This window comes from Shewanella sp. TC10, from assembly GCF_009663145.1.
Taxonomy (GTDB): Bacteria; Pseudomonadota; Gammaproteobacteria; order Enterobacterales; family Shewanellaceae; genus Shewanella.
The window spans coordinates 1-115343 of sequence record NZ_VKHR01000003.1 but is presented as its reverse complement, the minus strand read 5'-3'; the positions used below and the strand labels follow the sequence as shown (position 1 = coordinate 115343).

The window sequence follows — 115343 nt, the reverse complement described above, 5'->3', positions numbered from 1 at the left end:
TTGAGCACCAAAGTTAGCATCAGCGTTTGATAGAGGAACTAACATCAAACCTAGGAAACCACATACACCATGAACTGAAATTGCACCTACTGGGTCATCAATTTTAATACGGTCAAAACCAACGATTGAGAAGATAACAACACCACCAGCCACAATACCTGTAACCGCAGCCATTAATAATGAAGGTGATAATGGGTCAGCAGTGATAGCAACTAAGCCTGCTAATGCACCATTTAAAATCATGGTTAAATCAGCTTTACCCCAAACAACCTTACACACGATGAGTGCTGATACAGCACCAAAAGCAGCGGCAGAGTTTGTGTTCAAGAAGATTTTCGCAACTGCTGTAGCATTTTCTGCATCAGAAACTAGCAACTGAGAACCACCATTAAATCCAAACCAGCCCATCCATAAAATGAACATACCTAACGTAGCCATAGGTAAGTTTGAACCTGGAATTGGGTTTACTTCACCGTTTGCACCATATTTACCTTTACGAGCACCAAGTAGTAATACACCGGCAATCGCAGCAGCTGCACCAGCCATATGAACAATACCACTACCAGCAAAGTCAACAAAACCAGCAGCAGAAAGGAAACCACCACCCCAAGTCCAGTAACCTTCAATTGGATAGATAACGGCTGTTAGTACCACAGAGAAAAGTAAGAAAGACCAAAGTTTCATACGCTCAGCAACCGCGCCAGATACAATCGACATTGCTGTAGCAACGAATACTACTTGGAAAAAGAAGTCAGACTCAAGTGCATGATCGGCACCGTCTGCTTGTGTACCAATAAGTGAACCAAATGATGGCAACCACCCAGCTTCAACATTATCGACATACATGATGTTGTAACCAACTAATAAATACATCACACATGCAATTGAATATAAACATACGTTTTTAGTTAAAATTTCTGTGGTATTTTTTGAGCGGACTAAACCCGCTTCTAACATGGCAAAACCTGCTGCCATCCACATGACTAAAGCACCTGAGATTAGAAAATAAAACGTATCTAATGCAAAGCGTAATTCAGTGACCGTTGTTCCTAACGCTGCTAACTCTTCCATTCCAGCCCCCTTATAGTGCTTCGTTATCAAGCTCACCCGTACGAATACGGATTGCTTGTTCGAGATCAGTTACAAAAATTTTGCCATCACCAATTTTGCCGGTATGAGCTGCAGTGGTAATTGCTTCAAGTAGTACATCTAAATTTTCTGCTTTAGTTGCTATTTCTAATTTTACTTTAGGAAGAAAATCAACTTGATACTCTGCACCACGATAAAGCTCAGTGTGACCTTTTTGACGACCGAAACCTTTTACTTCAGTTACAGTCATTCCTTCAATGCCCATTCCAGCAATTGCTTCTCGGACATCATCCAATTTAAACGGCTTGATGATAGCGCTGACGAGTTTCATCTCGACCTCCAAAAGTGTGATTGTTATATATTTGTTTACAAATACAATTCAATCATTAGGCCAAACTTGTAACAAACTGTTTTAAAAGGATTTAAATAAAAACAGTTACAAATCAAAGCACAAAAACGCACCAAAGAAGTGCAGCGCCATTTCGGTGCGCACAAGATTAGCGCAGCCAATTTAGATAGAGATAACGAGATGAGTGCGGTGAAATGCAAGGCTAAAATAGGATAATATTTACGTTGGCGTTAGTTGTTAACAATGCTGAAATCTCAGACAAAATATCTGTTTAACTGTAGTAACTCATACTCGCTCTTACACCCGCTGGTTGGTCACGACTAGATCGCACAAGGCGACCTGTTGGTATCGTAACTCACATTTGGACAGAGACGAGTTACCCGTCTAGCTTTTGTACTTCATCTATATTGGCTAAATTACTTAATACCATCACTTCAATCTAATTCATTGCCTGCCGCAGGCTTATGTGCAGATACAACTGCGAGACGCTGCAAGTACGTCCATGTAAGCTCTGCCAAAACATCCATGTTTTGGAAGCTCGCTGCTGCATCTACACTGGGATTATTATCTCTTCGATGTGACTGAATTCGCGACGGCATAAAGAGCAAAAAGATACAAATCTAAAAGACTCAATTTGAATTGAGGACGTCAGGCTAGCTTTCGCGGTGCATGGTCACTCCTTGGCAACCATGCCATCGTGACATTAGTAAATCCATTTACTTCAGATGCACCATCGGAAGCGTTAGCATTTTTACTCTTTACAATAAAAATAAGACCGAAGCTATCAACAAACGAAGTTTAAAGCTGGATCAATCCCCCGTTGGAAATCTTTCGCTTTTCAGAAAATTTCGCCGGGGCTGCTGGGGAGATGCAAGAGGGGTGAGCAGTTTCACCCTTCTTGCTCTGGTGTGGGCGAAGCGCCACGACCTTGATTTAGGTTTAGATTCGATTCAAATCAAGAAATTATTAGCTGACTAAAGCTGTTAACAAGTTTTGGGGCAGATCTGATTTAGGCAACCTGTCAGCTCTAGTCACATCGAGAAAACGAAACCGACAGATTAAATAACGACTGATATAAATTAAAAAATTGAGTCAATAAAAAAGGCCCTCATTGAGGGCCTTATATAGATAGCACTGTACTTAGGCTAAAGAATCAGCTCAAGAAATTAAAGATTACCTGTAGAAGTCTCTTCAATCTCATCTGATGGTTCAACTAGCTCAGTACGATCTTCTGCTAGTAAATCAGCTAATAGACTATCAACTTTAGTTTTATCGACTGCGTCAGCTTCTGTAGCTGCTTCCGATGATGCGATAACTTCGTCAGCTTCAGCGGTAATATCCGCTACTATGTCAGATTCAAGCTCAGCGCCAGTCTCTTCAATTTCAGCTAATAAAGCTTGTTGTTCATCTACGACTGAATCCACTACTTCGTCAGTATCAGCAATAGCGTCGGCTGCTGCAGCCTCATCTAACTGAGCTAATGCTGTTTCAGCATCTACCACTTCAACGGTTTCCGGAGTTGCCATTTCAACCACTTCTGCAACGGCGACATCTTTAACTGCTGGTTCAGATGTTACCTTTTCAGGTGCTGGTTGGCTAAATTGTGCCATTAGATCTTCTGTCAATTCAGGCTTCATGACAACGACGCCTGCTGCTGCGGCAAGTACAACACCTGCAACAACAAACTTAGTTCCTGAACCTGACTTTTTCTCTTGCGCTTTTTCAGCTGCAGCTTTAGCAGCTAATTGAGCTTGAGGATTAGGTTGAGGCTTTATTTCTAGCTTAGATTTTGGCTTTGGAGCAGGCTCTGCTTCACTGCTTTGCACTGGCGCGGCACGTCGTTCTTGCGTCGCAACAGGATTAGGCTCGGCCTTAATAACAGGTTCACTCGTTTGAATGTCTCCCTGTAAATTTTCCCTAATATCAGAGATAGGCTCCGGCTTTATTTCTGGTTTAATCTCAGTTTTCACTTGAGGAGCGTCAACAGCAACGTTAGTTAATGGCTCAGCCATAACATTAACATTACTCACTTTTGCAGCCTGAGCTATCGGCGCCTCTGCAATAGGCGCTTCAGCCTTTGGGGAGGCGTACGCCGGTTCTTCATTAAAAGGGGCACTATAGGCAGCAACAGATTGTTCATCTGCAGCTAGTTCAGGTAAAACACCTTGCTCAGGTCCTTTGGTTCTCGCACCTAAGAACTGACCACCATCATAGATTTCCATCTTATGACTTGAAACATCACCTTCAACTACACCAGAGCTTACGATGACGAGACTGTTACAGTGCAAAGAACCTTTAAATACACCACACACTCGTAATTCTTGACAGTAAAGCTCACCGTCAATTTCGCCACCTACTTCAATTTTAACTTGGTCTGTTGAACGAATAACACCTTTGACTTGACCAGCAATCAAAGCAGGCCCTTTTACTGTCATTTCCCCATCCAGTGAAGTTTCGGGACCAATAAAAGTCACCCCGTTTCCTTTGTTATTCATACCCAGCAGTATCCTTCTTATTATAAATTTTCGACTTATAGTAAACTAACTTAATAAAAACAACAATAACATTACATTTACAAGCTGTTCACTTGGCGATCCACGTAAATTCATCCAATCCATTAATAACTTCAGTGTTTTCTAATTATATGTAATAATCTGTGCCTGCTAGATTTGCAGACTATTGTTAAGGACTTCAATAGTTGATTGTTATAAACAAGGACGTAAGATGATTTTATCGGATATTTTCTTAGGTGATATACCTGAGCCTTTGACGCAACAACTTTGTCAAATTACTGAACTACTCAAATGCAATACCATCAGCCATGATCCTCTCGACTTTCATTGGCAACAGGCAGATCAGCACAAAAAAATTCTCCTTCACTTTGTTGATGATCCGAAGCTACACATCCCCCATTTATCCGCAGAGCTTATCTCTGAAGGTAAACACCTCGCTTTTTGCACATCATTTAACTCAGATACTGAAACCTTACTCATCGCCAATGGTTTTCATGGTGGCTTGGCAGTTTCAGCTTCTATTATCGAAATCATCGAAGCATTAAAAAATATAGATAACAACAAACTCTATTTTAGCCATGATGCGATGTCGCACTATATTCAATCCCGTAAGCGCCAGCCTATCACCCAACGCCAGACAGAATTACTGTCGTTAACCACAAAAAAAGAACAACAAGTGTTGTCGCTTGTTTGCCAAGGTTTATCCAATGAGCAAATTGCAGCAAACCTAAGTATTTCAATTAATACAGTCAAAATGCATATACAGAATATTTTTAAGAAAACCAATGTTTCCAGTCGAGGGCAATTGTCTTACGTCTTTACACAGGTATAGAGACGTAAAAGAGATATGATTAGAAGTGACGCTATTGGCTATTTTAATTGCTAAATTAATAGCTAAAAGTTATTTTGCTTTATCAAACTATCTTTTAGCTATTGAGTGGCTGTAGCGTGACGACAAATCTATTACATTTATATCGCGCTAAAATAGTGCAGTCGAAGTCAAGTTCGCTCGATCCCGCTCAGCCTGTGTTAGTCGATGATCCCGCTCAAGCGCTAGCGCTAAAAATACTTAATCAGTTATTCACTGAACTGAACCATCAAGATTCAGCCGATACTCACCCTACTTCCGTTAATAAGGTATTGCATCAAACAAACCGTACATTGGGAGTTTATCTCTGGGGAGATGTTGGCCGCGGAAAAACCTTTCTGATGGACTTGTTCTATACAAACCTCAGTACTGACCGAAAGCTGAGATTGCATTTTCATCGGTTTATGGCTGAAGTGCATCATCAGCTAAACACCTGTAAAAGTGTCAGCGATCCATTAGTTCATATTGCTCACTTATATGCTGAGCAATACCAAATAATTTGTTTTGATGAATTCTTTGTCTCTGATATTGGCGATGCCATTATACTAGGACGCTTATTTGAGCACCTGTTTAGTCAGGGCGTTATACTCGTTGCTACCTCTAATATTGAAGTAAATCGACTTTATGAAGGTGGGTTACAAAGGGAACGATTTTTACCCTTTATCGACTTGCTTAAAAAGCAGGTACAAGAAGTTGAACTTAGTGGCCAGATTGACCACCGCATCAATCAACAAGCGAGCTCAACTCGTAGCGAGCAAATCTCTCTTAACCCTGCAATGGATCATCAAGAGTTCATCTCACTCGCCGGGCGCTACTATCCGCATCAAGCCGCTGTATGTACAACACGTAACCACATCACTATCTGTAACCGCTCGATACCTTACCAAGCTAAGGTCAATAAGCTCATCTGGTTTAATTTTGATGCCATCTGTGACGGGCCAAGATCCCAGCTAGATTACATAGAAATTGCCAGTATGTTTGATCATGTCGTAGTGGATGAAGTACCACAACTTGGTGGTGAAGTGAGGTCATGGATTAAGGCGCGTGGAACTGAAGATGCTGCGGTTGGAACTAAAACCGCTGAACGACAACTCAGCTATGCCACCAACGATGATCCTGCAAGACGCTTCATTAGCTTAGTCGATGAGCTTTATGATCAGAAAGTATCACTCACTGTTTGCTCAACCTTTAATATTGACCAGCTATATACTGGCGGTGCGCTTTCCTTCGAATTTCGAAGAACCATCAGCCGTTTGATAGAGATGAAACGTTGGCATGAACCCGCAACGAACCCGCAATGAGCCCGCAACTAACCTGAGTAGATAAACCTAGCGTCTATCTATAACAGTTTTACCCTTACAAAGGGTCTTGCGACCCTTATTGAACCGTATGCTTTATGACCTCACTAAAGCGTCGCATAAAGTTCTCAAAGGCTTCATTGTCTGGATAGTCGAACTGATATTTATTATGAAAATAGATATTCAAAGAAGTGCGCCCATCACTAAGCGTAATGGTGTAACCGTCATAACCTGTTTCTGCATGCAGACCACATAGATGGTAGGTAGAGTTATAGCCGCTTTCACCGGGATGTTTTTCACCAAACTCGGTTATTTTATTAAACACTTTAAGTGCTTGATAAATATCTATGGCATTTTTCATTGGACGACTCCTAACCTTAATCTGACACGCTGCAGCGACGCTTCAACTGTTGCATACTCAATCTGTATATACGCTAATAGTGATGAAAAAGATCATCGACTCATCAAACATTCAGTCTAGGTGAGTGGTAAAAGAGAACAGTGATAAAGCTCAGAAAATCGTCAACTAATTAGTCTAATCTTGTATCAATTTGCTTCAGCGCTTGCAGTGATGTCTCGCTTTCACTTGATACATTTCTTGATCTGCTAATTCTAAATATTGAGAAATACTTAATGCTTGTTTAGCTTCTCTCGATGCAACGCCAACACTATATGCCAGTTCAAATGACTCATTACTCGTTTCATTATGCTTTTTAACCGCTCGCTTAAAGCGTTCTAAAGCAAACGTGACATGGCCATCATTACATTCACTAAACAATACTAGAAATTCATCTCCACCGAAGCGAGCAATAACATCAGAATCCCTAAACTCTTGAGTTAATAAATTGGCAAAATCGATTAAGGCTCTATCTCCAGCTTCATGACCGTGATTGTCATTAATCTCTTTAAAATAGTCCAAGTCAAAAAAGACTAAACAGCTATCAGTAGCCGTTCTGTCCCAAGTCGCTATGGCTTGGTTAGCTAATACTTCAAAGCCGCGGCGGTTAGAAATACCTGTGAGTTCATCTAAGGTGGTTTGCTGAATAGACACTAGCTCTGACACGACCATTTCTGCTAAATCTTTAAGGGCAATTTGATCGTCTTTGCTAAACTCACGAGGCTTATCGTCAATGATACATAAGGTGCCCACCCGCATTCCATTTGGCATGGTGAGAGGGTGACCAGTATAAAAACGAATATGAGGCGCTTCAGTGACTAAAGGGTTGTCAGAAAATCGTTCATCTTTTGATGCGTCATTAATAATAAATGGCTCTTGCTGATGTATCGCATGACCACAAAATGAAATATCACGCGGGGTTTCACTGGCAACAAGCCCTTGGCAAGACTTAAACCATTGACGGTTTTCATCAACCAAACTCACCAAACAAATTGATACCGAAAATAGCCTTTTTGCTAAACGAGTAATACGATCAAAGCGCTCTTCTGCTGCAGTATCTAGCACATTCAAGTTTCGCAGTGTTTTTAAGCGCGCTTCTTCATTGCTGTGTATTGGTGCAATTAACATATTCCCAGCCCAAAGTTATCAAAGGTCATTTTTATTCTTCTAATTTGCAGTAACTTATTTAAATAGCAATTCAATAAGTTACTGATTAACATTTAGCGTAGCAGCTTTAGTTTCACTCTGCTAAAAATGTTACTGTTATCAATAAAAAACCACTCAATCTACAAGTTTTGACAACTCACTCAACAAGTTTTGATATAGAACTAAAAACGGTCAACTACAGCTTAACTGATAGATTTACAACTATTTTAATCAGCTTCTGTCCCCAAGATATGTTGATAAATATCGATAACCTGAGAAACATTTCTATCAGCAACATCAGCGTCAATTTGGCCTTTGAGTTGTTGTAGAGTTAATCGGTGATTTTCATCCCTCAACCAGCAATAGGTTTGCGTTAAATGCTGCGCTGTCATCACTGGTAAAATTTCGAGTTCAGCTAACACTTGAAAAATCCTGACATTATCAGACCATATTGCTAACTCTTTATACTGGCTCGCATTTGCTAAGACCAAGTATTGAGCCATAAATTCAATATCGGCAATACCACCAGCACTTTGCTTTAAATCAAACTTGTCATTGCTCACTTTTAGTAAGTGATCGCGCATTTTTATTCGCATATCTCTGACTAACTTTGCTAACTCCGGAAGGTCACGGGGCTGAGATAAAATTTCAGTTCTTATTTCACTAAAGCGTGCAGCTAATTGGTTATCGCCATAAACAAAACGAGAACGAACTAATGCTTGATGCTCCCAGTTCCACGCTTCTGTTTGCAAGTACTCTTTAAATTGTTCAACCTCGGTGACCAGTAGCCCAGACGCCCCTGAAGGTCTAAGGCGCATATCCACTTCATAAAGCTCGCCAGAGGTTGTACGAGTAGCAAATAGATGCACAATTCGTTGTGCCAACTTTAAGTAGAAGTGTCCAATCCCGATAGGTCTTCTGCCATCGGTTTCACCTGTATTGAGACTATTGCGCAGGAACACTAAATCTAAATCTGAACCATAGCCCAGTTCAATACCGCCTAATTTTCCGTATCCGATAATTGCAAAGCCCATTTTATCTGGGCTAGTTCCCTCTGGCACGCCATGACGAGCAGCCACTTGATGCCAAGCTTGTAACACAACTTGTTCAATAATTGCTTCCGCTAAGAAAGTGAGATGATCACTTACCTCCATAACAGGTAAAACGCCAGTCACATCAGCAGCGGCAATTTTGAGCTGCTGGGACAATTTGAATTGTCGTAGCGCTTCCATTTGCATTTCCATGTCATCTTCTGGCACCCGTAATAAGTACTGCCTTAACTCACTTGGGTAATCATCTACCGATGTTGTGTCATATAGTTGTGAGGGATCGATTAACTCATCCAATAGCATAGGGAAGTTAGCCAGCTCTTGAGCAATCCAAGGGCTTGCACAACATAAGCTAATCAACTGTTGGCGAGCTCCTGGGTTTTCACATAAGAGCTCCAGATAAGTGGTACGAGTTAAAATTTGCTCCAATACACCCGAAACTGCTTTTAATGCCGCACTAGGGATAGGTTGTTCTAGTAGTTCAGACAACAACCTTGGCATCAGTTTTTCAAGTGTTTCGCGACCTCTGGGACCAATAGCGCGTTTAGTGGTAATAGAACGCCACTCGATGAGTTCAGGCCAAAAATTTACATCATCAACTAAATGTTCATCTAATAGCGCAGCCGCATTATCTGGGTCTTCAATAACCCACAGTTGACTTGTCCAGTGCTCACTTTGTTCTTGCTCATCTTCTCCGCCCACAGTCTCTTTAAAGTGTCCGTGAATTCGGGACATTGCATCAGCAATTTTTAACCTTAGTTCAGCTTCATTTTCTACTTGCATCGCAAAGCATAAACGCTGCCAATCAACTTGATTATCTGGCAAAGTTTGCGTCTGTTTATCGTCTATAGCTTGGAGTAGGTTTTCAACGCGTCTTAATAAAATATAACTGTGTTTCAAATCATCTACAGCAAGGTATTCAAGCTGACCGAGGTTATATAAAGTATCAATAGCACCAAATAGACTTTGCTGGCGTAATGACGGCTCCCTGCCTCCGCGAATGAGTTGAAAACTTTGTACCACAAACTCGACTTCTCGGATCCCGCCAGCACCTAGTTTGATGTTATCGGTCAATTGACGACGACGTACTTCTTGGGCAATCAATTGTTTCATTTTTCTGAGGGAATCAATTGCAGAAAAGTCGATATATCTGCGGTAAATGAAAGGCCTTAATAAATCATGTAAATCATCACTATATTGAGTCCAAGGCCCAAGAACTCTTGCCTTAACCATGGCATAGCGTTCCCAATCACGACCTTGCTCTTGATAGTAGTCTTCCAGGCCACTGAAGCTCACTACCAATGGACCACTTTCACCGTATGGACGCAACCGCATATCAACCCGAAATACAAAGCCATCAACGGTAACTTGATCTAGTAAATTGACTAAACGCTGACCCATTCTGATGAAAAACTGCTGATTAGCTTGGGCACGACGTCCGCCTTTTGTTTCGCCATGCTCTGGAAAGGTAAAAATGAGATCGATATCAGATGAGAAGTTGAGCTCACGACCGCCTAGCTTGCCCATGCCAAGGATCAATAAAGGTTGCGGATTACCTTCATCATCGGTTGGCGTACCTAATTGCTGGCACATTTCTTTATATAACCAATCTCGGGCGGCAATGACTAAGGCTTCAGCAAGTGCCGACAAGTCTAATAATGAAGATTCGACATCTGCATAATTTTTAAAATCTCGCCATGCGAGTCGCACCATTTGCAAGTTTCGGTATTGACGCAAAGCAGATTTAACCGCCTCCTCGGAGGTTAAAGAAGATAACTCAGCGTCAAGTTCGTCGGCAAACAGTTGTCTATCAACGTCATTGATTAATCCATTGAATAATAAACTAATCCATTGAGGATTTCGGCATAGCTGCTCAGCAATGTAATCACTCAAGCCAAAGACTGACTTTAACTCTTGCTGTTGAACCTTATTCAAATTATCGGCTAACTCAGGTGACTCATCACATAGCCTTAACCAGTAACGTTCTGCAATGTCAGATAATTCGGCAGATAAGGCACTGTTACTTTGGTTTTGCATTATTATTCGATCCCTTCAGCAATTTACACACAGCGTAACACTTTCTAATCGACATAATATGTCAAAATGTGCTATACCATTCATAACAAAAGTTTAATGTAAGTCTTAATTGAATATGCCATTAAGATTACTATAACCTGTATAGTAGTTATACCTAACCGTATAAATATTTGGTCGTTATTGAGCACATATTTATGCGGTTTGTTATTATATTTATAGATTAATTTCTAACCATTTGGAGAAAACATGGCTGGCATGCTTCCCCGTGTCCTCGCAGTATTTTCAACGATAATATTGTGTTTTACATTAACAGGCTGTGGTGACGACAGACCTGAAAAAATTGCTCAGTATCAGCAATTGTCTCAACAACGTTTGGGTCAATTAAGCTCGATGCTAAATGGTGGTGAGTTGCGTAATGCTACATTGCTGAACCAATACACCAATTTGCTCAAACAAAGTAAGCCTGATTTAGTGCCGCTGTTAGATGAACTGGCAAAAGATGCTGGTACCTCTGGGCCTATGTTTCAGTCTTTACAAAGACGTGTGAGTGAACTTTCAAGTTCAGCTAACTTTGTCGATTTAGATCAACAGCTCGATGAAGCTCAGAACATCTACCACGCTGCAGATCCTAGCCTCTATAACGATATGCTTTCGGATCCTGTCAATGTGGTTGCGGATTTATCTGCTGGTCAATTAGCCCGAGTTAACTCTATCAGTCGTGAAGCGGCTGCACTGGCAAATGGCAATGAAGACTTTGGCGCAGGTAGCCAGTTAGTCGGTAACCCTTCTTACGGTAGCTGGCAATCTAACTCAAGCGGTATGTCTTTTTGGGCTTGGTATGGCATGTACTCGATGTTTTCCAACGTCATGAACCCCGTTCGTTACGATCGCTGGTCGAATAATCGTGGTTACAGTTACTATAATGATGTTGGTCGGTCACGGTACACATCACCAAAACAAGCTACGGCACAAAATCGTACCTATGAGAACACCAAAAAAGCCTTTAACTCTCAAGGTCGACAATTTAATAGCCCTTATGCGAAATCGCGTACTGGCTCTACTGGTTTATCAAGACAAAGTACTTCTACACCTAAAGCCAGTACTACAGGTACCCGAAGCTCAAGCGCAAGTAAGTTTCGTTCTACCTATTCTAAAGACAGCAGTTTCCGTAATTCATCAAGCCGCACTACTCGCGGTGTACGCCGAGGCAAATAAGGAAAAATCATGACATTTTTAACTGACTTCGGGCTCACATTAGACCTCGCTATTATTTTAGCAATCGATATCACTATCGCAGTCATTTTGTTGGCGCTAATGCGTTATTTACAAGGTTGGAGCGTTAGGGTGAACAGCCGCGCTGAGCTTGCAGATCGCGATAACTTTGCATTTGGTGTAAGTACTGCGGGTGCAGTCTTAGCACTTGGGATTGTACTTACAGGGGCAATCACCGGTGAAGCTGCAAATTCATATGCAATGGAAGCCATTGGCATGACTTGCTACGGCGTATTTGGTTTAGTGCTGATTAAGTTTGGACGCTTTTTGCATGACAAAGTTGCACTTAATGAAGTAGACAAGAACAGCCAAATCGTTAATGGCAATATGTCTGTAGCCATCGTTGATGCAGCCGCAGCAATCGCCACAGCTATCATTATTCGTTCAGTATTGATGTGGGCTGAAGATATCACTGTTGATACCTTTATCGCTATTTTCACCGCATTCTTAATTTCACAGTTAATGCTAGTGGTATTAACTCGATTCCGTGAACACCAATACGCTAAACGCAATCAAGGCGACTCAATGCAAAAAGCATTAGAGCAAGGCCAAGTTGCTATTGCTGTGCGCCATAGTGGTTACATGATTGCGATGGCATTTACCTTTAATGCGGCAAGCCACTTCATCATTTATAACCCAACAGCTTACATGGTTAATATCATTGGCTGGTTAACCTTCTCTATCATTATGTTAATCGCCCTTTCTGTGCTGTTAGCCATTGTGAAGAAGTTAGTGTTAGCGCAGATTAACTTAACTGATGAAGTTGAAAAGCAACATAACGTTGGTGTTGCAGCCGTTGAGCTTGCTATTAGTATCGGTATCGCACTTATTCTTGCGGCATTAATGGCGTAATTTGATGAATAATACTTTGCTTGAAAAGGGCCAGGAGGGCAGCAACAAGCAAAGCAGCCCTTCTAAACGCAGTTTAGCTTGGTTTGACGATGTCCTTTTACTGGGCATTATGGCACTCCTTGCTGGCTGCGGTCTTATCTACGAATACCTTTTATCCCATTACGCGGGTCGTATCTTAGGCGCACTTGAAGCCGCAATTTATACCATGATTGGTATTATGATTGTGTCGATGGGGATTGGCGCTTTTGCCGCACGTAAAATTCGTTGTGCCTTTACGGGATTTGCCTTACTCGAACTTATCGTCGCTTTTTGCGGTTCGTTAGCCATTTTAATTACCGCGGCTGTTATTGGTTTTGGCCAACAACTTCCGTTAATTATTGCCAATACATTAGGCTTGCCACCTGATCATATGCCCGATGGCGGCTTTATTGGCACCCTACAAAATATGAGTGAATATTTACCTTATGTTTGGGGGGTTATTTTAGGCTTGATGATCGGTATGGAAATCCCGCTTATCGCCCGTGTACGTCAATCACTTTCTGAAGAACACCTCATGCACAATGCAGGTACCATTTATGGTGCTGATTACATTGGTGCAGGTGCGGGAGCTGCGATTTGGGTATTGTTTATGTTGTCGCTGGATATTCAATTAGCAGCAGCATTAACCGCAAGTGTTAACTTACTCGCTGGCTTTGTGTTTATTTGGCGTTTTTGGCACCAAATTCGATGGGCAAAATTAATTCTTGTCGGCCACTTTGTGGCTAGTGGCGTGTTGGTTTTATTAGCGATGCATGGTCCTAGTTGGGAGCAAAATTTTAATAACCTGCTTTATAAAGACAAAGTGGTTTATGCCGAGGCTACTCGCTTTCAACAACTGACCTTTACAGAAAGATTGCGTGGTAACGGTCAAGCACCTGTTTACTCACTCTATATTAATGGACGATTACAGTTCTCAAGCATTGATGAGCATATCTACCATAGCTTTTTAGTTCACCCGACGATGGCTGCGAGCGCGAGACAAGATAATGTATTGATCATTGGTGGCGGTGACGGTCTTGGACTCAAACAAGTCTTTAAATGGCAACCTAAGTCAGTCACTTTAATGGACTTAGATGAAAAGTTAGTGGATTTATTCCGTGAACCTCATATCAAGATGCCAACTCATGTCAGTAAAGCCATGCTCGCTTTAAATGGAGATGCCCTTAACGACCCAAGAGTAAATCTGGTTTATGACGACGCCTTTAATGGCGTAGAAAAGCTGATTAAAGACAATCAAAAATTTGATGTCATCATTGTTGATTTGCCAGATCCTAGTCATCCTGATTTAAATAAACTGTACTCAGATTTATTTTATCGCAAGCTAGCTGAGTTACTCAGTGCTGATGGTGCGATGACTGTGCAGTCCACATCACCTTATCATGCCCAAAAAGCCTTTATATCAGTTGGAAAAACCATTGAGTCTGCTGGTTTTGCAGTGCAGCAATACCACCATAATGTGCCTAGCTTTGGCGAATGGGGCTGGACCATTGCAACTCGCTCTGGCCTAGATGGCAAAGCGCGCCTTGCTCATGATGAAGTGTTGCCTATCGACGAAGATTGGCTTACCCCCGGCTTGATGAAAGGTGCATTTGAATTTCCAGGAAATTTTTATGCCGATAAAGAAAATATTGAGATTAATAGAATTGGCTCATTGCAGCTGTACCATTATCACTTGTCATCTTGGTCAGATAATCAAGGGATGAATCTTTTTTAATCTACCAAAAATAGCCTTGACATAATATGTCTAAGTGCTATCTTTGAAACCTAAGACATAATATGTCAACAAGGAAAAATATGAATATCCATAAGATTGCAAACCACTTAACTGAACTCGGTGATGAAAGTCATACCGGTTTAAAGTTTGACTGTTTCCCAATTGACGGTGATGTCGAAGTATTACAAGTCAACGTTGCTGGACGAGAAGAGTTACCAGTATTCGTATCTGTAACTGACAACCAAATTTTATGCATCAGTTACTTATGGGATGAGGGCGAAGTGAAAGAAGAAACTCGCACTCAAATGTTTGAAACCATGTTGGAGCTAAACATTCCAATGCCACTTTCATCATTTGCAAAAATTGATGATAAATATGTGGTTTACGGTGCACTATCAGTCACCTCAAGCATGGAAGAGATTGAACAAGAATTATCAGTATTGTCTGATAACTGTTTAGAAGTCATCGACGAACTTGTCGAATTTTTGAAGTAAGGAGCCATATCATGGGCATTTTAAATAAAATTTTAACGGCATTTCGCGGTGGTGCTAATGAAGTCGGCCAAAACATTGTCGATGCAAATTCTACCCGTATTTTTGAACAAGAAATTCGCGACGCTGAAAAGCATTTAACCAAAGCTAAACGTGAACTTACAGACGTTATGGCCAAAGAAATGCAAGCCAGCCGTGAAGTTGACCGCCTAAAGCGCAGCATTACTGAGCATGAAGGTTACGCAACTCAAGCACTTGAAAAAGACAACGAAGCATTAGCTATCGAAGTGGCTGAAAAAATTGCCCAACTTGACCAAGAGCTTGCAGACCAAGAAGCAGCAAACACTAGCTTCTCTGCACACGCGGTTCGCTTAAAAGAGTTAGTGAAGAAAACTGAACGTCAGTTAACTGATTATCAGCGTCAACTTAGCATGGTAAAGACTACTGAAAGTGTTCAAAAAGCCACTGCTACCATCACTGACTCATTCGCTTCAAGCAACTCTAAGCTAATGAATGCGAAAGATTCTTTAGAGCGCATTAAAGCACGTCAGCAGTCTTTTGATGACCGCTTGCAAGCTTCTGAAGCGTTAGCTGAAGAAAACAGTGACAAGTCTTTACATGCTAAATTAGCTGAAGCTGGCATTGGTGAGCAAAAGTCGAATGCTAATGCAGTATTAGATCGCCTTAAAGCGAAGAAAGGTTAATTAAGCTATGGGATTTCTAAGTGGCCTATTCGGCAAAAAAGAAGCCCCAAAACGTCAGCTTGATCATGTGAATAAGCTTCTCAAGGGAGATATGATCTCCCTTGATGATAGCTTTGCCTTACCTGAGCAACTACGTGGGCAGCAACTTAAAGTTGAAGAAGTCCATACTTACGAGTATGAACGCTCTCAGCAATGTGAGTGGTTACTTAGAGGACACAGTGGTACTGCCATTTACCTCTCTTATCATCAAGAAGATGAAGCCTATTTAAGTTTTTCAATCAAAGTCAATCGAGCAGTTGTAGAGCAACTATTCGACCTAGATCAATTTGGTCAAATTTTTGAAGAACCAGGTAATGCAGAGCTCACTACCCTTTCATTATCAAATGAATTAGATAGCGAATACGGCCGTTGGCTTGCTAGCGCATATCATCAAGTTGAGTTTGGCTGTTTTGGATACTTCCACCGTGAAGATTATCGTGGCCAAAAGCCGCCTCAAGATGATAGCAGTCAACACCGTGGACATGCTTTTGAAAGCTACTCTTTGGTTAATAATGAAGATTCCCAAGCAGTCGATATTGAAGTGTACGAAGGTGGCGATACCGATGTGATGTTAACTCTGTATCGACCTGTCACTGATATTCGTGAGTTTTGGCCAGCAAGTTAGCTTGAGTTGTTTAAGGAGTAACACCTGTCATGAGTAAAGGTAAATCATTACCAGATACATGGATTAAAAATCAGCAAGCAGCAAAAGCAACGCAAGTGGCTTTTGACCTCGACGAAAAGTTTCAATACTTAATTCGAAAAGCAGCGCTTGATGCAGGTGTTAGCCCTTCAGATCAAATACGCTCGATCTTAGGTTTAGAAGTCACTAAACGTCCTAAAAGACCAAGATTAACTGTTTCGCTGAGCCAAGATGACTATGCGATTTTAGCTCAACGGTATGGACTAGAATCAGATGCACAGTTAGAAATCAAAAAACGTGTATTAGATGATTTAGTCCAGTTTGTTGATGTATAACTTGTTAGCCTTCAATTACATTTAGCGGTTATTTAATATCACAATGTTATCTATCGGACATAAAACACGCCTTTGAGCGTGTTTTTTTATACCTTGAGATTGTCTCGTTACAGTTACATTGATAGCATCATTGCAGAGATATTCTGTAGAAACGGATTTTAAAATGATTGATAAAAAACGCTGGTCACTGAAGGCATTAAATGGCCCAAGTCCATTTGATTTAGCCATGATGGTACTATCACTCTTTTCAGTTATAGTGGTGTTAGTGCTAACTTTTAGTCATGTGGATGCTGAAACTAGGCGCTTACTGCTCTTTATTGATCTCAGTATATGTATCATTTTCATGTCGCGATTTTTCTATGGTTTAGTTAAAGCCAGCAATAAGAAATTTTACCTTCGCCATCATTGGATTGATTTTGTTGCCAGTATACCGGCCATCGAAGCACTGCGTATCGCTAGGGTTTTCCAAATCCTTAGAGTCATAAGGCTGATAAGAGTCAGTCGCACTTTAATTATTCCATTAATAAAACAACGTAAACAGACCACCTTAGCCAGTTTGCTACTTGCAATGGTGTTTATATTGACCACTGCTTCCATCGTGATTTTATTGGTTGAGGCCGGAGTTGAAGGCGCCAATATCGAAACCGCTGAACAAGCGATATGGTGGACTCTAGTGACTATCTCAACTGTAGGTTATGGCGATTACTACCCGGTCAGTAGTGTTGGCCATGTCATTGGTGCCCTTGTCATTATGAGTGGAGTCAGCTTTTTTGGTGTTATATCAGGTTATATGGCGTCAGTATTTGTGGCACCAGATGAGAACGATCGCAGCGAAACCAATAAAAAGGAAATCAAGTTTGAGCTTGAAAAAGCGATTTCCAGAATGGAGCAGAATCAAGCTCAAATGGAAAAGAACCAACAGCAGATGCTAGAAGAAATCACTCGCTTGCGTAAAGAGATCAATAATAAATAGTCGGCGCAGAGTAAATTAACCTGTGCTTTCATATTAATGTTTGATAACCATAATAAAGTCTGAGCATTTATAATATAGTTTGATAATTTCTAGTATTTTTGAAAATGAAACGGGTTAGGAGTAACACATTCCTGCCCCAAAACTTGTTTCAAATTTTGAAGTTATCGTTTGAAAAAAATCAAAGTCGTGACGCTTCGCCCACACCAGACTAAAAGGGAGTGAACTGCGACTCCCTCTTAGAACACCCCGCAGCTCCGGCGAAATTTAAAAAGCAAAATTTCCAACGGAGAATCATCCAGCTTTTAACTTCGTTTGATGCTAACTTCTGACTTATTCGAAAATGCTAACGCTTCCGATGGGCCGTCCATGGCCCGACGAAAGCTAGCCTGACGTCCTGTCAGGCTCACGCTATTTTCTTCAACGTCCTCAATTCAAATGGTGCCTTTTAGATTTGTATCTTTTTTATCTTTAAGTTGACGCGAATAAAGTTTAAATCGAAGAGACAATAATCCCAGTATAGATGCAGCAGCGAGCTTCTGACTGCCAAGGATGGAGGGAATGTCATTATTTGTCGGGAACAAATATGACCAAAACATGGATGTTTTGGCAGAGCTTACAGGGATGCTTATATTGAAATCAAGAGTAGGCGTGTCTTGGATGTATCTGCACATAAGGTCGCTCTTTCACATCCATGTGATCGCGACATTCAGTTCATCCTGAACATCCCAGCGGCAGGCAATGGGTTAGATTGAAATAATGGTCTTGAGTAACTAGCCCAATTTATATGAGGTATAAAATTGTTGCTCTTAAAACGTTTCAGTCCAAAAGTGAGTTTAAAAATGATTAAACTTTATTATAAGGAAGTGCCTTTCATTCTTAGATAAATTATCAAACTATTGCATATTTATCATTCATAGCACCTTAAATTTTTATCAAACATTGTTATGGTCGTACATAACCAAAAAAACCTATCATTTGATAGGTTTTTTTATATATTAATCGATGGCTTAAATGAGTTATCTAGCACTGACTCTTATTAGATACCAGTTATTAGATACCAATGGTTAGATACAAGTTGTTAGATACAAGTTGTTAGGTACGAGTTGCCAGGTGTGTATCATTTCCAATAAGGTTGATTACCAAGAGCACTTTTTCTAGAGTGCTCCATAGCAAATAATAAGCTTTGCTCTTTAGCTTCTAACCAGCTGGCAATATCCACATCACTGTCTTGAGTCAGTTTTGCTAACAGTTGATAGCAACCTAATGTTTGGATCCCTAACGCTAAGTCCTGCCATGGTGCGCGAAAAGCTTCTCTATCTTCTGATTGATAAAGTTCACCATATGCAAAACCTACCAAAATACTCTCGTCTAACGCTTGAGCCACCTTTTGATAATCTAAGCTATCCATCGCTGCGCTCACAGGCATCAAATCAACAATTCTTTGCCAAGAATCTTGCTGCAAATGGTTGGCAAACAAACCAAGCTCAGGATAGTCCACCATTTGATGGCTACCATTGGTCGTTTGCAGCAATAAATCAACCAGGGATAATTGTAGTTGCCCATATTCAGGTACTTGCCATAGGTAAGCCAGTTTGTGACTCGAAACTAACTCAGTCACACTGCCCATAACCTGTTCAGTAATCTCCGCTTTATCCGAGCGCTTACCTAATAGCTTTTTTTGTTCATCCAAAATGAGGCTCAAACTTTGTAATGGTTCGATAAACTGCATTTGTTGTTCGATTGACTCAAAGTATTGAAGCACTTGTTTGTTTAGCAAGCCAAACTGACTCAAAGTTAGTCTTAGTAACCTGACACAGGCTCTAAGTTGCATCCAAAGTTTAGCTTGATGGGGAATATCTTGTGTTTCTATCAGTAAGGATTCAATAACCTGCCAACGTTCTATGCCAGTTTCCAATAATACCTGCAAAGTTTTCGATAGACTCTTATCAGTGGGTAAACAAATATAATCGATGTTTTCTAAGGGAGCAGAATGCTGATGCCCCGATAACTGATAGCCACGCTGTGCTTTACTGGCTTTACCTAAGCGGACAGGAATGGCTTTAGCCACTTCAATGGCTAAGTGCAATAAGGCTGATGCCTCACCTGCAAGTAACTCAAACTCAATTTCGCAAATAGACTCAGTTTGACCATTGGCAATCACATCACCTAAATCAAACGCAACTTCAACTAAGCTACCCTCGATATAGATATGCCAGGCTTGACGAGTAAAGTTGGTTTCGAACACACAATGCAAATCATCTTGTATTGCGTCTATATCTGCTTCATTAGGCCAGATATCTTTTGGAAACAAATCCAGCAAAGGTGTTTTTTCATCAATGGCAATATTGTACTCAGGACGAGTATGAATACCGCCGATGACTGAACCGGCCGTTTTTATGGTCTGCTCGGTGAAGTTTTCACCACTTCTCACTCGTAAACCCATTTTCCAATGACGCAATTGTAATGCGCCTGTATCAAAATATTTGTTTGATAATTTACGCGTTTCTTGTGGTGTAGATTCACTCATTCCATTAAGTAAATTTACTAATAAATCATGATATTGCGACTGCATAAACAGCTTAAGTTCTATCTCAGCGTCCATTGACTTCTTACTCACCTTGTCATTAAATCTTCATAAATGCGTCATGATAAGTTCATAATGTCACATTTCTGTCATAAAAATCCCTTAGGATTGCGCAACTCAGTTCTATATACTGAGCGATAATAACTGTAGATTAAATTAAAAACACAGTTTCAATATGCGGACGCTTGAGGTAACATGCGCCCGTTTTTCCAACTTTGGAATCATTAAATAGGTTAACCGCAATGCCAGTAAACTCTATTTTAGGCGTGTTTGCAAAATCACCCCTTAAACCATTAGAACAGCATATAGATAAAGTTCACGAATGTGCATCTTTACTCGTACCATTCTTCGAAGCAACGACTTCAGGTGATTGGGACGAAGCTGTAAGTGTTCGTAAGCAAATTAGCTTATTAGAAAATGACGCAGACGCGCTAAAGCGTGAGATCCGTCTTACCCTTCCTAGTGGGTTGTTTATGCCTGTTGAGCGTACTGACTTGCTTGAGTTATTAACTCAGCAAGACAAAATTGCCAACAAAGCTAAAGACATCTCAGGCCGAATTATCGGTCGCCAATTAGTTTTCCCTCAACCAGTTCAAGCACCGTTTAATGCTTACCTCAAACGTTGTTTAGATGCTGTCTCTCTTGCTAAGCAAGCAATTAACGAACTCGATGACCTTCTTGAAACAGGTTTCCGTGGTCGTGAAGTCGAATTAGTCGCAAAAATGATCAATGAATTAGATCTGATTGAAGCTGATTCTGATGATTTGCAGATCCAAGTACGTCGTTTACTACTAAGCTTGGAAGCAGATTTGAATCCTGTCGATGTAATGTTCATGTACAAAATCATCGAATGGGTTGGAGGCTTGGCTGATCTAGCTGAGCGTGTAGGCTCTCGCCTAGAGCTAATGTTAGCTCGCAGTTCATAACTAAAAAAGTTATCAAGGAAACAACATGGTTGATGTATTAGTCACCAATGGCCCAATGCTAATTGGTATTGCGGCTGTATTTGGATTTTTGATGGCATGGGGTATTGGCGCGAATGACGTTGCTAATGCTATGGGTACCTCAGTAGGTTCCAACGCCATCACAATCAAACAAGCAATTATTATTGCAATGATCTTCGAATTTGCCGGTGCTTATTTAGCAGGTGGTGAAGTTACCAGTACAATTCGTAAAGGTATTATTGACGCAAGTTTCTTTGTTGATTCGCCTGAATTACTGGTATACGGAATGATCGGCTCTTTATTAGCGGCTGGTTTATGGTTAATCGCAGCGTCAGCATTAGGCTGGCCTGTATCAACAACTCACTCTATCATTGGCGCCATTGTTGGTTTCGCTGCAGTAGGTGTTGGTACTGAAGCGGTTGAATGGGGTAAAGTTGTTGGCATTATCGGCTCATGGGTGGTGACGCCTGCGATTTCCGGCTTCATTGCTTTCATGCTGTTCCAAAGTGTACAGAAGTTAATTTTCAACACTGATGACCCTTTAGCGAACGCAAAGCGTTACGTTCCTTTCTACATGGGTTTAGCCGCTTTTGTTATGTCTCTTGTGACCATCACAAAAGGACTTAAGCACGTTGGTCTTCACTTCTCTACTGTTGAAGCATACGGCTTAGCACTTGCTGTTGCTATTGGTGTGGGGATCTTCGGTAAAGTGGCTATTGGTCGCTTGAAAATGCCTACAGATGTTAACCGCCAAACCGAATACGCCAACGTTGAAAAAGTGTTTGCTATCCTAATGGTTGTAACCGCTTGTTGTATGGCGTTCGCCCATGGTTCAAACGATGTTGCTAACGCAATTGGCCCATTAGCTGCAGTTGTTTCTGTTGTAAACAGTGGCGGTGAAATTGAGTCTAAAGCGGCATTAGCCTGGTGGATTCTACCTTTAGGTGCAGTAGGTATCGTAATGGGTCTAGCTATCTTTGGTAAGCGCGTTATGCAAACCATTGGTAAGAACATTACTCACCTAACGCCAAGCCGTGGTTTTGCTGCTGAATTAGCTGCTGCGTCTACTGTTGTAATTGCTTCTGGTACTGGTCTTCCTATCTCAACAACACAAACGCTTGTTGGTGCTGTATTGGGTGTGGGAATGGCACGAGGTATTGCTGCAATTAATATCGGTGTAGTCCGTAATATCGTCATCTCTTGGGTAGTAACACTTCCTGCAGGTGCCGCATTATCTATCTTATTCTTCTTCACCATTAAGGGTGTATTTAGCTAAGATGGCGATGGCTATATTGCTTAAAAGGCCGGTCATGAAAATGTCCGGCTTTTTTGTGGCTCTTTTTTGAGTGTTAAAATGTCTAAGAAAGGCTGTAATAAAAGCTATTATTGCAGCGTTTTTGACTAATAATGCACATTTACATCAGTAATACCGCTTATTTAAATAAGTCTTTGACGTTCTTCCTTGCAATCAAGTCACTAAATAAATAGCATGACGGATAGTTCTAATGGTATGGAAAAATAACGTGTTCAGAATGCTTACAATAGTAGCCCTGCTACTGCTCTCAAAAGGTTTAATGGCTCAAACGCATTACATTACTGACGATGTGTTTATTTACATCCACGGTGGTCCAGGCACTCAATATCGAATTTTAGGCAGTATCGAAGCTGGCCAAACGATTACTTTATTAAACGAGACTCAAAACGATTACAGTAAAATTCGTGATCATAAAGATCGTGAAGGTTGGGTAAAATCTGACTTGATTGAAACAGGATCAAGTTTACGAACTCGCTTACCGATTGTTGAAGCTGAATTAGCACAAACCAAAGCAAGCTTAGCCCAATTGGATCAAAGCTCTGAGTCTGTTGCACGTGAGCTAACTTCTTCAAATAACCAAATTGCTTCATTGCAATCTGAGTTAGCCAAGGTCACTAATGAACGTGATACTGCCAATCAACAACTACAATCGATTAAAGATAATGCCCAATCAAAAATGTGGCAGCAAGGTGCATTGATTGCAGGCCTAGGCGCATTAATTGGTATTATTTTGGTCTACTTACCAAGACCACAGCGTAAGCAAAAAAGCCGTTGGATGTAACCTAAGCGGTCTTACCTCACTAAAAAGCCAATGCATTGCATTGGCTTTTTTGTTTAATTGTGGGCTCCAAGACAAGATCAAAACTGGCATTTGCGTTTTTATAATGTGCTTTGATCGTCCTGTCTGTATCCAATTGGCCATTACACGTGCATCGAAAACAGCTGTAATCTGAACCAATATTAAATCAACGGGTTAACGAACTAATAGTTTTTGCCCCATAACATGCTTATTAATCCCGCCACACAACACTTTTTAAACGCAAATGTTAATTTAACAACACAAAATATAGCTTACTTTGTAAAAGTTAACTCAGAAGCAAAGAAGTCTAGACGTCTAGATTGACACTAATTTGTAGATCTCATATGCTTGCCAGAACTTAAGAAGTCATCATAATGACTAGTTAATAATAAAGAGTTTGCTAAAGTAGTTGATTGCATACCAAGACGTTTAATCAATTTTACTTAACTCGATAAGACCAAAACTAAAAGACAAAAACTAAAAGACAAAAAGAGAGACGACCTTGACGACACAAAATACCACCACGACGAGCCCAGCCTCTTTTATCGCTTTATTGCCGCTATTCGCCTTTTTAGCGTTATTTATTGGTGCTGGCGTTTACTTTCAAAGCCAGGGCGTAGACTTTGCTTTCTACCAATTACCTAGCGTTATTGCCATTTTACCAGCGATTATTTTAGCTCTGCTATTATCGAAGCAAAAACTAAATCAATCCATTGATACTTTTATTGCAGGTATTGGCCACAGCAACATCATAGCGATGTGTTTAATCTATTTATTAGCAGGTGCATTTGCATCTGTTGCTAAAGCAACTGGCGGTGTTGATGCGACTGTTGCTTTAGGTCTTTCAATGATCCCTTCAAGCATGCTGTTACCTGGCTTTTTTGTTATTGCAGCCTTTATTGCTACTGCTATGGGGACTTCAATGGGTACTATTGCTGCTGTTGCCCCAATCGCTTTAGGTGTCGCAGATCAAGCACAAATTGACTATGCGTTAATGGCTGGTGCTGTAATGTCTGGTGCACTTTTTGGTGATAACTTATCCATTATCTCTGATACCACAATTGCAGCAACTCGAACCCAAGGCTGTGAAATGAAGGATAAGTTCAAAGAGAACTTAATCTTTGCACTACCAGCTTCGCTTATTACCCTTGTTTTGTTTGCCGTCATCGGCCAAGGTCAAGCTGAAGTTGCTGCGCAAGAAATTGATATTATCAATGTTATTCCTTATCTAACTATCCTGTTTTTAGCTGTCGCTGGCGTAAACGTATTTGTAGTATTGACTGTAGGTATTTTATTGGCTGGTGCAACAGGGCTATTCATTGCCGACTACAGCGTTATTCAGTTCGGACAAGATATTTATGCAGGTTTCACCAACATGCAAGAAATCTTCATTCTTTCAATGTTAGTCGGTGGTCTTGCAGCGTTAATGCAGCAGCAAGGTGGTTTGAAATTTGTTAGTCAAAAAATTGAAGCTTTGATTAAGCGTTTTTCAAAAGCTAAAGGTAGCACTTCAACCCGCGCAGCTGAATTAGGGATGGCCGGCATTGTTGCAGCAACCAATACCTGTGTCGCTAACAATACTGTATCGATTGTTGTCGCCGGTGATATCGCTAAAGATTTAGCCCAAAAACACGGAGTAGAACCAAAGCGTGCTGCAAGTGTATTAGATATCTTCGCTTGTATCGTTCAAGGTCTTATACCACACGGCGCACAGGCACTATTAATTGCTTCAACGTTTGCTATTAGCCCTCTTGCTGCAATTTCAAATGCTTGGTATTGCATGATTTTAGCCGTGGTTGCTGTCGCTATTGTCATTCTTCGTAAGCGTCACTAATCAAACTCGTTAGAACATAGTTTTATATCATTTAAAACCTGATATTGATGAGCCACCTGGCAATTAATATCAGTTTTTTTGTTTTTATTATTTAATAAAATAACTGATTTAGTGATAATCTGTAGCCAACATAACGTTAACAAAAGTTGATAACCCAGTAACTCATGCCACAGTCTATTGAAGCCAATAAACATTACGATCTACATTTAATGATTATTTTCATGTCTTTAGCCACGGCATTAATCAGTGGCCTTGGAATTACTACAGCCTTAATCGCAGAAGTTTCTCGTTTAGGCGTTAGCCCCTTAAGTATTCGTGCAGATACGTTAGGCGATTATATGACTTCGCCTTTAGCCATAGTTTACAACATGGGATTAGTGATTGGCGGCGCTTGCCTTATGCTATCTATGCTTGCTCGATACTATGTCTTTGAAGATTTTTATAGTAGAACAATTACTGTTACAGGCGCTTTATTAGGCATTTTGATCGTCTTGATTGGCATTTTTCCAATTAACTTTCTTGAGCAGCACCGCTTCTTCTCAACAGGCTACCTCATTTGTACTTTTGTGCTGCACAGTTTTTGCTTTATTGATTACTTCAGGAAAAACAGCTCTATTTCAACGTCCTTATTTAGCTTCAATATTATCGGCTTAGTTTTCTCTATTGCATTAATGTACCTGCTGAATTGGTCTACATTAGACTTTGACCCATGCCCCCATGGCCCCAATGACGTCTGTTGGGTATCATTAGTGATGTGGGTACTGACCCAAGCCAATATTTTATGGTGTGTATTACTCGGGCTGAACATGAAAAAATTAATTAAAACTCAGCAGCAACAACTTTCAAACCTTGCCTTTGCGAGCCAATAATCTTGCCAGTAAAAATGAGACTCGAACAGTACCTTGCTCATTGTGGAGTGAGTTCACGCCGCCAAGCACAGCGTCTAATCGCTGCTGGAAGAGTGAGCTTTAACGGACAACTTGCTACCGCATTAGATAGAGTGAGCGAAGCCGCTGTTAACCCTAATATTTTATTAGACGGCGCTCCCATTGCACCAATTGAAAGCAAGCAATACTGGCTTTATCACAAGCCTGTTGGAATTGATTGCCGCTTACTGCCTGACTTACCTTCAAGCCTTATCCATATTCTTCCTCCAGCGCCACGGCTATACCCTGCTGGGCGATTAGATAAAGACTCTCGGGGGTTATTGCTACTCACCAATGATGGTGAACTCACTCACAGATTAATGCACCCAGATTTCGGTCATGAGAAGGTCTACCTAGTCACAGTAGATCGCAGCTTTTCTAACGAATTTATTGAACAAATGAGTCAAGGGGTTAGCTACCGAGATGTCACGACTAAACCTTGCAAAGTAGAAGCCGTGAGTGATGTTCAATTCAGAATTACCCTAACTCAAGGATTGAATAGGCAAATCCGTAGAATGACAAAAGCCTTAGGTTATAACGTGATTGATTTAGTGCGTATGAGCATGATGAATTGCCAACTTTTAAACTTACCAGAAAAACAAATGCGGCCCCTAGAGGCCGCAGAAATTTCAACTTTAAGGCATCAACTTAAACTGTAGATGCCTTTAATATTGATATAAGGTTATTTAACGATTTCCATCTCTTCAAGTAAGTTATCGGCATTATCTAAATACTTCATAACCCAAAGCATATAACGGCTATCCACTTGAATTGAACGGTTCGTTTCAGGATCATAACCCCAATCACCAATAATACTCTCGTAAACACCATCAAACAGCAGTCCAACCAGTTCCGCACGGCCATTTAGTGTCGGAGAACCTGAATTACCACCAGTTGTATCAAGGGTTGATAAGAAGTTAACTGGTACAGAATCAAGCGATTTAACATAGTAATCGCCATACTGTTTTTGATTAATCAGCTCAAGCTGCTTAGCCGGAGCATCAAATGGGTCAACACCAGTATCTTTAGCTACGATGCCTTCTAAACGCGTAAATGGTACTGCCACTAAACCATCTTGTGGGCTATAACCTTTTACATTACCCACTGTCACGCGCAAGCTTGAGTTAGCATCGGCATAAACAGGCTTATCTAATTCACGGTTATAAGCAATGATTGCGTCCATGTACTGAGGACGAACTTTCATTAAGTCACCAGCAAGTTGCTTTTTATCGAGTTCACGCTTCATTCTTTCATCATAAGTACTCACAGCGTACTGAATGAATGGGTCTTTCGACTTTTTAAATTCTGCTACAGACTTATCCATCCAAGCTAAGCGGGTTTCTTTATCAGATAATGTCGTTTTAGCGTACATTTTATCAAGGTTCTTGGTGAACTTAGCTTCATCAAACTTTTTACCAATAGCGAACGCTTTATCAAAGGCTGGTAAACGCTGCTCAGCTGGCAAAGCGGCATAACGTTTAATTAAATCCGCAAGCATGGCCTTATCTACACTTGCAGCGTAACGACGTTCAATACGCTCCATACCTGAGGTGAAGTTAGTCATATCACGCTCTTGATAACCAGGCTCACGTTCCATGTCAGGTAAAGCTTTCTCGTTAGCTAGGCGATATAAACGACTAGCAGTGCTCAACATAGTGCTATAGCCCATATAACTCATCAATAAATCGCGTTCTTGATCTTGTTGGCTCTTGGCAATTAACTTGTCTAATTCAGCAAGCGTTTCGCCATATTGAGACTGACGCTCCTTTTCAGCTTTAATCCATTTAGATAACTTTTGCTCAAGATTTTTACGCTCTTCAAGCATTGGTGATTTGCCGTAAAACTCAATCATAGAGGTAAAGTTTTTAGCATAGTTAGCAAGGCCAGCAATAGAGCTTTCATACTTAATACGCTCATCGCTGCCTTCTGGAGCAGTCGTTTTAATAATATCGATTAAGCTTTCACGAAGAATTTTGCCTTCTGGGTAAGCCCACTCAAATTGATTCTGTACTTCATTTGCTGTGCGGTAACGGTTTGTACGGCCAGGGTAACCCGCAACCATGACAAAATCGCCATCATTCACACCTTTAGCAGATACCTTTAAGAAACTTTTCGGTTCGTAAGGAACATTGTCTTTACTAAAATCAGCTGGCTTACCATCTTTACCCACATATGCGCGGTAAAAAGAAAAGTCACCGGTATGACGTGGCCACATCCAGTTATCGATATCGCCACCGTACTTACCAACACTTCCTGCTGGGTTGTAAGTTAAACGAACATCACGAATTTCCATTTGTTTAACGAGGTAATACTCTAGTCCACCGTGGAAGCTATACACTTTACAACGGTAACCGTCTTCAGCTTCACATTCAGCAACCAGTGCTTTTTCTTTTTGCTCGATGCCTTTATAGAAGTCATTACCGACTTTACTCATTTCGCCAGATTTAACTTGTTCAGTCACATCAGTCACTGCTTCAGTGACAAAAATACGTGAACCCGGTGTAGCTGGTAATTCTTCAGCATAGGTTTTTGCTAAAAAACCGTCTTTTAGTAAGTTCTTTTCAGGTGTTGAGTTGTACTGAATAGCACCGTAGGCACAATGATGGTTAGTGACAACTAACCCTTTTGGAGAGACAAATGATGCTGTACAACCACCAAGGCTGATCACTGCATTCATCGGATACTCAGTTAATTTTGAAATTGAGTTAACGTCAATTTCTAACCCTTTAGCTTTTAACTCATCAGCCATCGCAGGTAACTGATATGGTTGCCACATTCCTTCATCTGCTTGAGAAGCAAATGATGCCAAAATAGCAGCACTTAATAACCATGTTTTCATTGTAATAATTCCATTTTTTAGTGAGCACACATTTTATTCAATATTCTTTTATACCTATTACAGCAACCCTTTTAATACACGCAATAAAGACAAGGTGTCATTTGCTGAAGTAAAGTTAACCAAGTTGGTTTATCCCATAAAAAAGTCAGGCATATAGCCTGACTTTATCATATAGAAACAAATTAAAAATAGCGGTTGTAAAACTCCGTTACATTCTTATTGCTATATTCTAACCTAAACTGTTCATTTTCTGTGTCAATTTAGCCTAAAGCGACCATTAACTGAGCCAGAACAATTAATACACCAAGTAAACCTGTGATACCTAAAGCGAAATTACCACCACTGACTTCATAGCCACCCATTTGCGCTTTACGTTGCTTAAGTGCCATCGCTATTGGCAAAAATATAATCATCACAACTAATGGGATTGCAGCAAAACCAAGTACCTGAAAGAAGCCATCTGGGTAGTAAAGCGCACAAAGTAATGGTGGTACAAAGGTAATTAACCATGTTTTAGCACGACCTGCAGTGTCATCTTTTGCATGGGTTAACTCTGCAACATAGTCAAATAAACTCATGGTCACACCTAAAAATGACGTCACTAAGGCAAGGTTTGCGAATAAATCAATAAACTGGCTAACAATCGCAGACTGGGCAACACCTTGTAATGCGGTTACTAGCTCAGGTAATGAACCAGCAAACCCATGAACAGTCTCGCCACCCAATGTTCCTAGCGTCACGAGTATCCACAAGATGTAGCAAAATAGCGGAATTGTAGAACCAATCAGTAAGATTTTTCGCAGTGACATCGCGTCGCCATCAAGGTAGCGCACGATTGTTGCAATACACACATGAAAACCAAATGAAGTAAACACAACAGGGATAGCAGCAAGCCATAGTTGGTCTAACTTGTCACCTTCTGCAACGTTGGCAGAAAAGTTAGTCAATGAAGCAACAATATTCACTTCAGGTAATAAGAAAGCCACCACTAACACCAACAACACGATCATTGAAGTAAATAAAACTCGGGATATTTTATCAATCCATCTTACGCCAACTGCAATTACGCCACCAAATACGAGGGTAAATAATAGCACTGACACTTGGTTATTTAAGTCAACACCCAGCAAAGGCTCTAAACGGGATTCAAGTAATGAAGAACCGCCCATTAAATACACCATCGTCAGTGCAAATAATAAACTCAGAAAAGAAGCACCTTGGATTAACTGACCCACTTTACCTAGGGTTTTACCCGTAATGCCATGTACGTTATCACCTACACCTGCACGTAAATTAATCTCTAGCATCAGTAATGAGGTATAAGCTGATAATCCCCAAATCACTACCAGCAACAAAATTGCCGGCATAATACCTAATGCCGCTGTAGCCAGGGGTAAAGCTAACATGCCCCCACCAATCGCAGTTCCAGCCACAATGGCTATTGAGCCAAGCATTTTTAAATTCAAAACATGAGTCCCATTTAATTTTATTTATTGGTCGTTATAGTGCGCAGCTGAAGTCTTATTGATGATCCATACTACGAATTCGACAGTATCAGATGCTTCTTGTAACAAGCAATAGGTATAGAGATATAAAGGCTTACAAGCGCGTTAATAAACAATTACGCAACAAATCATTAAAAACTTTAACGACACAATTTTGCAATGGCGTAGCATTACAACACTACATTAAAATTTTATTAGAGAAGTGGCTTAAACAAGAAGAAAATACAAATATAAGACGGGCAAGAAATGAATCTTGATAGCAGTATATCGCTAGCCAAGCTAAGTGAGTTAGGCTAGCAGGTAATTACAAAAAATCATATACAAAAAAGGAAGGCATATGCCTTCCTTTTTATTTAGCTGTAGTCAAATAATTAAGCTTCTAAAAGCGCTTTAACTCGTTGACCATAATCAGCGTCGGCTTGGGTAAAGTGAGCAACCATTTTCTCTTGTACGTCTGCAGTCACTTGACTCAAAGTTCCCGCAATTGTTTCAACTAAACGTTGTTTCTCTTCTTCACTGAAAATACGGTAAAGGTTACCCGCTTGAGTATAATCATCTTGGTTGTAACGACTATATCTATCTGCTTCTCCGTCTAATCGTAATGGTGGCTCAGCGAACTGACTGGTATCTTTAAGACCACCATCTACTGTATTAGGGCCATAATTTGCACTTGAGTCAGCCCCAGTTTGACTGCCATTATACGGACATTGAGTCCCAGCCATAGCACCAGCACGTTGATGATGATTAGCTTTTGCTGCATGCGGGCAGTTCACCGGTAGTTGATTATAGTTAGTTCCAATACGGTAACGCTGAGCATCTGCATACGAGAACAAACGTGCTTGTAGCATTTTGTCTGGCGATGCACCAACACCTGGTACAAAGTTACTTGGCGCCAATGCAACTTGCTCAACTTCAGCAAAGTAGTTTTCTGGCATACGGTTTAGCTCAAGTTCACCAATTTCAATCAATGGATAATCTGAATGTGGCCACACTTTTGTCAAATCAAATGGATTAATTGCATACGTATTAGCTTCTGCTTCAGGCATGATTTGCACATTGACAGTCCACTTAGGGAAGTTGTTATCTGCAATTGCCGCAACCATATCACGCTGTGAAGAGTCAGGATCAATCCCTTTTAAAATATCAGCTTGTTCTGCAGTTAAATTTACAACACCTTGCTGTGACTTAAAGTGGAACTTAACCCAAAAACGCTCACCTTTTGCATTCCAGAAAGAAAAAGTATGCGAGCCATAACCATGCATTTGGCGGTAATTTGCCGGAATACCACGATCTGACATTAAAATCGTCACTTGATGCATAGCTTCTGGGTTTAATGACCAAAAGTCCCACATAGCTTGCGGATCTTTCAAGTTAGTCAGTGGATTACGTTTTTGAGTATGAATAAAGTCAGGGAACTTAATACCATCTCTTAAAAAGAAAGTCGGTGTGTTGTTACCAACAATATCGTGATTACCCTGTTTAGTATAAAAACGCAGACCAAAACCGCGAGGATCACGCTCTGCATCAGCAGACCCCATTTCGCCACCAACAGTAGAGAAACGGATGAATGTCTCGGTTTCTTTGCCAACACCATTAAAGTGTTCTGCAATTGTGTATTCACTTAAATCTTTAGTTAATGTGAACTTACCGTAAACACCAGTACCTTTAGCATGCACAACACGCTCAGGAATTCTTTCGCGATTAAAATGAGCTAGCTTTTCGATTAAATGCCAATCTTGAAGTAGTAAAGGACCTCTTTCACCCGCTGATAATGAGTTTTGATCATCAGCAATCGGGGCACCATTTTGGCTAGTTAAATATTGAGACTGATTCATAGTTTATTCCTTTTAGTGATCCTGTAACCACATTTCAATTAAATCGTGGACGGTTGCCATAATGCTATCTCCCGATTCCATAAATATTGCGTTGAATCAATAATAGGTGAACAATAGAATAAATAAAAACGATTAAAATAGATAATTGCAATCTAAAAAACAAATTCAACACTAGTTATTGAATTTGAAGGTAAATAACTGTAAATAGTCTAGTAAGGTGGTGTTTTTTGATTTAAAAATGAAGGTTTTTTAAAAATAGGCAGCAAAAATTACTAATATGAACAAACTGGAATCATTACGACTTTGATGTGTCGCCACTTCCGTATAGTTCGCATAGATCTAATAGTTAAGCTCACAGAAACTTGATGCCAAAACTGCATTTACAACATTTCAATAGCAGGCTTAATGCTGAAAAAGCCAAATATAATAGCTCCAGGTATTAAAAATAATCTCCCAAAAAGAAAGTTACTTGACTTGATTTCATGACACCTCTATCAATGAAGGTGAGTACACAACTGGCTTTACAGCTAAAGCTTTCGCCTATTTAAGCCAAAGTAATTAAGATTTTATTGTGTAATAGACGGCCAAAAAAAATAGCTACCTTAATGATAAAGATAACTATTTTTCATATTTATAGGCAGATATCTAACGGTAGGTTCAAATGGAAAATCATTTACTTGAAGGAGATTCTGGCTCGCGATATAGCTTCACTAAATAATAAATATCTATAAGCACGATGAAAAAGTTAACTAACGCGACAGGAATAGCGTCAATAGCAAGGCCATACGCCACAAACAATGCAGCACCAATTAAATTCCACCAGCGTAACTTTTTGATATTGGACATCATCAATGAAATTGCCACTACAACCGAAGCAAGATAGCCGACCCATTCCCATATTGTTGCAGCTTCCATTCAACATTCCTTTTTCAATACGTCAAATAATCATTATAGTTAAAACAAAAGTACTTAATACAAAAGTAGTCAATACAAAAGTAGTTAATACAAGAGTTATTAGTATGCGTGTAGTTAACTTAAATAACGCGACGTATTGTTAATATTATCATTATTAAGAAGTGGCTTTGCGAGCAACAACTGCCGCCGTCATTCTTGATATACAACATAGCTCGCCAGCGCTGTTGGTTATAAGTACTTCCCATACAGAGCTGCGCTTACCGATATGAACCGGCTTTGTAGTAGCAATTAACTCACCTTTACGAGATGCCTTTAAATGGTTTGCGTTGATTTCTTGGCCTACACAATAAAAGTTCTCGAAATCGACAACAAAATTAGCTGCGTAACTAGCAACAGTTTCAGCTAGTGCCACATTAGCACCACCATGAACAATGCCTAAAGGGTTATGCACTGAAGGATCAGCTGGCATTGTTGCCACCATATAATCATCACCAATTTCAGTCACTTTTATCCCTAATGTTTTCATTAGGGTACCTTTTCCATGCATACCAATATCCATTTTGGCACAATCTTCTAATGTTACTTCTCTAAACCAAATACTCATGATGTCCATCCAAGACTAAAAATTATCATTAGTCTACTGACTGACCTTTTAATATCAAAGCATTTACATAAAAAAAGGGATGGTTATACCATCCCTTTCTAGTGCGAACTAAATAGCTCTATTATGTAACCTTAAAAAGTTGCAACAATCGGATCCGAACATAAGCTCGATTCTGTTTCACAAATTTTATAAGTTACTTCTGCAGGTGCATTAGTGAAACGATCACGATATCGACCATCATTGGCTGTGGTAGACACCATGACATCATCACGGTATATCGCTACATTATCACCAACTGCCCCACTCCAAGTTAAATCAACAAGTGCACTGCCACGACGAGACTTCATTGTACGTGTAACTGCTGCATCGATACTATATTCAAATACTTCTACTGTCATAGATTGAGTATCAGACTGACCTTCACTGTCTGTTACCACCAGTGAAACAGTATACGCACCACCCATGGCATAAACATACGTAGGATTTACGTCACTAGACATGCTGCCATCACCAAAGTCCCAAGCGTAACTAACAATATCATCATTAATGTCTGAACTTGTGTTAGTGAAATCAACAGTTAACCCGTCAACAGCATATGCAAAATCTGCTACTGGCGCGGCTGGAGCTGCTTCACCTAGCGCAGAAATATCGAGTCCCCAGCTATTAAGTGCACCGGTATCACCACCAGCATTATCCGAAATCGACAACGTCCACGTACCCGCTGCAACTTCACCATCAAACTCAGATAAACTCCAAGTCTGAACTAAGTCATCAGTATTACCGCCTGCACGATCGTGTAACACAACCTCTGTACCATTTGGAGAGATTAAGGTTACGATCAGATCACCGATCCAAGTATGTGAAATATCGACATTAACTGCTAAATCAAAAATTTGAACAGGATCGGCGATTTCAATAGTACTTGTGATAGTCGTATTGTCTGAAATATCAACTGGGGTATCATTTCCGTAACTAAAGTCATTTAAACCAGCAGGATACACACTTAATGAAACCGCTTTATCTTTCACTGTCATGCCATCATCAGCAGAAACAGTAATAACATAATCTCCCCACGCCGCTGAATCTAACGTAGCAACATCAAGTGTAAAACTATCACCAGCCATAGCTGTAGCAGCTGAAAGGCTGACTCCATCAAGTGCTGGTGAAACAGCAGCAGAAAGGCTGACCTGATCATTCCAACCGGCAATACTTCCAACAGAGAAGTCATAGCTAACAGCGCTACCCGCTTCTACCGACTGTGAACTTGGTGAAGCTGTTAAATTAAATGAAGGATCAGGATCTGCTGAATCTAAAGCATTTGCGACATTTAATCGGGTACCTGCAACAGTTAAGCCCGTTAAACCAGCATTGACTTCACCTGAATCCATTAGCAGTTGTTTCATTTCTACAGCTGCAATATCTGGCTCCACAGACCAAACTAGTGCAGCAGCACCTGTGACATGTGGGGTTGCCATTGATGTGCCTGAGATTGTGCCATATGAATCATTAGGGAATGTCGATAAGATTGATGAGCCTGGCGCTCCCATATCAACACTAGTTAAACCCCATTGAGAAAAACTAGACATATTGTCATTTCTATCTGTACTTGCGATAGATAAAACAACATCAGAGTCATAACTTGATGGATAGTGAGGATTAACGTCATTGTCTATCGCATCATTACCAGCTGCAGCGACAAACAAAATCCCCTGATCGCCTGCAGATTCAATTGAATCTTTTAACGCTTGGCTAAAACCACCACCACCCCATGAGTTATTCGTCGCTTTAACATCCACACCATGGTTAACTTTTAGGTCGGTGAAATAATCGATACAAGCAATCGCATCTTCAGTTGAACCTGTTCCACCATCAGAAAGGAATTTACAACCAATCATGGTGACATCCCAGTTCACTCCGACGACACCGACACCATTGTTACCTGTTGCGCCGATAGTACCAGCAACATGAGTACCATGGCCGTTTCCATCCATAGGGTCACCCGTACCAGTGATTGGGTTATAACCATGAATATCATCGATAACACCATTGCCATCATCATCGATTCCATTACCTGCAATTTCACCTGGGTTAACCCACATATTACTGACAAGATCAGGGTGGTTATAATCAACACCTGTATCAATAACACCAATCACCACGTTACTGCTACCTGTGGTGATATCCCAAGCTGCCACTGCATCAATGTCAGCTCCAGAGGTTCCTCCTGATTGGCCAGTATTATGCAAGCCCCACAGATCAACAAAGCTAGGGTCATCTGGTATTCCTAATGCTCTATATGTGTAGTTAGGCTCCGCATATTTAACCGCCGGATGTTTACTGATCATTTTGATCGCAGCATCTAAATCACTGCCACTTCTAAGTTCAAGTTTTGCAAGACGACCTGATAATAAATGCTGAAATTTATCATCAATACCATCTAAATCCTTATCGGTTAACGTACCATTCACTAAACGCTGAGCTGAAAGTCTTTCAAACTTTGTGACATTATCTTTATAAACCACAAGAATTTGATCTTTCTTGTATTCAACTTTGTTTTTAGCGATTGCAGGGGCAACGTTTAGTGCCATAGTAGAAGCAATTGCGATTGCAATTGGAGACATTGTTTTTATCATTTCTGGCTTTCCTATATTCCATTATTAATTCCCAGAACCGGTACCTCAACACTGGTAGCTTTTCCATTAGCCTATTAAGCGAGTTGGTTTTCCACGGAGTGAAACCCGGAATTATTGTAGCCATTTGATTGTTGTCATAATGAAAGCAGAATAAAAGTAGCTAAACTTTAAATAGTAATAAACTACTAATCCTATCAGTGTAGGCAATTAACCATCATCTCTTCAATGCACATTTTAAACATTTAAAATCAGGAACTTAAAAACAAGTAATACGAAAGTTCTGTTATTTTTTTACCTATAAAAAGTAGCCATTCTTCCGATTGAGCTATCAGACCTCAATCCGTAAGTTAAGCCTGTAACTTGTCAAAATAAGCTAAAGGATGCGGTTAAATAAAATTCAAGAATATCGTTCGAGCACTTAAATAATATTAAGCACTGCAAGTTTGTTTAATATTTTATTCTTGATAATTAAAACCCTAGCTATTTCTTATTAGTAAAAAGTTGGTGGCAAGATTACTTATTGCTCGCCCTCTGTAATATCAAACAAATCACTTGTGATATACAGCTGAATTTGTTTGTAAATAGAAGGCGAATTTCAATATTGAAAGATAGCTAAAACAACTATCAAGTCACTCAATATCCAAACAGGGAGCGTCAAATGAAGTCGCAAACAAAATTATCGTTAATTTCTCTCGCTATTACAGCAAGTCTAGCTTTACCGGTCAGCGCTACCGACCTTTCATTACCTACTATTACAGCTGTAGAAAAATCAGCGGAAGTCACAGCTGCGGTAAACAACCAATCAACTGTCAACCAAACTGGTGTCGGACAAGAAGCAGAAGTTTCTCAAACAGGCACACGACATGTATCTGAAATAACTCAAATCGGTAATGATCAAATTGCCGAAGTCACTCAATCGGGTGATTGGCAAGAGTCTTATATCACTTCTGAAGGTGACGGAAACTTTATTACCACTAATCAGGTCGATGATTGGCATATTGCAAATGTGGGAGTAAATGGCAATGACAACCAAGTGACTGTAGATCAATCAGGCTTTTGGAATACCAGTGAAACCACTGCTGTAGGTAATAATAATATCGCTGACACTCTACAAAATGGCAACCAGAATAATAGTATCATTCAGCACATTGGTAACGATAACCTGACCCAAACAACACAATATGGCGCAACTAACTTAGCGGTATTTCGTGTTGAAGGTAATGGTAATGATGGGACTATCACTCAGGATGGTAACAATAACCAAGCTGGACTTGTCGCTCCAGGCGGGTCACCTAATGTAGGCGATGGTAATAGTTTGTTTGTTGACCAATCTGGTGACGAGAACTTTGGCGCTGTGATTGGTGTATACGGCAATGATAATAGTTTTGAAATTAACCAGTCAGGTTTTAGCAATACTGGGGTTGTAGCAAGCTTAACAGGTTCAAACAATGACATAGTGATTGATCAAAGCGGTGATTTGAATGGTGCCGTCATTGAATTTGCTAACGGCGATGGCAATGAAGTGTTTATTTACCAAGATGGTACTAGTAACCAAGTCGGTGATACTAACATTGCAGTCATCTCTGGTAACGACAATATTATCGATATTGATCAATCTGGTACAGCTAACTTAACTGAATTTGAAACCATAGGTGACGGAAACTCGGTTACAGTGTTGCAAGAGGGTGAAACAAACTACGTTGCCTCTGGAACATATGGTTTTGATAATGAAGTCAGCGTCAGTTCAGTGGGCATCAACAATGAAGTGGCAGTATTCGTTGAGCTTGATGAAAACTCGGTTACTGTTGAGCAATCGGGTAACACTAACTTTGCTTATGTTGATACCTTTGGATTTGTAAATGAAGTCTCTGTCGAGCAAATTGGTGATGACAATGAAGCTTCACTCACGAATGTGGGTATTGCCCAAGTTATCGATATTGCCCAAGACGGTGAGTTTAACCTCACAGACGTGGTTGCTTTTGGCGATGAGCACGCCATTGATATAACTCAAGAAGGCAGCGGAAACTGGATTGGCGGTGATGACGGTTACTTCTTAGTCGATGGTTACAGTAATAACTTAACCATCTCACAAATGGGTAACGATAACTTAGTCCTTGGTTCGCAAATTGGCGACAACGGCATGATTAATGTTTCTCAAACAGGTGACTTTAACACAGCAACTGTTTACCAAAATTAATCCTGTTATATAAGTTAAAAAGGGAGCCATTAGGCTCCCTTTTTTATTGTTGTTTAATTCAGAGTTCATTTTTAACTAGGCAAACTCAAAATGAGCTTGGTAAGTCTGTGCCCAGCGTAATAATTCAACTCGGTTTCTGGATTGGGTTTTACGAAAAATAGAAGATATATGTGCTTTTACAGTATGCTCGCTAATGCATAAGCGATGCGCAATCTCTTTATTTCTTGCACCACTTGAAACCAGCTGAATAATGGTTCTTTCACGACTCGTCAGCATTTGTAGCATAGCCACAGTATCTGGCGGAATTTCAGTATTCGCATCGAGTTTTTGTACTAGTCTGCGGAAAATTTTACTGATTAATGGCCTGTCATACCACAATTCATCGGCAACCATTTTACGCAGTCCAGTCAGCATCAAATCCATACGCTGGTCTGAATAAAGTAACCCTCTCACACCAAGTAATAATGCTGACTCTTGATCTAAAGAACCTCGCTCAACTTGATAAAGTGCTACAGGTACGTGGTTAACTAATCGAGAAACGAGCAAAGGTATCCCTTTGCTGTCTAAAGCGGCACCTTTTTGTGCAACTAAATAAAAACTGTTGGTATTTTTGTCGACTTCCAAGTCACTTGCATGCTTAACAATTCTTGTTTTAAGACCTATTGATTCCGCAAGAATGGCTAAATTACATGGCGCCGCAACTTGGTGTAAAAAAACTAATTCATCAATATTTGAGCTCATCACTTTTCTCCCTGAAAAGCATCCCTAACATCTCGACTTAACGAGTTTCTTCCTGAAATCTTGATAACAAAGTAATAACAATACTCAATGATAGTATATTTTAACTAGTCCATAAGGTATTTTTATCATACTAACGCATTAATTAAGATTCTAAGTCCTTCTAAAGTACCTTATTAATAGCATAAATAAACTTTATCCTCTTATCTAATCTAGCATAAATCACTACTTTTTATTTTTTATTGAGTGATGCTAACTGCTTATTATGCCAATGAGTAAGCAGTACTAATGCACTAATACCTCCTAATAAGGCCATAAACATATCCGATTGTGTATCCCAGACATACCCTTGGGTTCCTAGAAAAGCTTCAGCGTCCTCACCCGTTCCAATCGCAACCCACCATTCTATTAATTCATAGAAAGCTGAAAATGCTAATACAAAACACACTGATAAAAACTGACACCAATAGCCAGGTTGTAATACTTGGTTTCTCAAAAAGACTTCACGGGCTAAAATTGCGGGAATAAACCCTTGAGCTAAATGCCCTATTTTGTCGTAATTGTTTCTATCGCTCCCCATCCATTGTGCAATCCAATCGAATAATGGTACTTCGGCGTAGGTATATTTAGCTCCAACAAGTAAAATACAGCAATGTATGAGTATTAAACCATAAGACAGCTGAGTTAAAGGAAAGCGCTTACGGGTAAAAAATAAGATAGGCAAAGCCAATAAAGCAGGTAAGGCTTCTAACCACCAAGTGAACATATCCTTGGGTGAAATAACCGACCACACTAACACCGCACAATAAATCACAATCCATATAACTTTCTTATTCAAACTAAATCCCTCTTAGATGATATTGTTCTAGAATTAGAATATTAACTTTAGCCATCTAGCCCTCTACAAGTGTTTAAAAAAGTGCTATTTTGGTCGGGCGTTTAAAGTCAGCATAACATAAGCATAACTATTGATAAGAGGGTACCCATATCATGGCGAAACACTCGCTTGACAAGGATAAGATAAAAATCCTGCTGTTGGAGGGCGTCCACCAAACTGCGGTCGATGTACTAGAGCGTGCAGGTTACACGAACATTGAATACCATAAAGCATCTTTACCAGAAGATGAGCTACTGCAATCCATTAAGGATGCGCACTTTGTTGGTTTGCGTTCCCGTACTCAATTAACTGCAGACGTGTTAAACCATGCTGAGAAATTAGTCGCCATCGGCTGTTTCTGTATTGGTACCAACCAAGTCGATATTGCCGCAGCTGAAAAGCTTGGCGTGCCAGTGTTTAACGCACCTTTCTCCAATACTCGATCTGTCGCTGAATTAGTCTTGGGCGAGATCATCATGCTGATGCGTGGGATCCCTCAACGAAATGCCCATGCTCACCGAGGCGGTTGGTTAAAAAGTGCAAGTGGTAGTTATGAAGTTCGTGGCAAAACCCTTGGGGTTATTGGCTATGGGCACATTGGTACTCAACTAGGTATTTTAGCCGAAACCTTAGGTATGCGAGTGGTGTTTTACGACATCGAAGACAAACTTCCACTGGGTAATGCAAGCCAAATTCATTCATTAGAAGCCTTATTGGGCGAAGCTGACGTGATTAGCTTACATGTCCCAGAAACACCTCAAACCAAAGATATGTTTGGCGAGAAAGAATTTGCACAAATGCGTGAAAAAAGCATTTTCATTAATGCTTCTCGCGGCACAGTTGTAGATATTGATGCCCTTTCAAGTGCATTAAAATCAGGTCATCTTGCCGGGGCAGCTATTGATGTATTCCCTGTTGAACCTAAGTCAAATGATGACGAATTCATTAGTCCATTACGTGGCCAAGATAATGTCATTATCACACCGCATATTGGTGGAAGTACTGCTGAGGCCCAAGAAAACATTGGTATTGAAGTCGCTGGCAAACTAGCTAAATATTCAGATAACGGCTCAACTGTGTCTGCAGTTAACTTCCCTGAAGTTACTCTACCACAGCATAAAGGCACTTCGCGTTTACTGCATATTCACCATAACCGCCCAGGTGTGCTGATTAAAATTAACCAAGCCTTTTCAGAAAAAGGCATTAACATCGCTGCACAATATCTGCAAACAACAGCAGAGATTGGTTATGTAGTAATGGAAGTTGATTCAAACCAAGCAGAACAAGCCTTAGGCGAGTTAAAAGCGATTGAAGGCACTATTCGTACTCGAGTGTTGTTTTAATCTCAACGACTGATATAGCGGACGTTTTTCTACGCTGAATTTGTGAATTAAAGCTATCTTCATTCAATTGAAGGTAGCTTTTTCTTTTGAGCGTTACTTAATTCCGTTACACTCAAGCGATATCTTTGTTGGTCATCTTAGGAATTAGTATATGACACTTGCAACTGCTCAGCCTGATTGGGATTTCTTAAACTCTTCCCCTGACTTATTGGTCGCCAATCTAACTCATTTAGGCTTAATTGAAATTACTGGTGAACAAGGTAAAACCTTTATTCACGGCCAAGTGACAACTGACATAGTGTCTTTAAAAGATGATCAATGGCGCTGGGGCGCACACTGTGATGCTAAAGGCAAAATGATCTCAAGTTTTAGAACCTTTACCATTGATGAACAACTTTTCGCCTTATTACCCGCATCAGTTTTGCCGCTGAGCCTTGCTCAATGGCAAAAATATGCCGTATTCAGTAAAGCTGAATTAACTGATATCACAGCTAATAAAGCTATTCTTGGATTTGCAGGCGCCAATGCTGAAACGTTTCTTAGCGAGCAATTCGGTGAAATCTCGGCTGAGTTAACCAAGTTTGATGATACGGTTATTTTGAAAGATGGTGCACGTTATATCGTGATCACCAACGCTGACAAAGCAACTCAATTAGTTAACGCTTCAGCAAAATCATTACAAGCAGCTAGCACTTGGCAAGCGCTTGAAATCAAATCTGGTTACGCCAATATTGATGCGAACCACAGCGGGGAATTTGTCCCTCAGATGTGTAACGTGCAAGCCGTTAATGGTATCAGCTTTGAAAAAGGCTGCTACATGGGCCAAGAAACAATCGCAAGAATGAAGTTTCGTGGTGGCAATAAGCGCGCTTTATACATTCTTAGTGGTACGGCTTCAGAAACTGTTACCAGCGAAACTCAAATTGAAATAGCTGATGAAGATGGGTTTCGCCGTGCAGGTAAAGTCATTGAGTCTGTAAATCATAAAGGTAAAGTATTACTCACTGCGGTTCTTGCTAACGACACAGAAAATGATGCAAAACTGCGTATTAAAGATGATGAGACAAGTGAGCTGAGTGTTATTCCACTGCCTTATTCTTTAGAAGATTAAAAACTAAATTGAGTCAGTGGTTATCTAGCGTAATTTAAGCTCAAATACGCTAACAAAAAAGGATAAATACCTTATGTATTTATCCTTTTTTTATTAAAGGCAAACTTATTCAATGGCAGTTAAAATGTTTCTTCATGCTCCGCTTTAATTGATTTAACATCATCTAACACCGACTTAAATTGTTCCACCAACTGTGGATCAAAGTGTTTCCCCGACTCTTTTTCTATGAGTCCTATGGTGTCTTCTACAGTCCATGCTTTTTTATAGGGCCTTGCGGAGGTTAACGCATCAAATACATCAGCAATGGCAATTATTCTTCCCTCAATAGGAATATCTTCACCAGAAAGCCCATTTGGGTAACCGCTGCCATCCCATTTTTCATGGTGACTAATGGCGATTCTCTTCGCCATTTGTAATAAAGGGTCATCATGATCACCAATAATAGCCGCTCCTATGGCAGCATGTGCTTGCATCTCTTTCCACTCGTCAGCATCGAGCTTTCCTGGTTTTTTTAAAATCGCATCTGGGGTGCCAATTTTACCAATGTCATGCATAGGCGCGGCGTTATATAACAGCTCACAAAATCGAGAAGAATGTCCAGCTGCATTTGCCAGTAACCTCGCGTAATGACTCATTCGGATAACATGTAATCCTGTTTCATTATCCTTGTATTCAGCAGCTCGCCCTAATCTTCTAATAATTTCAAAACGTGTTTCTTTAAGCTCTTTAGTTCGTAGTTCGACCTCTGACTCCAGCAAACGCTGTTGATCATATAGGCTTAAATGGGTTTTCACTCTTGCTTTAACCACAGCAGGGCTTACAGGTTTAGTAATATAGTCAACAGCGCCGAGGGCAAAGCCTTGAGTTTCGTCTTCAGTATCAGAAAGTGCAGTGACAAAAATGACTGGAATGTGGCAAGTAAGCGGTTCACTTTTCAGTTTTTGACAGACTTCGTGACCATTCATGCCAGGCATCATCACATCAAGCAATATTAAATCAGGTGAAGATTTTTGAGCTAATGCGAGCGCTTTAGGCCCATCAATTGCCACTTTAATCTTATAGTCTCCGCCGAGAATACCCACTAAGATATCGATATTCTCAGGAGTGTCATCAACTATCAGCACGGTTGCTTTTTCCATGTTAATTACCTATTTCCTGTTTAATATTAATCTGCCGATGACTCAAAATTTTTGCGAATCTTTTGAATAAACTCTACAGCCTCTTCAAATTGATAACCTTTAATCATTACCCCTACAGGCTTAAGCAGCTCCCAGGTTTGTGGATTAACTTGTTGCTGCATGTCATCCATTACATCAATTGAACTCGCATCACCGTCATCAAGTAACAATAAAAGCTTATCTAATGATTCAAGAAACTCAGAATTACTTATAAGCTCAACCGTCTCAGTTTCCGTAATGGGTTGATTATCGTTTAACCATAAATCGATCGCTTCGCATATTGATTTAACCAATTCATCAGTGGCATTAAGTTCAACTGAAAATGCCACTTCGTCAATCAAGTTTTTTTCAAGATCTTTTGCTAGTTCTGAGAGTTTATTACTGGCTAAGTTGCCTGATAATCCTTTTAAAGTATGAGCATAACGAACCGCGTCTTCTTGATTGTTAGCATCAACGGCCGCTGATATTTGTGAAGCAATATTACGTTTCCCCTCAACAAAACGTGTCAATATTTTCCGATATAACCTTGCTGAGTTTTGTACTAACTGCAAACCACGATCGACATCAATATCAGGATGCTGCGGCCAAGTTTCTACCTTATTTGAAGATAGGTTTTGAGCGCTCTCCAATTCAATATTGGCAACATTTTCACCTAAATATTTAAGCAAGGTTTGATACAGCAATGAAACTTCTATTGGTTTAGCAACATGATCGTTCATCCCAACACTTAGGCATTTTTCTTTATCACCTGCCATAGCATTGGCAGTCATAGCAATAATGGGGAGTGTTTCATAAGTACTATTTTTACGAATTTGTTCAGTTGCCGTGTACCCATCCATTACGGGCATCTGACAATCCATTAATACTAAATCAAAGTCTTGCTGTGTAAGTTTATCCAATGCAATTTGGCCGTTATCAGCAATAGTTAATTCGATACCGACTTGTTCTAAAAATTCTGATGCCACTTCTTGGTTCATGTCGTTGTCTTCGACTAACAAGACTTTTTTGCCACTTAACTGTTGTAACAAGGTTTCATTTAGTTCACTTGCTTTCGCTCGCACAGGCATATGACCTTGCTTGCCTAATGCAGACATAATGGCATCCAGCAAACGAGAAGCACTTACCGGTTTGGTGATATATCCATTAATGCCCTTTTCATTTATAGAATCAGTAAATTCTGCCGTAGCATGGGCTGATACCATAATGGTCAAAGGAGGGTTTGCGCTTTGATTAATTATAGTATCAGCGGTTTGCAATCCATCTAAACCAGGCATTTTCCAATCTATTAAAGCTAGTTGATAATCATTAGAATGGCACATGGATATTGCTTCGGTACCATCCTTAGCTAGCGCAACATTAAAGCCCATGCTCTTAAGCATAGTATGTAAAATATCTCGTGCGGTTTGGTTATCGTCGACAACTAAGATCTCCATACCCTCCAGCTCTTGGGTCACTTTAAGTTGTAAGTCATCTGCTTGACTAACATTTGCGGTAAAGTAAAAGGTACTGCCGACACCTCGTTTACTTTCTACGCCAATATCTCCGCCCATCAGCTCCACTAACTGCTTACAAATCGCTAACCCTAACCCCGTGCCACCATATTTTCGGGTTGTTGAGCTATCGGCTTGGCTAAATGACTTAAACAGCTTATTGCATTGCTCAGGCGTCAAGCCTATACCACTGTCTCGTACACTGAACTTGAGCTCAAGTTCATCACCTTGCTGTGCAATAGAATCGATCGCTAAAATCACTTCTCCACGCTCGGTGAACTTGATGGCATTATTCATCAAATTAATCAGCACTTGGCTCAGTCTTAGTGGGTCGCCCATTAAATGGCTTGGGATATTGGGAGAAACGGAGAACAGCAATTCAAGTTGTTTATCGGCAGCTTTCACTGCAAACATATCGCTAAGATCTTCCAACATGGTGTCAAGCTGAAACGGCACAATTTCAATTTCCATTTTGCCAGCTTCAATTTTTGAAAAATCTAAAATATCGTTAATAATTCCGAGTAAGGATTTAGATGCTCGCTCTATTTTCTCAACAAAATTATGTTGTTTCTTATTCAAATCCGTTTGCAAACAAAGATGAGACATACCAATGATCGCATTCATTGGCGTTCTTATTTCATGGGACATATTGGCTAAGAAATCACTTTTAGCTTTGCTTGCTGCATCGGCTTCATCTTTAGCTAACTTTAACTCATTTGAGACCGTCATTAGCGTGGTAATATCTGCCATTGAAACCACGCTAGAGGTCACCTCACCTTGATCATTCTTTATGGCAGCAAAGGTCATATCCATCCAAATCACATCACCACTTTGGCTAAGCATTCTCGGTTCAATATTAAAGTTTTCAAATGCACTATTTATCAATAACTCAAACCGCTCTCTGGCTAATCCCCTATCGTCTACAACCATAAACTCGAAAAAGAGTTTCCCTTCTAATTCGTTCGAGTTTATGCCGATATTGCGGCCAAAGTGCTCGTTGCAGTTAATGATCACACCGTGATTATCAATATTCACAATACCCATTTCTGCAGTGTTAAGCAGAGTGCGTAAGTGCCTTTCTCTATCAGCTAAACGTTTCTCGGCATTCTTACGATCAGTAATATCCATTAAGTACCCATTCCAGAGTACTGAATCATTTGCCAATGCTTGACCTTTTGCGCCTGCTTGCAGCCAAATAATTTCACCAGAGGGATGTTGATACCTAAACTCAGTTACCCAATGTAACCCTTGTTCACTTTTGCCCGATAAGTCATCAATTATCGTCTGCCTTTCTGAATCAATAATTCTTCCTACCAGTAAATCAAAATCTTGCATCAACATGTCACGCGGAAAACCAATGATGCTAATACAGGCTTCCGACAAAAAGCTGAACTCCCGCTCAGTCTCAGAATGCCATATCATTTGATACACTAAATTAGGTAATGATTCGGTGATATTTTCTAGCTGCTTTTGTGAGTTTTGAATCGCTTCTAGAGCCTGTTTGCTCTCAGTGACATCATTGATACTCCCGTCAAACCATAAGGGCGTTCCTTGCTCGTCATAGCTGGCTTTCCCCTTCTCATGTATCCATCTGACGCTACCATCACGATGAAAAATACGATACTCAACATCAAAGTTTTGCTGAGTTTCAATTGCCTGAGATATTGCCGTGAAACAATCGGCATCGTCATCGGGGTGAATAATAGTATTGAATTTCAGTTTTTGGCTTTCAATCAGATCGGTGGCTGGATAACCAGTGATATCAGCAATATTGTTACTGACATACTCCATGACCCAATGGTCATCGATTCGAGTTCGGTATATCGCACCAGGAATATTGGCAACTAATCCTCTAAAGCGGTTTTCGCTGTCTTTAATCTTGCGCTCAATTGCCATTTGGCTCGTTAAATCACGAATAGTGGCTGCAATTTGTTTTTTGCCATCATGGGCTATTGGCAATAAAGCTAAATTAATTTCCACCAGTATTTCAGTTGCATCTGATTTTAATACCACCCACCCTTCTTTAGGTGTCGTAAACCGAGTTAATCCTTGTTCTAAAAAAACTGATCTGACCGCATCATGCTTTTTCCTAAAACGCTCAGGAAAGAGTAACTCAACATTGAGTGCTAATAGCTCATCAGCTTGATAACCGAACAACTCTTGGCAACGGCTATTGGTGAAAATAATCCCGCCTTGCTCATCCACAATCAGCATTGCTTGAGGTGATGACTCAATAACTGCATTCGACCAAAGCGCAGCTGAAAATTGCTCAGTGACATCAGTAAATAGCATTTCGACAGAAATTAATTCACCAGAATCAGTCATCAAAGGCTGCATAAATACATCAAGTCGCCTAATGGCACCATCGGCAGCTAGCATTTCAACCTGATGAGCAGGAACTCCACTCCCAGCAAGTGCTTGCTCCATATAATTCCAATTCAGCTCATTAATGGGATCAATAGTGAACATGCGCTGATATTTACGCTTGAGCGTATCGGCATCTACTCCAAGTACTTTTATCACGCCATCACTGACTTGCGCCAATTGTCCTTGAGGATCTAACGAGCAATAAAATGACTTATCACTCATACCGTCAATCAAGCTTGCAAATCGACTACCAGTAGAGTCCTTTAACGCCAACTCTCTTTCAGCGAGTAAATCCGCTAGCTGATTAAACTTGTTTGTTAAAGTGGACACTTCTGAAATATTGGTGCTATTAGCATCCAATCGTTCAATTTTTCCTTCGCCGAAATCCATAATGCCGATTTCAAGATTTTCTAAGGGTCGACTTAACCGTTTCGATGCCAAAACACTGGTTAATAACAACGCTATGGATAGCAGTAATAGAACAAAAGCTAATCTTGAGAAGTTAGATAAGAAATATTGGTTAAGCTCGTTATCACTCGTCGCGATAACCACTTGCCACTTTAACGACGAAATATTAGCCACACTAACGAGAAAACGATCTCCAGAAACCGTTACCGCCTCAGTTTGGCCTGCAATATTATTAGTAAGGAACGATTTAAGTTGATCATTTTGTGGATCATCAGATAACCATTTATCACTGCTACCTTTTAAATCACTGTTGCTTGAATCATAAAAAATGACCTTGTCATTACCATCTAAAAGCACCAAGTTTTTACTGGGGATTTTCATTAATTGCGGTATTTTGTTCAAAGCCAGATCTGCTGTGACCACTCCGTAACGATCGCCTGCATCACCAAATGCTTTTGAGTACGTCATCATAAGAATGTTACCCGCACCTTCATCAAAATAAGGTTCAGACCACACGCCTGTTGGACTTGCTATCGCATCTGTCCACCAGCTCCAGCTGCCATCAGTATAGTCATAAGCTTCTGCGCCAATATCGAGGATATTGATGTTATTACCTTCACGGTAAGCGTAAGGAGCATAACGAAGTTTTTGAGTTAGAAAATTAGGGCGGTAAGCAATTGCGCTTCCAAAAATACTAGGGTTACGTTTAAGGCGATTAACTAATAAATTTTCAATTTTATCAATGTCATCGTATAAATTGTCACTATCAACATAGGTTAAGTAATCAGACAAACCGCGGGTGGTATTTTGAACTGAATCCAAAACAAAACTAAGGTGATTAGCAGAAAGAACGGCTTGCTGTTCTAGACGTTGATAGACATCTTTTTCATGTTCTTGGTAATTAATCCAACCATTAAACCCATACACCAATGCCATAATTAAGATAAGCGGCAATGCTATATAGGCCAAAATTCGACTTCTAAAACTGTGTAACCTTTGCTTATTTTTGTCCATAAATACAAGTCTCGTTAACAAGTCAAAATTTGGTTGATATCAATTTAACCCAGCTGTTATCCGTAACTTGACCGACTAAGCATATATTCACACTACGTTATGGACTGACATTTACCAATACATCATAAGAAGGATTAAACTGCTCAAAAAACACTCTACCACTATAACTCTTAAGCTTATGATTGCAATTACAAATATAGTTTAAACAATACACTTAGCCCTAAATTCCTGCTGTTTTAAAGCCTAGTCAGTGTTCGCGACAGTTACAACTAAAGTTGCAATTAAAACCTCTAGTTCAATCAACCAGCCTGGTTATAAAAAATATAATTACATTTTAAGATCGATCTATAACTTAAAAACTAACGTATGATGATGTAATTAATAGACTTACTGGAACTTGTCATGCAATCAGATGTTCGCCATGTTGTTAGCCAATTATCACAAGTCTCAAAGGGCTTTACTGATGGCGACCACTATCATCAAGTACTCGATTGTGTCGATTTAGTTTTAAACACTGGTGATACTATTGCACTAACAGGACCAAGTGGTACTGGTAAAAGCACCTTACTGAATATCATTGCTGGGTTTGAAAAAATCGATACTGGTGAACTTCGACTTCTAAATCAGCCAGCCAAAGAATGGCAGGACAGTCATTGGAGCCACTTTCGCCGTCAGCAACTAGGCATTGTATTCCAGCAATTTAACTTATTGACGCCCCTCAATGTCATCGACAACATCCGCTTCCCTTTGCAGTTGAACAAGCTTAAATGGAGCTCATGGTGTGACGAGCTGATTAATATGCTTGAGCTAAATGATGTATTGACTAGGCCTGTAGAAACCCTTTCTGGCGGCCAACAACAACGCGTTGCAATTGCAAGAGCACTAGTCCACAAACCCGCGTTACTACTTGCGGATGAACCCACAGGTAATCTCGATGAAAAAGCCGGTCAGCAAGTAATGCAATTACTTTGCGAGCTAGCCAAAGCCGCTAATACCACGGTATTAATGGTGACACATAGCGACTCCTGCGCGAATTACATGCAAAGACGTTGGCATTTAGAGCAAGGTAAAATTCATGAGTAATCAATCGTCTCAAGCGAATGACGCTCTTGATAACAATCGCCACTCAAGGATAACCACATTATCTGAAGTGGGTTTGAGTTTAGGTATTTTCTTCGCTCATTACCGACACGCTCCTTTGCAAGCAGGCGCTATTTTATTAGGCATAGTATTAGCCGTTACTTTGTTAATAGGGGTTAAATCAACCAACGAAAATGCAGTTAGAAGTTACAGTGAAGCCACAGAACTTCTCAGCCAACGGGCGAGCTTATTAATCACTCCAAACGCAGGAGCGCGCTACCTTGATGAAGCGGTTTATTTTCGATTACGACAATCAGGCATTAGCAATGCCCTAGCCATTGTGAATGGCTTGGTTGTTGACCCACAAGGCAGACGCTGGCAAATTCAAGGCAGTGATTTATTTGCTGCGATTAATCTACAAACCACTCAAGTATCCTCAAGTGATAACAAGGCAGATAGCGGCAATAGCCATAGCAATAGCAATAGCAATAGCAACAGTAACTTGGTCAATCCGAATATTCCGATTGCCAAACTGGTGGCAGCTGAAAATATATTATTAATGAGCCAATCATTGGCAAATAAAGTCGCACCTAATGGCGAGTTCTTTTTACAAGACCCTAGCAACGAACAAGCTCCCGATATCAAGCTTGAAGTCATCGGTTTAGACGATGACTTTGGACTCGGTAACGCCATCGTCGCTGATATTTCCTTAGCGCAAAAATTATTAAACCAACCCCATCAACTTTCTTATATCGCTCTATTTGATAAACCTGACCAATTAATTACCCGTATAAATCAAGCAGACTTATTACAGCAACAAGCCGACATCACAGAACAAGATCAAGGCCAAGCACTACAAGAGTTAACCCGTAGTTTTCATCTTAATCTTAACGCCATGAGCATGCTGGCCTTTGTTGTAGGGCTATTTATTGCCTATAACGGCGTCCGATATAGCTTAATGAAGCGCCAAAGGTTATTGGTTCAATTACTTCAGCTTGGCATTCAAAAAAATTACCTGATGCTGGCATTAATATGCGAGTTAGCATTACTGGTTATAATCGGTTCAATCCTAGGTTTTATATTAGGGTTACAGCTCAGTTTGTGGTTACAGCCTATGGTTGCCATGACATTAGAACAGCTATATGGCGCTAGACTCATGCCCGGCTCCTGGCAATGGCAATGGCTTGCACAGGCGATGGGACTGACATTATTTGCAGGTTTACTGGCTTGCCTGCCTTTATATAGACAACTCACCAATCAACCTCTAGCGAGAATAAGCACTAAAGTCAGTCAAGTGGGACAGCTTATTCGTATCCACCGTATTCAATTTTCCGTTGCTGTCATTGGCTTGATTGGCTGCGCGTTGGCTTTTCCTTTTGCAAAACAATATCAAGTCAGTTTAGGCCTCATGGGCATTGTTATCATTGCTATTCCACTTTTATTACCTCTGACTATCTATAAGATAAGCCAATGGCTAGCTCGGTTATTTCCTGCTGGGATATGGCATTACATGATTGCTGAGACCAAAGAGCTAATAGGCCCTTTGTCATTAGCCATGATGGCTATGCTGCTAGCATTAACGGCCAATATATCGATGAATACTTTAGTGGGTAGTTTTGAGGTAACACTAAAAACTTGGCTTGAGAGTCGGCTTCATGCTGATTTATACATGCGTCCATCAAGTGACAAAATCCTCCAAATTCAAGATTTTTTGAATGATAAAGACAAAGTCAGTGGCGTATATACTCAATGGACAGTTCAGTCACAATACCAAAACATGCCAATTGAGTTAGTCACCAGAGACCTATACTCAACCCAAGTCACCAGTTCATTAAAATCTCAAACCAATGATTTATGGTCAGAGTTCAGAGCAGGTAATCAAATTCTCATCAGTGAGCCTATCGCCATTAAGTACGACTTAAATATTGGAGATAGCTTTAGCATTGCAGCTTTTGAAAAATCAGCGGAAAAAGAAACACAGCAAGGTACATCCCCTAAAACCATTGGCGGAATATTTTTTGATTATGGTAATCCCAAAGGGCAAGTCGTCATCGACCAGACTTTATGGCAACAAGTCGGTTTACCCGAAATGCCTAAAAGCATTGCAGCCAGTTACCAAGGTGATATCAGTGAACTGGAGCAAATATTAGTCGACAGCAAGCTTATTTCAAGCGCCCAAATGTACAATCAGGCCAAGATAAAGCAGCAAGCTATAGCCATGTTTAAACAAACATTTTCAATCACTATGGTACTAAACAGCTTAACTTTAATCGTCGCAGCTATAGGCTTATTCAGTGCTTGTTTAATGCTTACCCAAGCAAGACAAGCACCACTAGCAAGGCTTTATGCATTAGGCATCACTAAAGGCCAGTTAAGACTGATGACATTCGTGCAGATGCAGTTGATAGTACTACTGACTTGTTTAGTGGCTTTGCCTACTGGTGCAGTGTTGGGTTATCTATTGATCAACAAGGTTACCCTACAGGCGTTTGGTTGGAGTATTGCTATGTTATGGGATTGGCCTGCCTATATTCGTGTTGTGGTTATTGCTTTAACAACCAGTGCAGCCGCAATCGGTATTCCACTTTACTGGCAGACTAGAAAACCATTAATAAAAAGTCTGCAGCAGGAGGCAATATGAAGCCATTATTTCGTCAATTGAATTTGCCTGCATTTAAAATGAAGCGGACAGTAAACCATCTATGGCTTGTGTTGTTAGCACTTATAGCTGTTGGAGCTTGTCAGCAACCTGAGTCAACCTCCCCCCTCAGTATGGGTGGGCTGCTCGGCGAACCATCATCTCAATTAGATGACTATGACAGTGTCACTTCGGGCTACCAGTTTTCTTTTCCTGATGATCACTTAAGCCATGATAACTTTCGCCAAGAGTGGTGGTATTTAACCGCCAATATGCAGACACAGTCGGGCGAAAAACTAGGTATCCAATGGACTCAATTTAGAATTGCACTTGCTGCCAATAATTCTCAGCAAAACACTGAACATAATTCAGATTGGGCAACGTCTCAAATGTACATGTCCCATGCAGCCATAACCTCAAAGAGTCATCATCTAGCAGCAGAAAAATGGTCTCGAGGCCATCCAAATCTTGCTGATGTTAGCGCAGACCCATTCACAGTTAAGTTAGATAACTGGCAGTGGGTGAGTGAAACCACTGGACTTTTCCCTGCAACATTATCTGTCGCCACCGATGAATTTAGTTATCAATTATCTTTAACTAGCGATGCTCCTATGCAGCTGCAGGGAGATAAAGGTTTTAGCATTAAAAGTGCTGATGCTGCAGTTGCCTCTTATTATTACAGCCAGCCTTTTATTGAGTTAAGCGGCACCATTACCCGAAATGGAAAACAGGAATTGGTAACAGGAAAGGCTTGGTTAGATAGAGAGTGGAGTTCGCAATTTCTCACTAAAGCTCAACAAGGCTGGGATTGGTTTTCAATCAGGTTAGATGATGGTTCTGCATTAATGGTATTTCAACTGCGCGGGGCTGATGAGAATACTCCAGCTTTTTATAGCGCAAGAAGGATGTTTGCCGATGGTTCAGGGCGAAATATTAGCAGTGCACAATCCCTTGATGATATTTCCATGACACCACTGAGTTGGCAACAAACTGACAGTGGTAAATACCCTACTAGCTGGCAATTAGCGATTACCAGTGAGCAAATAGATGTCACGATTAACGCGCTTAACCCAGACAGTAATATGCCATTATCAATTCCTTATTGGGAAGGACCTATAAGTGTTATAGGTAGTCACAGTGGCGATGGATATATGGAGCTAACAGGCTACTAAGGCCAGTTGTTCTCTGCTGGCTGAATTTTGTTCGATTTTAAAGATTTCAATTGAGGTAAACAGATTGATACTACCAATTCGACAATCAACCAGCGATTAAATTTAAATCAATTACTGCACAAAATAAAAACAATTAAAAAATTGGCTTTTATCCCCTAATTTTACCTACTTTTCCGCCAGATTGGCCTAGAATCAATGTATCATTTAAATTAACACCCGCTAAATAAGTGACTGACTAACTTCTAAATTGTGTTGTAGATCACATGATAAAATGTGATCTACAACAACAAACACTCAGTATACTCATTGCGAGGTATACCCTTGCGAAATGTGAGGTTTAAACTCAATTCTATAGAGATGAAAAGCCATTATTTGGCACACAAAACGATGATTAGCCTGTTTAAGGGCTAACAACTAACAGCAAAGAGTGAGGAAACACCATGAGCATAAGCCGTCGCGAGTTTCTAAAAGCCAATGCCGCTACAGCAGCCGCGTCGGCTGTTGGGCTTGCATTACCAATCAAAATGGTTCAAGCAGAAGAGAAAGCTGCAGAAATAAAGTGGGATAAAGCCCCATGTCGTTTCTGTGGTGTAGGTTGTAGTGTTTTAGTCGGAACAAAAGGCGGTAAAGTTGTTGCGACTCAGGGCGATCCTGAAAGCCCAGTTAACAAAGGTCTTAACTGTGTTAAAGGCTACTTCCTTTCTAAAATCATGTACGGTAAAGACCGTTTAACTTCGCCATTATTAAGAATGAAAGATGGCAAGTATGATAAAGAAGGTGATTTCACTCCTGTTAGTTGGGATGTTGCTCTAGACACTATGGCTGACAAGTGGAAAGAAAGCATCGCTAAAAAAGGTCCTACTTCTGTTGGTATGTTCGGCTCTGGTCAATGGACGGTTTGGGAAGGTTATGCTGCATCTAAATTGCATAAAGCAGGTTTCTTAACCAATAACATCGACCCTAATGCTCGTCACTGTATGGCGTCAGCAGTAGTTGGTTTCATGCGCACCTTTGGTATTGATGAGCCAATGGGTAGCTATGATGACTTTGAAGCTGCTGATCACTTCGTGCTTTGGGGCGCGAACATGGCTGAAATGCATCCAATTCTATGGTCACGCTTAACAGATCGTCGTTTGAGCCATGCTGGCAGTAAAGTTCACGTTTTATCTACTTTCGAAAACCGTAGCTTCGAACTTGCTGACAATGCAATGGTATTTAAGCCTCAGTCTGACTTAGCAATATTGAATTACATTGCAAATTACATCATTCAAAACGATGCAGTAAACAAAGACTTTGTAAACAAGCACACTAACTTTGCTGAAGGTGTTACCGACATTGGTTACGGGCTACGTCCTGAGCATCCGCTTGAGCAAAAAGCAAAAAATCCAGGTAACGGTAAATTCAATTCAATTACTTTTGAAGAGTACGCTAAGTTTGTTAGCACATACACTGCTGAATATGCATCAGAAATGAGTGGTGTGCCTGTTGAAAATCTTGAAGAAATGGCAAAAGCGTATGCTGATCCTAACATCAAGATCATGAGCTTATGGACTATGGGTATTAACCAACATACTCGTGGTGTATGGGCAAACAACATGCTTTATAACATCCACTTGTTAACCGGTAAAATTGCAACCCCTGGTAACAGCCCGTTCTCACTAACGGGTCAACCATCAGCATGTGGTACCGCTCGTGAAGTGGGTACTTTCGCGCATCGTCTACCTGCGGACATGGTTGTAACTAATCCTAAACACCGTGCAATGACTGAAGAATTATGGCAATTGCCTGAAGGCACGATTCCGCCAAAACCTGGTTATCACGCGGTACTTCAAAGCCGTATGCTTAAAGATGGCAAGCTAAATTGTTACTGGACTATGTGTACCAATAACATGCAAGCGGGTCCAAACATTAACGATGAAATTTATCCTGGTTTCCGTAACCCAGAAAACTTCATCGTGGTATCAGACCCATACCCAACAGTGACAGCAACTGCTGCTGACTTAATCCTTCCTACAGCTATGTGGGTTGAGAAAGAAGGTGCATACGGTAACGCTGAACGTCGTACTCATATGTGGCACCAGCAAGTTAAAGCACCTGAAGGTGCTAAGTCTGACTTATGGCAGCTTGTTGAGTTCTCTAAGCGCTTTAAAGTGTCAGAAGTATGGCCTGCAGAGTTAGTTGCTAAAAAACCTGAGTTAGCCGAAAAAACCTTATATGACATCTTATTTGCAAACGGCGTAGTGGATAAATTCCCTACCTCTGAATGTAAAGGTGACTTCAACGACGAGAATGACGCTTTTGGTTTCTACATCCAAAAAGGCCTATTCGAAGAATATGCTCAATTTGGCCGTGGTCATGGTCATGATTTAGCAGACTTTGATACTTACCATGAAAACCGAGGGGCACGTTGGCCTGTTGTGAATGGTAAAGAGACGGTTCGTCGTTTCGTTGAAGGAAGCGATCCATACGTTAAAGCTGGAGAAGGCTACAACTTCTACGGTAAACCTGATGGACGCGCGGTTATTTTTGCACTGCCATTTGAGCCAGCAGCGGAAGAGCCAAATGAAGAGTTTGATCTATGGATGTCTACAGGTCGTGTACTTGAGCATTGGCATACAGCAAGTATGACAGCTCGTGTACCAGAGCTGCATAAGTCTTACCCTGATGCACAGGTATTCATGCACCCTAAAGACGCGAGTAGTCGCGGCCTTAAAAATGGTGATGAAGTGAAAGTAATTTCTCCACGTGGTGAAGTGAAAACTCGTGTTGAGACTAAGGGCCGTAACAAGCCACCTGTTGGCGTGGTATTTATGCCATTCTTTGATGCTCGACAGTTGGTGAACAAACTATTACTGGATGCAACGGATCCGTTATCGAAAGAAACGGACTTCAAGAAGTGTCCTGTGAAGATTGTTAAAGCCTAATTTGACTGAAATGTGATGCCTTATCAAAAGGAAAAGGCATCACTAAATCACTAATTTTCTCTATCCATTTATAATCAAATATAGTGGATATGACGGAGTGTAAACCATGAAGAAAATACTCAGCCTTGCTGCGATAGTGCTCAGTCTTAGCGCATGCTCAGGTCAACAAACACCAGAAACAGCAGCTCCAGTAACTGTTAAATCACTCGCTGGCGATGTAGCCATTACCGCAACAATGCCCGCAGATGCTAAAGCGACTTACCCAAGCCGTGGTACTGCTTTAGCAAGAGATTTTGTGCATATGCCACCGCTCATCCCGCACAGAGACTCATATAAAATTACAGCTAAGAAGAATGGTTGTTTAACCTGTCACAGCACTGAGAAAGCAGCGCGTATGAAAGCGACACCTGTTGATAAATCTCACGTCAAAGCTGATGGCGCATTTGATGATAAATACTACTTCTGTGTGCAATGTCATGTGGCACAAGCAGACAACAAACAAGCGATTGTTGAGAATACACATACCAACTAAGCTTTATTAAGTTGCTATTTATAGAAATAAAATGCCACCGTCTTTTGACAGTGGCATTTTTATTTCTTGCTTCTTGCTTCTTGCTTCTTGCTTCTTGCTTCAAGCATCAGCCAAGTAATTTACGCATCACAAAGTTATTAATTTTCTGACCTCTTACCTCCACACTTTGGGCCTGTTCTTCCACAAAGCCATATCGGCTGAAAAAGGGTTTTGCGGTAATACTCACTTCAGCATACAAACTGTTAAGCTTTAATTTTGCAGCCTTATTGAAGATGGCTTGCATTAATGCTTTTCCTACACCTTGTCTTTGAAAATCTGCGCTGCAGTAAAAATGATCGATATAACCGTCATCTTGAAGATCAGCAAAACCTCCAATAACACCATTAACTTCAGCCACAAACGGATCAATTTTTGTCACTCTTTGTACCCAAGCCTCTTCATTGTATTCATGAGGAGCCCATGCAGTTACCTCAGCTAACGAATAGTGCTGACTATTAACATTATGGATGGTGTTAAGCTTTAGCTGCCACAAAGGCTTTATGTCGTTTATGGTAAAACGCCTTACGTTAATCATCAGCCTTCCTTGATACTTTTGTTTTTACTTATATGATTTAACCCGATTTTTTCTCAACAGACAAAAGCCCAAACGATATCTAGCTGAAGGCTTATTTTCCCCAACTTACATTCAGTTACCACACAAATCAAAAGAGTAAACCTTAACTCTCTATCACCTAGTTGTTAATAAAAACATCAAATTTACAATTCTTGACCTAAAATAAGTGTTCGTTAAATCGGCAAATAAAGTTTGACCAACATCACAAGTCGGTTTTAAAAATTGAAGTAGCATCAACTGCTACATTCATGGTCAACACAACAACCAGATATCAATCTTCTTAAAATGGATCGTTATTCACTTAATTATTCATATAAGCAAACGTATCAATCAATGGGATTTTAATAAGAAGAACAACGCTCATGGAACACATGGCGGTTCATATATAGAAATGAGTTAACAACTGTTTATTTTTCTAGGATATGTAGTGTGCAAACAAAGCGACTGCACGGAGTAATTTTAAATCAACGAAGAAATACTCAACACTTTAAACATTAAGGTTGAGAGTGGTTTGCAAAATTATTTTATAAATAAAGGAGATTAACCGATGACTAAAGGTAAATGCCCAGTAATGCACGGTGGAGCAACACAAAGCAGCACGTCTAACATGGAATGGTGGCCTAAGGCACTTAACCTCGATATTCTGCACCAACATGATAGTAAGACTAACCCGTTAGGTGATTCGTTTAATTATCGCGAAGCACTACAAAGCCTAGATGTTGAAACACTAAAATCTGACATGAAAGCTTTGTTGACAGACAGCCAAGATTGGTGGCCTGCAGACTGGGGGCACTATGGTGGTTTAATGATTCGCTTGGCATGGCACTCAGCTGGTAGCTACCGTAACGCAGACGGGCGTGGGGGCGCAGGTACAGGTAACATGCGTTTTGCACCACTAAACTCATGGCCTGATAACGGTAACTTAGATAAAGCACGTCGTCTTCTTTGGCCGCTTAAAAAGAAATATGGTAATAAAGTTAGCTGGGCTGACTTAATGATTTTAGCGGGCACCATGGCTTATGAATCAATGGGCTTTAAAACTTTTGGTTTTAGTTTTGGTCGTATAGATATCTGGCATCCAGAGAAAGATACATACTGGGGTTCTGAGAAAGAATGGTTAGCACCAAGTGGTGGCGAAGGTAGTCGTTACTCAGGTGAGCGTGATTTAGAAAACCCACTTGCAGCTGTAATGATGGGGCTTATCTATGTAAACCCTGAAGGTGTAGACGGTGTTTCTAACCCTCAGAAAACAGCTGAAGATATGCGCGTGACTTTTGCGCGTATGAGTATGAATGATGAAGAAACTGTAGCATTAACTGCTGGCGGGCACACAGTTGGTAAAGCACACGGTAACGGTGATGCAGCTAATCTAGGTGAAGCACCTGAAGGTGCTGAAATCGAAGAGCAAGGTTTAGGTTGGAACAACCATAAATCTCGTGGTATCGGTCGTGATACAGTAACAAGTGGTATTGAAGGTGCTTGGACAACCTTCCCAATGAAATGGAATACAGCAAAAGGTGGTTACTTCGATATGCTGTTAAACCACGAATGGACTTTAACGCAAAGTCCAGCTGGAGCAACACAATGGGAGCCCATTGAGATTGCTGAAGAAGACAAGCCCGTTGACGTTGAAGATGACAGCATTCGTCATAACCCAATGATGACCGATGCTGATATGGCATTAAAAGTCGATCCTGAGTACCGTAAAATTTCTAAAAGGTTCTACCAAGATCCAGCTTACTTTGAAGAAGTGTTCGCGCGTGCATGGTTCAAATTAACTCACCGAGATATGGGACCTAAAGCAGGCTACTTTGGCCCAGACGTACCAACAGAAGACCTCATTTGGCAAGATCCAATCCCTGCAGGTCCAGCGGGTTACGATGTTGAAGCAGTGAAAGCACGTCTTGCTGACAGTGGCTTATCCATCAGTGAAATGGTAACAACTGCATGGGATAGTGCGCGTACTTACCGTGGTTCAGACAAGCGTGGTGGGGCAAATGGAGCACGTATTCGTCTTGCGCCACAAAACAGCTGGGTAGGTAACGAGCCAACCCGTTTAAATAAAGTATTATCTGTGCTTGAGCCAATTGCAGCCGATGCGGGTGTGAGTGTAGCAGACGTAATAGTACTTGCGGGTAACCTGGGGGTCGAGCAAGCTGCAAAAGCCGCTGGTGTTGAAGCAAGCGTTCCATTTATAACTGGTCGTGGTGATGCAACTGCTGAGATGACAGATGAAGATTCATTCTCTGTGCTTGAGCCTTTAGCAGATGGTTTCCGTAACTGGCAGAAGCAACACTACACAGTAACTCCTGAAGAGATGATGTTAGATCGTGCTCAATTACTTGGTTTAACGGCTTGTGAAATGACAGTATTAGTTGGTGGTCTGCGTGTATTAGGCACTAACTACGCTGGTGAAGCATTTGGTCAGTTTACCGATAACCTAGGTGCACTAACTAACGATTTCTTTGTAAACTTAACAGACATGAACTACAGCTGGAAACCAACTGGTTGTAACTCTTACGAGATTGTTGAACGTGCAACGGGTAATATTAAATGGACCGCAACACGTGCAGATTTAGTTTTTGGTTCAAACTCTATCCTACGTGCTTACGCAGAAGTTTATGCACAAGACGACAGTAGAGAGAAGTTTGTACACGACTTTATCGCTGCATGGGTCAAAGTAATGAATGCAGATATGCCTGCATAGTACTTATATACCCGAATAGTAAAAACTGTGAAAATGGGTTAATCATCATGTAGGTTAAAAATAGCTATGAGTACCTTTGGTGCTCATAGCTTTTTATTTATTCAAAAATCAAACACACCTTCTGAGTAAATAACCATAAAAAAACCGCTGCAAAGGCAGCGGTTTTTAATTAAAGGGTATTAGTTAAGAATTACTTCTTAGCTTCACGCTCTTTAACTTCAGCAATTACTTTTTCAGCAACACTGTTTGGACATGGTGCGTAGTGAGCGAATTCCATAGAGAATTGGCCACGACCAGATGTCATAGTACGTAGTGAACCGATGTAACCGAACATTTCTGATAACGGTACGTCAGCTTTAATACGAACACCAGTAACACCAGCCATTTGGTCTTTAATCATACCACGACGACGGTTAAGGTCACCAATTACGTCACCTACGTTGTCTTCTGGGCTGAATACGTCAACGTTCATGATAGGCTCAAGAAGTTGTGCACCGGCTTTAGGCATAGACTGACGGAATGCGCCTTTAGCAGCGATTTCGAACGCGATAGCTGACGAATCAACTGCGTGGAAAGCACCATCAGTAAGTTCTAGTTCAACGTCTAACACAGGGAAACCAGCAACAGTACCGGTGTTCATCATGCTAGCGAAACCTTTCTCAACTGCAGGCCAGAATTCTTTAGGTACGTTACCACCAACAACTGAAGAGCTGAAAGTGAAACCAGTGTTTTGCTCACCTGGTTTGATAACGTAGTCAATCTTACCAAACTGACCAGAACCACCAGACTGTTTCTTATGCGTGTAGCTATCTTCTGTAACTTTAGTGATAGTTTCACGGTAAGCAACTTGAGGCTCACCAACAATTAAGTCAACACCGTAAGTACGCTTAAGGATGTCTACTTTAATGTCTAAGTGAAGCTCACCCATACCTTTAAGGATGGTTTCGCCTGAATCTTCGTCAGTTTCTACGCGGAAAGATGGATCTTCTGCAATCATTTTACCGATAGCGATACCCATTTTCTCTGAACCACCTTTATCTTTAGGTGCTACAGCGATAGAGATAACTGGCTCTGGGAATACCATTGCTTCAAGAGTACAAGGATGTTTAACATCACATAAAGTGTGACCAGTTTGAACATTCTTCATACCAACGATAGCGATGATGTCACCAGCTTGAGCTGAATCTAATTCGTTACGCTCATCTGCTTGCATCTCAACCATACGACCAACACGCTCAGTTTTACCTGTAGCAGAGTTAAGGATGGTGTCACCTTTCTTGATCTTACCTGAGTAGATACGTACGAAAGTTAGTGCACCAAAGCGGTCATCCATGATTTTGAATGCTAAAGCTTTGAATGGCTCGTCAACAGAAACTAAAGCGTGTTCGCCTGTTTCATTACCTTCTTCATCAGTAAGAGGCTGAGGATCAACTTCAACTGGGTTAGGTAGGTAGTCAACAACAGCATCAAGAAGAAGCTGCATACCTTTGTTTTTGAAAGCAGAACCACAGTAAGTTGGGAAGAATGCCATTGTACGAGTACCCATGCGGATACAACGCTTAATGTCTTCCATAGATGGCTCTTCGCCTTCCATGTAAGCTTCCATTAGATCGTCGTCTTGCTCAACAGCAGTTTCGATTAGCATTTCACGGTATTCTTCTACCATGTCTACCATATCAGCTGGAACGTCTTCGATCTTGTAGTTCTCTGCTTGGCCAGTTTCATCCCAAATCCACGCTTTGCGAGTTAGAAGGTCAACTACACCAGTAAATTCGTCTTCGATACCAATCGGTAAAACCATAACCAATGGGTTAGCAGCTAGAACGTCTTGAGTTTGCTTAACAACGCGTAAGAAATCAGCACCCATACGGTCTAATTTGTTTACGAAGATGATACGAGCAACTTCTGATTCGTTAGCATAACGCCAGTTAGTTTCTGACTGAGGCTCAACACCACCAGAACCACAGAATACACCTACACCGCCATCTAGAACTTTAAGCGAACGATATACTTCAACTGTGAAGTCAACGTGGCCTGGAGTGTCGATAACGTTAAAACGGTGGTCATTCCAGAAACAGCTTACTGCTGCAGACTGAATAGTAATACCGCGCTCAGCTTCCTGTTCCATGAAGTCAGTAGTAGATTCACCATCATGTACTTCACCGATCTTGTGGATCTTACCGGTTAGCTTAAGGATACGCTCGGTGGTCGTGGTTTTACCCGCGTCAACGTGAGCGAAGATACCAATGTTTCTGTATTTGGATAATTCGGTCATGATTCAACTTTAATGATTAGTTAAGAGGTAAACGGAGTATGTAAAAAAGCTAGACACACCGCACATCTGGTTATTTAAGGCGCATATTGTAAGTGGGAACCTTCAAATGCGCAAATAGGACTTGCAAAATTTATCACATTTTGCAAAAAAAAATTGCCTTTAATTTCATTATTCCTAAATAAAACAATAAAATAAAAGTTATTGTTTATTTTTCAAACAACTTAATTTTTCAGTCCCAAATCGTGTATTTTTTATGACGATTAGGTTGAGTAAGACATTTTTTCTGCAATCGGCAACAAAAAAGCGAATTTGTATCAATTCATTCAATCTTAATTACGTTAATTTGTGTCGAGTTCAATCTCGCATAGCGATAAAAAATCCCCAGTTTTTCAACTGAGGATTTAATCAAACAATTAATTAGCGCTATAGCATGGCTACAACGCTATTTGATTGTTACTCAGCATCAATAGGTAAAATAACAAACAGTAAATCTCCTTGAGAAACCTGCTGGCCATTACCATTCAGAATACGCTCAATTCGGTATTTCTGGTCCTCTGGGTACAGCACAGCATTTTGACGGTTAAATCCGGCCAAGGTTACCTGTGAGAACATCTTCATCGCTTCTGTAAGCGCTAAAGTCTGATCAACAGTAATGATGTCACCTTCTTTAACGAAGTCTGGCTCACCTGGCGCTGGTGAGGTATAGAAGATACCCGCACCTTGTGCTAATACTTTAAGCTCGTTACTTTCAGCGACACGCAGTGATTCAGTATCTAAGCCTACTGTTTCAGCCGCCGCTTCCATTTCCGCAACCAATGCAGGTACGTCTAATTCAGCCATTAAGCGTGGTAAGTAGTTAGTATCGTATACGCCTTCATTGAACGTCGCATCCTTAAGGATAAGCTTCAATAATGGAATGTTAGTTGCGATACCTTTGATCACGACGTTATCAAGGTAAGCTGACATCTTAGTCACAACATCTTCACGTGACTCACCGCGAATAATGATTTGCGCGATCAAGCTATCGTAGTATGGCGATACTTCTTTGCCAGTTTCAGCGATAGAGATAATTTCAATACCCTCACCTTCTGGCATGATGCACTCAGTGATCATTCCTGGGTTAGGTAATAACTGCAACACACCATCGCTATCAAGCGCGGCTTTTTCAGCTGTTACACGTACTTCCATTGCGTAACCTTGTTCAACTGGCTCTAGATCTTCAATTGAACGACCCGCAGCAATATCAAACTGCGCACTGACAATATCGATACCTGAAGTCGCTTCGGTTACTGGATGCTCAACTTGAAGACGTGTATTCATTTCCATGAAGTAGACTTCGTTAGCATCAAGGTTGTAAATAAACTCAACGGTACCAGCGCCCATGTAATCAGTCGCATCACCTAAGTCACGAGTGTATTCGAGTACACGTTGTTTCAGCTCTTCAGGCAACATAGTAGAACCAGATTCTTCAATCACTTTCTGGTTGTTACGTTGCACTGAACAGTCACGAATACCCAATACTTTGGTGTTACCGAATTTATCACGTAATAACTGTACTTCGATGTGACGTAGTGAAGTAACGTACTTCTCTAAGTACAAGTCACCATTACCAAATGCTGCTGCAGCTTCAGTAGATGTTTTTTGGAATAAACCAATCATGTCTTCAGGCTTAGTGACCACTTGAATACCTTTACCGCCACCACCTTGTACTGCTTTAAGCAATACTGGGTAACCAATTTCAAGTGCAACGTTCACCGCTTGTTCTGCGTTAGTCAAAATACCGTGTGAACCAGGTACAACTGGAACATTTTGATCTTGTGACGTCTTAATCGCATTCGACTTGTTACCCATAGTCGTCATTGAATGCACGCTTGGGCCGACAAAGTTAACGCCATTGTTAACACATAATGCAGCAAACTGCGGGCTTTCTGATAAGAAGCCAATACCTGGGTGAAGCGCATCAACGTTTTCGTAATCAGCGACTTTCAGTACTGAGTAAGCATTCAAGTAACTTTCGTCAGATGTATTACCACCAATACAAACCAGCTTATCGTTTACTTTAAGCATGTCAGCAGGAACTGAAGTCATATCAGGATCTGATGCCACAAGTACGACGTTAATCTTGTTGTCGTGGGCCTTACGGATCAATTTAACTGCTGTACAACCACGAGCATGTACTAACACTTTATCAATAGGCTTCATAAGCTCACGAGGATCGTCCTGAACAATCTTCTCTTCAATGGCTTTAACTTCAGGCACTAAGCTTGATAATGCTTTAGCGATAATCTCATTAGCATGCAGCGTTGGTAGCGGCATTAATGGGTCAATGCTTGATAAATGGCTATCCAATGTGTCGCTGAACGGGTTGTGTACTAAGCCAGTCATTGCGCCAGGGACTTTCGATAAGTAATTCGATAACGTCGCTGTTGATGGTAAATACGCAGGAACAACCATTTGACCAGCAAACGGCATGTTAGTACCCGATAGGTAGTAAGTCTGCACTAATGGATGGGTCACGAAACTTGCTTGTGCACCACCTGTACAATCACCAAAACCGAACATCAACACTGGTAACTCGTTATCACGGACAAAACGGGTGATACGGTCGTTTACCACAGCCATTGAGAATAGTGCTGCTGCACCTTCTTTGGTCTGCATACCACCAGAGCTGATGAAACATACCACTGGCAGTTTACGTTTAGCACATTCAATCAATAGCGCACTGAATTTTTCAGCACTTGCCATATCGAATGCACCCGCTTGGAAAGCGATGTTTGAAACAGCAACACCAACGCGGTGTTTACTATCACCATGTTCGAAATCCGCAACACCAGTAATCAAACCACAAGGGCGAATACCTTTATCTAATGCATCTTCAATTGATAAACGGAAACCTGGGAAGTTAAGTAAGTTAGCTGACATTTTGTCGCCATTTAACTCTTCAAATTCGCTGAAGAACTTACCAATGACATTCTCCCAACCCATTTTTCCTTGGCGTTTTTCATCGCGAAGTACTTTTTGGATAAGCAGATCTTGGTAACCCATGGTTAGACGGTTCCAGAAATCTTTACGACGACCAATACGTACAGGGTTAATAGCACCTGTGTATTTACTTTGGTCTTCTTCACTGTCGAAGTATTCAGGCAGTAAACGCTCAAAGAAGTAGGTCAAGATAACGAACAAGCTGTCATTGAGCTGTGGGTTACCCACACTCTTCCATTGCTCTACACGTGTTAGCAATTCAGCACGGTTAGATTGGTCCATGAAGAATTTAAGCCATTTGTAGAACTTAGCTTTATCATTAGCGTCATCATTTTTTGAAAGTGCAATATCAATAGAGGTATGCAATAACTTGTCTACTGACTCACGCGAAAGGCTCTTAGACATCATCGCTTCTTTCGAAATCGATGCTAAGTTCTGTACTACGTTGTCGTATAACGCATTAAAGATAAGGACGTTATGACATTGCCAAATGAAGTCTTCACGAAGCTCATCATTAACCACAATATCAAGTACTGTTAACTGGTTTAATTCAGGCCAAGGTGCTTGGGTTTTAGATGCCGGCAGTGATTCAAGATGCTTAATTAAGCCTTTGAAATTGTTAGCTGCGTTACTCTTCCAGCGGTGGTATAAAGACCAACCAATGTTGAACAATAATGCCTTACGGGCTTTCTTATAGTTCTCTTTTGGCTCACCTAAAATGAAACGTGTAATCACGTTACGCTCAGTAGAGATTTCATTACGCTTACTATCGAACGTGCCCCAAAGCTTATTCAATTCTTCATCGTAAACGAGTTTATCAGGTGTTGATAACCAAGCTTGGAAGACACTGTCTTGCTCTTGTTGGATACGCTCAAGTAAGTCACCTTCAGGCACACTTACTTTTGATAAACGACCGTACTGTTCAACAGAAATTGAATGAATACGGCTACGCAGTGTTAGATAACGTAAATAACGGTATGCACTACCAAATAAGTTGTGGTGCATGGTTGGGCTGCTAGCAACGGCCAAGCCTTGGTTATTCTCTAACGCCACTAAGTTCTTAGATGGGTCTAAGTAACGGGTCAAACTACGATCGTAATGCTCACGTAAGTCTTCTGATTCACGTACGAAATTAATGGCAGCAGTTTCTACCGCTTCGATACTACTGATGATGGCGCGTCGTAAATTATGCTGACGCTCATCTTTATCGTATGGAGAGAAGTCAACGATACCGTCGATACAACCTGCAGTAAGTAACTCTTCAGGAGAAACACCCACTGACTTAGCACATTCTTGCCAAGATAAGTTGTACTTACGCGCGATAGATTGCAAACCTTGTGGCTGAATCGTATTGAAAATACCATCGCGTAATGAAAGTAAGATATTCGCAGCAGCTAATGGAATCGCACCGCCAGAATAACCAGCGCCAATAACGATACCCACTGTCGGTACGTCAACATTGGCACTTTCAGCAATCGCTTTAGAAATGGTATGCGCTTGGTTTTGGCTGTTAGCCACTTCACCCGCATCGGCACCAGGAGTATCAATTAAGTAAACGATTGGCATTGATAGTTCTGAGAAGTGACGGATTGCTTTACATGCAGCTAAGTGATGCTCAGGCATCCACGCGCCATTACCTGTGGTTCTTTCTTGAGCAATAAAACCAACACGGCGAGTACGAGAACCAAAATTTAATTCGATTTCAGCACTGTAAAACGAACCTAGATGATTTTCAGCAATTAACTTACCTTTCAAATCAGCAATAACACGTTTTGCACTTGGGCGGTTTTTGTCTTGAGTCGGTTGAATGACTTTGCTTACGTAGGTATCGACATCTAATGTCGCTAACTCTTTTAAGTTTGATTGGATTGCATCTTCAGACAACAATCCTTTAATTTCTTCAGCTAAAGATTGCTTGCTATGAGCAGGAAATAAAGAAAAGTCTTTAGCTAAATGTTCCGCTTGTAAAAATAGCGGATCAGCCGCTTGAGCTGTTGTCTTGTTTACGGGCTGCTTTTTGCTAGTCATCAAAAGATCCTCTGCTTATATAGCCTCTAAAATTTTTAGACGGTAAATATAACTTTGTTCCCTGTCAAATTACCATTAAACTATCGGAGACGCTTTGTTCCATTTTTGAGACAGTGAGGCTAAGGTGCCTGATTTAAACGGTATGATGCTGTTTGCAGCAGTAGTTAGAGCGAAAGGTTTTTCCCAAGCAGCCCGAGACATCGGACAACCAAAATCAACCATTAGTCGCAAGGTCGCTCAGCTAGAAGAGCAGCTTGGTGTACGGTTACTGCAACGTGATACCCGTAATTTAAGCCTCACTCAAGTTGGCTCATTATTCTACCAGCACTGTGACTCTATCAGTCAAGAAATCGATGCGGCAAAAGCCATTATTGAAAATACCCATAGCGATATTTCAGGTTCACTGCGAGTGGCCATACCAGTCTCATTCTCCCAAGAAGTGATCGCTAACTTATGCAGTAGCTTCATGCGTCTTTATCCTAATATCGAACTCGATGTGCAATTTACCGACAGCAATGTTGGCCTTGTAGGCGAAGGATATGACATCGCGATTAAATATGGGCCACTAGAATCTTCTGACTTAGTAGCCAAACTGCTATTCGAGCGCCAACCTATTTTAGTCGCAAGTCCTGGATATCTCAAAAAGTCGGGTACTCCAGCAACCCCACAAGAATTAGCTGACCACAGCGGTATTTTATTAGGCACCAGTTTATCCGCACCGATATGGCCAGTCGGTAAAGGCAGTCGCAAAACCATGGCAAGCTTCAAGCGAAAAGTCAGGGTTAACAGCGCCAGTATGGTGAAAAGGCTAGCACAAGATGATTTTGGTATTGCAATGTTATCTAATAACAGCTGTAAACAAGAACTTGCCGCAGGCAGTTTAGTCCCAATATTACAAGAATGGCCTATGGAGTCATTTAAAGTTTACGGGGTCTACTCAAGCCGTAAACAGCTAGCTAATAATATCAGTGCATTCTTAGACTTCTTTGCTAAACGCTACAGTAGCCAAGAGTCTCTGCAATCAATAATGAATTAGCATCAAAGCCGTGGTAAATTAAAACAATAACAAAGACATTCTAAAGGAATAGCCATGTTCAAGCCCTTAATGACCAGCAGTTTAGTTGCTGCAGTATTACTCGTTAGCAGCTCTGCTTATGCGCAAAATGAATCTAGTCATTTAGATGTGGAGGAGTTGCGTTTACCTCAAGTGATGGATGTCATGGCAGATGTGGCTAATCGTTTCGACAACCTCAATAGTCAATTAGACAGCCAACTGAGTGCATCAACCGATGAACTGGCCATTACTCAAATGGTGGCATCTCAAGGGACAAAGCTTTGGCAACAAGCCGTCGCTGATGTTAAAGCAGGAAACTATGATGATCGCGCTTTATATTGGAGCCGATTAGCCATGCGCAAAACCTTAAAAACCGCTGATGCAGGCTATAACATCGTCCCTTGGCAACGCGATATACTAGTCAAAGCATTCGAAAAGTCATCTCGTGGATTAAGTGACATTCATTTCAAACCAGAGTCTAGAATCAAGATTTTGCTAACGGGTTTTGACCCATTCTTTTTAGATAAAGACATTACCCAAAGTAACCCATCAGGATTAACCGCTTTAGCCCTCGATGGAATGACGTTTGATGTTAATGGTCAACAAGCACAAATCGAAACAGTGATGATCCCAGTCAGATTTGCTGACTTTGATGATGGCATGATTGAATCTTTACTCACCCCAATGTATCGAGATAACAGCATCGATATGATTTTCACTGTCAGCATGGGGCGTGATGACTTTGACATCGAACGTTTCCCTGCTCGCGGCCGAAGTGCGGCAGCGCCAGATAACTTAAATGTTTACACTGGCGCGAATAAAACAACACCTAAGGCACCACTATTTAATGGCGGCACCTTAAATGGACCAGAATTCGTCGAGTTCTCACTACCTGTGAGCGCAATGCAAAAGGTAGAAGGCCAATGGAAAGTCAATGATAACCATCAAGTGACGACCGTTAGCCGTGGCCAATTTGATGCTAAATCTATTTATGAGTTAGCCAATGAAACCTCAGTAGAAGGTTCTGGTGGTGGCTATCTTTCAAATGAGATTTCTTATCGAAGTATTTTGCTTAAACAGCAATTCAACCGTGATATCCCTGTGGGGCATATCCATACTCCAAGAGTCGGTGGTTATGATGCTGATACAGAATGGGCCATTGTTGAGCAAATCGTTGAAATGGTGAAACTAGCAGCAGCTGACTGATAAACCCTCTTAAAAGGTTACCGCAATCACTGACTTTGATTGCGGTAAACTTAGGGCCTGTAGATCTTTGCCTGTTAAGTTTTGTTCGAAAAAAAGCGTTTTAATCGACCCCTTTGGGCAGAGTTTGTTGGCCATTTTTACTGCGTTATCGACTTTTTATGTAGAATAACTACACTACAAAGTCTCTGCCTTGTTTAAATGGCCAACAACTCGCTGCAAAAACAACCTTGCAAGATCAACAGACCCTAGTCAAAATACTATACTCAATCAGCTAAACTTAAATTCTCATCCATTATTGTCAGTTAATAAACGTGCAAGACACCTTCTATGTTCAAATCACTTTTCAGTCGCCAAACTCAGATAAAAGCTAAAGCAGCTTTTGACCCGAGTTCAATTGCACGCCCAGCCCAAACAGGCAATTCTGTCACGAGTTGCTTACCTAAAACAGAAGCACAACAACAAGTGCTGCAAAAGATTGAAGCTGATTATCATCAAGCTGAAGGATTATTAAAGCGTCAATTTACTCGCCCTATTGTGCAGTTTACCCTACGAGGAAAAAGCGCGGGAACAGCTCACTTACAAGTGAATAAGCTACGTTTTAACCCGATACTGCTTGAAGAAAATACTGCAGAATTTATTGAGCAAGTCGTCCCCCACGAAATTAGTCACTTACTGAGCTTTCAACTATATGGTCGAGTGAAGCCACATGGACTCGAATGGCAACGTATTATGCAAGATGTTTTCAATGTGCCCGCAGACACCACACATCAACTTAATACTCAGTCAGTCTCCGGTAAGCAATTTGAATATTTCTGCGATTGTGGCCCAGTGATGCTATCGATTCGCCGGCATAATAAAGTATTAAGGAATCAAACCCAGTATCGCTGTAAAAACTGTGCTCAAGTACTAGCCACCAAAGCATAATAAATAGCTTTTTCGATGTAAGCTTGCCATTGCATCCCTAGTTTCAATCCCTTACCATCCGTCACAAATATCAGGCGATACCAACCCGTATAGTCTGTGCCGTATTGATTGAAGTTAGGGTTTATAGTGTCTAGCCGGAAAGTTAAAAACCGTTATCAAGTCATTGTGCTATTTTTATTAGCAATAGTGATTGTATTAACAGCTGTGAGTGTTCAAGCAGCTCAGCATCCATCAAGTTTTAGAAGTGCCAAGAAAATAGCGCAAAAGATATATAGCACCTCATTACCTATGAGCAGCTTTTATTGCGGTTGTGATATCAATGTCATTGGTAAACAATGGAAGCCTGATTTAGAAAGTTGCGGTTATCAAGTTCGCAAGCAAATCCCACGAGCGAACAGAATTGAGTGGGAGCATGTGGTACCCGCTTGGGAATTTGGTCATCAATTACAGTGTTGGCAAGACGGTGGTCGTAAAAATTGCGGCAGAACCAGCCCAGAATTTAAAAAGATGGAAGCAGATTTACATAATCTCACCCCTACTGTTGGTGAAGTTAACGGTGACAGAAGTAACTATCGTTTCAGTGAATGGAATGGCACAGCTACTCAATATGGTCAGTGTGCTATGGTAGTCGACTTTAAAGGCCGTAAAGCCCAACCGCCGAAACAAAGCCGTGGTGCGATTGCTAGAACCTATTTTTATATGCAACAAACGTACGGTCTTTCCATTGCCTCAAATCAACAAAAGCTGTTTGAAGCATGGAATAAAACATATCCTGTCGATCACGTAGAATGTCTACGCGATCAAATTGTTGCAAAAAACCAAGGCAATCATAATAATTTTGTCTTAAACCAATGTCAGAATCTCGGCCTCATTGATTAAGGACCTAAAATGCGCGTTCCAAGAATTTACCAACCAATCAATGAACTTACTGTTAATCAACAAGTAAAATTAGATGAAGATGGCGCGGCACATATAGGCCGTGTTTTACGTATGAATGAAGGTGAAAACATCACCCTATTCAATGGTGATGGTTTTGATTATCTCGCATCGATCATCAGTGCCAATAAAAAAAATGTCTCGGTTGAGATAATCGATAAAACGGAAAAGCTATCTGAATCGCCGCTAGACTTGCATTTAGGCCAAGTTATTTCACGCGGTGACAGAATGGACTTCACCATTCAAAAGTCTGTCGAATTAGGTGTAACAACAATTACACCATTATTTTCAGACCGTTGTGGCGTTAAACTCAGTGGCGAACGTTTAGAAAAGAAAATTAGCCAATGGCAAAAAATTGTCATCAGTGCTTGCGAGCAATCAGGTCGAAGTTTTGTGCCAACCGTTAGGCCTGCAATGAACTTAAGCCAGTGGTGCGCAGAGCAAACTGAGGCGTTAAAGTTAAACCTGCATCCTCGTGCAGCGCACGGCATTAATGGTTTATCGTTAGAAAATACCAAAGTACGGCTATTAATTGGCCCTGAAGGCGGTCTATCTGAAGAAGAGATAGCGATGACAGAGACGCACCTCTTCACCGACGTATTACTTGGGCCACGTGTACTGCGTACAGAAACAGCTTCACTAACCGCGATAACGGCATTGCAATTGCGATTCGGTGATATCGGTTAATAATATATACCCATGATACTTCAAGATGCAAAGTCAGCAAGGCAAATAGTGCCAAGATGCTAGGCATAAAATTGAAGTATAGTTTTTCTACATCGATATTTTATAACAACGCAGATTGGTGCTATTTGCCTTGCCCTACGGGGCGCAAGCTCGAAAACCACTGCTACGTTGTAAGCTTTGAAAAGTGAATAACAATTACCTCAGCTTACGCCTTGCATTGTTATCCGAGCTTGTGCCTGACAAAGCATCTTGAGGTAACATGGGTATAAGCATTGAGAAAATAAGGATAAAAGTATGATCAAGCTCGGCATAGTAATGGATCCAATCAGCGACATTAACATTAAAAAAGACTCTAGCTTTGCAATGTTAATGGCAGCTCAATCACGCGGTTACGAACTGTATTACATGGAAATGCAAGATCTTGCCATGGTTAATGGTAAGCCGATGGCAAACATGCGCTCGTTAACTGTTGAAGATAATGCTAGCAAATGGTTCGAGTTAGGCGAAAGCATTGATACCCCACTCGCTGATTTAGACGTGATATTAATGCGAAAAGATCCGCCATTTGATACTGAATTTATCTATGCAACTTACATGCTTGAGCGAGCTGAAGAAGAAGGCGTACTGATCGTCAATAAGCCACAAAGCCTACGCGACGCTAATGAAAAATTATTTACTGCTTGGTTCCCAGAATTTACGCCAGAAGCCGTAGTGACTCGTGATGCAAAACGTATTCGCGCTTTCTTAGCAGATAAAGGCGATATCATTCTTAAGCCACTTGATGGTATGGGCGGCGCCTCTATCTTCCGAGTGAAGCAAGATGATCCAAATATTGGCGTCATATTAGAAACGCTAACCGAACACGGTACTCGTTACGCGATGGCGCAAGGCTTTATCCCTGAAATTAAACAAGGTGATAAACGCATTTTAGTGGTTGATGGTGAACCCGTTCCTTATTCATTGGCACGTATTCCAATGAAAGGTGAAACACGAGGTAACTTGGCTGCTGGCGGCAGTGGTGTTCCACAGCCACTGTCAGAAAGTGACATGCATATTGCCCGTACATTAGGTCCCGAGCTTAAAAAGCGTGGACTGATTTTTGTCGGTTTAGATGTTATCGGTGACAAACTCACTGAAATTAACGTAACTAGCCCAACCTGTATTAAAGAAATTGAAGCGGCATACGATGTGGATATCACTGGCATGCTAATGGATGCCATTGAAGTAAGAATTAACAAACAAGCTTAATCTTTAATTCAGCCTATCATGGTTTGATAGGCTGAGTGATTGAACCTTGACCCCTTTTGTACTTTCAGGATTAACCATGCAAATAAAAACAACACTGAGCCTAATACTCGGGATAACACTGTGCTTTTCTCATAGCAGTTTTGCCAATGATGAATTGATAGCAAATACAGCGCCGCAAACACAGCAAACCGCTCAGCAGATCCAAGTACAAGTATCAAGTGTTTCCGATTCTTCTATCATTGAAGCATCTGATCAAGCCGCTAATATTGAGGCCGAACCTGCAACTTTACCGGCCAATATTGTTGCGCCTATTACTAATGTTGCCAGTAAGAAAGTTAAGATTTCATCTGCGCCATCAAAACCCAAAAATATGATTATCATGATTGGTGATGGAATGGGTCCGTCATACACAACCGCTTATCGTTATTACAAAAACAACCCAGAAACTGAAGAAATCGAGCAAACAGTATTCGACCGTTTATTGGTAGGTATGTCGAGCACTTATCCAGCTCCAGTCAGCGGTTATGTAACCGATTCAGCTGCATCAGCGACTGCACTTTCGACCGGTTTCAAAACGTATAACAGCGCCATTGCTGTTGATTTAGACAAACAACCACTGACCACCATTATGGAAATGGCTAAACAAGTAGGCCTTTCTACTGGTGTTGCTGTGAGTTGCCAAGTTAACCATGCAACGCCTGCGGCATTTCTGGCTCATAATGAGCATCGTCGAAATTACGTTCAGATTGCTGAAGGTTATTTAGACTCAGATGCAGACGTGATTTTAGGTGGCGGACAAAAGTACTTTTCTAATGAACTGCTTAGTGAGTTTACCGCAAAAGGTTATCAACACATCACCGAGTTTGAACAGTTAGATGGAATCACCGAACCTAAAGTATTAGGTTTATTTGCTGACGTTCAACTTCCTTGGGTATTAGACGATCAAGAAGGCTATAAACTCAGTACGCTCACCAAAAAGTCTCTTGAGTTGTTATCGCAGAATGAACAAGGCTTTGTTTTAATGGTTGAAGGTAGCCTTATTGACTGGGCTGGTCATTCAAATGATATTGCCACAGCTATGGGTGAAATGGACGAGTTTGCAAATGCGATTGAAGTGGTAGAGCAGTTTGTTCGCGAGCGTAACGATACCCTGATGGTCGTAACAGCCGATCATAACACTGGCGGACTATCTATTGGCGCACATGGCGAATATATCTGGACTCCGACGATGTTGCATAACATCAAAGCATCACCACAAACTATTTCTGAAGAACTCATTGCTGTCGATAATTGGCAAGAGCGCTTTAATCAGCTGATTGGCTTTGAAGCCACCACTGAAGAGCGTGCCAGTTTAGATGCCGCTAGAATGCAGGGACAAAAACAACTTTATAAGTCTATATTGCATATTATCGATATTCGCACTAACACAGGCTGGACATCTGTCGGACACACGGCAGAGGATGTACAAGTTTTTGCAGCTGGTCCAGGCTCTCGTTTATTCAGTGGCCATCAAGATAATACTGAAATCGCAACTAAAATGATGAGCTTATTACCTAAAGCTGTTAATTAAGTCATTTCAATGAGAGTCTTAAGCTAAAAATTAGCTTTAAACATTTACTCATTCATAAGAGCAGCCAGATCACTAAAGGTGATTTGAGTTGCTCTTTTTTATTGGCCTGCGCCATTGTTTTAGTAACAAGATGAACTGCCCAGTAGTTATTTGCTATAATCCGCCGATAACTAGTGACTAAACTCTTTAAGGTCGATTCTGTGCTCACCAACACTTCTCAAGTTCTGCAACGTAATATTCAATTTTTCGAAAATCAGCATGTACTGATTTTAAATCATGAAGCAGATACTTTAGCCACTGAACTGTTAGGTGAAGCGTCATCAGTGACCGCATTAGCTCTAGACTTTAATCATCATCAGTTATTAGCAAAACACTCCAAGCCTAACCTGCAAAGCTACTTTGGCCATGAGTTACCAAGTGATGCTCAAAGACAAACTTTCGACACCGCTGTCATATACTTCCCTAAAGCAAAAGCTCTTGCACCTTATCTTTTTCAGCTTGCCGCAAAGCATTTATCTGTTGGGGGCACGTTAATCGTTATTGGTGAAAATAAAGGTGGAGTTAAGTCATTAGCTAAACTTTTACCAAGCTATTACTCAACCGCTTTAAAACGTGACAATGCCCGCCACTGCTTACTTTTTGTTGCCGAATTAATTCAAACAGCGCCTGAATTCAACATTAAGGACTGGGTAAGCCAGTATCAGCTAAGCACACCCCAAGGTGATATTACGATTTGTAATCTCGTCGGTGTTTTCAGCGAGAAAAAACTTGATCAAGGTACTGAGTTATTACTATCCCACTTACCTGAACTATCTGGCAGAGTGCTCGATTTTGGTTGTGGAGCGGGTGTTATCAGCGCTGCAATGCTTAAAGCTAACCCAAGCTTGAATATTGATTGTATCGATATAAATGCAATGGCATTAAAAGCCTGTGAGCTAACGCTTGACGCTAATAGCATGACAGCTAACGTTTATGCTTCTGATGGTTTTAAACAGATATCAGGTAAATTTGATGGCATCATATCAAATCCACCATTTCATGACGGGTTAGCGGCCACCACCCAAATCGCTAAAGACTTCGTAAAATCGAGTGCTAACAGTTTGACAAATAAAGGAGTATGGCAAATTGTTGCCAATAGAAATCTGCCTTATGCTGACACAATAGCGGCAGAATTTGGTCAGGTTAACGTTCCTGCAGAAAACAATAAGTACAAGTTATACTTTTTCCATAACTAACAAAGCATTAACACTTGGTGAGCTTCATCACGCAATCTGTCAATTAGTCATGAAACAACAAATAATTGACTAGTTTTTATCATAAAAACCCGCTACATTTTATTAGTTAATAATAAGAAACGCCAAAAAGGCGCATTGGCCAAACAAAATATTGGCCATGATAATAAGGGATTTTATGTTGGATTGGAGCTTAGCGGTTTTTAACGAAAACCAAACTCAAGTTGAGTTTCGTGTTATTCCAAATACTCATGGACCAGTATCGGAAGATGATGTCAGCAAACTACTGACACAACCCGAATTTGCAATGTTACGTCCTTTACAGCACAACATTCACAAAGCCGTCGCTGAGATCAACGCCCTCAGCGGCCAAGATAATGGTAAGCATGAGCTGTATTTTATCATCGCGGAGCGAGCAGACGGCAAAGTCATCGTTGAAATAAGTGAAGATAAAATGTCAGCCTCCATGACATTAGAATCAGCTTGGGGTGGTAATGACCCTTCACTTCCCATGATCCTCAATGCACTTAAATCACATAAAGTAAAAATGGGCTTAAGCAAACCCAAAATCCAATCTTTGATTCAACAATTAGAAACTCTACCGCCTGGTGAAAGCTGCCAGAGTCCCATCGCGATCGGTAAATTACCGATTAACGGTATAAATGCCACCTTAAGCCGCAAAGTACCTCTTGCCCGAGAGCGATTATTACAGCCGCAAGAACGTGAAGATGGCTCCGTAGATATGCGTAACCTCGGTGCCATGATCATGGTAAAACCAGGCGACGTGCTGATGGTTAAAACCCCTGCGACTTCAGGTACAGCTGGTTACAATGTTCACGGCGAAGCCATTCTTCAAGTTGAAGGAAAAGATCTGTCTATGCAAGCAGGTAATGGCACTGAACTATCGGCTGACGACCCAAACCAGCTCATTGCCACTGTTGCAGGTCAACCTGTCGAAAACCGCAAAGGGATGCAAGTCGATGATGTACTGCAAATCAAAGATGTTGATGTTAAATATGGTCATGTTGATTTTGAGGGCAGTATTTTAATCAGTGGTGATGTCCATGAAGGTATGAAAGTTAAAAGCAGTGGTGACATTACTGTAATGGGGTTTGTAGAATCAGCTACGCTTGAAGCCGAAGGAGATGTAATTGTCAGCAAAGGCATTATTGGCAGACAGATAAAAGAACACGAACTCAGTAATCATATTACCGCTAAAGGACAAATTTGTGCTCAGTTTGTGCAGTATTCAAACTTAACTGCCCATAGCGATATCTTAGTCACCAAACAATTGCTTCATAGTCACTCTCATTCCGATAACGTTATTACCGTCAGTGATCCCAACGCTAAACGAGGCGATCTTGTTGGAGGACGAGCAACCGCTAAAAAAGGCATTAAAGCTGTCGCTTTTGGCGCAACAGCAGGCACTAAAACTGAGCTCTATTGTGCTATGCACCAAGCAGAGTTAAGAGCTGAAGTGAAAGCGTGTGATGCAAGAGCAAAACAATTAGTCGTGGCTGGTCTCGACATCGAAGCAAGGTTAAGAAAGCTTCCTCCTAAAGCTGAGTGGCAAACTGATGCAGGGATGATAGAGCAAGTTAAAATGATGCTTGATGAAAAGAAAGAAGTGGCTAACAATCGCGCTAAAGCAGAATCTGAGTGCAAGCAACTGCAACAAGAAGCCGAAGGTTACTACAGCAAAAACTTCATCCAAGCTGAAAAGCATATTTTTGCCAATGTTGAAATACATATCGGTCCAGCTCAAAATCGCACCCAAAGAGAACATGGCCCCTGCCATATTAAAAACCTTCACAATGAAATCAGTTTTGATTACGGTAGTCACTAGCCGCTAAAAGTTAACTCTTGATGTTTAAGTACAAGTGACTTAACTCAAATGAATTAACTCAAGCGAATTGAAATTTGCACATTAAATGTAGAAGTGACGGTTCCCATGCAGACGATTTGTTGGCCAGCAATCATTAAGCAACAAGACAGTGAAGAACTGATTTACTTAGCCAGTGAAAGAGACTGGCTAGAGTTTTGCTGCCTACAACCACACATAAGTGAGCACCGCGATCAGTTACTAGACAGTGCAGGCGTAACCTTTGATATTGTTATTGAACCAGTTTTACAGCCAACATTAGTTCATGGCTCACAACCAACGGCAGATTTACCCCAACTAGAAATAAGCCAACAGCCAATCGATATTGTCAGCTTTATTCATTTGGTTCGACAACACGCAGTATTAAACGGCCATTGCTGCAGTGCTAAACTAATTTTTAGTGATATAAAGCAAGGGATTGAAACTGTCGCTTATCTTGAATCTATTTAGCTTGAGTCTCCCATACCGCTCAGGCAGAATGCCTAACTTAATCAAACCACCAATCATCGACCTATGATCTCAACAATGGAACAGCTAAATATATGGAACTGCTGAATATAGAATGCCTTGGCAAACGTTTACGATTAGAAGGCTCTATGGCGGGTTGGCAGCAACTATATTGGGACAACCAGTTAGTTTCACAAAAGTCTGCTTCTGTGGATAACCAAGCCTTTAATATCCACGAATTTGAATTATCACGTCCAGCCTCCTTGGAGCCCGCCAGTACAGACGCGGTCATAACTGAAGCCAGTAGAAAAGTGATTAAAGTGCGCTTAGAGGCCGATGTTCAGTGGCAACCATTTTTAATCAATTATGTGGCTCTAGTTGATAACGAGACTGTTGCTGAAGGGCAACGAAATACAAAAGACATCGAACAACAAGTTCCTGAAGTTGCTCCCGTAAAAACACAAAAATTTAGCATGATTGGCTTAGCCTCGTTGGGCTTTAAATTACTTAAAAGTGCCAAGGTGATTAAAGCGATGTTAGCCGCTGCCAGTGTGGCAGCCTATTCTTGGTTATTCTCAATAGAGTTTGCATTGGCGTTGATTGCTTGTTTGGTTATTCATGAATATGGTCATATCAAAGCAATGAAACACTTTGGAATGAAAACCAAAGGCATATACCTCATTCCGTTTATGGGGGGATTAGCAGTTAGTGATGAGCGAATAAACACCCGCTGGCAAAATGTTGTCATATCAATCATGGGACCAACATTTGGATTGTTGATGTCCATTGGCTGTATGGTGGCGTATTGGATAACTGGCAATATCTTTTTTGCAGGCCTCGCTAGTTTTAACGCCTTATTAAATCTGTTTAACCTACTCCCAATACTCCCCTTAGATGGCGGGCACATACTTAAAAGTATCACGTTCTCAATGAACAGCATGGTCGGGCTTATTGCCTGTATTGCAGGAGCTGCAGTTGGCGTGTTTATTAGTTACAGTCTGGGATTAGCTTTATTGGGCTTTTTACTGTTAATCGGTAGTCTTGAGATAGTGTTTGAATGGAAAACCCGTCATCAAAGCCACCTATTACCTTTAGATAGATACGGTCAAATTTTCTCAACCATCTGGTACTTTTTAACCGTCGCTATTTTGATTGGCATAATCTGGTACTTTGCAGGCTCTGGCGATGACATGCTAGCCATGCCACTCGAAATTCTAAAAAGCTAATCCAAGCTTAAGTGATAAAGAATATGAAAGTGTGTTGAGCTTTAACTTATTAGTTAAAAACATCATTTGTTAAAGCTCAAACACTTCTGTCATCACTTTATAAAGCTCTGTTCCTTGATGAACCGAGGCTGATGCAAAGTGCAAAACAGGCACACAATCACAGGGTAGACTTACAGACTCCAAAGCTTGTTCAGACCCATATTGATCAAGCCTTAACAGCGTAACCAGTGGCTCACCAGCCGCCAAGGGTTTACCCACTTCAGCGCAGTATTCAACTAAGCCTGCTTTTGGGGCATGAAACTTTTTGTAATTGGCTAAAAAGCATCCCCAACGCGGCATTTCTGCAGGTTTCACTTTCTCTTTAATCACTCCGCGGTGACTTAAATACGCCAAAATTCCTAGCGCATCTTCTTTTGCATCAATCATATCGATACGTTCTTGGCTAGCAAGCTCCAATGTAAATGCAGCAACAGGTACATTAAACTCACGACCTTGCGTTGCACAATATTGTTGCAGCTGCCACCAAGGATAAAAAGCCGCTTCATCCATCGCGCCGCCAAATTCATTTGGGATAATCAATGAAAATGGTATTGAGAAGAAGCTTGCGGAATCAATATCATATTCTGGGCAGTATAGATGTTTCGCTGACTTTGGCCCTGTGTGTAAGTCCAACACAATGTCAGCCTCATGAGCCATTGATTGAAGAGTTACGGCTAACTGATGGCCAGTGCTAACTCCCCAAGAATTATTCAATCGATCTTGGCAACTACTCAGTAACCGTTGTCGAAAAGCGCTAAAAAGATCAGCGTCAGAAAGCTGCTTATTAGATTCAAACCAATTGGGAATATCAGCCACAATAGCAGCATGTTCATAGTACTCACGGTTCCAATTAACCCCAGTAATAGGGTCAAAACGGCCTAAAGTGAACTCACCACTTTTATGATTGATACCTAATGGATTCGCTAAAGGAACACAATGAATATCACCTAGTACAGTATAACCTTCTAATAAGGTCATTAACTGGTGAATAACTGCATTACCCTGCACTTCAGCGCCATGAACATTGGCCTGTATATAAACAGATGGAGCAGCACTACTACCTCCGCGATAACTCTCGCTATGAACCCCAGCATTACTCTCAGAATCACTCGCAGAATCACTCGCAGAATCAATCTCAGAATCACAGCCTTTAAAAGTGTAAACAGGCGCAGTTAATGCCTGACCTGTTGCTAATTCACCTAAGGTTACTGAAGATACTAGCGCTTTAGAAGTAGAGCTTGCTGCTGTCATTTATTTGCCTTAATGCTTTAAACCAACGGGCTTAATTTATTCAAACAGGTTTTGATGTAATGAATTTACCACATCAGCTGCTTCAGATTCTGCCACCAAAACGCATAAATTGTGTGGGCTAGCACCTTGGCAGATCATCCGAACATTATGCTTTTCTAGCACTGAAAAAACGCGGCTACAGATCCCCGCCGTCGAAGCAATTTTATTACCAATTATCGCAACTAAAGCAAGTTTATCTTCTACTCTTACACGGCAATGTTGGGATAACTCTTGTAATAGTGATTCACTTAATAACCCCTGACCACTTGAGTCTGACCCCGTTTTATCCAAGGTAAGAGATACGTTTACTTCTGAAGTCGTGATTAAATCTACTGAAATTTTGTGTTTGGCCAATGTCGCGAAAGTTTCAGCTAAAAAACCTTGAGCATGTAACATCTGCAGACTATGTAAATTCAATAAGGTTTGATCACGTCTTAGTGCAACGGCGCGAAAAACCGGGACCTCTTCGACTTGATGACGGATCCAGGTTCCACCTTGCTCTGGTGCTTTACTAGAGCCAACAAACACCTGAATTTTTTGACGAACAGCGGGTAAAATCGTTGCAGGGTGCAAGACTTTAGCACCGAAGGTTGCCATTTCAGCTGCTTCATTAAAACTGATTTCAGGGATTGGTCTCGCGTTAGGCGCTAATCGAGGATCGGTTGTATAGATACCGGCAACATCAGTCCAAATTTCGACTGCGTCTGCTTTTAGTGCCTCAGCTAATAATGCAGCAGAGTAATCACTACCACCACGACCTAAAGTTGTAGTATTGCCCTCACTGTCAGCACCTATAAATCCCTGAGTCACGATAACTTGCGAGCTAAGCAGTGGCGCTAAATGCTCAGCACCTAAAGATGCAATGAGTTCAATTTGAGGTTCTGCACGACCAAAGTGGCTATCTGTTCTTAGAACTTGTCTAACATCAAATGCACTTGAAGGTGTTCCTTTTTGACGAATAACTGCGGAGAATAACAGTGATGAACATTGCTCGCCCATGGATAACAGTTCATCAATAATAGCTTTACTTCTATCAAGGACTAACGCATCGCTTAGTACTGACATGCGACTTAACAGTTTATCGATTGTGGCAGCAACATCTTGCGGACGCTCAAGCTTATCTACAATGTCGTATTGCACTTGGGCAATTTGAGTCAATAAAGCCATGCGACGTTGATCGTTCACATTTGCTTGAGTCAGCTCAACTAAAAGATTAGTCACACCACTTGAAGCACTAACGACAACAACACGGGTATTTGGATTAGTAAGAATGATATCTGCGCAGCGATTCATCGCCGCAAAGTCAGCAACCGAGGTTCCACCAAATTTAGCAACAACTAAACTCATGACAACACCTCAACGACAGGCTGATCAGAAAAAACAAATTGAATAACAAGATTTAAAAACATGGTTACACTCCGAACTTACTTCGTTCGAAGAGCCTGGTGCAGTGATAACGCACCCTTAAAGAAGGGAAACAGCAATCTTTCACCAGAAGCTCTCCACCAATTAATAGGTGACAATCGTTAGGATTCAGCCTAATCGACCGATATGAAGTAAAACCAATCACTTCGAATATCTCGGCGCTAATCTCCCTCATAAGTCATCAACGGAATTGGTTTTCCTGAAACTTACTACCTAGCTAACGCTCCTCTTCTGTCTCCTCCCTAGGGAAGAAATTGAAAAATACCAATAAATACCCACCTAAGTCAATTTAGAAATGTAATAAATTTACCAAAAAATAGAATATGTAGAATAAGACACTTAAAAGGTATTCGATACTTAAGCTTAGATTTAATCGAATTTGGTAATAAAGCTATTGATTTAAATGAAAAAGGCAGGAACTTAAAAAAAATTTAATGCAATATATGAATGAGTATTGCACAAATAAAAATATAAAAAACTCCGTTATACAGGCTATGCGTAAGAAAGCCTCATTATACGTAAAGGGACCACGAAAGCTTGAGGTGCAACCAATAACATGAGTCATATTCTAGACAGATAACAAGCTAGCTAACATGTTAGTCAGAGTACATGCTAGACAGAATTAAAGTTCACTTCCCTGCACCTGCTTCGTATTAATTCAGTAATTGAAAAAACAGCAAGTCTAGCTCTAGAGTAAAGCTGTAACGCTCATTCAAACTCAGTAAACTAATCACACTAAGTAAACTAAAAGCAGGGTTAAGCGGCACTCTATATTTATTTTAACTCTGAGTTACGTATTCTAACTGAGAGTTAACCCTGCACTAATCGTGCAGGTCTGGCAGCTCATTAACCACTTGTGTTCGTGCAATAAAGTCACCAATCATGACTTCTGAGTCTGGCGCATCCCCACAAGCAACTAACGACAATAAACCTTGATTGACGTAATAAATGGCATGTTGTTTAAATTCACGTCCTAATTCTAGTGCTTGCTGCTTATCAATAAATACTGCCCAGCTTTTTTCCATATGGGACAAATCAGGAGCTGCACCGATTAAAGAACGATAAGGACTGTTATATTGCTCAATTTTACGCTGTAACCTTCGATCAAGTAATCGATTCTGACAAGGTGTTAATACATTCCCGAGTGGGTTATGTGCAGTGACAATTGCGAAAGGAATATCATTAGATAAGCGCTGCGTTAGTAAAAATTGTGTCCCTTGATACTTGTGCCAAAGGCTATCAATTAAATTATCCATTATTCAATATTCTCTATAAAACCCAGTTAAGTCTATCAAACCCAGTGTAACTACCATAGCCCATGTGACTTAAGTCACAAGAACCAAAATTATATTTTACTTTAAAATCAGAGCTTTAGCTTTAAAACCAATTTTGTAACAATTCTAGCTAGTAAATTTGTTAACATTTCATTTGTTAACAAATGCCTAAAACGAGTACAATAATCACCACTAGCTAGATTTTGCTACATAAATATAAGTTGTGATACAGGCCGTTACATTTGTCGGTGCATTTTTTAACCACAAAGTATTCACGCTTGAACATTTTGTTCTACATTTTATAGAGTAAATATAGAACAATTATTAAATTGCCACGGAACTTTAATAAGCAATTTAATCTCATAGTGTAAAGAATCATGGTTTTAATAAATATTTCGACTGATTGTGAGCTTGTACATTCTCAGCATACAATCTGAATATTGATTTTTTATGATCACATTTATGTCACGTATATCTCATTTAATGGTGAATTAATCTGAGTGTATATAATGTAGCTAGTCATGAAGCGTGTTTTGTTCAGGGCAGACATAGATAAACACCTATCGTGAAATTTATAAATTATCGGCGTTTTCATTAATACATAGCGCCACCGCCCTAGTGCAACATGACTAGAATCGAATTGTTTTTAATTTAGGTAAATAACATGCAAAACCCACACATTCTTATTGTTGAAGATGAAGCTGTAACCCGTAATACACTGCGCAGTATTTTTGAAGCAGAAGGGTATGTAGTAACTGAAGCAAACGATGGCGCAGAAATGCACAAAGCCATGCAGGATAATAAGATTAATCTTGTTGTTATGGATATCAATCTTCCTGGTAAAAACGGTTTACTGTTAGCTCGTGAACTTCGCGAAATTAACAACATCGGCCTTATCTTCTTAACTGGTCGTGACAACGAAGTTGACAAAATTCTTGGTCTTGAAATTGGCGCTGATGATTACATCACTAAGCCATTCAACCCACGTGAATTAACCATCCGTGCTCGTAACCTTTTAACTCGTGTTAACAGCGCTGGTGCAGAGATTGAAGAAAAAGGCTCTGTAGAGTTCTACCGTTTCAACGGTTGGAGCTTAGAAATCAACAGCCGTTCTTTAGTAAGCCCACAAGGTGAGTCTTACAAGCTTCCACGCAGTGAATTCCGTGCAATGCTTCACTTTGTAGAAAACCCAGGCAAAATCTTAACTCGTGCAGACTTGTTAATGAAGATGACTGGCCGTGAGCTTAAGCCACATGACCGTACTGTTGACGTAACTATTCGTCGTATCCGTAAGCATTTCGAAAGCTTACCAGATACGCCAGAAATCATCGCGACTATTCACGGTGAAGGCTATCGTTTTTGCGGTAACTTAGAAGACTAATTTCACTTAAGTGAAATCAAAAAAGCCAAGTCATCGACTTGGCTTTTTTATTGGCTGTAATTCAGCTTAATTGACAAACTATATTACGAATATTATTTATCCAAAGTTCAGTCTCGAAGCGAAAGGGTAAACTAGGCTTTAAATATCGAGACGTTACTTCTTATAAATGTTTTTTAACTTATCGAGTTATTTACGCCTTTTGTCTTTAAATAATTCAATAAAGCTCATCAAACACAAAGCCCCCACAATGATATTGAGGGCGATTAGTACCGCGACCGTCATTACTTCAACTCATTTTCCAAGAAAGCAGCCAATGACTTATATAGGTGATTTCTAACTTTTTCACCGCGCATTGAATGTTTCGAACCTGGATAATCCATCATCTGAAATAATTTACCTTCGTCCTGCAAAGCTTTATAAACTCTTGTGCTGTTTTCAAACAACACATTGTCGTCAGCCATGCCGTGATACATCATCAATCCTGATTGATAATTTTTCACGTAAGGTAAAACACTACCCGCATCATACCCTTTTTTATTTTTATCAGGATGACCCATGTAGCGTTCTGTGTAATGTGTATCATATAAACGCCAATCTGTGACCGGTGCGCCAGATATCGCCGCTTTAAAATAATCAGGGGCTTTAAATTGCGCCATTAACGCCATATAACCGCCGTAACTATGGCCATAAATCGCAATGTTTTCACCATCGATATACGGCAAACTACGTAAATGATCGACGCCCACTTTTTGATCGTCAACTTCAGCATCGCCCATATTTTGGTATATGACATATTCGAATTCAGTGCCTCTATGAGCCGAACCACGATTGTCTAACTGAAACACGGCAAAACCTTGTTGCAATAAGTACTGAGTAAAGTAATCCGCTTCACTCCAGCTATTTACTACTAACTGAGCATGTGGACCACCATAAACTCTAACGACTACTGGATACTGTTTAGTTTGATCAAATGGTACAGGCTTAAATAAACGGTATTGCAGTGCTTGGCCGTCTTCAGCTTTTAATTCCCCGAATTCAGGCATTTGCCAAAGACCAGCATAATCGTACAAAGGGTGAGATTTATTCACTTCATTTTGTTCAACCCAAGCTAATTGCTTGCCATTTTCATCATGTAAGCTCACTTGTGGCGGCTGACTTAGACTATTGAAGTAATCTAAGTAAACAGGTTTATTATCTGCAAATACCGCAGAATGCATACCGCTTCGGCTGGAGATTTTTTCAATTTCACCGCCAGTTAATGGCACTCGGTATAAATGACGTTCGACCACAGAATCTTTACGGCCAGAGAAATACACCCAACCGCCTTTTTCATCAACTAATTCCAGCGCATCTACCACCCAATCACCTTGGGTTAATTGTTGCTGCACTTTGCCATTTAAATCAAACAGGTAAAGGTGGTTAAAACCATCACGTTCTGACGCCCAAATGAAAGATTTTTGTTGTTTTAAAAACTGTAAATCGTCATTAAGGTTAACCCAAGCTTCACTTCGCTCAGCCACTATGGTGTTAGTCTTGTTGTCACAGGTTAAATCAGCAATGCGTAAATCTAGTGATTGTTGGTCGCGACTCTGCCATTGAAATGACAAATGTTTGCTATCTGGTAACCATTTCACTCGCGGCAGATAAATATCTTTTTCTTTGCCTAAATCAATCCATGAAACTTGTTGCTCTTTTCCTTCTTTGGCAAGCGCAATCACGCCTAACTCTATTTCAACGTTTGTTTTACCCGCATATGGGTAACGTTGCTCGGTGAGTTTAATCCCATCGGCATAAATCTCATTACGAGTAACCAGTTCAACGCCAGACTCATCAATACGCGTAAAGGCAATAGATGTTTCATCTGGTGACCACCAGTAACCTGTCATGCGTCCCATTTCTTCTTGGGCAACAAATTCAGCCATACCGTTTTTTATCGGTCCTTTGCCATCAAAAGTCAGTTGGGTGAGTTTTGAGGTTTCTAGGGCTAAAACAAAAATATTCTGCTCACGTACAAACGAAACAAAGTTTCCTTTTGGTGATAACCTTGCGTCAGTAGCAAAGCCTTCACCAGTATCCAGTTCTACTGTTTTATTGTCTGCTAAGGTGAAGTAATAAAGCTTACCCGCTGCAGGAATAAGCAAAGCTTGACTATTTTCAGCCCAAAAGTACTCCATGATCCCTTGGCCATAAATGCGTTGGCGCTCGCGGCGTGCTTTTTCTTCATCCGACAATTCACCTGACGCTAAATCATCAGCATTGAGTAATATGCTGCGTTTTGACGTCTTAATGTCCATTTGCCACAAATCATAGAAATGTTGGTTATCTGCACGACTAGAAAGATAAGTGACCCGACTGCCATCAGGTGAAAGTTTAAGCCCACGAGGACTTGTTCCAGCTAAAGCTGGCGATGCATGAATTCGTTCAATCGTAAGCGGAGTGTTATTACCTGTCATATTCATTGTTGAGGCCAATACGTAGGTCGAGAAAAGAGAACTAGTCATCACTAGCGGAATTACAGATAGTACTGAAAGTGCCGTAGATTTCCATTTCGTCATCATGGTCATTCCTTACAAAAATTATGGTGTAAACTTCTTATTGTTATTTTTTTCAATTTAACCAAATACCAACCTAAAGTTGGTATTTGGCGTGAGTTTATAACAAATCGGCTCTAAGTCATATATTGCTCAGCTTTTTCACGCTGTAATGAAAGCTGATCTAAGGTATTATCTGTGGCAATAAATTAAAACATTAACCACTGGTTACCGACCTTAACCTCTACTGTCTTAGGAACAAGCATGCAAACTTTGACACAAACCCTTACAAAACAAGCTGTATCAGAATCCCTTTCACAATTAATTTTGAGCTTAGCTGATTGCTCAAAAGAAATTAGCCAAGCCGTTCGTCATGGCGCCCTCGCAGGTGTTTTAGGCGCAACAGAACAAGAAAATGTTCAAGGCGAAACGCAAAAGAAACTCGACGTTATCACTAACGACATGCTTAAAGATGCGCTAAAAGCAGAAGGCAATGTACGTGGTTTAGCATCGGAAGAAGAAGACTATGTGGTTGAAGTCAACAAACAAGGTGAATACTTGGTTTGTTTTGATCCATTAGATGGCTCTTCAAACATTGATATCAACTCTTTAGTAGGCACGATTTTCTCTGTGCTTCCTTCGCAAGAAGGCGAGTTAACTGAAGAAAGCTTTTTGCAAAACGGTCGTCAACAAGTTGCAGCTGGATATGTCCTTTATGGTCCATCAACCATGATGGCATTAACGACAGGTAATGGCACTCAGTTATATACACTTGATCCTGATACAAACGAATTCTTGTTAACAGATCCGAGTGTGAGTATCAGCCAAGACACTGCTGAGTTTGCCATTAATATGTCAAACCAACGCTTCTGGGAAGCGCCAATGCAAACTTACATTAGCGATTTATTGCTAGGTAAAATTGGCACTCGTGAGAAGTCTTTCAATATGCGCTGGATTGCAGCCATGGTGGGTGATGTACATCGCGTGTTATGTCGTGGCGGTATTTTCATGTATCCAACCGATAATAAGAACCCTGAGAAGCCATACAAGCTACGTTTAATGTATGAAGCTAATCCAATGGCATTATTAGTAGAACAAGCCGGTGGTAAAGCCTCAACTGGTTATGGTGACATCTTAGATATTGAACCAGAAGCGATTCACCAACGTGTAGCGGTAATTTTAGGGTCAGCTAACGAAGTTGAAACTTGTCTTGGCTACCATGGTCTTGATTACAGTAGTGAACCTGAAATCAGCTAAGCTGCTTATTCTAAACCTCATCTTTTAAGTGAGGTTTAACTAAAAAACCGCCAGTTGGCGGTTTTTTTATTTCGAGTATTAGGCCCGGTTATTACTGCCAGCTAAAAAGAGCATAATCGGGAAAATTCAATTTTGCTGCAGGATCTTCGGCTAACTGTAGTTTCATTGCGACAATATCCTTTTGTAATTGTGTGCGAAATTGCCACACTTCTGTCGCGACAGCTTGCAACTCATCTGACTTATCAGTATTTCCCTCCCTTACTGCAGCCCAAATCGGTCTTAAATGATCAAAGCCCAGCTTCATTTTCGCCACATTTTTTTCGGTAAATAGATCAAGTTCTGCAGAGCTATGTAATCGCGCGACTGGTTGACTACCAATACTTGAAAAGAACGCTAGATAGTCATCCATAGGAACACTGTCAGCACTTTGCCATTTAGATAAGTTTATCTCATTGAGGAGTTGGCTGGTTTCAGGGGTAATCACCATCACAGTCGGCGTGCCAAAGTAAGCGGGATAAGCATATTTTTGAGGTAAAAAGTGCATGTCATCAAAATAGCCTACATCAACAAACACAGTTTCAAAGCGATCAGATAATATGGTTTGCATTTGACTCGTCGAAAACTTAGCTGCAAGACCACGACTGTCGTGGCACCACTGTGCCCCCATCACCACCAATAACAATTTACCGTTTGCTTGTGCAGTAGACTGCGCCGATGCTACTCGCTCCATATCATTATCGTGAGCAATAAACGTATATTGTGGCAGCGCTTCACCATGATGCGTCGTTGACTGACATCCCATCAATAACATTAATGGTAATAAAATAAATCCAATCCCTAATTTCACTTAACCTTCCCTTTGATTTTTATGATAGTTAACTCAGCATATACAAAAAAGGTCTGCAAATGCAGACCTTTTGTTAACCCTATGTTCAACGAACGGTTAAGCATAGGGTTAACGGTTCCTTGAGCCCCAAAAGACTCAATCAAACTTAAGCTTTTTCAGCTTCAATTTGGTGCGGCTTTTCAGTTTGGTCAACGATGGTTAGTACCGCTGTATCACCTACGACATTACATGACGTCAACACCATATCGATGATACGGTCTAACGCTGCAACAATAGCAAACGCTTCAACTGGTAATCCCATTTGGTGAATAAGCACACCAATCATAACCATCCCGCCACCAGGAACACCACCTGCACCCACTGACAATAAGAAAACACTGAACAATAAGGCTGGAATTTGATCGCCACTAATTGGCATACCAAAAGCATTGGCAACAAAGAAGATTGCAATAGTGATGTAAATTGATACACCGCCCATGTTCATCGTCGCGCCCAGTGGCACACCAAAACCAGCAACTGCACGGTTAACACCTAACTTATCAGTCAAGGTACGCATGGTGACTGGAATCGTGGCATTTGAACTCGCCGTTGATAGCGAGAACAAGATTTGCTCACGGGTTTTTTCACGGAACTGCTTAGCACTAACTTGTGTGAAGAAGCTTACTGCATATGGGTATACCACAAAAATCCACAGTAATAACAACCCAAGAATTAGCAGTAAATATTGCACCACACTGAAGAAGATTTCAGGCTCTAGCGTCGCACCAAGCTTGAACATCAATGCAAACACACCGATAGGGGCAAGGTTCATCACCACTGAAATCAAACGCATCATAATGACGTTAGCGGTTTGAAAGCCCTTCACTGCGCCTTTAGCAACTTCACCTAATGACTTAATCACGCCACCAAGTAATAGCGCCATGAAAATGACTTGCAGCATATTGCCTGACGTAAATGCCGAGAATGGATTATTTGGTACGATATTGACAATCAAGGTCATCAAATTTGGCAGTTCAGTGGCGGTAATATCTACGCCACCAGCACTAGACATATCAACGCCTTTACCAGGCTCGATTAACATCGCTACCGCAAAAGCTGCCGTAATCGCCACTAGGGTATTAATAATGTAAAAGCTAAATGTTTTACCGCCTAAGCGACCAAAGCTTTTTAAGTCTTGAAGTTCACACACGCCACAAACGATACTGACAAACACTAATGGCACCACTAGCATCATGATCATGTTGACGAACATTTTACCTATGCCAGAAGCAACTTCGACTAATGTCCCCGAAAAGAACGCCACATCATTTAGCGCAAATTGAACGATACTACCCAGTAGTACCCCTAAGAATAACCCGATAAAAATTCGAGTCGATAATGATTTGGTCATATTTTTCTGCATTCCTAGTTCAAGCCGACTTCAGAAAGAAAACACCTAAAAACGACGATAAAATTTGTTTTAATTATTTTTAACGACAAGGATACTGAAACAAGATGCAACATATTTCAATGTTAGAGATCAATAAGTTGTAAAAGGGATTGAACGCAGATATTTACAGTGAGGTATAATTGACTGTTTTAAAACAATTAAACCATGAAATTTAATCAAATTGGCTGTTATGCCAGTTTTCAAAACCAAAACACAACTCCATAACAGCAAAATCGGTTAGTTAAATTACAAAATTAAGTTAGATACACTGGCTTAATGCAATATGTTTTGCCTTGATGCCATAACACTCGTAAGCAATAACATTTGTTACTAAATGAAATCAATCACAATGTTATCAGCAAGATCGATAAATGTATCAATATAAAACCATTTGAGTCGCTACTGTTAAATCATCACAATCAATTCGGCTGACTAAATTCTAGCCAGTAAAAAAGCAGTTAAGTTGCCTTAACTGCTTTCTCAAATAAATGATTAGCTCGGGTTATGCCAACCACAACTCGACATCGTGGATCATAAAGTTACCATTATAAACAGGATCAGGTTCACCTATGGGTTCAAGCTCAAAATACGCTTTATGCTCATCGGGCAAGCCTTCATAGCCACCAATAACTTGATACAGCCAGTTTTCCGCTTCCCACTCTAATTTATTCGCTTTGAGGTATTCCAGTGCTGACTGTCTCAGCCCTGAGTCGATCACTTCACAGAAATACTCATCAACAGCTAATTTCAGTGGATTATCAGGAATATCAAAATCCTCAACTTCTGTCATTGTGGTTTCGACATTATGCTCACGGACTTTGCTTGGAAGCAGATCGCGGCTAATCGCTTTGATTTTAGAGACAGCTTCAAGCAAGACAATTTCATGGCTTGCGTTATTAACATCGACACTAGCAGGTTTAATAATCGCTTCAGCACAATTAAACAACCTCGGTACATGCTTATGAGCGACATGATTTTCAGGTTGATAATCAGGGTGTAAATCAGTGTGCAGTAAAAATCCTTTTAATAATCGAGTTCGTCCTTGGATTTGCCTAAAGCGACCAATAAGTTCTAATAATCGACCTTGCACCGCGCTAAGCTCTAACGTGCATTGGCTTAAGGTCTCTTGTAAGTTGGTGACTAGCAAACGTCTTAATTCACGAATATCACCGGCTATTTCACTCAGTTCGCTAAACTGAAACATCTCCAAGCCATTGAGTAATTCACTAACCTGACTTTGAGCCAGTTCGTTTTCACGAATTTTGGCATTAATGCTTCCGACATAACCAAACTCATTATTGATTCGGCCCCATAACACCCTGATGGAATAGCGTAGGCTATCTGTAAAGCTATAAACATGTTCACTCAAATCAGCCAAATACGCCTCAGCTGCGCCATAATCTATATTATGACGTGCCTCTTTGTAGTGATCTGCTAAGGTCTTAATCGTTCCAAATGCAGAGCCCACATTGGCATCAATCTGTCGGTTACGCTCATCACTTAATGCTTCTTCAAGCAATGCTCGCACTGAACGCTTTAGTCGTAACTCTTCATCCGGTTCCGGTCGCCATAAAATGCCACTCTTTTTCAGCTTTTCAATCACCGCTACATCGTGGGTGGATTCACTGACAGAGCCCGCTAAATAGGCATCCATAACCACATCAGCATGACGACTGAGCTGTTTAAGCAGCTTAACCCCGGCTTGATGTAAATTATTACTCATACTAAATCCCGTTGCGTGGCTGTTTCAGCTTGCGCCTCAAGGCTTAAACCTTCTGTTTCATCAATGAAACGAATCACTTCATACAAATAATCCAGTTTGCCTGTGGCGATATAAATCTGTTTTTCGCTATTAGGTTTAACAAGATAGCCGAGCTCTACTAAACGTTTAAATACCAGCTTTATTTGGTTATCCACGTTACTGCTGGTTGAGCCGAATAATCGATATTGGCTTAACTTAGCTAATTGCTCCATAAAAGCTGGGGTATCTTCAATTCTTGCTTGCAGCTCAGTAAGTCGTATTGGGGCGCCTTCACTTAAAGGGGCATCTTGGCCACTACTTTCTTGTACTAGCACCAACCATTCAACTAAAGGGATCAGTGCTGAACAGATATCTTTAAACTGACTCGAAATAACCTTTTTCTCTTGTTCGCCTAATTGCTGATAACCACAAAAGAACACATCCCCTTCGGCTGCAGAAGAAATCGTACGATTAATCTGATTAAGGTATTGCTCAACCTTGTCAAAAGTAGTGCTATTTTTAAGGGCTCGCCAACCATCTTCATTGGTCGTGCGGCAAATAAACTCACCACGAAGTAACTGCTCTATCAGCATGCCAGTTCCGACTAATGCCGTTTCAGAAGACATTGTGCTTTGTGAAGACACTGGGTTTTTAGAGGAAAAAGTGGTTTGCATTGACTCAGACATTAGATAGCCTCCTTGTTAGCTCGTTGGCTTAAACGTTCAGCCAGCGGGTTACTTTTAGGTTTTACCACTTGCAGCTTGCGGGTTTGTTTATTAATGATGTAGCGGTTAGCAAACAGATTAAGTACTTCGGATTCTGGATTCGGAAAAGCACCTAATACACTAATGTTGTTGTTCACACAGGCATCAAAGATCTTTTTCACATTGGTATGATGCAAGGTGCCTAATTCATCAATCGGCCAATGAATAGTGACATCCGCTTTACCACGTAATAAACGCGTAAAGGCCAATAAGAACTTACACAAAATTAAGTAAGCCATACCATGGCTTGAAGATTCATTTAGCTGTCTGTCGGTGCGAATGATTAAGTCGCTGTTACCTTCTTTTAGGCGCAGTTCAATTTCAAGCAACTTAGCAATACCGCCAGATAAGGCCGAGCGACCAATAATATCAAGGGCACGGCGCATACTCGATGTGTAATGCTCATCCGGCAGTTGGCTAAAGCCATCAGCTTTCCATTGCTTGAAGGCTTTTACAAATACTTCTAGTTCAGGCCAGAACTCTAACTCACTAATTCGCGATCGGATCTTAACCGCAGACTCAGACACACCATCAAGGAACAGCTCCTCTCCCACCTCACGCGTAATGCGAGCACTTTGAGATGCAATACGACGATCAATATCGGCAAGGACATCATAATAAGCAGTTAAGTCGATACCAAAGATACGCCCTTGCTCTCGGATAGCCATTAAGGATTGCGGCACCATCACATTCAGCAGTTGCTCAAGTTGTGGCACCAGTTTGCGGTAGTCGAGCAAGCGAATGCCTTTGTCATTAGTAAAACTTGACTCATCACGAGCACGCTCCCAAAACTCAGCTAAACTCGAACCAGATTTACTGGCTATAACCGAATCAAAATGTTCGACATATTGTTTGACTGAACCCAGTAAATAATCACGCTGAAGCAGTAATTCTTCACCTTGTCTTAAACGCTCACCAATACTGCCATCAGCTTCATCTTTATTTGGAGCTAACTTTAACTCGGCAAGTTTACGCATTACAGCGCGCAGTTTAGTGAGGTTTTCTGATGCGTCGACTTGCGCCGCATCAGATGCTTTTTTAAGGGTTTCAAGCTGCTGTTTACGCTGCTTAACATCAGCCGTTTTATTGGCAAGTTGCTGTTCAAGCTCAAGTGCGGCTTGCTTCACTTTCGATAAATCAGTTTGCAACTTAGGCTTAGTGATAAGCCAAGCATTTTGGTACCAATGGTCATAACGCAATACATCACTACGACGTTTTTCAGCATTACTGATTTGGGTTTCTAATTCACGAATTTTACCTTTCAGCGCTACAATAGCAGCCTCATCAACACCGCGAGATTTAAGCTCGTTTTTATACCAAGTATCACACGCTTTTTGCTCTTGCTTGGCATTACTACGACGAGTGTCAATGTTGGCTTTTATTTGCCCTAATTGATTATCTAACGCCCCTACCACATCTTGCCAGTAGGCATTTTTTTCCATTCGCGCTTCAAGGGCTTGCTCTTTTTGCTCCGATAACCACTCTAAATGATGGTTATGTTGCTGCTTAAGCTCGTTATCTAATTGAATAAGGCGCTTGCTTGCATGGGCTTTTCTATCAGCTAGCGCTTGGTTAATTTGAGCTTGAGTACTGCGTTTTTCATCGAATAAGCGTCTGACATCTTCGCGACTGTTTTTATAAGCGGTGCGGGCAAAGGTGAGCTCTTTGTTGAGGTTATCAAGCTCATCATTAATCGCGACGAGTTGATCTTCATTTTCGCCTTTTAGCTCTTCTGCTTGTGCTAAGGCTTCTTCCGCTTTATTAAGCCTTAAGCGTAAATCCTGCTCTGATGAAGCATAATCAGGCACCTCGATCGCTTTAAGATCTAAACCGATTCCAAATAGCGCATCTTCACTTTTACCAGTAACACTTGGATGTAAATCTGTGCGATGCAGTAACTCTGGCGCAATAACTTTACCAAAGCTTTGCTCCCAACCAGGAGATTCTTTACGTAAAAACTCAAGTAAGGTATGTGACTGAGGAAACAGAACGCCTTTAACATCATCGACATCAGTAAGACGTTCATTCACACGTACACTGGCAATACGTAATGCTTCGCTGACTTGATCGCGTTTTGCACGAAGTTTGCGCTCATCAGCTGACAATCGATCGACTTTTTGATTACAGATTTCTTGCTCTTCGTCGGCGCGGCTAATGCGCTCATCAAACACCGCAAGGGTCATCTTTTCTTCTTCGGTGTATGTCACACCTTCGATTTGATGACTCAGCTCACCGCGGGTCAATTTAAGTTGATATTCTTGCTCTGCAAATGTCGCTTTTCCTGCGTCAGTTTTCTCTCGCCATAGATTTTCTAACTTGGCTAAATCGTCAGAAGAGGCTTCGCGCTGGCTATCACGGTTTTCACGTGCTTCATCTTGCTCTTCATGCAAAGACTCAAGTTCGCGATGCAGTTGCTCTGCAATTTTACTACGACGAGTACTATAGGCCGCTTCAATATCTTGGTGTTTTTCGGTTTGAAGCTTATGACGTTCGGTTAAATTTTCTAAATCACTGCGCCAATTATCTAAGCTATCTAAGTCAGCTTTAGCCTGTTCGATATTTGAATTTAAAAAGCCTTCATATTGATCTTCAATCGAGTCTAATTCGGCTTCGTATTTACGCGTATCACCTTGAGCAAACGATAACTCCTGGCTGATTTCATCACGCGCTTCTTTCCATTCTTCATCTAATAATCTTAGCTGTAAGCTGGCATCTTTTGATTCATTTTGACTGAGTTCTTGTCGCTCAGCCTCAATGGTTTCGTCTGCCCGATAACCTTTAGCCAAACTGCCGAGTCTCAATTCTGCGCTGAGTAGTTGATTAAACTCTTGTTCTAGCTTTTCAAACTCTGGACGTATTTGCTCAAAACCTTGGACTAGCTGACTTTCACGGATCCAGCTTTCTACACGCTGCGGGTTTAGGCGTGAAGTAGGTGGATTAACACCATCTTCTTCTAAAATAGCGGCAACCATCGACTTAACGGTTTCCATTTTGCCTTCTTTTGAATGCACCGCTTTAGCGAGCTTTTCAATGTGACGCAAAGAATATTCGCTGTCACAAAGCGAGAAGTGATGAGCATAGGTGCGTAACTCGCCTTTGTTACCACCAGTAGTTAATAGGCTGCGGTCGTGCTGAATAATCGCACGATATTCACGGGTATTGAGTAAGTTGGTATGAGTAACTTGCGCACGTTTCATCTCACGGCCAAGCTCTGCCATGGTATGACAGATAATCGTATCGCCGTTGCGAGTTTTTACGTAGTCATCAAGCTCAAAACCTTTCGCAATAAAACGATAGTTAACCCCCTTCCCGTCACCGGCTGATGCCATTACTGCTTGATATAAATTACCGTCGCTCTTTTGGTACTCATAAATGATATAGCTTGAGTCATGAGGTAAATACCAACGCTCAAAGCTGTCACGAGTTGAGGGGACAACTCTGCTTGGATATTCGCCATAAAACACAGGAACCAGACGCTGCAAAGTCGTCTTGCCCGATGCATTGGTACCACAAATATTAGTGTGTCCATCTAATTGAAGTTCTACTACACCAGGAAGGTGAGTATTAATTAACACTATTCTTATCAAGCTTGGCATTGGAGTCCTTTTGCGCGCAGTCAGCTAAAGTAATAAGCAGGATTTGATGACTCTTTTTTATGAGTATTTTTTACCCGCTTTGCTGATGATTTTTTACCTATGGGTAGTAAGTTAAATCAAAGCGATGAATGAAGCAATTTCGCCGATTATAATGTTTGAGATAATACGCTAACACGGCGAGAAATAGCGCCTAACAAAGCAGCAAACAGTGATGTTTCATTCGTTTATTCCTAATGGAATAACTGATATTCCAAATAACACAGTTAGTTTTGCTAGACTGCGGCAAATTTTCCTCAGTACCCCCTTCACCAATAGGTTTCCCTTTTCGTATGGCAAAATCTCATTTACTCACATCAGTTTCAATTTTGTGTACGTTACCTGCTTCTTTGCTCGTTATCGCTGACGAAAAGCACCATGAAGATCCGACTAAAATTGTCACTAAAGCGGGAGTTGGCTATAACGAGCAATTTACCTTTTCAGGATCTATTGGCCTTGATAGCACGCGGATGGTGAACACACGCATCAATGATGATGGCAGCGAATGGCGTATTGGCGGTTCTTGGCTATTTGATTTTGGTATTGTGAATTTTAACTTTAATCGCAATGAATACGACAATGATGCAAGCTCAAACGGTTATAGTGTGGGTACATTTATTCCGTTGAGTTATTTCGGTTTTACCCCTGGCGGTTGGCAAATATTTCCTATGGCTGGGTACAACTATACCGATGGCGACATTGCCGAAGAAAACGTCATCGATGATAATGGCTTTATTTTAGTCCCTAAAACCAGCCATGGCGCATATCTTGGCGCTTTTGCAATGAAGCCTCTAGGAGACAGTTGGACCCTAATGGCATTTGGCGGAGGCGCTGCTGGCAGTGACAGTTATTCAAGCTACTGGGCTGGCGGTGGTGCCAGCTATAAAATCAATCAGCAGCAATCATTCAACTTCTATGGCTTTATCTCTGAAAGTGATTATGGAAAAACAAATAAAGTCGGGTTTTCTTATACTTATCAGTTTGAGTAAATACCTCTTGAGATTTTGCAGACTATTATCTCAATACCTATGATCCAAAAAGCCACCTGACGGTGGCTTTTTAGTGACTGTTTTTAGAGACTTATTTTTAGTAAAAAAATTTTTTATTAATTAATTTTTAGTAACTAATTTTTTAGTCACTAATATTTAATAACTGTGAATTTATCCTACAGCTTATATTTCGTTAGAGCTTAAACTGAGATGTTGCACTTTGCAGCTCATCAGAGAAACCTAATAAGCCTTCTGATACATCTTGAACCTCTGCCAAAATATCTAAGGTTTGAACAAAAGACGCATTCATTTCAACCACGTTATGACTCACTTGCGCCGCAACCGCTGATTGCTGTTCTGTCGCTGCGGCAATATGGGTATTCATGGTGTTAATACTGACAATTTGTTCTTGAATTGATTTGAGTACATCACCAGTTTCACGGGCATGTTTCTCGTTATCTGATGCTTTGCCGATAGCCACATCCATAGTGCTAACCGATGACTCTGCAGCCACTTTTAAACGGGACAGTACTTCACGAATTTCTTTAGTCGCATCGGCTGTTTTTGAAGCAAGTGCCCGCACTTCATCTGCAACAACAGCAAAACCACGTCCCTGCTCACCCGCACGAGCAGCTTCAATTGCGGCATTTAACGCCAGTAAATTTGTTTGTTCAGCAATCGAGGTAATCACATTCAAAATAGAATTAACGCTTTCAGTATCTTTAGCTAATTCATTTATCGAATCTGAAGCCACTTCAATTTCAGCATTAAGCTCTTGAGAAATATTAATCGTACTGGCCACAACGGCTAAACCGTTCGTTGCTTCTTGCTCTGCACTATCAGCAGCCTCAGCAGCTTGCTGCGCACTTTGCGAAATTTCGTTAACAGACAAGCCCATTTCTTCCATTGAATGCTGCACAGCTTTAGCATCCAAGCTCTGCTTCTCAGTCGCTTGCGTGGCTGTTCCCATACGTTCTTTTAAAGATTCAGCACTTTGTAATAACGGGGCTGTCACACTCACTACTTGCTGAATTGAATCCGCTAATAAACGTAAAAAACGATTAAAATTTGACGATACTTGACCCAGCTCATCACGGCCTGTGACATCGAGTTGATGACGCAAATCACCTTTACCGTCAGCCAGTTCACCCAATGAGTTAGCAAGGTTACCGGCAGAGCCACTTAATGATTTAGCAATAGAAATAGTCGCAACTGCCATGAGTAACAACAACACTAATCCAATTGATAGTGTCAGTACCAAACTGCTTTCAGAGCGGCTTACAGACTCTTGAATGGTATTATTAAATTCAGCGACTTTGTCAGTTTGGTAACGTTGAACGCCGATCATTAACTTGTCGTAGACTTGGGTTTTACTTGCGATAATCTCGCCAATCTTGCTCATATCAAGACTGTTATCAATCATACCCTTAGCAAGATCGAAGGTAATATCGTTGTATTGATTTAGTTCACGATTAAGCGTTGATAGATTAGCTGATTGCTCACTATCAAGGCCCGATAAACTATTGATATTTTTCTTTAATGAATCGTAGGTTTTAACGGCATTATCAATCAAGTCTTCATCTGCAAATGACACAGCTTGTGTGTAAAGTTCATCAAGGCGCTGCACATAAATAACGTTCTGATTTGCAAGTTCAACCCGCTGCGCAACCTTATCTTGCATGAAGGTCATGGTGTCGTTATTTTTATTAATAGACACTATGCTAATGGTGAGGTTAACGGCAAAAATGATGACAGATAAAACGAAAATCAGCCCGATTTTCTTAAATATAGACATGTTGCTAAACCAATTCATTGATTGCCCCCAAAGCACTTGAAAAAGATAAATGAAACTTTAAAACACGTATATTTATAAACCGCAGGCACTTATTATGAATTTATATAATGTTATCTGTGCTGTTTTCACGGCGAAACGCGTAAATCCTTTTATGCGGGCATGAAGCTAAATACGTTACAATTTGTATATCGACTGTAAATGGAATAACTATAGTGCATAGGCAATATTATTTCGGCTATTGGCTTTAACCTCATACAACTTATCGTCAGCTTGTTTAACCAATTGCTCGACTGTCATCCCTGACTTCCACTGCGCCACACCTTGAGATACAGTGACAAATTCACTTACTAATGAATCAGGATGCTTTAAGGCTAATTGGTTTAATTGTATTTTGATATTGTTAGCCACATCCACCGCACCGGAAAGGTCAGTTTCGGGCAATAACACAATAAATTCTTCACCTCCGTAGCGAGCGCACACATCTCTCGGCCTTTTTATCTGTTTGGTTAATAACTTAGCCAGTTCAATTAAACACTCGTCGCCTCGTTGATGACCTAGGTAGTCGTTGAGTTTTTTAAAGTAATCGATGTCCATTAAAATAATCGACAGAGGCAAGCCTGTTCGCTCTGAGTGCTGAATTTCTTTATTAAGCATCGAGTCAAAGTGGCGTCTATTACTTAATTTGGTCAAACCATCGGTTAAGGCCAAATGATTTAATTCATTCACTAATCGCTGGTTTTCAACATCTTTAAACACTGCTTTTCTGAACCACTTTTCTACTACTTGCTGACCTGAAACAATCACAGCAAAAAAGCTCAGCATCTTAATTACTGGAATAAATAAGTCGATAGAAAAGAAAAATACTCTCGCAATAACTAGATATGTACCAATAATGACAACAGGGATGACCAATAACCCTCGTGACGGGAATAACGCCACCACAAAAGAAAGCAGAATCAAATGAATCAAAGACTCAACGGTTGTTTGAGCTGACAGAGCTTGAAATAAAAATAAGTTGCACACGACCACCCAACAAAGAACCAAAGCGAAAATGAATCGATAAAATCTTTTGTAATTATTTACTTGAAGGTTTTCTGGCAATGTAAAGTTATGAATAACACCGAACAGTGAAATCAACGTAATTGGAATGAGACTGAGCGAAGTGAAAACGATGTCTTTATCTGGATTATTGATGACAATGGAGACGAAAATCACTATAGCTAATATGAAGGATAAAACACTAAGCCACCGACAACTTTTTGCTAAGTATTGTTGCGTCTCTATGTGCAACTGAAATTCAAAAGTCGGTGTCTTGGTTTGCATTTATCTGATTAGTATTTGAGTTATTATCGTTTGATTATAGCTATTTTTTAATCACTTGCGATATTAACTGCAAGATTAAGCAGTGATTTTTAATTGTGTGTTTTTATCAGCCCCAAAACCACAACTCCTTACAGTATTTTATCAGTCTGATTAACTCACAGGCATAAAAAAAGCTAACCTAAGTTAGCTTTTTAATCTCAAAAATTTTGCTTCAGTTTAAACACAAGAAGCAGCTGTAGTTAAACAATTTAGTTATGCAATTTAGTTAAGCAGCTTTAGTCTGCTCATCTTCACTATGACGAATTAAGTAATCAAACGCACCTAGTGAAGCAGTGGCACCACTACCCATTGCAATAATGATTTGCTTATAAGCTGAGTTTGTCACATCACCTGCAGCAAACACACCTGGGATAGATGTTTGGCCCTTGCCATCGACAATGATTTCGCCGCGATTGGTGAGTTCAACAGTATCTGTTAACCATTCAGTGTTTGGCACTAAACCAATTTGAACAAAGATACCTGCAAGCTCAACATCATGAGATTCGTTTGTACTACGGTCAGTATATTTAAGACCCGTTACACGTTTGCCATCACCAACAACTTCAGTGGTCATTGCTTGAGTAATAATGTCGATATTACCCATTGATTGCGCTTTACGTTGCAATACTTCATCTGCACGCAATGTGGTATCAAACTCAAGTACAGTAACGTGTTCAACGATATTGGCTAAATCAATTGCAGCTTCAATACCTGAATTACCGCCGCCAATCACCGCAACACGCTTTCCTTTAAATAGTGGACCGTCACAATGTGGACAATACGCAACACCGCTACCGCGATACTCTTGTTCACCTGGTACGTTCATTTCACGCCAGCGTGCACCTGTAGCCAACAATACTGTTTTACTTGATAACTTAGCGCCGCTTTCTAGCTCTAGTTCAAATAAACCGCCATCTTTTAATGACAAGGCACGTTGGTTATCCATGATATCGACGTCGTAATCTTTAACGTGTGCTTCTAAATTGGCAACCAACTTAGGGCCTTCAGTTTTAGATACTGAAATAAAGTTTTCGATTCCAACAGTTTCTGCCACTTGGCCACCAAATTTATCAGCGACAATACCAGTGCGAAGTCCTTTACGTGCTGCGTAAATCGCAGCTGAAGCGCCAGCAGGACCACCGCCGACCACTAAAACATCAAACGCTTCTTTACTGTTAATCTGCTCGGCTTTTCTTGCTACAGCATTAACATCAAGCTTGTTCAATATTTCTACTACGCTAATGGCGCCCACCGAGAATGGCTCGCCATTCATATAGACAGAAGGTACAGACATGATGTTGCGATCGTTTACCTCGTCTTGGAATAAGGCACCGTCAATCATCACATTAGTAATATTAGGATTAATTGCTGCCATCATATTTAATGCCTGAACCACTTCAGGACATGTTTGACAACTCAGCGAAACATAAGTTTCGAAATGAAATTCACCTGGTAATGATTTGATTTGTTCAATCACTTCATCAGCCAATTTAATGGGATGACCACCAGAGTGAAGTAATGCGAGCACTAGTGAAGTAAATTCATGCCCCATTGGTAAACCTGCAAACGTAATGTTTGAACCATTTTGCGGGTTTAGAATACTCATCGACGGCGTTCTAACCGACGTTTGCTGCTTAAGACTGACTAGCGTTGATAACTCTTCAACATCTTTTGCAAGCGATAATAATTCTTGAGATTTGGCACTTTCATCTGCTGACACGACAAGTTCAACTGGGCGCTTGAGGTTTTGCAGATAGGTGTTCAGTTGATTTTTAATATTCGTATCTAACATAGGTGTGCTCCTAGAAAATAAATGATTGAGCAAAAAAATATCAACCTTAGAGAGTTAAACTCGGTGATGAATCGAGTAAAACCAGAGGGAGGTCTAAGGTTGATTGGAGATGATTTGAAACAGTATTGGTGAATCTATTGAATATGGCTCACTCACGATGATGAGATGAATGAGCCATTAATCTTTTTGTTAGATTTTACCAACTAAATCAATTGATGGAGCTAGAGTTTCTTCACCTGGCTGCCATGCTGCTGGACATACTTCGCCATCATGAGATGCAACGTACTGTGCTGCTTGAATTTTACGTACTAGCTCAGATGCGCTACGACCAATACCTAGGTCATGAATTTCAGCAACTTTAACTTCACCTTCTGGGTTCATTACGAATGTACCGCGAAGTGCTAGACCGTCTTCCTCAATCATCACACCGAAGTTACGAGTGATTGCGCCAGTTGGGTCACCAATCATTGGGTAGTTAATTTTACCGATAGTGTCTGAGCTTGCATGCCATGCTTTGTGAGTGAAGTGAGTGTCAGTTGATACTGAGTAAACTTCAACGCCCATTTCTTGAAGCTTAGCGTAATGGTCAGCCATGTCGCCTAATTCAGTTGGACAAACAAATGTGAAATCAGCTGGGTAAAAGAATACCACTGACCATTTACCTAAAAGGTCTTGCTCAGTCACAGGTACAAATTCGCCATTGTGAAATGCAGTAGCTGAGAATGGCTTGATTGTAGAGTTGATAATTGATTGAGTCATTGTGTTACTCCGATATATTTAATTAAGTGTTTAGCTGTATCCGTTTGATGGAATAGATAATAGCGATAACTTAGAATTAAATATAACGGGTAAAAACTATCACCCTAATCGGTTTTTTAGAAAGTTGATTCTGAATATTGAAATACTATCGAACTTTCCGATAACACATAGTTTGTTTTGGGCATCAGCAATAGGGAACAAAAAGAACTTGCTCAAGCGCTACAACTTAAAACTGACAGATACTCAGTCTTAAAAGCTGTTATCGCAGGAACCTCATGGTCGTTATTCCCATTGAGTGAATCGAGTTAAAGAGCGTGAAACTGAATAATCTAATTGCTGAGATAACTGCTGTAACTGCTGCTTATTGGTCGCAGCGCTAAATGATTGTGGCTGCTTACTGGCATAAATCACCCAATTGCCGCCTCCTGTAAGTGTTGCGTATACATTAGCAAAGTGCTGAGACAGCGTTTGCTTTAGTAGCTCGCTTTTACTGTGCTCCTTCCAACAATTAAGCACTAAAAAACCATCGGCTTTTAATCCTTTGTGGCAGTTCTCAATAAACTCAGTGGTCAGCTGTTTTTCGTCAACGCCTTGCTCTATGTACATATCCGCAAAAATAACATCCACTCTTTTGTGCTCAGCTTTGGCAAGAAAATCACCACCATCTTGATGCACAATATTGAGTTTTTTCCCTATCGGCAGTTGAAAGTAACGTTTAGATATTTCAATAACATCTTTTCGCAGTTCAACTGCAGTCAACTTAATTGCAGCATCATAACGGCGTAACGCGTGTACTAAGCCTCCGCCGCCTAGACCTAAAATTATCGCACTTTTAGGTTTAGAAAATAACAACACCGCCAGCATTGCTTGAATATAGGTATGCTGAGGAACATGAGGCTGAGCTTTGAGGATTTTACTTTGCTCGTCATTATCACCAAAGGATAGGATCCTAAAATCATTATCTTCCAATACGAAAATAGGACCAATATCGTCACTGACATGGTGTAACTGCTGATAATCTGACATTTGCTTAGCTCTGCTTATTCATCTTGGTCGAACGCAATCATAGATAGATGAATGAAATTTGGCTGGCTAGTTTACAGGATAATGAATAACTCACACTAGTAAGCTGCAAAACTTGCTACTTTAAACAAAAAATCGCCCAAACAGGCTAATCAAGATGCCAGTTTGAGCGAATCTATGTTTTACAGCTAAATTTTAGGCGCCCTCAGGCACTCACATCAACTTTATCTCAATAATCGCTGGAAGAAGGCCACGGCTTGCAAATACATTTGAAGTGCCAGAGCGGCATCATAACGTTCGCCTTCATCACGCATAAAAGCGTGTTGAGCATTGACTTCTTGCCAACTAAAATTAGCTTGAACTGACTCTAGTTTCTGGTAAATCAATTTACGCCCTTCACTTGAGACATGAGGATCTTGTTTGCCAAATATCATCACCAATTCACCAGCGATATCACCTGTGCGGGTCAATGAGTCATTGCCTTTTTCGCAAGGTAAAGTATTTGAATGAATATCCGTTGGGTATAAACAAAATGCGCCGCTGATATCTGGATTCAGTGCAGCACGATAAGCTAAATGACCGCCTATACATACCCCCATCACACCAATTTGACTGGTGCAATACTCTTGACTGCGGGCAAACTCAACCATAGCTTCTGTATCACTATCATGATGTTCTAACGGCTTGGCAAACTTATCTGCATTACCTTTATCTTTACCTACATCGCCATACTCAAGCACTGTCCCGATAGGGTTTAATTCGTGGAACACTTCAGGCACTAACACGACGAATCCATGGCCAGCTAAAATGGCTGCACTTCTTGCAATGGGCGCAGTTTGTTGAAAGATTTCGGAGTAAAAAATAATACTCGCAAACTGACCTGGTACATCAGGACGATAAACGTACGTGCGCATCACGCCAGTAGCTGTGGTGATATCGTGCACTTCCTTGGTAATGATCATAATCCCTCTTTATTGTTAGTAGGCAAAGCTTAAATCAAAACGGTTGCTGATAAATAAACTACTCTGAGATCTTCTCAAACAGCTGTTTGGTGACTAATTTAACTCATTATCTGAGTGATGGCTGGTAATTAGGTCGGTAATATTTTTTAGGGTGGTGTGAGCGATAGCATTTAATGCTTCATCGGTTAAGAAAGCTTGGTGACCAGTAAAAATAACATTGTGACTTGCCGACAAAATTCTGAACACATCATCCCTGATAATCTCATTTGATTTATCTTGGAAAAAGAGCTCTTTTTCATTCTCATACACATCTAAACCTAATGAGCCCAACTGACCAACCTTTAACGCCTCCATCGCATCAATGGCATTGAGCAATCCGCCACGACTGGTGTTGATCACCATGACTCCAGGTTTCATTTTGTTGAAGCTTTGGGAGCAAAGAAGGTGATGATTATCTGGTGTTAACGGACAGTGAAGACTGATGATGTCACATTGTGGATATAAAGTATCTAAGTCGACATATTCAACCCCTAACGCCTTTACAACAGGGCTTGGATACGGATCGTATGCAACAACTTTACAGCCAAAACCAAGCAAGATTTTGATAGTGGCGATACCAATTTTCCCGGTACCAATGACGCCAACAGTTTTACCATGCATGTTAAAACCCACTAAGCCGGATAATGCAAAGTTTGCATCACGGGTACGTTGATAGGCCTTATGAATTTTTCGATTCAAGGTCAGCATGATCGCAATAGTATGCTCTGCAACGGATTCAGGTGAATAAGCAGGGACATTGACGACAGTAATGCCTAAACGTTTAGCGGCATCTAAATCAACGTTATTAAAGCCTGCACAACGCATTGCGATAATTTTAGTGCCGCCTTTTGCAAGCTCGACTAATACTTCTTCACACAGAGAGTCATTAACAAATGCACACACAACTTCAAAGCCATCCGCCAACTTGACATTTTGCATGCAAAGTCGATAGTCAAAATATTCAATTGAGGCTCCAAAGTCTTTGTTCATTGCATCAAAATGTTGAATGTCATAATTTTTTGCGCTGAAGAATCCGATTTTCATTTAATGTCCTTAATCAACAAAGCTTATTTACTAGCCTTGATACTTCAAATAACGAACCGCAATGCTGTCTGTCTAAAATACGTTAATTTCCAGTTAAGCTGCGATTTCTAATGCCACTAGCATATCAATAATTTATATTTTGCTATAGATCGCTATTCATTCAAGATGAATTTGCTAAGCTGACACATTATTAACATTTCAATTATGTGTAATTCATGTCTAAAAAGCAGCATCAAGAAGTATCTGAGTTTCAATTCTGGTTACAAAGATTAGGAAAAACCAGTCTGCGCGCATTGCATATAGTCGGCATAGTTGGTGCTGGCGGAGGCTTATTACTTGGAATAGAGCAAAGCTTATGGATCAATTATTGGATCCTAGCCATGACCAGCGGCGTAGCTTTATTTGCGTGGGAAGTAATAAGAGACTGGCGTTGGTTAATTCAACTTAAAGGTGTATTGACCATACTTAAGGTGCTATTGCTGGGCTTATTTATCCCTATGGCCGATTGGAAGCCAGAGATTACAATTTTTATTGTGTTGTTATCGGTAGTCGTGTCGCATGGTCCAGCCGGATTACGCCATTATTCTATAGTCCATAGAAAAGTAATACATGGCAAAAAGGAAATTAAAGGTTAATCTAGTATTATCTTTTGTTATTTTTAAGGTAATAGGATGTTTCCTTATCCAGAGCAATACCGATTAGCTGCTCCACCATTAACGACCAGTTTTATGGTTTTTTGGGCACTGTTTAGCCATAGTATTTTTGCTGATGCCAGCCCGTTTGCGCTATACCCATTACTGTCACTATTTCCGTTAGTGCTTATTGGCCATGTGTATCTGATTTGGAATGCACAAGGTATGTCACGCCTTGACCAAGGCTTTTATGCCTTAGTGCATGTGCCCTTAGCCTTTGTTGTTTGGACCTTTACCATTATGCACGTTAACGGCACAGCATTTTCTTAATCTTAAAATACATTTCAGGCTCTGTGTCTTTTACGGTTGTAACTTTAAAGCTAAGCGGCTCTAAAATTTGGTTAATTTGAACCTTAGTGACTTAAACCTTAGGACTTAAACCTCAGTAAATTTGAATCTTGGTGACATGCCTTGTGTGATTAAGAACATCTAACATGAATAGCTAATAGCTCAGTGTAAGCACGACAGGAGATAGTTTGCTTGCACTTAAGTAACCTGAAAGGTATCTTTGCCGCGCAATTACGTAAAAGGCAGACCATGGCAGATTTTATCTATACTCCTCCAACCGATCCTTGGCTTGATATTATTCATGAAGATAAAGATATTATTGTTCTGAATAAGCCATCAGGCCTATTGTCGATCCCTGGTCGTGAAGCACAATACCATGACAGCATTTATAGCCGTGTACTAGAGAAATACCCTAATGCTCAAATCGTACATAGATTGGATATGGCCACATCTGGCGTTATTGTGGTCGCTTTACGTCGTAATGCAGAGCGAGAATTAAAGCGCCAATTTAGAGATCGCGAAACAGCTAAGACTTACTACGCTAGAGTGGCAGGCCATGTCAGCCCGTCAATTAAACAAGTTGATTACCCACTGATTTGCGATTGGCCTAATCGCCCAAAACAAAAAGTGGACCATAAGCTTGGCAAGCCTTCTTTAACTCACGTAGAAGTGGTCAGTTACGCCAAGCAATCGACTCTAGTAAAACTAACCCCTATCACAGGTCGCTCACATCAACTGCGGATCCATATGATGGCCATAGGTCATGTCATTTTAGGTGATGGTTTTTATGCAGATCCGTTAGCTAAACGTTTATCAGAACGGTTATTACTTCATGCAGCTGAGCTCACAATACATCATCCATACAGCCAGAAAAAAATGACTTTTAATTCTGAAGTACCATTTATTGAGCCTATTGGCGTGCAATAAAACAGGTTCTACTCCTATGCAAACCCAACTCGAATGCGTAAAACTTAGAATACTTTAAGTTAGGGAATATTTTAACTTAGAGAATATTTTAAGTTAGATAAAAATTGTTCATGAGAACTTTTTGATAGCCATTCTTCATCATTCATCGTAAATTAATGCCTAATTATAATTTAATTAGGCATTTTACTATGGAAACTCCATTTCAAAGAGATCAACTAGACAATCAAATTCTTGAAGCATTAATGGAAGAAGCAAGAACGCCCTTTGCTGAATTAGCAAAACGTTTCGCGGTAAGTGCCGGTACTATTCATGTTCGTGTCGAAAAAATGAAGCAAGCAGGCATTATCACCGGTGCTCGCATTACAGTCGATCCTAAAGCTTTAGGCTATGACGTTTGCTGTTTCATTGGCATTAACTTAAAAAGTGCAGGAGATTATCCTGCAGCCATATCAAAGTTAAATGCCTTAGAGGAAGTTGTTGAGGCATATTATACAACAGGAAATTACAGCGTTTTTGTAAAGGTAATGTGCCAGTCTATCGATGGATTACAGCATGTTTTGATCAATCGCATTCAATCAATTGATGAAATTCAATCAACAGAAACCTTAATAAGCCTTCAAAACCCGATTGTTAGAGGGGTTAAGCCTTAGTACATTATGATATCCCTTATAACGTTCGTAAAAACCTTATACTCCCTAAGGGGTAGTATTAATTTACAATAGATTTAATAATTTGTAACAACTTTGATTACCTTTGTTAATTATTTGTGTTAAAAAGTCATTGAGTGCATCAAAGAATGCACCAAACGCATTAATGCAAAAAATATAATAAACAGCATTACCACCGACCTAGTCTCTACCCTACAAATGCTTGGACGTGGTAAATGCTTTAACCAAGGAAGAAGTTGTGAAGACTAAATTATCTTTAGCTATATCAGCAGCGTTACTCTCTAGCGCTAGCTTTGCAAACACCGAAATGACAGGCAGTAAGTACGACTTAGAAATACTGTCTATAGACCAACATAAGAAACCAGCGGTAAAACTGAACAGTATTACAACACCACAGCGATTTATCGTTGAGCTATCATCTCCAGCTGTTGCGGCGTATCAAGGTGGTACAGCCAACTTAGCAGCAACTGCCGTTTCATCTAAAAATACTAAATTAAACGTACAATCATCAGCTGTACAAAATTATGCTTCTTACCTTGCTACAGAGCAAAAAGCATTCTCGAATGCACTAAACAGTGTGTCAGCAAATAGCAAAGTCGAACGCCAATTTAAAACTTTATTTAACGGTGTCACCGTTGCAGGCCAGAACTTAACTGTTGAGCAGTTAATGGCAATTCCAGGCGTTAAATCTGTTTACCCTGAAACCATGTACAACATCAGTATGGATGCATCGCTTGAAGTGATTAACACTGATGCAATGTGGGAAACGGTCAGTGGAATGGAAAATGCGGGTAAAGGTATCCGTGTTGCTATTATTGATGGTGGTATTCGTCCAGAAAACCCAATGTTTGCCGATGAAGGCTTTGAAGCCCCAATGGGCGCCATGCCAACTGATGATTACTGTTCAACGACTGACGAAGCATTCTGTAATAATAAACTGATTGTTGCCCGCTGGTCACAGCCAACTTTTGAAGTGTGTGCTGATGAATATATGAGCCCATTAGGCTTTGGTGGTCATGGTACTCACGTTGCCGGCACAGCTGTAGGTAACCTCGTATCAACTCAATTTAATGACATCGATGTAGAATTATCAGGTGTAGCACCTGCTGCATACTTAATGTCATATAAAGCTTTATATTCAACTGCTGATTGTACTGGTGGTAGCGGCTCTAACATCATGTTAATGGAAGCATTAGAACATGCAGTTAATGATGGCGCAGATGTTATCAACAACTCATGGGGCGGCGGCGCAGGTGCAGATCCTGCAAGTAGCCCTTACAAAACTATGTTTGAAGCAGCTGAAGCTGCTGGTGTTATTGTCGTATCAGCTGCTGGTAACGATGGCAATGGTGCAAGCACTATTGGTTGTCCAGCCTGTATCGAATCAGGCATTGCTGTGGCTAACAGCACAACAGGCCGTTACTTTGCTAACAGCTTTAATGCTGGCGGAGAAGATCTATTAGCGATTCCAGGTTCTGATACTGTTATTGAGATGGATGTCACGGCCCCTGTTATTGCAGCTATAAATGTTGATGAAATGAACTTTGAAGGCTGTGAAGCTTTCCCTGTTGATAGCTTTAAAGGCAGCATTGCCCTTATTTCACGCGGTTTGTGTGCTTTCTCAACCAAAGCAGAAAATGCGATGAATGCAGGCGCTGAAGCATTAGTTGTTTACAACAGTAACCCTGGCGCGCCAATCACTATGTCTATGCCTGGTGTGACTTTCCCATCTGTGATGATCTCTAACGATGATGGTGCTGCAATTATTGATGCAATGGGAGAAACAGCACCTACTGGTACAGTAGGCTCTGAAATTAAGCGCATCATGGTGCCAGCATTAGCTGATACTATTAATAGCTCTAGCTCTCGCGGTCCAAACGGTAATCAGAATATGCTGAAACCTGACTTGGCTGCACCAGGAACCAATATCTTGTCAGCGTACTCTCCAGATGATGGCGGCGAAGATTTCAACATGATTTCTGGTACCAGTATGGCAAGTCCACACGTTGCTGGTGCTGCAGCAATGATGCGTCAATTACATCCCGATTGGTCTGCAAATGACATCAAAACGGCTCTTACCTCGACTTCAACAGTTGATGGGATCTTAGATGATGATGCCACGACTGCAGCAACACCTTTTGCTATGGGTGCCGGTCGTATGGATTTAGATGCAGCAGCTAAAGCAGTGCTAACCTTCGATAAGCCTTCAATTGCAGCTGACTCATGTGTTGGTCCATGTACTTTCACTCGAACTGTTTATAACAAAAGTGAGGAAGATACTTCATGGTCATTAGCAGCAAGTTCTGACTCTGCAGGTATTATGGTTTCTCCTTCAACATTGGATATTCCAGCTGGTGGCTCAGCAACCTTTATGGTCACAGTCGATTCTACTTTTGCTGAATACGGCGAATGGATTTTCGGTAATGTCATGCTATCAAGTGCATCAGGCATGCAAGATGCGCATTTGCCGCTTGCTGTTCTTGCACAAGAATCTAGCGATGCTTCACTTATTTCTATTTCATCAGATGATAGTGATTTAACCACAGCTGATGATATGGAAATCTCTGCAGTATTAAACAACACCATGTTCGAAAATACGGTCACCTTCACAGCTAAGGTGCCTGAAGGAACCATGCTAACTTCAGAAGATGATGTGTCTGTCACCTTAACCAATGCTTCTCAAAATGGCTTTAGCGTCAATGAAGACACGGGTGTTATCACTTGGGTTGGTAGTCTTGAGCAATCTGAAATGTCTATTGGTGCTTCAACAGGCACTTACCCAAGTATTTTCGCACTAGATTTAGCTTATGTACCTCCTTGCGACGAAGGTTGTGATGAAAAGTCTTTCAGTTTTAATACACCTGCGTTCAAGTATAACGGTGTAACTTACAGCTCTATCACTATTTCTGACAACGGGATTGTACTAGTTGGCGGCGGTAATACTAGTGGCACATGGAACAACAAAGAGTTACCTGATAGCACAAACCCAAATAACATATTAGCGCCTTTCTGGTCAGATTATGATTTAAGTGATGGAACAGCAGGAGATACTGGAGGAGGTCAATTAGGCTTACAGTTTGTTTCAAGTGGAGATGATACCTTTATTGTTGTCGAGTGGGATAAAGCTCAACTTTGGAACGACACATCTGGAGATGCATACTCATTCAGTGTATGGATCAAAGCTGGCGACACTCAAGATGTATCATTTAATTATCTAGATATTCCTAACCTACCTTCGAATGTTTCAGTTGGTGCTGAGAATATCGGTGGCACTATTGGTACAACATACCATTACAATGGTGCAGGTTCTACAGTGACTACAGGTGATTACCTACAAGTTGTCTCTGCTGCTGCTGGCCAAGTTCAAATTGACTACAAAGCAACTGGTAGTGATTTTGACTTAGGTTATATGGACACTCCAACCACTGAAGAAGAGTCAGCTACAACCTTCAATGTACTAGAAAATGACACTATGCCAGATCAGAAAGTAGCTCGTGCTCAGGTTACTGGTGATGGCATGACTGCAAATGCTCAACGTATTATTAATACATCTGCATCTGGTGTGCTTGGAATGGCAATGATCATCGATGAGCCATCAAACGGTACAGTAACATTAACAGAGTCTGGTGAAGCGACTTATACACCTAACACTGATTTCTTTGGCATGGACAGCTTTACTTATTCTTCAACGGATGATGCTGGAACTGTGAGCACACCAACTGAAGTTAAAGTGACAGTAACCAATGTTAATGATGCACCTACAGTTTCGGCTAGCGGTATGAATAGTACTGAAGGTTTTGTCGTCACAGCTACAGCCAATGGCGCAGATGTAGATGGTGATTCATTAACTTATAATTGGGTTCAAACGAGTGGACAAGCAGTTAACTTCTCAAATGGGAATGCTTCAATAAGCTTTACCGCTCCAGCTGGTGATGATGTTTACATGTTTGATGTTACTGCTTCAGATGGCGAACTTGAAAGTGAAACAGCAACTGCAACAATTACAGTTAATGCTGTTGATGAAAAAGATGACAGCGGCTCTATGGGCTGGTTAACAACACTTCTTCTTCCTTTAGCGGCGTTCCGTCGTCGTAAGATGAAGTCTTAATCATTAGCTAAAACTTAATGTAAAAGCCCAGCGATTGCTGGGCTTTTTTATACCTGAACCATCAAAGATTATTCAGACAATTTCTCAACTCATAACATCACTTAATGATTAATCACTATGGTCGAGATGAAGTAACCTAGCACTGTCGCCGTTGTTACCCCAATAAACCCTGGAATAATGAAGCTATGGTTTAATACATATTTACCAATATTTGTCGTACCCGATCTATCAAAGCTTATCGCGGCTAAATCACTTGGATAAAACGGGAAGAAGAAGTAGGCATAACAAGCAGGTATAACACCAATAAGCACTGGTGCAGGGATACCTAAAGCAAACCCTAACGGGAACATAATCGTCAATACTGCAGCTTGGCTCTTTAAGAATACAGATGCCATAAACATCGCAATTGCAAATGACCAAGGATAAGCGCTAACTAAATCACTTAACGAACTAACAAGGTAACTCTTATGGTGGCCAATGATAGTGTCACTTAGCCATGCAATACCAAAAATAATCACCACAGCAGTCATGCCCGCAGTAAACACATTACTATTAACAATTTTTTGCGGCGACACTTTCGTCGCTAATAAGATGATCGCACCAACAGATAGCATCATAAACTGAATTGCCACAGACATGCTCACACCTTCAGGCAWCG

At 40.8% G+C, this 115343-nt stretch carries 81 protein-coding genes and 1 riboswitch (1 of these 82 running past the window's edge); of the genes, 44 read left to right on the top strand and 37 right to left on the bottom strand.

Annotated elements, in window-relative coordinates; genetic code table 11:
- The 3 genes from FNZ24_RS01775 to FNZ24_RS01765 form a co-directional block, all read right to left on the bottom strand.
- Nucleotides 1-1071: the 5' portion of an ammonium transporter gene (locus FNZ24_RS01775; RefSeq protein ID WP_153912711.1), read on the bottom strand. 180 nt of this gene lie to the left of the window's left edge; 1071 of the gene's 1251 nt are visible here — the first part of the coding sequence; its start codon is at nt 1069-1071; its stop codon lies beyond the left edge, outside the window.
- 10 nt (nt 1072-1081) lie between these two features.
- The gene (locus FNZ24_RS01770) at nt 1082-1420 is read right to left on the bottom strand and encodes a P-II family nitrogen regulator (RefSeq protein WP_153912710.1); all 339 of its coding nucleotides are present in this window, start codon (nt 1418-1420) and stop codon (nt 1082-1084) included.
- 1184 nt (nt 1421-2604) lie between these two features.
- On the bottom strand, nt 2605-3933 hold the full coding sequence (locus FNZ24_RS01765; RefSeq protein ID WP_153912709.1) for a bactofilin family protein: 1329 nt from the start codon (nt 3931-3933) through the stop codon (nt 2605-2607).
- 229 nt (nt 3934-4162) lie between these two features.
- Here FNZ24_RS01765 and FNZ24_RS01760 point away from each other — a divergent pair, with 229 nt between their 5' ends.
- Nucleotides 4163-4783, top strand: coding sequence for a helix-turn-helix transcriptional regulator (locus FNZ24_RS01760; RefSeq protein ID WP_153912708.1), 621 nt, complete (start codon nt 4163-4165; stop codon nt 4781-4783).
- A 116-nt stretch (nt 4784-4899) separates the two neighbouring features.
- Nucleotides 4900-6120, top strand: coding sequence for a cell division protein ZapE (gene zapE, locus FNZ24_RS01755; RefSeq protein ID WP_228768337.1), 1221 nt, complete (start codon nt 4900-4902; stop codon nt 6118-6120).
- 76 nt (nt 6121-6196) lie between these two features.
- Here the strand turns inward: zapE and FNZ24_RS01750 are convergent, their stop codons facing one another.
- The 3 genes from FNZ24_RS01750 to glnE form a co-directional block, all read right to left on the bottom strand.
- Nucleotides 6197-6478: a DUF3081 family protein gene (locus FNZ24_RS01750; RefSeq protein ID WP_153912706.1), complete on the bottom strand. Its 282-nt coding sequence runs from the start codon at nt 6476-6478 to the stop codon at nt 6197-6199.
- Nucleotides 6479-6673: 195 nt separating this feature from the next.
- Complete coding sequence (locus FNZ24_RS01745) at nt 6674-7642, bottom strand: sensor domain-containing diguanylate cyclase (protein ID WP_153912705.1); 969 nt, start codon at nt 7640-7642, stop codon at nt 6674-6676.
- Nucleotides 7643-7887: 245 nt separating this feature from the next.
- Nucleotides 7888-10752: a bifunctional [glutamate--ammonia ligase]-adenylyl-L-tyrosine phosphorylase/[glutamate--ammonia-ligase] adenylyltransferase gene (gene glnE, locus FNZ24_RS01740; protein WP_153912704.1), complete on the bottom strand. Its 2865-nt coding sequence runs from the start codon at nt 10750-10752 to the stop codon at nt 7888-7890.
- Nucleotides 10753-10992: 240 nt separating this feature from the next.
- Here glnE and FNZ24_RS01735 point away from each other — a divergent pair, with 240 nt between their 5' ends.
- From FNZ24_RS01735 to FNZ24_RS01700, 8 genes are all read left to right on the top strand, one after another.
- Entirely contained in the window at nt 10993-11961 is a 969-nt protein-coding gene (locus tag FNZ24_RS01735) for a hypothetical protein (RefSeq protein ID WP_153912703.1), read from the top strand.
- A gap of 9 nt (nt 11962-11970) precedes the next feature.
- Nucleotides 11971-12870 (top strand): DUF350 domain-containing protein, encoded by a 900-nt coding sequence (locus tag FNZ24_RS01730; protein ID WP_153912702.1) that lies wholly within the window; start codon nt 11971-11973, stop codon nt 12868-12870.
- Nucleotides 12871-12874: 4 nt separating this feature from the next.
- Nucleotides 12875-14623 (top strand): polyamine aminopropyltransferase, encoded by a 1749-nt coding sequence (locus FNZ24_RS01725; protein ID WP_153912701.1) that lies wholly within the window; start codon nt 12875-12877, stop codon nt 14621-14623.
- 80 nt (nt 14624-14703) lie between these two features.
- Nucleotides 14704-15117 carry a YjfI family protein gene (locus FNZ24_RS01720; RefSeq protein ID WP_153912700.1) on the top strand — a complete coding sequence of 138 codons (414 nt, stop codon included), beginning with the start codon at nt 14704-14706 and terminating at the stop codon, nt 15115-15117.
- Between the two features lie 11 nt (nt 15118-15128).
- Nucleotides 15129-15818, top strand: a complete 690-nt coding sequence (locus FNZ24_RS01715) for a PspA/IM30 family protein (RefSeq protein WP_153912699.1) — start codon at nt 15129-15131, stop codon at nt 15816-15818.
- Between the two features lie 7 nt (nt 15819-15825).
- Nucleotides 15826-16482, top strand: coding sequence for a hypothetical protein (locus FNZ24_RS01710; protein ID WP_153912698.1), 657 nt, complete (start codon nt 15826-15828; stop codon nt 16480-16482).
- Nucleotides 16483-16511: 29 nt separating this feature from the next.
- Nucleotides 16512-16835: a hypothetical protein gene (locus FNZ24_RS01705; RefSeq protein ID WP_153912697.1), complete on the top strand. Its 324-nt coding sequence runs from the start codon at nt 16512-16514 to the stop codon at nt 16833-16835.
- A 163-nt stretch (nt 16836-16998) separates the two neighbouring features.
- Entirely contained in the window at nt 16999-17808 is an 810-nt protein-coding gene (locus FNZ24_RS01700) for an ion transporter (protein WP_153912696.1), read from the top strand.
- 1117 nt (nt 17809-18925) lie between these two features.
- On the opposite strand, the gene FNZ24_RS01695 is transcribed toward FNZ24_RS01700, so the two are convergent.
- Nucleotides 18926-20410 (bottom strand): inorganic triphosphatase, encoded by a 1485-nt coding sequence (locus FNZ24_RS01695; protein WP_153912695.1) that lies wholly within the window; start codon nt 20408-20410, stop codon nt 18926-18928.
- A gap of 224 nt (nt 20411-20634) precedes the next feature.
- Between FNZ24_RS01695 and FNZ24_RS01690 the strand changes: the two genes are divergently transcribed.
- The 6 genes from FNZ24_RS01690 (at nt 20635) to FNZ24_RS01665 (ending at nt 26869) form a co-directional block, all read left to right on the top strand.
- Entirely contained in the window at nt 20635-21318 is a 684-nt protein-coding gene (locus FNZ24_RS01690) for a TIGR00153 family protein (protein ID WP_153912694.1), read from the top strand.
- A gap of 25 nt (nt 21319-21343) precedes the next feature.
- Entirely contained in the window at nt 21344-22612 is a 1269-nt protein-coding gene (locus FNZ24_RS01685; RefSeq protein WP_153912693.1) for an inorganic phosphate transporter, read from the top strand.
- Between the two features lie 256 nt (nt 22613-22868).
- Complete coding sequence (locus FNZ24_RS01680; RefSeq protein ID WP_324187463.1) at nt 22869-23432, top strand: TIGR04211 family SH3 domain-containing protein; 564 nt, start codon at nt 22869-22871, stop codon at nt 23430-23432.
- 520 nt (nt 23433-23952) lie between these two features.
- Nucleotides 23953-25284 (top strand): Na+/H+ antiporter NhaC family protein, encoded by a 1332-nt coding sequence (locus FNZ24_RS01675; RefSeq protein WP_153912692.1) that lies wholly within the window; start codon nt 23953-23955, stop codon nt 25282-25284.
- Between the two features lie 164 nt (nt 25285-25448).
- A complete protein-coding gene (locus tag FNZ24_RS01670; RefSeq protein WP_153912691.1) occupies nt 25449-26153 on the top strand; it encodes a hypothetical protein in 705 nt (234 codons plus the stop codon).
- A gap of 14 nt (nt 26154-26167) precedes the next feature.
- Nucleotides 26168-26869 carry a 23S rRNA pseudouridine(2604) synthase RluF gene (locus FNZ24_RS01665; RefSeq protein ID WP_153912690.1) on the top strand — a complete coding sequence of 234 codons (702 nt, stop codon included), beginning with the start codon at nt 26168-26170 and terminating at the stop codon, nt 26867-26869.
- Between the two features lie 23 nt (nt 26870-26892).
- On the opposite strand, the gene FNZ24_RS01660 is transcribed toward FNZ24_RS01665, so the two are convergent.
- The 6 genes from FNZ24_RS01660 to FNZ24_RS01635 form a co-directional block, all read right to left on the bottom strand.
- Nucleotides 26893-29049, bottom strand: a complete 2157-nt coding sequence (locus FNZ24_RS01660; protein ID WP_153912689.1) for a S46 family peptidase — start codon at nt 29047-29049, stop codon at nt 26893-26895.
- A 260-nt stretch (nt 29050-29309) separates the two neighbouring features.
- Nucleotides 29310-30515: an amino acid permease gene (locus tag FNZ24_RS01655; RefSeq protein ID WP_153912688.1), complete on the bottom strand. Its 1206-nt coding sequence runs from the start codon at nt 30513-30515 to the stop codon at nt 29310-29312.
- A 410-nt stretch (nt 30516-30925) separates the two neighbouring features.
- Nucleotides 30926-32389, bottom strand: a complete 1464-nt coding sequence (gene katB, locus FNZ24_RS01650; RefSeq protein WP_153912687.1) for a catalase KatB — start codon at nt 32387-32389, stop codon at nt 30926-30928.
- A 669-nt stretch (nt 32390-33058) separates the two neighbouring features.
- Complete coding sequence (locus FNZ24_RS01645; protein ID WP_153912686.1) at nt 33059-33304, bottom strand: YgjV family protein; 246 nt, start codon at nt 33302-33304, stop codon at nt 33059-33061.
- Between the two features lie 154 nt (nt 33305-33458).
- A complete protein-coding gene (locus FNZ24_RS01640) occupies nt 33459-33908 on the bottom strand; it encodes a PaaI family thioesterase (protein WP_153912685.1) in 450 nt (149 codons plus the stop codon).
- A 131-nt stretch (nt 33909-34039) separates the two neighbouring features.
- On the bottom strand, nt 34040-36541 hold the full coding sequence (locus FNZ24_RS01635; protein ID WP_153912684.1) for a S8 family serine peptidase: 2502 nt from the start codon (nt 36539-36541) through the stop codon (nt 34040-34042).
- Between the two features lie 658 nt (nt 36542-37199).
- On the opposite strand from FNZ24_RS01635, the gene FNZ24_RS01630 reads away from it, so the two are divergent.
- On the top strand, nt 37200-38738 hold the full coding sequence (locus tag FNZ24_RS01630; RefSeq protein ID WP_153912683.1) for a curlin: 1539 nt from the start codon (nt 37200-37202) through the stop codon (nt 38736-38738).
- Between the two features lie 75 nt (nt 38739-38813).
- On the opposite strand, the gene FNZ24_RS01625 is transcribed toward FNZ24_RS01630, so the two are convergent.
- Nucleotides 38814-39479, bottom strand: a complete 666-nt coding sequence (locus FNZ24_RS01625) for a helix-turn-helix transcriptional regulator (RefSeq protein WP_153912682.1) — start codon at nt 39477-39479, stop codon at nt 38814-38816.
- A 229-nt stretch (nt 39480-39708) separates the two neighbouring features.
- On the bottom strand, nt 39709-40314 hold the full coding sequence (locus tag FNZ24_RS01620) for a DUF2238 domain-containing protein (protein WP_153912681.1): 606 nt from the start codon (nt 40312-40314) through the stop codon (nt 39709-39711).
- Between the two features lie 152 nt (nt 40315-40466).
- On the opposite strand from FNZ24_RS01620, the gene serA reads away from it, so the two are divergent.
- The gene (serA, locus tag FNZ24_RS01615; protein WP_153912680.1) at nt 40467-41696 is read left to right on the top strand and encodes a phosphoglycerate dehydrogenase; all 1230 of its coding nucleotides are present in this window, start codon (nt 40467-40469) and stop codon (nt 41694-41696) included.
- 151 nt (nt 41697-41847) lie between these two features.
- Nucleotides 41848-42807 carry a tRNA-modifying protein YgfZ gene (gene ygfZ / locus FNZ24_RS01610; protein ID WP_153912679.1) on the top strand — a complete coding sequence of 320 codons (960 nt, stop codon included), beginning with the start codon at nt 41848-41850 and terminating at the stop codon, nt 42805-42807.
- Between the two features lie 119 nt (nt 42808-42926).
- On the opposite strand, the gene FNZ24_RS01605 is transcribed toward ygfZ, so the two are convergent.
- Complete coding sequence (locus FNZ24_RS01605) at nt 42927-43946, bottom strand: response regulator (protein WP_153912678.1); 1020 nt, start codon at nt 43944-43946, stop codon at nt 42927-42929.
- A 26-nt stretch (nt 43947-43972) separates the two neighbouring features.
- Nucleotides 43973-49264, bottom strand: coding sequence for a PAS domain S-box protein (locus FNZ24_RS01600; protein WP_153912677.1), 5292 nt, complete (start codon nt 49262-49264; stop codon nt 43973-43975).
- 402 nt (nt 49265-49666) lie between these two features.
- Between FNZ24_RS01600 and FNZ24_RS01595 the strand changes: the two genes are divergently transcribed.
- From FNZ24_RS01595 to FNZ24_RS01575, 5 genes are all read left to right on the top strand, one after another.
- Nucleotides 49667-50347, top strand: coding sequence for an ABC transporter ATP-binding protein (locus FNZ24_RS01595; RefSeq protein WP_153912676.1), 681 nt, complete (start codon nt 49667-49669; stop codon nt 50345-50347).
- Nucleotides 50340-52985: an ABC transporter permease gene (locus tag FNZ24_RS01590; protein ID WP_153912675.1), complete on the top strand. Its 2646-nt coding sequence runs from the start codon at nt 50340-50342 to the stop codon at nt 52983-52985. Before FNZ24_RS01595 ends, FNZ24_RS01590 begins: the two co-directional genes overlap by 8 nt.
- A 38-nt stretch (nt 52986-53023) precedes the next feature.
- Complete coding sequence (locus FNZ24_RS01585; protein ID WP_153912743.1) at nt 53024-54154, top strand: lipocalin-like domain-containing protein; 1131 nt, start codon at nt 53024-53026, stop codon at nt 54152-54154.
- A 440-nt stretch (nt 54155-54594) separates the two neighbouring features.
- Nucleotides 54595-57078: a nitrate reductase catalytic subunit NapA gene (napA, locus tag FNZ24_RS01580; protein ID WP_153912674.1), complete on the top strand. Its 2484-nt coding sequence runs from the start codon at nt 54595-54597 to the stop codon at nt 57076-57078.
- Between the two features lie 106 nt (nt 57079-57184).
- The gene (locus FNZ24_RS01575; protein WP_153912673.1) at nt 57185-57610 is read left to right on the top strand and encodes a nitrate reductase cytochrome c-type subunit; all 426 of its coding nucleotides are present in this window, start codon (nt 57185-57187) and stop codon (nt 57608-57610) included.
- Nucleotides 57611-57716: 106 nt separating this feature from the next.
- Here the strand turns inward: FNZ24_RS01575 and FNZ24_RS01570 are convergent, their stop codons facing one another.
- Nucleotides 57717-58184 (bottom strand): GNAT family N-acetyltransferase, encoded by a 468-nt coding sequence (locus FNZ24_RS01570; RefSeq protein WP_153912672.1) that lies wholly within the window; start codon nt 58182-58184, stop codon nt 57717-57719.
- A 586-nt stretch (nt 58185-58770) separates the two neighbouring features.
- Here FNZ24_RS01570 and katG point away from each other — a divergent pair.
- Nucleotides 58771-60930: a catalase/peroxidase HPI gene (gene katG / locus FNZ24_RS01565; RefSeq protein ID WP_153912671.1), complete on the top strand. Its 2160-nt coding sequence runs from the start codon at nt 58771-58773 to the stop codon at nt 60928-60930.
- Between the two features lie 190 nt (nt 60931-61120).
- Here katG and fusA read toward each other — a convergent pair whose 3' ends face one another.
- Nucleotides 61121-63205, bottom strand: a complete 2085-nt coding sequence (gene fusA / locus FNZ24_RS01560; protein ID WP_153912670.1) for an elongation factor G — start codon at nt 63203-63205, stop codon at nt 61121-61123.
- Between the two features lie 453 nt (nt 63206-63658).
- The gene (locus FNZ24_RS01555; protein ID WP_153912669.1) at nt 63659-68215 is read right to left on the bottom strand and encodes a biotin carboxylase N-terminal domain-containing protein; all 4557 of its coding nucleotides are present in this window, start codon (nt 68213-68215) and stop codon (nt 63659-63661) included.
- A gap of 124 nt (nt 68216-68339) precedes the next feature.
- Here FNZ24_RS01555 and FNZ24_RS01550 point away from each other — a divergent pair, with 124 nt between their 5' ends.
- The 11 genes from FNZ24_RS01550 to FNZ24_RS01500 all read left to right on the top strand — a co-directional run bounded on the left by FNZ24_RS01550 (nt 68340) and on the right by FNZ24_RS01500 (nt 80627).
- On the top strand, nt 68340-69251 hold the full coding sequence (locus FNZ24_RS01550) for a LysR family transcriptional regulator (protein WP_153912668.1): 912 nt from the start codon (nt 68340-68342) through the stop codon (nt 69249-69251).
- A gap of 54 nt (nt 69252-69305) precedes the next feature.
- Nucleotides 69306-70475: a hypothetical protein gene (locus tag FNZ24_RS01545; RefSeq protein ID WP_153912667.1), complete on the top strand. Its 1170-nt coding sequence runs from the start codon at nt 69306-69308 to the stop codon at nt 70473-70475.
- A 327-nt stretch (nt 70476-70802) separates the two neighbouring features.
- Entirely contained in the window at nt 70803-71399 is a 597-nt protein-coding gene (locus FNZ24_RS01540) for a SprT family zinc-dependent metalloprotease (RefSeq protein WP_153912666.1), read from the top strand.
- 165 nt (nt 71400-71564) lie between these two features.
- Entirely contained in the window at nt 71565-72278 is a 714-nt protein-coding gene (locus FNZ24_RS01535) for an endonuclease (protein WP_324187464.1), read from the top strand.
- 9 nt (nt 72279-72287) lie between these two features.
- Nucleotides 72288-73022, top strand: coding sequence for a 16S rRNA (uracil(1498)-N(3))-methyltransferase (gene rsmE / locus FNZ24_RS01530; protein ID WP_153912665.1), 735 nt, complete (start codon nt 72288-72290; stop codon nt 73020-73022).
- Between the two features lie 294 nt (nt 73023-73316).
- A complete protein-coding gene (gene gshB, locus FNZ24_RS01525; RefSeq protein WP_153912664.1) occupies nt 73317-74270 on the top strand; it encodes a glutathione synthase in 954 nt (317 codons plus the stop codon).
- Between the two features lie 76 nt (nt 74271-74346).
- Nucleotides 74347-75840: an alkaline phosphatase gene (locus FNZ24_RS01520; protein ID WP_228768336.1), complete on the top strand. Its 1494-nt coding sequence runs from the start codon at nt 74347-74349 to the stop codon at nt 75838-75840.
- Nucleotides 75841-76040: 200 nt separating this feature from the next.
- The gene (locus FNZ24_RS01515; protein WP_153912663.1) at nt 76041-77075 is read left to right on the top strand and encodes a methyltransferase; all 1035 of its coding nucleotides are present in this window, start codon (nt 76041-76043) and stop codon (nt 77073-77075) included.
- A gap of 175 nt (nt 77076-77250) precedes the next feature.
- Nucleotides 77251-78918 carry a DUF342 domain-containing protein gene (locus tag FNZ24_RS01510; protein ID WP_153912662.1) on the top strand — a complete coding sequence of 556 codons (1668 nt, stop codon included), beginning with the start codon at nt 77251-77253 and terminating at the stop codon, nt 78916-78918.
- A 105-nt stretch (nt 78919-79023) separates the two neighbouring features.
- Nucleotides 79024-79404, top strand: a complete 381-nt coding sequence (locus FNZ24_RS01505) for a DUF4144 family protein (RefSeq protein ID WP_153912661.1) — start codon at nt 79024-79026, stop codon at nt 79402-79404.
- 92 nt (nt 79405-79496) lie between these two features.
- Entirely contained in the window at nt 79497-80627 is a 1131-nt protein-coding gene (locus tag FNZ24_RS01500) for a site-2 protease family protein (protein ID WP_153912660.1), read from the top strand.
- Nucleotides 80628-80696: 69 nt separating this feature from the next.
- On the opposite strand, the gene FNZ24_RS01495 is transcribed toward FNZ24_RS01500, so the two are convergent.
- The 3 genes from FNZ24_RS01495 to FNZ24_RS01485 all read right to left on the bottom strand — a co-directional run bounded on the left by FNZ24_RS01495 (nt 80697) and on the right by FNZ24_RS01485 (nt 84637).
- Nucleotides 80697-81917: a succinylglutamate desuccinylase/aspartoacylase family protein gene (locus FNZ24_RS01495; protein WP_153912659.1), complete on the bottom strand. Its 1221-nt coding sequence runs from the start codon at nt 81915-81917 to the stop codon at nt 80697-80699.
- A 36-nt stretch (nt 81918-81953) separates the two neighbouring features.
- A complete protein-coding gene (gene lysC / locus FNZ24_RS01490) occupies nt 81954-83303 on the bottom strand; it encodes a lysine-sensitive aspartokinase 3 (protein ID WP_153912658.1) in 1350 nt (449 codons plus the stop codon).
- A 140-nt stretch (nt 83304-83443) separates the two neighbouring features.
- A riboswitch (Lysine riboswitch) is annotated at nt 83444-83620 on the bottom strand.
- A gap of 582 nt (nt 83621-84202) precedes the next feature.
- Entirely contained in the window at nt 84203-84637 is a 435-nt protein-coding gene (locus FNZ24_RS01485; protein ID WP_153912657.1) for a DUF3293 domain-containing protein, read from the bottom strand.
- Between the two features lie 682 nt (nt 84638-85319).
- Here FNZ24_RS01485 and arcA point away from each other — a divergent pair.
- Nucleotides 85320-86036: a two-component system response regulator ArcA gene (gene arcA / locus FNZ24_RS01480; RefSeq protein ID WP_102526580.1), complete on the top strand. Its 717-nt coding sequence runs from the start codon at nt 85320-85322 to the stop codon at nt 86034-86036.
- 281 nt (nt 86037-86317) lie between these two features.
- Here the strand turns inward: arcA and FNZ24_RS01475 are convergent, their stop codons facing one another.
- Nucleotides 86318-88594 (bottom strand): S9 family peptidase, encoded by a 2277-nt coding sequence (locus FNZ24_RS01475; RefSeq protein WP_194944971.1) that lies wholly within the window; start codon nt 88592-88594, stop codon nt 86318-86320.
- Nucleotides 88595-88831: 237 nt separating this feature from the next.
- On the opposite strand from FNZ24_RS01475, the gene FNZ24_RS01470 reads away from it, so the two are divergent.
- Nucleotides 88832-89824, top strand: coding sequence for a class 1 fructose-bisphosphatase (locus FNZ24_RS01470; RefSeq protein WP_153912655.1), 993 nt, complete (start codon nt 88832-88834; stop codon nt 89822-89824).
- 91 nt (nt 89825-89915) lie between these two features.
- On the opposite strand, the gene FNZ24_RS01465 is transcribed toward FNZ24_RS01470, so the two are convergent.
- The 5 genes from FNZ24_RS01465 to FNZ24_RS01445 form a co-directional block, all read right to left on the bottom strand.
- Entirely contained in the window at nt 89916-90671 is a 756-nt protein-coding gene (locus FNZ24_RS01465) for a thioredoxin family protein (RefSeq protein WP_153912654.1), read from the bottom strand.
- Nucleotides 90672-90816: 145 nt separating this feature from the next.
- Nucleotides 90817-92061: a dicarboxylate/amino acid:cation symporter gene (locus tag FNZ24_RS01460; protein ID WP_153912653.1), complete on the bottom strand. Its 1245-nt coding sequence runs from the start codon at nt 92059-92061 to the stop codon at nt 90817-90819.
- 541 nt (nt 92062-92602) lie between these two features.
- Nucleotides 92603-93823, bottom strand: a complete 1221-nt coding sequence (locus FNZ24_RS01455) for a phosphoenolpyruvate carboxylase (protein WP_153912652.1) — start codon at nt 93821-93823, stop codon at nt 92603-92605.
- Nucleotides 93820-94467 carry a condensin complex protein MksE gene (locus FNZ24_RS01450; RefSeq protein ID WP_153912740.1) on the bottom strand — a complete coding sequence of 216 codons (648 nt, stop codon included), beginning with the start codon at nt 94465-94467 and terminating at the stop codon, nt 93820-93822. The genes FNZ24_RS01455 and FNZ24_RS01450 overlap by 4 nt, the downstream gene beginning before the upstream one ends.
- A gap of 59 nt (nt 94468-94526) precedes the next feature.
- Nucleotides 94527-98201 (bottom strand): ATP-binding protein, encoded by a 3675-nt coding sequence (locus FNZ24_RS01445; protein ID WP_153912651.1) that lies wholly within the window; start codon nt 98199-98201, stop codon nt 94527-94529.
- A 329-nt stretch (nt 98202-98530) separates the two neighbouring features.
- Here FNZ24_RS01445 and FNZ24_RS01440 point away from each other — a divergent pair, with 329 nt between their 5' ends.
- Complete coding sequence (locus FNZ24_RS01440) at nt 98531-99226, top strand: hypothetical protein (RefSeq protein ID WP_153912650.1); 696 nt, start codon at nt 98531-98533, stop codon at nt 99224-99226.
- Nucleotides 99227-99419: 193 nt separating this feature from the next.
- On the opposite strand, the gene FNZ24_RS01435 is transcribed toward FNZ24_RS01440, so the two are convergent.
- The 7 genes from FNZ24_RS01435 to FNZ24_RS01405 all read right to left on the bottom strand — a co-directional run bounded on the left by FNZ24_RS01435 (nt 99420) and on the right by FNZ24_RS01405 (nt 108002).
- Complete coding sequence (locus FNZ24_RS01435) at nt 99420-101039, bottom strand: methyl-accepting chemotaxis protein (RefSeq protein ID WP_153912649.1); 1620 nt, start codon at nt 101037-101039, stop codon at nt 99420-99422.
- A 189-nt stretch (nt 101040-101228) separates the two neighbouring features.
- Nucleotides 101229-102344: a GGDEF domain-containing protein gene (locus FNZ24_RS01430; RefSeq protein ID WP_153912648.1), complete on the bottom strand. Its 1116-nt coding sequence runs from the start codon at nt 102342-102344 to the stop codon at nt 101229-101231.
- Between the two features lie 265 nt (nt 102345-102609).
- Nucleotides 102610-104175: an alkyl hydroperoxide reductase subunit F gene (ahpF, locus tag FNZ24_RS01425; protein ID WP_153912647.1), complete on the bottom strand. Its 1566-nt coding sequence runs from the start codon at nt 104173-104175 to the stop codon at nt 102610-102612.
- Between the two features lie 189 nt (nt 104176-104364).
- Complete coding sequence (ahpC, locus tag FNZ24_RS01420) at nt 104365-104934, bottom strand: alkyl hydroperoxide reductase subunit C (protein ID WP_153912646.1); 570 nt, start codon at nt 104932-104934, stop codon at nt 104365-104367.
- A gap of 282 nt (nt 104935-105216) precedes the next feature.
- Nucleotides 105217-105960, bottom strand: a complete 744-nt coding sequence (locus FNZ24_RS01415; RefSeq protein ID WP_153912645.1) for a spermidine synthase — start codon at nt 105958-105960, stop codon at nt 105217-105219.
- A 221-nt stretch (nt 105961-106181) separates the two neighbouring features.
- Entirely contained in the window at nt 106182-106919 is a 738-nt protein-coding gene (locus FNZ24_RS01410; protein WP_153912644.1) for a dienelactone hydrolase family protein, read from the bottom strand.
- Nucleotides 106920-107012: 93 nt separating this feature from the next.
- Entirely contained in the window at nt 107013-108002 is a 990-nt protein-coding gene (locus FNZ24_RS01405; protein ID WP_153912643.1) for a 2-hydroxyacid dehydrogenase, read from the bottom strand.
- A gap of 215 nt (nt 108003-108217) precedes the next feature.
- On the opposite strand from FNZ24_RS01405, the gene FNZ24_RS01400 reads away from it, so the two are divergent.
- The 5 genes from FNZ24_RS01400 to FNZ24_RS01380 all read left to right on the top strand — a co-directional run bounded on the left by FNZ24_RS01400 (nt 108218) and on the right by FNZ24_RS01380 (nt 114685).
- Nucleotides 108218-108637: a hypothetical protein gene (locus FNZ24_RS01400; protein ID WP_153912642.1), complete on the top strand. Its 420-nt coding sequence runs from the start codon at nt 108218-108220 to the stop codon at nt 108635-108637.
- A gap of 36 nt (nt 108638-108673) precedes the next feature.
- Nucleotides 108674-108964 (top strand): hypothetical protein, encoded by a 291-nt coding sequence (locus FNZ24_RS01395; protein ID WP_153912641.1) that lies wholly within the window; start codon nt 108674-108676, stop codon nt 108962-108964.
- 267 nt (nt 108965-109231) lie between these two features.
- Nucleotides 109232-109909, top strand: coding sequence for a bifunctional tRNA pseudouridine(32) synthase/23S rRNA pseudouridine(746) synthase RluA (rluA, locus tag FNZ24_RS01390; RefSeq protein ID WP_153912640.1), 678 nt, complete (start codon nt 109232-109234; stop codon nt 109907-109909).
- 188 nt (nt 109910-110097) lie between these two features.
- The gene (asnC, locus tag FNZ24_RS01385; protein WP_055022683.1) at nt 110098-110559 is read left to right on the top strand and encodes a transcriptional regulator AsnC; all 462 of its coding nucleotides are present in this window, start codon (nt 110098-110100) and stop codon (nt 110557-110559) included.
- 256 nt (nt 110560-110815) lie between these two features.
- The gene (locus FNZ24_RS01380; protein WP_153912639.1) at nt 110816-114685 is read left to right on the top strand and encodes a S8 family serine peptidase; all 3870 of its coding nucleotides are present in this window, start codon (nt 110816-110818) and stop codon (nt 114683-114685) included.
- A gap of 101 nt (nt 114686-114786) precedes the next feature.
- Here FNZ24_RS01380 and FNZ24_RS01375 read toward each other — a convergent pair.
- Nucleotides 114787-115343, bottom strand: a 557-nt coding sequence (locus tag FNZ24_RS01375; protein ID WP_324187462.1) for an anaerobic C4-dicarboxylate transporter family protein, incomplete at its 5' end; no start/stop codon positions are given.

Bases quoted from the DNA above. Each gene is read 5' to 3' on its own strand.
- FNZ24_RS01585 (WP_153912743.1), top strand. From the start codon at position 53,024: ATGAAGCGGACAGTAAACCATCTATGGCTTGTGTTGTTAGCACTTATA.
- FNZ24_RS01745 (WP_153912705.1), bottom strand. From the start codon at position 7,642: ATGTTAATTGCACCAATACACAGCAATGAAGAAGCGCGCTTAAAAACA.
- FNZ24_RS01500 (WP_153912660.1), top strand. From the start codon at position 79,497: ATGGAACTGCTGAATATAGAATGCCTTGGCAAACGTTTACGATTAGAA.
- FNZ24_RS01770 (WP_153912710.1), bottom strand. From the start codon at position 1,420: ATGAAACTCGTCAGCGCTATCATCAAGCCGTTTAAATTGGATGATGTC.
- serA (WP_153912680.1), top strand. From the start codon at position 40,467: ATGGCGAAACACTCGCTTGACAAGGATAAGATAAAAATCCTGCTGTTG.
- FNZ24_RS01415 (WP_153912645.1), bottom strand. From the start codon at position 105,960: ATGTCAGATTATCAGCAGTTACACCATGTCAGTGACGATATTGGTCCT.
- FNZ24_RS01705 (WP_153912697.1), top strand. From the start codon at position 16,512: ATGAGTAAAGGTAAATCATTACCAGATACATGGATTAAAAATCAGCAA.
- FNZ24_RS01670 (WP_153912691.1), top strand. From the start codon at position 25,449: ATGCCACAGTCTATTGAAGCCAATAAACATTACGATCTACATTTAATG.
- FNZ24_RS01660 (WP_153912689.1), bottom strand. From the start codon at position 29,049: ATGAAAACATGGTTATTAAGTGCTGCTATTTTGGCATCATTTGCTTCT.
- FNZ24_RS01410 (WP_153912644.1), bottom strand. From the start codon at position 106,919: ATGATCATTACCAAGGAAGTGCACGATATCACCACAGCTACTGGCGTG.
- FNZ24_RS01730 (WP_153912702.1), top strand. From the start codon at position 11,971: ATGACATTTTTAACTGACTTCGGGCTCACATTAGACCTCGCTATTATT.
- FNZ24_RS01640 (WP_153912685.1), bottom strand. From the start codon at position 33,908: ATGAGTATTTGGTTTAGAGAAGTAACATTAGAAGATTGTGCCAAAATG.
- gshB (WP_153912664.1), top strand. From the start codon at position 73,317: ATGATCAAGCTCGGCATAGTAATGGATCCAATCAGCGACATTAACATT.
- katB (WP_153912687.1), bottom strand. From the start codon at position 32,389: ATGAATCAGTCTCAATATTTAACTAGCCAAAATGGTGCCCCGATTGCT.
- FNZ24_RS01600 (WP_153912677.1), bottom strand. From the start codon at position 49,264: ATGGACAAAAATAAGCAAAGGTTACACAGTTTTAGAAGTCGAATTTTG.
- lysC (WP_153912658.1), bottom strand. From the start codon at position 83,303: ATGAGTTTAGTTGTTGCTAAATTTGGTGGAACCTCGGTTGCTGACTTT.
- FNZ24_RS01700 (WP_153912696.1), top strand. From the start codon at position 16,999: ATGATTGATAAAAAACGCTGGTCACTGAAGGCATTAAATGGCCCAAGT.
- FNZ24_RS01630 (WP_153912683.1), top strand. From the start codon at position 37,200: ATGAAGTCGCAAACAAAATTATCGTTAATTTCTCTCGCTATTACAGCA.
- ahpC (WP_153912646.1), bottom strand. From the start codon at position 104,934: ATGACTCAATCAATTATCAACTCTACAATCAAGCCATTCTCAGCTACT.
- FNZ24_RS01475 (WP_194944971.1), bottom strand. From the start codon at position 88,594: ATGATGACGAAATGGAAATCTACGGCACTTTCAGTACTATCTGTAATT.
- FNZ24_RS01595 (WP_153912676.1), top strand. From the start codon at position 49,667: ATGCAATCAGATGTTCGCCATGTTGTTAGCCAATTATCACAAGTCTCA.
- FNZ24_RS01725 (WP_153912701.1), top strand. From the start codon at position 12,875: ATGAATAATACTTTGCTTGAAAAGGGCCAGGAGGGCAGCAACAAGCAA.
- napA (WP_153912674.1), top strand. From the start codon at position 54,595: ATGAGCATAAGCCGTCGCGAGTTTCTAAAAGCCAATGCCGCTACAGCA.
- asnC (WP_055022683.1), top strand. From the start codon at position 110,098: ATGGAAACTCCATTTCAAAGAGATCAACTAGACAATCAAATTCTTGAA.
- ahpF (WP_153912647.1), bottom strand. From the start codon at position 104,175: ATGTTAGATACGAATATTAAAAATCAACTGAACACCTATCTGCAAAAC.
- FNZ24_RS01555 (WP_153912669.1), bottom strand. From the start codon at position 68,215: ATGACTAGCAAAAAGCAGCCCGTAAACAAGACAACAGCTCAAGCGGCT.
- arcA (WP_102526580.1), top strand. From the start codon at position 85,320: ATGCAAAACCCACACATTCTTATTGTTGAAGATGAAGCTGTAACCCGT.
- FNZ24_RS01605 (WP_153912678.1), bottom strand. From the start codon at position 43,946: ATGGAAAAAGCAACCGTGCTGATAGTTGATGACACTCCTGAGAATATC.
- FNZ24_RS01510 (WP_153912662.1), top strand. From the start codon at position 77,251: ATGTTGGATTGGAGCTTAGCGGTTTTTAACGAAAACCAAACTCAAGTT.
- rluA (WP_153912640.1), top strand. From the start codon at position 109,232: ATGGCAGATTTTATCTATACTCCTCCAACCGATCCTTGGCTTGATATT.
- FNZ24_RS01625 (WP_153912682.1), bottom strand. From the start codon at position 39,479: ATGAGCTCAAATATTGATGAATTAGTTTTTTTACACCAAGTTGCGGCG.
- FNZ24_RS01450 (WP_153912740.1), bottom strand. From the start codon at position 94,467: ATGTCTTCTGAAACGGCATTAGTCGGAACTGGCATGCTGATAGAGCAG.
- rsmE (WP_153912665.1), top strand. From the start codon at position 72,288: ATGCGCGTTCCAAGAATTTACCAACCAATCAATGAACTTACTGTTAAT.
- FNZ24_RS01520 (WP_228768336.1), top strand. From the start codon at position 74,347: ATGCAAATAAAAACAACACTGAGCCTAATACTCGGGATAACACTGTGC.
- FNZ24_RS01590 (WP_153912675.1), top strand. From the start codon at position 50,340: ATGAGTAATCAATCGTCTCAAGCGAATGACGCTCTTGATAACAATCGC.
- FNZ24_RS01765 (WP_153912709.1), bottom strand. From the start codon at position 3,933: ATGAATAACAAAGGAAACGGGGTGACTTTTATTGGTCCCGAAACTTCA.
- FNZ24_RS01395 (WP_153912641.1), top strand. From the start codon at position 108,674: ATGTTTCCTTATCCAGAGCAATACCGATTAGCTGCTCCACCATTAACG.
- FNZ24_RS01575 (WP_153912673.1), top strand. From the start codon at position 57,185: ATGAAGAAAATACTCAGCCTTGCTGCGATAGTGCTCAGTCTTAGCGCA.
- FNZ24_RS01435 (WP_153912649.1), bottom strand. From the start codon at position 101,039: ATGAATTGGTTTAGCAACATGTCTATATTTAAGAAAATCGGGCTGATT.
- FNZ24_RS01445 (WP_153912651.1), bottom strand. From the start codon at position 98,201: ATGCCAAGCTTGATAAGAATAGTGTTAATTAATACTCACCTTCCTGGT.
- katG (WP_153912671.1), top strand. From the start codon at position 58,771: ATGACTAAAGGTAAATGCCCAGTAATGCACGGTGGAGCAACACAAAGC.
- FNZ24_RS01430 (WP_153912648.1), bottom strand. From the start codon at position 102,344: ATGCAAACCAAGACACCGACTTTTGAATTTCAGTTGCACATAGAGACG.
- FNZ24_RS01715 (WP_153912699.1), top strand. From the start codon at position 15,129: ATGGGCATTTTAAATAAAATTTTAACGGCATTTCGCGGTGGTGCTAAT.
- FNZ24_RS01400 (WP_153912642.1), top strand. From the start codon at position 108,218: ATGTCTAAAAAGCAGCATCAAGAAGTATCTGAGTTTCAATTCTGGTTA.
- FNZ24_RS01720 (WP_153912700.1), top strand. From the start codon at position 14,704: ATGAATATCCATAAGATTGCAAACCACTTAACTGAACTCGGTGATGAA.
- FNZ24_RS01545 (WP_153912667.1), top strand. From the start codon at position 69,306: ATGTTCAAGCCCTTAATGACCAGCAGTTTAGTTGCTGCAGTATTACTC.
- FNZ24_RS01695 (WP_153912695.1), bottom strand. From the start codon at position 20,410: ATGGACGCTGAGATAGAACTTAAGCTGTTTATGCAGTCGCAATATCAT.
- FNZ24_RS01460 (WP_153912653.1), bottom strand. From the start codon at position 92,061: ATGACCAAATCATTATCGACTCGAATTTTTATCGGGTTATTCTTAGGG.
- FNZ24_RS01690 (WP_153912694.1), top strand. From the start codon at position 20,635: ATGCCAGTAAACTCTATTTTAGGCGTGTTTGCAAAATCACCCCTTAAA.
- FNZ24_RS01760 (WP_153912708.1), top strand. From the start codon at position 4,163: ATGATTTTATCGGATATTTTCTTAGGTGATATACCTGAGCCTTTGACG.
- FNZ24_RS01645 (WP_153912686.1), bottom strand. From the start codon at position 33,304: ATGGAAGCTGCAACAATATGGGAATGGGTCGGCTATCTTGCTTCGGTT.
- fusA (WP_153912670.1), bottom strand. From the start codon at position 63,205: ATGACCGAATTATCCAAATACAGAAACATTGGTATCTTCGCTCACGTT.
- FNZ24_RS01540 (WP_153912666.1), top strand. From the start codon at position 70,803: ATGTTCAAATCACTTTTCAGTCGCCAAACTCAGATAAAAGCTAAAGCA.
- FNZ24_RS01735 (WP_153912703.1), top strand. From the start codon at position 10,993: ATGGCTGGCATGCTTCCCCGTGTCCTCGCAGTATTTTCAACGATAATA.
- FNZ24_RS01455 (WP_153912652.1), bottom strand. From the start codon at position 93,823: ATGAGTAATAATTTACATCAAGCCGGGGTTAAGCTGCTTAAACAGCTC.
- FNZ24_RS01405 (WP_153912643.1), bottom strand. From the start codon at position 108,002: ATGAAAATCGGATTCTTCAGCGCAAAAAATTATGACATTCAACATTTT.
- FNZ24_RS01495 (WP_153912659.1), bottom strand. From the start codon at position 81,917: ATGACAGCAGCAAGCTCTACTTCTAAAGCGCTAGTATCTTCAGTAACC.
- ygfZ (WP_153912679.1), top strand. From the start codon at position 41,848: ATGACACTTGCAACTGCTCAGCCTGATTGGGATTTCTTAAACTCTTCC.
- FNZ24_RS01685 (WP_153912693.1), top strand. From the start codon at position 21,344: ATGGTTGATGTATTAGTCACCAATGGCCCAATGCTAATTGGTATTGCG.
- FNZ24_RS01570 (WP_153912672.1), bottom strand. From the start codon at position 58,184: ATGATTAACGTAAGGCGTTTTACCATAAACGACATAAAGCCTTTGTGG.
- FNZ24_RS01750 (WP_153912706.1), bottom strand. From the start codon at position 6,478: ATGAAAAATGCCATAGATATTTATCAAGCACTTAAAGTGTTTAATAAA.
- FNZ24_RS01665 (WP_153912690.1), top strand. From the start codon at position 26,168: ATGAGACTCGAACAGTACCTTGCTCATTGTGGAGTGAGTTCACGCCGC.
- FNZ24_RS01485 (WP_153912657.1), bottom strand. From the start codon at position 84,637: ATGGATAATTTAATTGATAGCCTTTGGCACAAGTATCAAGGGACACAA.
- FNZ24_RS01505 (WP_153912661.1), top strand. From the start codon at position 79,024: ATGCAGACGATTTGTTGGCCAGCAATCATTAAGCAACAAGACAGTGAA.
- FNZ24_RS01470 (WP_153912655.1), top strand. From the start codon at position 88,832: ATGCAAACTTTGACACAAACCCTTACAAAACAAGCTGTATCAGAATCC.
- FNZ24_RS01440 (WP_153912650.1), top strand. From the start codon at position 98,531: ATGGCAAAATCTCATTTACTCACATCAGTTTCAATTTTGTGTACGTTA.
- FNZ24_RS01635 (WP_153912684.1), bottom strand. From the start codon at position 36,541: ATGATAAAAACAATGTCTCCAATTGCAATCGCAATTGCTTCTACTATG.
- FNZ24_RS01680 (WP_324187463.1), top strand. From the start codon at position 22,869: ATGCTTACAATAGTAGCCCTGCTACTGCTCTCAAAAGGTTTAATGGCT.
- FNZ24_RS01710 (WP_153912698.1), top strand. From the start codon at position 15,826: ATGGGATTTCTAAGTGGCCTATTCGGCAAAAAAGAAGCCCCAAAACGT.